The organism is Ruminococcus sp. RTP21484sp1_RTP21281st1_A8_RTP21281_210402 (assembly GCF_040914025.1).
Lineage (GTDB): Bacteria > Bacillota > Clostridia > Lachnospirales > Lachnospiraceae > Blautia_A > Blautia_A faecis.
In genome coordinates this window covers 1-92,066 of record NZ_JBCPGE010000015.1, presented here as the reverse complement: position 1 = coordinate 92,066, position 92,066 = coordinate 1, and the positions used below count along the sequence as shown (strand labels likewise).

Sequence of the window (92,066 nt, the reverse complement as noted above, 5' to 3'; positions counted from 1 at the left end):
GACATAAGGATAGGGAATATCCTCCTTATTTTTCTCATAAATCCACTGAATATCCTCATCTGCTGCCCTGTGTGTGATAATGCTCTCAATCTCATAGACCAGATCTTTAAGACAGATATATTCATGAGTCAAAACAATATGACCTTCCTCTATTTTGCTCATCTGCAGAACATCATTAATAAGGGAAAGTAAATAATCCGCTGCTATCTTCATCTTTTTATGATTTTCCCGTATCAGTGCTTTATCCTCAAAATGGGTCTCATCAATCTTTAACAGACCAATAATACCATTCAAAGGTGTCCTGATATCATGGCTCATACGGCTTAGGAAATTCGTTTTCGCCCTGCTCTCGGCACGCATTTCATTAAATGCAGCCTGAAGGTGTGCCTGTTCCTGCTCATCCCGTTCATGTCTCTGTGTGGTATCCTGCAACAGAATGATTGCATAAATCATAGGGATCTCAGCAAGAATTTCTGTATCAAACACCACCATTCTGGTCATAAGAACTGTTTTCTGTACCCAGCGGATACTTCCATCATCTTCGCGGGCACAATACTCCACAGACATATTTGTTTCTCCGTTCTCAAACCTCTTACGAAGCTTTTCACAATTATCTGTCATACAGTAACCGGCAATTGTTTCCTGGGTGATTTTTTTCTCATATTCCCAGCAGTAATCCTGATAAGAACATGGAAGTGAATAATCCATAAAAAGTTCCCGGCTCTTCTGTTCTTTTCCATTCAGTACAATCCTTCTTTCCAGAACATCTTTTGTCAGATTTACTGTATAGATCACATCTGACAATTCCAGAAGCGCATCCACATAGCTGTCATTTTCCAGGATAGACTGTTTCAGCTGTTCATAATAAAGCTGCAGCTGCTCTTTTGCCCCTGTCTGACCTTCTGAAGTCTTTCGGATGGTTTCAAATGCCAGGAGAAAATGATGCAGCTTTTTGTCCTCATCCCAGTCCACAGGAATCAGTGTCAGGCGGTTATATGCCCCCTGTTTCCCGATATTATACTCATATTCCAGCACATCTTTCTTCGTATGCATTTTCTTTTGAAGTTCCGAAATCTGCAGCCCTTCGCGAATATCTGCCTGACAGGACTTTTCAATCTGTTCCTCTATGATCTGTTCCACTGCACCGGAATATGCACCATCAGAGGCCAGGAAAAAATTTTCACTGGAACGAATCGCCCGATAGGTATCCATCCCGGCATCACAATACAGACAATCTGAGAAATTACTGCCGTGCTGATTAAGCAGCTTTAACAGCTGATATCCCTGATTCTTTTCTGCTGCAGCCTCTTCCCTTTTTACATGATTCTTATTGATATACATGTTTTTGTCTGCGCAGTTAAACAGCTCCCTCATTGTACTTCCGGGAAAATCACAGGCCAGTGCAAAACCTACCGCATAGCTTAGCTGAGTATCCGGATACACTCTGGATTCCTCTGCCATATCTCTGCGCACCTTTTCAAGGCACTGTGTCATCTGTTCCCTGTCCAGTCCATGGGTAACTACAAGAAACTCATCTCCACCTGCTCTTCCCACAAACTGCTCTGCTGGTATGGAAGCCCGCAGGCAGATAGCAAATCTACGGATATAGGCATCACCGGCTTCATGTCCTCTGCTGTCATTAATACGCCGGAGATTATTAAGGTCAAAACTGCAGACACCGGTATCTGCATCCGTTTCTTCCTCACTCAGTAATTCTTCACATTTATTTTTGTTCGGAAGTCCTGTCGCATCATCCAGATATACTTTTCGCTGCAACAGACGGTTCATTGCAGCATACTGTATTGCTTTTATAAACTCATATCCGATCAGCAGCATCAACACAACAATATCTGCTGTGATATATTTTTCAAGCAATGATAAGGATGTGGCTTTTTTCTGCGAATATTTTTCGGCCAGACCTGTTGCTTCATCACAGATTACAAAGAAATCCTCACTTCTGGATATAATATCTGTTTTTTCATATCCTTCAGACCGCCCCAAACAGATTTCTTTATACAGATCAGAAAATCCCTCGTCCAGTTCCTGCATTTTATTCTGAAAATCCGTATCATTCAGATATACCAGATTCAGTTTCGTATTTCCATTGCGCAGACCATCAATGAAAGACCTTACCTCCTGGATCATTGCATCGTCCTGTTCCCCGGCAACCTCCAGCTTGATGATCCTCTGTGTCTCTCCACGGACTAAACCAGTATAATTTACAATACGAGCCGTTCCCTGAATATCAGAAACAATTCCCATCATTATAATAATAAGAATAGCCAGAATAACTGCCAGAACACCAATACTGACCTGAATCATACTGGATTTCTTTTTCTTATTCTTTACTTCGGACATGGTCCTCCCCCTTCTTGTTTTATTCTGTAAAAAATGGCCTGGATGAACCGATATCCCAGATATCCTGATATAGCGCCTGCCAGGACTCCGCCAAGAACATCTGTGGGATAATGCACATACAAATACAATCTTGATATTCCTATCAGACAGGCAAGAACCAGAACCGGTTTCCACAGCTTCTTTTCTCCCATTCTTTCAGCATATACATTATTTTACCCTACTTTTTCCTGTATGCCTACTCAAATTTGAATGTATTTATTTATAAACAGGATTAGGGTGTCAAAAGGTCACTGACCTTTGATATATATTTCCTTTTGCATCAAATAAGTGAAACCGGCTCAGTTCCGGTTCTTCTTTTGGATCTCGCTCAAACCGAAGAATATACTGTTCCAGTAATTTCTCAACTTCTTTCTGGTTATCCAATTTGCCAAGATACTCCTTCTCTTTGAACAATTGCCAGCCTGCTTTTCCATCAAGACCAGCGTCTTTGAAAAATGTCAGTAACTTATCACTTCCTTTCAGGCAAAGAAAAAGACGCAAGCCACATTTCTATGACTCACGCCTTACTTCGCTCACAATATTCTATTTTCATTAGTTATCTGCTAGATTGTTTACTGGCAACATTTATACATAAATCAATTCCTTGAGAATAATCTCTTCCGCAATCGCTCTGTGCTGATTAGCAGCTCTTACCCAGGCAATCTGATTTTTCTCTTTATCCGGTAATGGTTCTTTTTCTTCCAACTGTTTCAGGATCACTTCTTCCCGTTCTCTGGCTGCCTGCGTTCATTTTATTAGCACTCTCCATTTCTCATCATTTTTTGACCACAAATTTACGACATTTACGACAAATCTGACACTGCTTTACAATACCAGACAAAATGACTGATGCCCCGGAAAGCCTGTAAAACAGGCACTTCTAGGATACACAAGCCAGGACAAAAATCGACTTTCATTATCAAGAGGTGAGTGCTAATTTCACATTTTCCAATTTTTCTATTTTCCTACAGCATTTCCCTCAGCTGATAATTTGTATACACCTGTTCATAATCATATTCCGAATCATACCTGGTAAGTGTCACCATAGGATCTGCACCCGGAATGATCTGGTAGCTATAGGAAACTTCGTAATCCTCATCTATAAATTTCACAGCACCCTGGTTTTCAGAGCCTTCTGTGATTTCTGTCCTGTAAGCTGTGAAAACACGTCCGCTGTTTATGTCATTTGCCATGGCAGTCATAACTTCGGCCAGATTTCCAAGATCCTCATTTATCGTAAACTGGTTCCAGCGGTCTACCAGAACCGCACCATAGCATTTATCGCCATACTCACTGGTGGCCTCTCTCCAGCAAATGTTGATATAGTTATCATCCGTTATTCTGTAGCTTCCAACATAGTCCCTGGGATCATAATATTCATCTCCTGCCCAACGAGCTGTAAAGGTTCCATTGTCTTCATCCAGGGAAACTTCATAATCTTTTTCCAAATTCGCAGCCCCAAGATAGCGGGCAATGATCTCCTCCAGATTGTCTGTTTCCGGATGATAAATATAGGGATTCTCCTTTGGAATCTTAGCCTTTTCGCTATCTTCCAGATCGTCCAGATTATCCAGGCTCTGAGATTCTCCTGTCTGCACCAGTTCACGTCCAAAAATCACCTGGGTATCCTCATCTAAGCTCCCCACAAACTCTCCGTCCACCGTATCAAGATAAATGTCTCCTTCCTCCAGGGAAACAAGTATTTTCCCATCCTCCAGTTTCCATGAGACCTTCAGAATTTCTGCCGAGTCTGACTCCTCACTATTGTAGGACATTTCCATGTAAGCACTTCCGTCTTCCATCAGCCTCATTTCCAAGTATTGGTTCAAATATTCCGCTACATTGTGACGTTCGCTGCTTTCGTCAGAATATATTACATAATTGGCATACCAGATGCCCATATAGTCCTCCGGATTTTCGATTTCTGCATAGGCAATAGCTGGAAACAATGCGACGGTTAACATTCCGGTAAATACTGCAGCAATTATTTTTCTTTTCATAAGCACCCTCCCTGAATCATATAATTTTTCTGAAAAATATAATTTCAACTTTGCAGCCAGATACAAAACAGTAACCAGAAATTTTTTCTACAACTGTATCATTCTGCTGTAACTATATTATAAGAAATTTACCCAGGAAAAAGCACTATACTCTGGTTAGTATTTTTCTCATTGCTTATATAAAAAGAATCCAGCTTGCAGGATTCTCCGCCTGCGACAGGTCGTCCCGAGCGACAGCTACCCTTTCCGCCGTAACGTGTTCCTACCCGGTAGGTTTTTTCATGTAATAGGCTATTACATAAAAAAGGCGTCCCCTGCAAGCTGAACCACTTACAAGAACGCCCTGTACATCGAATATTAAGTAACTGCCATATTAACTTGTCTGATTTTTCAGACACACTCTACCGCTCTCTACCATATTCTATCTCTCTAAAAGCTTCCCAATCAGGCTTGTCACCAGAAACGCCGCAATATCTACAGCCACAATGGTAGACCCTACCGGCGTTCCGCCCAGAATGGAAACAATAATTCCAAGAAATGCACACAACACGGATAAAATCGCCGAACAGATAATTACTGCGCTGAATCGTTTATAGATCCTCATTGCCGACAGTGCCGGGAAAATGATCAGAGCTGAGATCAACAGGGACCCCACCAGATTCATAGCCAGTACAATGATCACCGCTGTGATCACCGCAATCAGAAGATTGTACATATCCGTCCTGGTTCCAGTAGCTTTTGCAAAATTTTCATCAAAGGTAACCGCAAATATCTTATGATAAAATACTGTAAACAGTGCCACAACAATAACAGACACCACTACACACAGCCACACCTCAGATGTGGTCAGAGTCAGGATTGACGTAGAACCAAACAGGCTGCTGCACACATCTCCGGAAATATTAGAGCCTGTGGAAAAAACATTCATCAGCAGATAGCCAACTGCCAGGGCGCCAACCGAAATCATAGCGATTGCCGCATCTCCTTTGATCTTCGTACTCTGTCCTGTACGAAGAAGCAGCACCGCACAGATCACAGTTACCGGCATGACAAACAGCATATCGTTGCTGAAATTCAGCACTGATGCAATGGCCATAGCTCCGAATGCCACATGAGACAGTCCGTCCCCAATAAAGGAAAATCGCTTCAGCACCAGCGTTACCCCCAGAAGAGAGGAGCAAAGTGCAATAAGCACGCCTACGATCAAAGCATACCACACAAATGGATACTGGAAATAAAATACCAGTTTTTCAAAAATTCCGCTCATGCTTTTCCCTCCTCTCCAGCATCCACAAGCCTCTTTCCAATCTTGCTTTCCAGATATTCCTCTTTTGTTCCGAAGAAAACCTTCTGTCCAATATGCAGCACATGACTTGCATAAGTCGCTACTTCACTGATATCGTGGGAAATCATGATGATGGTTACTTGGTCTTCTTTATTTAATTCGTTGATAATCTGGTACATATCCGCAGTTGCAACCGGATCCAGACCAGAAACAGGCTCATCCAGAAGGAGGATTTTCCTTGTGGCGCAGAGAGCTCTGGTCAGAAGCACTCTCTGCTGCTGCCCGCCGGACAACTGTCGATAACAACGGTCAGCCAGATCCGTAATCCTGGTTTTCTCCATCAATTCACGGGCTTCTTTTTTCTCTGCTTTATTGTAAAAAGGACGAAGCCCCATTCTTCCCAGGAAACCGGACATCACAATTTCATCTACCGAAGCAGGGAAGTCTCTCTGAAGCGCAGTCTGCTGTGGCAGGTAGCCAATCTCGTTGATTTTTAAATCGTCTCCCAGAATGATGCTGCCGCTCATAGGGCTCTGAAGATGAAGAAGGGTTTTCATCAGTGTGGATTTCCCAGAGCCGTTTTCTCCTACGATACAAAGGTAATCACCGGAATTTACGCTGAAATTCAGCCCGGACAAAATCGCTTTTCCTTCATATCCCAATGTAAGGTTCTCGCAAGTAATCAGACTCATAATGCCTCCTTCAGAATCTGGAGATTATTTTCCATGATGGAAAGGTAGGTGGTTCCCTCTTCCACATCCTTTGTTGTTACGGACTGCATGGAATTTAATGTCAAAATCTTCTGATCCTTAGTGTTTGTATTTTCAATCACTGCTTTCGCCACTTTCTGATCGGAATTCTCGATGGTGAGAACAGCCGGAAGGTTCAGCTCATCCAGCTTGCCAGCCAGAAATGTGATGGTCTCGAAGCTGGCATCTGTTTCTGCGGAACAGCCGGCAAATGCAGCGTAGTAAGTAAGATTGTAGTCGTCAATTAAATAGCGGAACGGGAAACGATCTGCAAAAAGCAGGGTTTTTGACTGGGATTTCTCCACTGATGTCTGGTATTCCTGATCGAGAGCTGCCAGTTTTTCTTCGTAATCCTCGGCGTTCTGCTGATAAAGCCAGGAATGCTCCGGATCAACATCAGCAAGACTACTGGCAATGGTGTCGCAGAACAGAGACGCATTTTTCAAAGACAGCCAGACATGCTCATCGTATTCCAGATCATCATCGTGGGTATGCTCTTCTTCGTGAGTGTGACCATCTTCATCCTGCATCCCCTCTACAATCTCTTCCTCCTTCACCTGGTCTCCCAACACGTCCATCAGGTTGATTGCTTTTCGGTCTGGGTTTCCGGCGCCCTTCAATGCATCGGCAACCCAGGAATCAGACTCACCGCCTACATAAATAAACAGGTCACAGGTGGATACCTTCAAAATATCTTCCATGGTAGGCTGGAAACTATGCATGTCTGTTCCGTTACCCAAAAGCAGGGTAAGATCCACATTCTCGGCCTGGTCACCCAGGATTTCCTTTACCCAGTCGTATTCTGGAAAAATAGTGGCTACAATCTGAAGCTTCTGACTATCTGAGCTGGCATTTTCCTGTTCGCTGCCATTTACCCCGCTCTGGCTTTCCGCCACACTGGAATTGTCAGTTTCTGCCGCCGCACCTGCACCGCAGCCTGCAAGAAGGCAGGCAGTACCTATTGTGGCAACTGGCATGAGCAGCCTTTTGAATTTATTTTTTAATTTGTACATGTTCAACCTCATTATTTTCCTCTACACTCCTCACAGATTCCATAAAACACCGTCCTGGTAAAATCCCACTGAAATCCATGGTCTGCCAGCATATGCTCGCCCAGATGTGTCATCTCCTCACATTCCAGATGAATCACCTTTCCACACTTCTCGCATTTGCAATGAAAGCATATATGTTTATGACAATGCTCATCATGTCCCAGATACTCGAAGCATGCACTGCTGGTGCCGTCTACCACATATTTGGCAACCAGTCCCTGCTCCACCATCCGGTCAAGCTGGCGGTACACCGTTGTGGTTCCGATAGAAATCCCCTGACTTTTAAAGTATTTACATATATCGCTGACTGTAACATGTTTTCCTTCCATAGAGCACAGATAATTCTCCAGCTCTGTAATCTGTCTGGTACGATATTGTGCTTTTTCGCTCATTTCCCGCGCCTCCAATTTGAAAATCATTTTCATATTATAGCAGATTCTTTTTCAAAGTCAATATGAAAATCGTTTTCATTTTTATCATTCCGTATTTTTTATAGTGCAATCCAAAATTCTCTTGTTTCTGCAGCACACAAGTGCTATTCTTATTCACAAAACAGACATGCCATCTATCGGTGACATCACTATATATGAAAGTTTACGTTTCTAAAGGAGCCTGACATCATGGAAAATATAAGTTATGGAAAAATTGTTCTGATCGGCGCAGGTCATGTAGGATCTGCAATTCTGGACTCTCTTCTGCGAATGAATCTTGCAGATGAGATCGTTGTCATAAACAGAAATGAAAAAAAAGCATTGGGAGTCGTACTGGATGCCAGCCACACCACCGCCTTTGCATACAGTGCCAACGCAAACATCCGGGTGGGTACCTACGAGGACTGTAAAGACGCCCAAATTATCATCAACACCGCAGGTCCCAGCATTCAGCCGGGTAACTCCCGTGACCGCATGGTGCTGCTGCAGACCAATGTACAGGTGATGAAGGAGATCATGACACAGATTACCACTTACACCCGTTCTGCCATTATTATCAATGTTTCAAATCCAATGGACATTCTTACTTATATTGCACAGAAGGAATTCAACTATCCCCGAAATCTTCTGATCGGTACCGGTACTCTTCTGGACACCGCCCGCTTCAATAAAATGCTTGCCGACCTGTGCGGTGTAGATGCCAAAAATGTCACCGGATTCGTTCTGGGCGAACACGGCGGCACAAGCTTTATCCCATGGAATGCGGTTAATATTGTAGGAATTCCTTTCCATGATTTTCAGAAGCAGTTTGGTCTGAAAGAGCCTGTTGACTGTGAAAAGCTGCTTCACGAGGTGAAGGTCAGCGGTCTGGACATTGTAGAACTGAAGGGCTACACAAGCTCCGGCATCGCCCTCAGCGTCTGCCGTCTTGTAGGAGCCATTATGCGAAATGAACGTGCCGTTGTACCGGCTTCCGTTGTTCTGGAAGGGGAATACGGATTAGAAGGAATCGCAATGAGCCTTCCATGCGTTATTTCACGAAATGGCGTGGAACGCACACTGCAGATTCCGCTGGATAAAGAGGGTGAGAAAAATCTTAAGATCTGCTACGAGTATCTCCGTAATGTAATCGAGAGTATTTCCTGACACCATAAATAATAAAAGCTTACTACAACTTAGACATTTATTTTTTCAATGTCTAAATCGCAGTAAGCTTTTTTACTTATAAAGCATACATAAAGTTAATCCCCATAAAAATGGTAAAAACATTCCTGTTATCTCTTGCACCCACTTGCAATGGCGTGTACCGGACATGCCTGCTTACACCGTCCGCAACGGATACATTCCGGACTGTTGGGGTTTTCCACAGGGTTGACCACCATCTGGCAAGCCTTTGCACATTTTCCACAGTGAACGCATTTTTTCATATCTACACGGTAGCGGTAAATGGAAACCTTATTGAATACGGAATAAAATGCGCCAAGCGGACAAATATAACGGCAAAATGGTCTGTAAATAATAATGGAAAGAACAATTGTCACGATCAGAATTGTATTTTTCCATATGTACAGCCAGCCAATGGCACCGCGCATAGCCTTGTTCAAAAGTACCAGCGGCAATCCGCCCTCCAAAGTTCCGGCCGGACAGATCAGCTTACAGAAATAGGGTGCTCCCTGGCCCATTATATCTGTGAGAAACAGGGGAAGCAGAATTACAAACACCAGAAAAACCACGTATTTCAGCTTTCGAAGAAGTTTGTCTCCTTTGAAAGTACGAATTTTCTTTGGAAAAGGAATCTTATTCAGCAGATCCTGGATCAGTCCAAACGGACAGAGAAATCCGCACACCAGTCTTCCCAGGATCGCTCCTACGAAAATCAGAAATCCGATTACGTAGTAGGCAAATTTAAAGTTCCAGCTTCCAACCACGGCCTGTAAGGATCCAATTGGACAGGCTCCTGCTGCCCCGGGACATGAATAGCAGTTCAGTCCCGGAACACAGGCATTTTTCAGCTTTCCTGTATATATTTTTCCAGTTACAAATCCGGATATATGGGAATTTGTAAGTGCCGCCCAGAGTGCCTGTATGGTATGTCTGGGCCAGTTTTTTATGTTCATTTTCTTATCATCCAATTCCAATACACTCCATACAGATATTTACAGCTTTTGTAAAAACAACTTCCATTTCACCCCGGTAAATACCAAAGGCCATCATCAGAATCCCCACCGCTGCAAGGGCGATTCCTGTCCATTTGGACTGAGTGATTTTATTTATATAATTTTTCATCCTACATTCCCTAACCACTTTTTATTTTCCGGAATTAATTTTTTCCAGTGCATCCTCTACAGCTGTTTTCCAGTCTTCCAGATTTCTGCTGCCCATGATCGGATCTCCTACAATGTTTCCATCTTTATCTACAAAGAAGGATTCCGGGAAGCTGCTGAGACCGCTGATACGTCCATTCATGTTTCCTGCATCCGGAATCAGAAGAGGATAGGTAACTCCTGTTTTTTCCTTGAGAATCTGCGCTTTTTTCACAGTATCTTCATCTGTAGTTCCGTCCTCTCCTACAGAATCGATAACCATTCCAACTACGCCCACACCCTTTTCCTTCATCTCCTGATAAAGCTTGTCAAGGTCTGGCATTTCATTTACACATGGAGAGCACCAGGTTGTAAAGCAGTTTACAAGAGTCAGGTCATAGTCACTGAATACTTTTTCTGTATAGGCATTTCCATCAATATCCGTTGTCTCAAATGCGCCTACATTTCCTGCATCCGGGTTGGCATTTTCTGCAGGCATATCAAATACAGATTTGCTTGGATCAAAAGCTGTCATTTCTGTGATCGTAGTCTCAATTTTTTCGATCTCGTCTGTCAGGTCAGACTCTGCATCTTTATTAATGCTGAGATAGTACTTATAATTTCCATCCTCACTTGTTCCCAGCTCTTTGTGCTCATTGCAGCCTGTGATAGAATCCAGATCATCGATCACATCCTTGCTGTAAACGCCAAGTGTGCCAACTCTTTCGATGCTCTTGAGCCAGTCCTCATAGCCGGTCCCAAGAAGGTTTACATCTTCGTTTTTCTGCTCCTCAGTAAGCTTATTCCAGTGGAAAAAGGCATACTTGAAGCCAGTACTGTCATCATTCCATTCTTCCTCTGTGATCATAAGCATATCGGAGTTTTCGATCTGTTTCTTCAGTTCTTCCGGAAGGACTGCCTTTAAGCCAAGGAATGGGAAATCGTAGGAATCCTGCACCTTCATATTAATATCTGCTGCTTTTACTGTTTTTTTCACAGGTGTGCCATCTTCAGAGAAAACAGCTGTCTCAGAACCATCACCGGCTACCACTGCGCCAGCTTCGTCTGCAGAAACGGCTGCTCCGGCCTCATCTGCAGAAACTGCTGCGCCAGCTGCATCCGCAGGTACGCTCATGCCTGCTGCATCTGCCGGAACTGCCATGCCAGCTTCTTCTGCTGATACGCTTTCAGCCTTAATCATAACCGGATTGAAAGATGTTGCTGTCAGAACTCCTGCTGCCAGAATTGCCATAAGTCTTTTTTTATTCATCATTTTTAATTTTCCTTTCAGCGTTTTTTATTTGTCTGAACGTATTTTAACATCTTTCCTATAAAATCTGTGTTAAGATTTTTATTTTTTTCAAAATATGATAATATTTAAATTATAAATACTCTCTTTTTTGCGAGTATCTGATCTGCGCAAAATCATATTACGAAAGGAGCAGTTATGCACATTTTAATTATAGAAGACGAAGAGCAGCTCTGCCGCTCTGTTGCGGAGGGACTTCGCATAGATGGTTATGAAACAGATATCTGTTTCGATGGAGACGAAGGGCTTTGCCTGTGTATGACAGAAAATTATGACCTGATCCTGCTGGATCTGAATCTTCCCGGCACGGACGGTCTGGAAATTCTCCGCCAGTTCCGGGAACACAATACCAATACCCCGGTTCTGATCCTGTCTGCCCGTGATCAGATTGAAGATAAAGTAAACGGTCTGGATCTGGGAGCCAATGATTATCTTACCAAACCCTTTCACTTTCAGGAGCTGGAAGCCAGAATCCGAAGCCTTACCCGGCGGAAATTTGTTCAGGAGGATGTATGCCTGAAATGGAATCAGCTTACCTTTGATACCAGAACAAGAGAAACCTCTGTAAATGGAGTGCCGATTTCCCTTACCAGAAAAGAAAGCAGCCTTCTGGAATATTTCCTGCTCCATCAGAACCGTGTAATTTCACCGGAAGAAATGATTGAACATATTTGGGACGGAAGCGTAAATACCTTCAGCAATTCCATCCGTGTGCACATTTCATCTCTTAGAAAAAAACTAAAGGCTGCAATTGGATTTGACCCTATTCAGAATAAAATAGGCCAGGGCTATATATTGGAGGAATACAGATGATAAAAAAACGTTTCCACACCTCACTTCAGCTGAAACTCACTTTATTGCTGTCCTTACTGATGATTGTCTCCTGTGTTCTTATGTACTTCTTCATCAGCCATTCTGCCGTATCGGGAATGGACGGATTGCAGAATTATATGATCAAGGTGGACCCACAGGATGGCGATTCACCAATTACCTTTAATGTAGATCCCAAAGCTCTTTTTCCTCAGTTCGAGCAGGAAATCCAGGAAACCAAAGAAGCTTTTCTTCTACGAAGTGTTATTGCAACCACGATCATTATTCTTCTTTCCAGTGTGTGTACTTATTTTCTTACGAAAAAGACCCTTACGCCACTGCAGAAGCTAACCAGTGAAGTCAGTCAGATCCAGGCGCAGAACCTTTCCACCCAGCTGGCAGTTCCCAATTCAAAGGATGAAATTGCACAGCTGACCAGCTCTTTCAATGAAATGCTGGCCAGGCTGGACAATGCCTTTAGTACACAGAAACAGTTTTCTGCAAATGCCGCTCATGAGCTACGGACACCACTAGCAGTCTTGCAGACCAACCTGGAAGTTTTTGAGAAAAAGCAGAAACCGGAAATGGTTGAATACCAACAGCTTTTCACTATGATCAAGGAACAGACCGCAAGGCTTTCCCAGCTGGTGGGAACCCTTCTTGACATGACGAATCTGAAGTCTGTTCCACGAACAGACCATGTTTCACTGGAAGAGCTTGTAGATGAGGTTTTCTGCGACCTGGACCCAGTTGCAGAAAAAGCAGGAATTTCCATTCATTTTGATGACAGCTCCAGTCAGGATTTGCATACTGATGTCCACACGCCTGATGCATCTGCACTTAATAACAATATTCGCAATATCACAGGCAGTTATGTACTTCTTTATCGTGCAGTCTACAATCTTGTGGAAAATGCCATTAAATACAACCGTCCCAATGGCTCTGTCACAGTTTCGGTGAAGGAGAAAAACGGTCAGGCTATGATCCTGGTAAAAGACACCGGCATTGGCATTTCACCTGAAAATCAGAAAAAAATCTTTGATCCTTTTTTCCGTGTAGACAAGTCCCGCAGCCGGGCTATGGGCGGTGCCGGACTGGGGCTGGCGCTGGTTGACTCCATTGCCAAAGAGCACGGGGGAATCGTAAAGGTGCTGGAAAGCAGCGAAACAGGGAGCACGATAGCGCTTATGCTGCCGATGGATAATTCCTAAATACAGTTTTTCACATATATGTCTTGCCACATGATTTAATTCTTGTGGCAAGACATCTGTTTTCCCCTCTATTTCTTCCCTTCTTTTTCCTTTGACAGTGAATGTCCATATATCTTCTTATAAAGATTATAAAGATAATGCCAGTCCGAATATCCAACCAGTTCTGCAATTTCATATATTTTCAGATCACTGTTCAGATAAAGATTTCTGGCCTGTTCCATTCTCTGTTTGGTAATATAATCTACAAATTTAACTCCTGTACTTTCCTTGAAAATTTTGCTGAAATAGTTTTTACTCACACCAATTTTTTCAGCTACCATCTGCAGAGAAAGCTCTTTATTCCCAAGATTTTCACCAATATAATTCAGTGCCTGTACCATCTCTCTTTTCATTGAACCGGAAATATCCAGTGCGCTGGAAAAACGAATCTTGTTTACTTCAGAATCTGCTGTTGCACATAGCTCCACCGCCAGAGCATAGCTTCGATTCAAAGCTTCTGCTCCCTGCGCCAGATTACTGATACCAGCTACAGCTTCAATCTGATAATACAACTTCAGAAACGTAAATCCTGAATTCAGCTTGTTATAAATTCCATCAAAACAACTATTTTGCTCAAGAATTTCTGTTTTGCAGCAGATAATTGCATATTCTTTGTAATTAATCCGATAGAGAAAACACTCATACTCCGTTCCCATAACCTCTTCCAGCACGTTTCCGATAGAAAACTGCATAAGACTCAAGTCGTCACCAAACACTCTCACTAGACAATCCTGATATTTCGTCAACCGGACACTGACAATTGCATACTCCGTTGTCTCTAATTCCCGCCACTGCTCCTCTGAAATTCCGTATCTCTCCCTGGAAACTTTTTCTCCCTGAAGAAATCTTTCCAACATTTCTTTTTTAGAAATAGTCTGAACTGCCTTTTTCTTTGTTTCTTTTTTCTTTTCCAGAACTCTTTGTACTGACTCCAAAATGTCTGTTGGCATCATAGTTGGTTTAAACAGGTAATCCTCTGCACCAAGCTGCATGGCACTGCGCACAAGTTCAAACTCATTAAAGCTGCTAAGAACAATTGCTGCCGGAGACCAGCCATTCTGATAAACCTTTTCCAACAGCTCCAGACCTGTCATTGACGGCATACGAATGTCTGTCATCAACACATCTACTGTACGTTTTTCCATAAAATCCAGTGCTTCTTTTCCGCTGGATACCTGATGAACTTCAACCCCATGCTCGGCCCACGGAATCGTATTTGCCACGGCCTGTCTTGCATAGGCTTCATCGTCTACGATCAGTAAGACTTTCATCTGCTGCTTTTCCTCCCTCAACAATCGGAAATACTATTGTCACACGGGTTCCTTCTCCTATTACACTGTAAATCTGCATTTCTGATTCTGTTCCAAAATTAAGCTCCAGTCTGTCTTTTATATTATTCAGGCCTATTCCCGTAAGTTTGTCAAAGCCTTCATACTGAAAACCACGGCCATTGTCATACACGGAAATCTTCATATGTCCCTTATTTTTCTTACATGTAACTGTAATCACATTTCCCTCTCCGCTATTGTCGAAAGCATGAATCAATGCATTTTCCACAATTGGCTGCAACAGCATTTTCAGCACCAGGCACTCTCTGCAGTCATCTTCAATCTGATATTTGACAACAACACTGCTGCCATACCGCATGTTCTGAATATAAATATAGTCCTCAATAAACTGAATCTCTTCTCTAAGTGCGACCATATCCAGGGTGTTTTTACAGCTGTATTCCAGAATTTTTGTCAGCGCCACAATGCTGTTGGCAATATCCATCTGACTCTGGGAAATGGCCTGCCACTTAATGGTATTTAAAGTGTTATAAAGAAAATGGGAATTGATCTTTGCATTTAACGCCATCATTTCCATTCTGGTTTTTTCATGCTCTTTCTGAATATTTTCTTTCATCAGAACATCCACTTCCTGAATCATGGTGTTAAAGCTTTCCACTAATTCTGCCAGATCTTTGTTATCTGGCTTTTCTACCTGAATATTAAAATTTCCCTGACTGACTTTTCCCATACTTTTGATCAGGCCTGCAATGGGCTTTGTTATGCTGTGGGATAAGCTGAGAGACAATCCGAGAGCACATAACAGGCAGATTACAAATACCAGAAGCCAGGTATTCTGAATCTTTCCCAGCTCCTCCCGAAACATAACATCACTGTTCACCTGGATCAGATACCACTTTTTATTAAACAGGGCAACCTTTTTGATCAGACTCTGTTCTCCATTATTTTCTTTTTTATAATCTGCGTTGACTTTCTCCCAAAGACCACCCAGATTATAACTTCCGTAAACAACATTACTGGCCTTTTTCCCTATATCTGCGGAATCAGGAGCATAAATCAGATAATCGTTTTCATCTACAATAAATGAAAAATCACTCTGGGTCATTTCCAGCAATTCCACTGACTTTCTGATCTTTTCATAGGGAATATCCATCTGGATCAGTCCGATTGCACCACTTTGTGTATATCTGTTCAAATAAATCAGCAGACTGACCATATAGGGAGCTTTATCTCCATTTCCGCGGTATCTGTAAGCTGCCCTGTGAGGTGGGAGAATCACTGTTTTACCTTGCTGGTCCCTGGACAAAGGCTCTGCCAGCTCCTCTTTATAAACCTCTTCATTCCACTCGCTGTTGGAACTGAAACCATTTCCATCAAAATCCAATATATAAATATTGTCTATAGTATCATTTGAGATGCAGATATTTGTAAGCTGAGATGTTATTTTCCGATACAAAAGCAAACGGTCATATGTACTTTTTTCCGAATAATTTTCAAATTCAGAAGACAAAACTGCAAGCCCCAATACCTGATCCGATACCGTATCAATCTGACGCAGAATATTATTCACATTGGCAGTCATATTTTTACGGTTGTTTTCCTGAAATATGGCCACCTTTTCACGATAAAACTCTCTTGTATAGTTATAATAAAAACCCAGAATGATCAAACTAGACAAAACAGGCGTAACTAACATCGCAATTGCCATTTTCTTTTGTATGGAAATTGTTTTAAATTTGCCAATCCATTTTCTCATTCCGGGTCACCTTCCCTTTTTATGTTATTATTGTCAGAAATTCCCGTCTTTTATTATAACATGACAGGACAAATCATAAAATTCTTTTTCCAGATTCTTTTTTACCTTTTCTAAATCCTCCCAGTCATCACCATACCGGCCAGATGTGGTCAGTATCTTTATTTTATTCTCTCTTACCACCAGAATACAATTGAAGTACAGCTTTCCCTGATTTGTTACCCACAAAAGGTAGGTACCATCTTCCTGAATCCATTTCTTCAATGGCTGGAAAATATGCCTGGGAAAATCACTTCTCCGGATCACCTGTATTCCATCTGTTTCTTCCAGTGCCCGATATTGATATTCCAGATAATCATCAATATCCCAGTCATAAACCTCTTCCGTCTGTAGCTTTTTATCGTAACAATCCATTGCAGCTTCTGTATAAATCCTTACTTCATCTATCTCTGGAAAAGCCTCTAATAATCTTTTCGGCTGCTCCAGGGACTTTGAATCCAGCATAACCTTTTCGCCATTCTGGGTAACAGCCCGAAATCCCTCTGCCTTTTGCAAAATATGAAGAATCTTTACAGGAGGACAATACAGATCCAGAATCTCCTGAAGATGAGTCCAAAGCTCTGGTTTTAGGCATTCTGCGGATATATTTTTATCAACCATTTCAGTGCTCCTCCTTTTTTACTTTCCAGATTTGAATTTCAAATGGACGAAGTGTCACATTGAAACAATCAGTTACTGTTTTATTAGCATGGCTTTGCATATCTGTAAATTTTCGTCTTCCCCGGAAATCTATCGACGCTTCTTTGGACTTTTCTGAAGTATTTGCCACAAAAATTATGATGGCATTATCACATTCTCTTCTGTAAACAGCCAATTCACAATTTGTACTGCTGTACTCTGATTTTGGAAGATCTTCCAATAATAGATCTTTCGGATTTACCACCGTTTTTACTGTGCTTTCCTCTTTTAATAAGGTACACCCGTTCCCCCGCCTGTCAATTTCCGGTACAGATGGTCCCAGATATAGCTGTTTTCCTGAAAGTCTGGAAAAATCCAGCAATTTTTTCTGGATCCATGGCTCCATAAAATTATAGGAAGCTGCAAAAACAACATCATACTGAGCCAGCTTTTCCGGTGTAACATAGCAATCAGACATATCATATTCAAACCCATTCTGATCAAGGGTTTCCATAATTTCCTGTACCCACATTTCCCTGTCATATCCGCCAGTACAGCTGTCTATATTCAGTTTTCCGGCATAAGCTTCAGCTTTCCACAGGCTTCCTGGTATGTCTGTTCCTTTTATGAAACAGTTGGAGGAAAACATATTTCGGTTTCTCGTGGACACAAGAGCCCGCAAACGACCCATATCATAATTTTTCAATACAAGAATTCTGGCATTTCTACTATATGTATTTAACTCTGAATCCTTCAACAGACTTAGCAAATCCAGAAACATTTTGTACCATTTCTCCCGGATAGTGCCATCATTTCGAAGCGGGCATCCAGTCCAACGGTCACGGTCAGCAAGCATATAAAAGTTTACTGCCTTCATTCCATTCATAAACGCATACAAATAGCCAAACCTTTCCTCTTCCGGACTAAGCAGCTGTTCCCTGTCAAACCAGGAGCCGGAACCAAATTCAGGTACAAATGGAAGTTTACTGCTTCCTGCAAGATAACGGATTCTTTCCTTCAGCATTGAAGTATCACCTGGGTCCGGATATGCGTCAATTCCGGCTACTGAGAGACCTGGAAGCGCCTCATCACGCTGCACGGAAATTGGTGTGTAATTCTGGTAAGCACAATTATGAAAAATGGGAATCGGAAGTTCAAGCTCTTCCAGAATCTCAACCATTTTTCGCAAAGCTTCCAGGATCTGATATTCTTTGTATTCCAGCCAGTCAAAATAATACTCCAGATTTTCATCTTTCTCCTGGTAGCCTGCAGGAGGACATATTTCTTCAAATTTCTTATACTTGGAATGATAAGTTTTATTCAGCTTCTCAATTTCCTTATATTTTTCTTCCAGAAATCTGTAATATTGCTGAACCGATTCCTCAGAATAGTCCATAATATATGGCTGATCTCTGAAAAAATTACAAGTCTCATTATCTGCCTGAATTGCAACGATTCCGCCTTTCGGATAGCAATGTTTTTTCAGAATTTCTGCAAAACTTTTGAAATAGTGTCTTGTCTCCTCATACAGTTTTGAGCTTGCATAGGATGGAATGGGAAATGCACCTGTTACATAAGGATATACTACAGAAGTACCCAGCGGTGTCTTTGCCTGTATTTCCGGCATTCTGAGAAGCCACTGTGGATAACCAAACCAGGTCATCTCCGCATTGATATGGGGTCCCGGCCTTACGATTACATACAGTCCAACTTTTTCGCAAATATCCAAAAATTTATTCAAATCTTTTCTCGGGTCTTTTTTCCCATAATCAAACTCATTTCTCTCCGGCTCATGTACCCCCCATGGAATATATGTTTCTACAATAGAAAATCCCATATTCTTTGCATTGATCAGCGCTGTTTCCCATGTTTCAGGAGCCATTCTCCAATAATGGATGGAGCCGCTATACAACGGAATTTCTTTTCCTTCTTTCTCTGACTGAGAACCTTCCAGATAAATTCCATTTTGTGTAAATCTTACATTTTTCTTCATATCAGTACCATTATCCTTTCACTGCACCTGCTGTCATTCCGGCAATAACCTGTTTCTGGAAAAGCAGATACATAATAACAACCGGAACTATGGAAATTACAAATCCGGCACACAGGAGACCATATCGTGTAGCATAGGAACCCTTTAATGCAGAAATCGCAAGAGATAAAGTTTTCTTTTGCGGAGATGAAATCAGAACAAGTCCCATAAGTAGATCGTTCCAACAGTTCAAAAACGCCAGAGTGGCAACCGTAGCAATTCCAGGCTTTGCAATTGGGAAAATAATGCGTAGGAAAATCTGACTTCTGGAACATCCGTCAATCGTAGCAGCCTCATCCATTTCTCTTGGAATGCTATCAAAAAATCCATTCATGATATACATGCTAAGAGATATATTAATTGCCGTGTACATCAGAACTAGTGAAAATAAATTATCTGTTAATCCGATTTTTTTGAAAATCAGCACAGACGGAATCAAAAGTGCATGGATTGGAATCATAATTCCCAGTGAAAAATATGTGGAAAGGAATCTATTTTTCCATACCCTGGTAAGAATATAGCAACCCATAGATGTAATAATGATCAAAATTACCAGTGTAGTAAGGCAAACGATCATACTATTAAAAAAATTTCGGCCTACATCCGCACCAGCCCACACTTCTTTATAATTTTCAAAAGCAATTTTTACTGGCAATCCAAACGGATCTCCAAAAATAGAATTATTATCTTTAAAAGAAGAAATCAGCACCCATATAAACGGATATAACGATACAATCGCTACCAGTATCAGAAACAAATATTTAATCACAGTCGTTACCTGATATTTCCAGGATTTACGAAAAAATCTCATGGCTCCTCCTATCTTTTCTCCCGCCAGGCAGAAATTGTATTAAATAATACGGTAATTACAAGAGACAGCAATACAATTGTCACTGTAATCGCACTTCCAGTTCCAAAATCTGAGTTTACAAATGCTGTTTTATACATGTAAACTCCAAGATATGCTGACCGCACACCAGGTCCGCCTCCTGTCATGATCCAGGAATGTTCAAAGGCTTTCAGAGAACCTGTCACACACAGAATTACACATATATTTGTGAAATTCGCGATTTCAGGCAATACAACATGAAAAAATGTCTGAGTTCTGTTTGCCCCATCAATCTGTGCACTCTCAGAAAGCTCTTCTGGCATGGACTGCAGCGCTCCTAAAAATATTGTTACGTAAAGTCCAATGTACTGCCAGACCTGAGGTACCATTACCGCATATAAAAGTGTATGAATATTGGAAAGCCAGTTTGTTGCAAATCTTCCCAGACCAATTGCCTCCAGAACTTTGTTGAATATGCCAATCTCACTGTTGTAAAAAAGAGAAAACATCAGGGAAATAGCCACTGGCGCGATAACAACTGGAAGGAAAAAAATCGTACGGAATATTTTCATACCTTTTATTTTTGAATATAAAAGGTATGCAAGAAGAAGTCCTACCGGAATTTGTATACATAAACTGATCACAACCAATTTGATGGTATTCCAGAAAGTGATCCAGTAATCACTATTTGAAAATAGTGCTTTGAAATTATCTAAACCAACAAAAACCTTTTCCGTTACTCCGTTCCAGCTTGTCAGACTGTAATACGCAGACTGAACCAGCGGAACAAACAGAAATATGGTATAAATCAAAAATACTGGAAGTAAAAATCCTATGCACACAGGAACTTTTTTGTATTTATTATTCATAATGCCTCCTCATTTATACTGCAGTGCCTGAAGATATCATGTACTTTTGGGCATAAAAAGGCTGCCGCTTTTGATCATTCCTTCGCGGCAGCCTTTTATCAACATTACTTATCCGTTAAAGCAGCTACCGTTTATTTATCTTTATCCAGTACTGCCTGTACCTTATCGACGAATTCCTGTCCGGTCAGTGCATTGATAAACAGCTCATCAAGACTGGAATCCATCATGGTAATTGCTTCTGCGCTTGGCATTGTAGTATAGTGAACCTGAACAAGAGTTTTATCAGCCGAATAATCAAGTGTTTTCTGCATGATCAGTTTCTGGGAGTCTTTGTTAACTTCTACTTTCTTGCATGGGATCATTCCACTCTCTGTAAGAGATTCTGTTAACTCATCAGAAGCAAGCATATCGCATACTTTCAGGATAGCATCATGTTTTTCCGGATCCTCATAGGAAGCTTTGTTGATCATAAATCCATATACAGTAAATCCTGTCTCAATTGTTGCCGGATCAATTGTTGCACCTGGCATCTGCGGGATTGGAATAATGTCACTGCATTCCTGAATATCATCCGGAATTGACTCATACATCCATGGATAGGTATAAGTCATAGCTGCTTTTCCATCTGTATAAAGCTGAAGGCTTGCAGACCAGCCACCGTTTGCCATTGTATCTTCCGGAAACAGCTTGTTGTCAATCATATCAAGAAGAGTATCTGCAACCTTTACTGCATTGTCAGTGTTGAAGTTTCCACCAGAAGCAAGTGCTGCAATCTCATCTGCGCCGCCTTCATACTGATTGTAGAGTTCACTGTAGAAGAACTCTGAAGGTGTTCCACCGTTGCTTCCGATTGCCATTGGAATAATTCCATTTTCATTAAATACTTTTCCGACCTCTAACAACTCATCGTAAGTTGTGGGGTATTCCAGATTATACTGCTCAAAAAGAGTTTTGTTTGCCAGGAGAACACCTCTTGTGGATTCAATCGGAATACCGTAAGCATTTCCATCTCCTGCAATATAGTAATCAAATGCTCCATCATCAAAATCTTCTTTTGTTACGCTTTCACTATCTGCAAAGTAATCATCTACATTAAGAAGTAATCCAGCGTCAACCATATCTTTCATCATACCGCCGCCCCAGTATGTAAATACATCTGGAAGATCTCCGGATGCTGTCTGGGTTTTGATCTTCGTCTTGTAATCCTCAGTGCTGTATGTCTGAAGGGTAATGTCCATTGTATCAGCATTTTCTTCCTGGAATTTCTGGAAAACAGGATAGAAATAATCGTATTTAGAATCGCCTTCGCCCCAGTTTGTAGCCACAACAACGGAAACCTTATCATCAGCTTTAACTTCCTGTCCACCATAAACAGCCAGACCGCCCGCACACATAACAGCTGCCATACTTAAAGAAACAAGTTTTTTTCCTTTCATTCTACTATAACCTCCCTGAAATTTTCGTTCTTCTTTTTTTGCGTTTTCTATTTGAGATTTACCGGTATCTCTCTTTGATGTACTTATTATTACAGAAAATTGAGTTTTTTGAAATACGAATATTTTCCTTGAAATGTTATAGATTCTTACACTTTGTATGATTTTTTCTACAAAAATAGCCAGGGATGAGGCTTTTTGTAGTGACTATCCCTGGCTTTTTTGACATCTTATTAATATTTACAATAGGTCTATAGATCAGCTTACTTTCTGGCAACTGCTTTGTTTTACCCTTTTAATGGAATCTCATATTCCAAAACTATATTTCATAATCCGAAAACGGCACTGGTTCCGCAGACACGTCATAGAAATGCCACCATTCGCATTCGTACGCCAAAAATCCAACAGATTCCATTACTTTTTTCAGATATTCACCATTTCTTCTTCCGATTTTTGAATGACCGGCAAAGTTCAGGGCTGCGCGTTCGTCCATGGTGTCAAATGGAGATGGCATTTCGATTTCGTTGCCTTCTTTATCAGTTAGTGTGACGTCAACACACATTCCGTTCATATGAGTAGGACGGAATTTCTTAATTTTCGTCATATCCGGCGGACGGGCAATGAAATCATCATTTGGCATGATCTCCCAGAACCGCTTCTGCGCACGAATTGGACGATAAGCGTCCCAGATTTTCACCCGATAGCCATCTTTTTCGAAAATTTCCTTCGCTTTTATCAGAATCTGCGCTGTGTGCTCATCCAGCCAGCAATCCGCTGACTGGTACACCTGCACGCCAGTGAAATTATCCGGCGTGGCATATTTCAGGTCGATGATGAAATCGGAAGACAGGTCCGTAAGTTTAATTAAGTTTCCTTTTCTTTCCATTAGACTTACCTTTTCTAAATATCAAACACACTCTAGAACCCAATTCCAGTTGCAATTCCCAACAAAATCGCCTGTGTCACAAACAAGATCAGAAACAGCGGCGTAAACCACTTATACCATTTCTGCAGGGAAATTCCACCCAGGCCACAGATGATAACGATATCTGCCGTCGGCCAGAAAATATTGGAAAGTCCGTCGCCAAACTGGAATGCAAGAACTGCTGTCTGTCTGCTCACACCAATAATATCTGCCAGCTGTGCCATGATCGGCATGGTTGCAGAAGCCTGACCTGTTGCAGACGGAATGAAGAAGTTGATCAGCGTCTGTACTACGAGCATTACCTGTGCAGAAACTGCATGAGGCGCATTTTTCAGCACGTTTGACAAACCGTAGATAACCGTATCCATAATCTGCGCATCTTGCATAACAACTGTGATAGCCTTCGCAATACCAGTAAGGATACATCCCCACATTGCAGTCTTTGCGCTGTCAATAAACTCACTGCACCATTTATTCGGAGACCACTTACAGATTGCTGCAGCAATCATGGACATAAGAAGGAACAAGCCACAAAGCTGCGGGAAATCCCATCCCCATTTGATCAGACCCAGCATAAGAACAACCAGCACTACAAGAACATCCAGAAGAACCAGACCATCTTTTAAGGTAAAGCTGTATTCATTTAACTCATCTCTGTCAAAGGCATGAATGTTTTTTTCACCAAATACAACGGATGCACCTGGATTTTTCTTAATTTTCCGCCCGTAAACCATTACATAGATAATGGAAATTGCCATGAAGATCACGAAGCAGATCGCACGGTATCCGGTTCCGGAATAAAGCTCTACACCTGAAATTGTCTGGGCAATTCCTACAGAATATGGATTCAGTGTCGCTCCCATAAATCCAACAAACTCTCCAACTGCAATAATGGCAAATCCGAACATTGCATCATATCCAAGAGCAACTCCCAGACCTACGATCAATGGATAAAATCCGTAGAATTCACTTGCCATACCAAACACGGAACCGCCCAGTCCGAAGATCATCATGATGATTGGAACAAGCAGAATTTCTTTTCCCTTCAGTTTCTTTAAAATGGTTCCGATTCCTGCATGGAAAGCACCTGTTTTCACCACAACACCGAAGGTTCCGCAGCAGCAGAGGATCATGAAGATTACATCAGCAGCCTCCACGCAGCCTCGATACAGTACACTGAAAAATCCAAGGAATCCGGTTGTGGTAACTTCGGATTTATCAATTGTATGATAAGTTCCATCAATAGCTACATTTCGAATTCTTCCATTGATGTTCATCTCCTGATAATCGTAGGTTCCGGATGGAATGATCCATGAAAGAATCGCCACCAGAAGTACAACGGATGCTACGATGATCAAGGTGTCTGGCATTGCCAGTTTTCTTTTTCTCTTTCCTGTCATAAATGACTCCCCCTTTAGATAGATGGATTATAAAAACTATTCGCTTTGCCTGAAGAGTTTTACACTTTTTTCTTATGCATACACCATACATTTATCCACTCCGCAAACAGCAATTATAAATTCATAATACACTGCATATACTATGGAGTCAATCAAAATTAACGTGTTAAAGCGTTATTTTTCAGACTAAGTTGACATATTGTTTCAAATTTATAGACAAATTCAACTAACATTCCAGTCAACACTGTAACGAGATTCGTATTTCAAATAATCAAAATGCCCCGCCGGGGAAATGATGAAGCTTCCCTTTGACGAGGCATTTAAAACCTTATATTGAACTTCTGGTTCACGTGTCTTTCTCTTCCTTTAAGACTACCGGATTATGTTTGAAACAGGCTCTATGTTATTATTTTAATGTAATCGTGTTATCCTTCAGATTATACCCGATCACATCATCCCAGTTTCTCCGAAGGACAATCTCTGCGGTGAGATTGGTATCATCATAAACAATAGACCACTGGGTATTACTGGTAACTTCCTCCTCTGACGGCTCCTGTGATGCGGCCTTCAAAGCCTCCCATGCAACATCACTGGTGTAAACTTCCTCATAGTCAAAAATAGCTTCCATTTTGTCATACCGCTCTTTTCCGTGACCGTAAATGCCATTCTTCTGATTCGGAAGGACTTTATCCTTATAGAGTCCAAAGAAATTCGTGATGGAACGAATTGGTGTGGCAACCATTTCTCTGGTTTCGCTTTCACAGTCATACTCCACTACTCTGCCATCACCGGAAGCATCTGTGATATAAAAGTGATAATCTCTGCCGCTTGTAGCAAACATGTCATACTGGTTCAGAAGCTCTACGGCTTCTTCTGTAGTTGCCGCGCGGTCCAGAATCAAACGGATCACAAGCGTGGTTCCGATCACCGGCCTGCCTGTATTCTGGTGAACCGGTTCGCTGTCCAAAGTAAGGACTGCAATAGATACCCCTTTTTCATTCATGCCGTCCAGGCAGATAAATGGTGCTGTTAATGTGGCAAGCTTTTTCTTCATACTCGCATCCGGAATATTTGCAGAGATATTATCCAATGCTGCGAAAGCCACGGATTTGTAACCACCCTTCGGTTCACAGTAAACCAGCATTGCGGAAGTATCCCGTTTGAAATCATAGTTTCTGCCCATCAGCACATTTCCGTCTGCTTCCTGCAGGGTAAAAGCACTGCAGCCAAAATCCGGTGCTTTAATATGTACTGGCAAGATAGGAAGTGCCTCTTTCACAATGGCATCAACAAAGCTCTGGTTATCTGTTATGCCGTATTCGATCAGCCGATCCAGATCATAATCATATTTCACATCCATACGATACAAATTGTATTCATCGTAATCTGTCACTTTCTGAATACTGCTTATGGTTTGAAAGCGACTCTCATACACTGAAATAAAACCACCCGCAGCCACTATCAGAAGCAAAAGAATCACTAGTAAAACCGTACGGATTATCTTATGTTTCTTCGATTGTGTCCTCATCTGCATACCCCCCTCCTGTAATATTTTTGATATAATCATTATACTGGATTAAATAATAGGTATGCAAGACAATTATTGGATATGACTTGTTTTTCTGTTGAATTAACCTGTTTTATTCATAACCTAACCCCTAACCATGGCGCGTTTAAAAACTGAAATCAAACGCGTTCTATGAATTTGGCTCACTACCTTATAAACAACAAAGAGCCGGATTTCTCCGACTCTTCGTTTAACTATTTCTGATTTATTTAATTTCATATTTTCAAAAACATTTTCCTGTTTCATTCCAAAACTTCATAAACTATTGTCTCATACGGTTTCATGCAGATTTCACCATTTGCAATTACATTATCATATAAGGACCGCATCTGCTTTTTCAGCACAATTTTTTGTTCTGAACCCATATAGTTCAGGACAAAGAAGTATTTCTTATTTCCTTTCACACGCTGAATGACTTCCACCTCCTGTGGAGCTTCAAGCATAGCCTGGAATGGTTCCAGAATTCCTGTGTATTCTAACAGCACCTTCATGCTTTCTCTGGAAAAAGTACTGCCAAAATGAATTGCATATCCCTTTCCTGTATTCTTTCTGATTACGGCTGGTTTTCCTGCGTAATAGCTATTGTCGTAGAAAGCCAGAGTTTCTCCCTCCTCTACAGGCTCCATAATGTCGTTAAATATTGGCATGTCAATCGTCTGACCGTCCCAGTTGGCGGTGACAGACGGCTCTGCTGGACTTGTGAATGTAAAATCTCTCACATCTGAACCAGTAATTTTCTGCAAAAGTCCGGGCTGCGGAAGCATAACACATTTGCCATTTTCCTGCTTATATCCGGAACGGCAGCCTATGATCAGGATTCCGCCATTTGCTACATATTCTTTAAGTAAAGCAGCTCTTTTTCCCGTCATAATAACAGGATGTGCATAGATGAGCACTGGATATTTCTGCAATTCCTTTATATCTGTATCCTCGCTCAGATATAACGTATTATATGGGGTGTGATAAATTTCAGAAGCAATGAAGATTTCTTCTGAGCTCTGCGCTTCCACCCTTCTATGCCATACATCCACATTCGTATCCCACATATTGTCGTAGTCTTTTAATACTCCAAATGCAGCTGTATAATCCGCTCCGCAAACTTCATCCAGACACTTTAATTTATTATAAAAGTCTTTTACCTCTGCCAGCTTACGGTTATCGCGATTGTCATAATCCAAAATTCCATGCCAGTACATTTCTGTACTAAAAGTACAGGTTCTCCACCTGAAAAAAGAAATATAATCTGCGCCATGGGCTACACTCTGCATTGCCCAAAGTGTAAGCTGACCAGGTCTTGGTGCCGGACCTTCCATTCTTGTAGTCCATCCACCTGCCCCAGACTGCTGTTCCATAATACCAAAATGAGGACATATGGAACGTACTTCCGTTAGATTTTTACTCCAATGACGGTCATTCAGGTCTTTCGCGGTCTTCGGATCTCTGTTCAACCCAAATGCAAAACTTGGATAGGAATCATATGTATAAACATCCAGGCATTCCTCTGCCATCTTGTGATTATCCAGATTCCAGAACATACCATTTGTGGTGATATAGTCTCCGTCTTTCTTATATTTCGAGATTATTTCTGCCTGCATTTTACAGAAAGAAATTGTACTTTCTGAAATAAAGCGGTAATAATCCAGCCTGAGATGTGGATTGCAACCATTATTTAACACCGGTCGCGGAACATAAATCTGCTCCCAGTCTGTATAGGTCTGATTCCAGAAAACAGTTCCCCATGCTTCGTTGAGGTTATCCAGAGTTTTATACTTTTCTTTCACAAAATTACGAAAGGCAACAGAATCTGCCTCTGAATAAAATTCATCCACCTCACAATTCAGTTCATTGTCAATCTGCCATCCCACAATTGCCGGATGTTTGCCGTAATGCTGCGCCAGCTTTTCTACGATCCTTGCAGATAATTCTCTATATTTTGGTGAATTGTAATTGTAATGTCTTCTGGCTCCATGACGATATGGAACTCCATCTTGACGGCAATTTAAAACTTCCGGGTATTTTTCCGTAAGCCACGCTGGTGGTGTGGCAGTAGGTGTTCCATAAATCACCTGCATTTCTTCCTGTTTACATAACTCCATAAATTCATCCCAGAAATCAAAGGTAAAAACGCCCTCTTCCGGCTCCACTTTGTTCCAGGCAAACTCTGCCACACGGATCACGGTAATCCCTGCCGCCTTCATTCTCTGTAAATCATCCTGCCACAGTTCTCTACTCCAATGCTCCGGATAATAACAGGTTCCCATGGTCATTTCTTTCCATTGAAAATTTTGTGGTTTTCTCATATTCTGCTCCTTTTTAATTCATTTCTTTTGAGACAAAGAGCCAGAATTCTCCGACTTTTCGCTTACTTTAATTCACTTTATTTTATTCCGTATTCTTCCATCAACTTTTCACAATATCCTGGATCATCCAACGCAAGTTGTAAGTCAGCCATTCGACCAGAAGCCAACAATGTTTTCGTTAAAGCAATCATTCTGGCTCTACCTTCTTCTCTACCTTTCTCTTCACCAACCTTCAATCCATCATCATAAATCATCTGACCTAATCTTGTCATCGCTACAACCTCCTTTATCTCTTCCAAATCACTTCCCTGCAAAAACTTATCCGCCATTGTATATAATATTGCTACGGTCTTTTCTGCGGTTACTCTGGTATCCTGTTTTGCAAGTAATATAGCTATTTTTATAGTATCTTTCCGATCTTGTTCGCTACTTATCAACGGTGTTAATGAGTTCAATATAATACGGACAGATATCCTCATACTCCCCATTTTTCAATCTGAATCCTCCCGGAATCACACCCAGCTGGCGAAATCCAACTCTCTCATAAAGATGTCTTGCATGAACATTGCCCGCCACAACTGCGTTAAACTGCAGTACACGGAAACCATGCACTTTTTCCTGGGCTACGCAATCTTTTACCAGCTTTTCTCCAATATGAAGTCCGCGGTTACCGTGGGATACGGCGTAGCTGGCGTTGCAGATGTGTCCGCAGCGGCCTACATTGTTCGGATGAAGAATATATAATCCCAAGACCTGTCCGTTCTCCCTGTTCTCGGCTACCGCCGTATAAGTCTGCGCTGCGAAAAACTCCGCGCCGGTTTTCTCATCCAAACATTCTTCCTGTGGAAATGCCACGCCATCTTCCACAACCTTATTCCAGATGCGGATCATAGCTGGAAGATCTTTTTCCTCGTATTTTCTTACGATAATTTTGTTTTCCATAATGGTTCTCCTCAATTTCAGCTTATCTATCAGTGTACTCTTCTCTTTTTGTTGAAAAATCTGGCGAAGTTTTATTTCCATACATTGCAAATTACTTACCGTGAATGGAGTAACCGACAGCGACTCCTTATAGCAACATAAAAGACCACCACTTTATCTTATGATATATTTTGTACCTCTTCCTCTGCCCTCAACTGTTATAATGCCTTTTTGTCCCATACTCTTCAGCAACTGCGTTGTCTTGGATTTTCCAAAAGGAACATATGGTGCAATTTCACTAATTGATTTCATCAAATTCTTGCTCAAAATTTTATATACAATTCTTTCATCTTCCGTTAAGTCCACATCTTTTTCAAAATTCGGGAGTACAATCTTAATAGAATTTTCTGATACTTCAAAATCTGGTTTACTGAATCCATCTTCATATAGTTGTTTGATTCTCATAACTCCAGTTCCAAATATCTCAACAAACCCCAGCCGATAAAATACATTTGCAAGATTTCTATTTCTTAAAACAGATAATTTCCCAGCTAAATATTCCTCTTCTGTTATTCCAGATGGCAACCCGCCTGGAGAAACAATTTCTATCCTGTCATCAAACATTAAAATTCTGATTCTGGCCTCTATGTCCCAGGCTCTGTGGATCAACGCATTTGCAACCGCCTCTCTGAACGCAGCCTCTGGTATTTTTTCTACCTTTTTCCTGTCAGCCCCCTCAATTACTTCATATTGATAGTAATCTCTGAATATATCAATTGTCTTATCGTATACTTCAAGAATTGATATATTTTCAAAGGTTGCTCTCCTCTGAATAATGCTGATATTTTCGCCAAACTTCATAATGTCAATCCCTGGAAAATGGTTTTCGTCAGCCAGAAGACCTGCTGCATTATTATATCCATTCGTATTATTATATAAATTCAATGTTTTTAAAGTATCCTGATCAAAAGTCTCAAGCTGAATGCATTCTTTTAATTTATGATATAAGATTTCAAACGATAATTCCTGATCTTTGCACGGAAGCTCTTCAAATCTTATATTTTTCCCCTCCAGGATCAGTCTTGACAGTTCCAGCGTGTCTACTTCTATCGTAGCAGTATCGTTTCTTTTATACGCCTTGGATTTATACAAATAAGGCTTATGAACGCCACTTTTGACAACCAGTTTAATTATATGATCCTGCTGCACCTCAAGTGTATAGTCTGGTTGAGGGTAAATACTATCGTTAATTTTATTTTCAATATCCAGACATGATTGCTTTTCATCTGGTAACCCTTTGGCAACACCATTATCATCAACGCCAAAAAGAATCATGCCGCCATTGTAATTTGAAAAGGCACTAACAGTTTTCAAAAAAGTATTTGTGACAGTTTCTTTAAACTCCATTGTTCGTGTTTCCTTCATACGATTCAGCTCCTTTTCAATTATATTTCTATTATTATATGCAAAAACGCGCAAAAAAACAATCGTATTTTTTTACGATTGTTTTTTTGATTGATTTCAATTATTTCTATCATTATATCGAAGTAGCTTTATTGAGCCTCATCCCAGTAATCCTCCGCATCTCCATATTCGTCAAAATCATCTTCATGATCATAATAGAAATCCTCTGGATCATCATAATCATATACATCATATTCATCTTTTTTCTGTGACAATTTATTGTTGGAAGAGGATTTACTGCGTGACGAATATTTATTGGAAGAACTACTATAACTAGAAGAAGATTTCTGTACATATCGTATAAGGTCCGTAACTTTTCCATCCCGGCAGACTGCTCCATTTCTGTACGCGCCATCGCTTCCCTTCCACTTATACGTATTCTGCACTTTCACCTGTCCATTACTATCTCTGTAATTTTCTGACTCTTTTTTATCATAAAAACCCCAGATAGTACTTGTAATGTATTTCTCATCCATTCCTCTATACGGCTGATCTTGCTTGATTTTTTCTCGCTCTTTCTTTTCTTTCTCCTTCTTTAACCGCCGTTCTTCTGCTTCATTCTCCTTAGCTGCTGTTTCCCTGGCAATTTTCATTTCTTCTGCAAAATCTCCCGTATACATATCACCTTCATGAGGCAACTCCCACGTTATCCGATACTGCGTATGTATTGTTTCTCCATCGGCTACACTTTTACAATACTTTGCATAAACCAAAACATATTCCTTGTCCTTAAAGTTCTCTGGCAAATTCTCCAATAGCTCTACTGCGGTATTATAATCCTGCATCAGAATAGCATTCTCCGCCTTTTCATACTTCTCCAAATACTCCTCCTGCTGTCGTTGCAGTTCTTCCTGCTTACGTTTCTCTGCCTCAGCTTCCATATAAACTGAGACACCTATAACTGTAAATAGCGCAGCGAGAATAAGAAATGGGGTAATAGGTATTCTCTTCATTTTGAAGTCTCCCTCAGTTTTAATAGAATTATTACACCGTAAATGGATATTACAATTACAGCCTCATATTGCTTTAAACGTTATCATAATTCATCTAGCAGCTTTATAATATGAGTATTCATTTTATCATATGAATTCCAATTTTCCTCTCTGATATTAATCTTCACTCGCGAACAAATGTATTTTATAAGCCACATAATTTCTGATACACTTTTTCCGGTCTGTTCTTTGACCCATTTCTCTGTCACAGATACAATATTATGAGCGGCAATATTTCGTGTGTTTTGTTCCACTGTAACCAACTCTCTTGCTCGTTGTTTCAATAAGTCATCAGAACACTTCGCTTCTATTAAATTAACTAATTGAATAGAATATACTGGTCCAAAATTAAACCGAGAAAAATCACCTTGCAAAAGCGGCAATATTTCACTACTTTCCAGTTTTCTCTGATTCCACTGCTTAGCAGAATTCTTTCCCTTATAATAATCCGAAATGTTCACTTCACAATATTGCTCAATTACAGATTCCATTAGATCAACACCCAAAGGCGTAAACGCTCGAATAAAATCCGCATATTCTCCTCTTTTTAGCTTCAAATCCAAAATTAAAGTATATTCAAAGAGGGAGCGTTTAACATCATCTGTTTTCACTGGCGTAACAATACCATTTCCCTTTGGAAGCGCTTTGTTCATTTTATTCCAATCTAATACCGATCTTGCCGCAGCTGCTTCTAGCCAGTTATAAATTTCTGGACTAATATCATCCTTTATATCTTTTCCCACTTCTAAAGCAGCACGATAATCATAAGAAAGCAAATGCTTTTTTATAATATCAATCTTTAACAAGCGCATTAAGTTCATACACTTTATTTCATGGCATCGATTTTCCGCCTCGCTTCTATTATCTTCGTTCAGTTCCCAGTTTGTTTCAACATCATAATCGTCTCTGTCTTCGTATTCCAGATTTCCTTTTTTCTTTGGTGTGGAAACCTGTATTGGAATAAATCTATATTCAGCTAATGTTGCCATAACCAGGAGAGCACTTTTCATTGCCGGTGTTCCCGATGCCATATTTACCAACAATATATCTTCGTTGTTCTTCTGTTTTTCAATTTCTCCTATAATTTTTCGAAATTCAGTAAAGAATACATCATATTGCTGAACGTCAATCATATCACTGTTTTCAATCACATGGACTTCAATGTTATGGTTGATTTTTTCACTCAATAACTCCACTGATCTTACATATCGATTATCTTTTTTATGATTCTCAATCATTTCTTTAGACAAATACAAATAAACAACATCTGGCTGGTAATGTCTACATATGTGCAGTAATGAACCATCATGAAAATACTTAATTGGATCCGTATTTCCTACTGGTGAAAATAAATACTTCTTTCCCATTTTCATTTTCCTCTATACTAAAATTATCTCTTCCTCAGAAACAGGCTCTATTCCCCAGGACTTGACTTTTCCCTTTCCTGTAATTTTGTAAACCCGCACACTATCCTCTCCATTTCGGTCAATGTATGCTGGAATCTGATCAATCAGCTTGTAATAATTTTTTTCTGAAAGCATTGCCTCAAATGCTGATTTTTGAACCCGTTTTCCATATCCTTCTAATAATTTGGCAAACTTGGTTCGACGCTTATTGTCAACAATATCATAAATTATCAAGATAAATTGACGGTCACTTTCCAGTTCATCTGTTATCTGAAAATAATATTCCTCATCATCGAATAACAATTGGTTCATACAAAGAAGCATCTCCCTTCTCAATTGCTTTGGTTAACTGCTCCATTTGCAATAAAATTCCACGACGAAAGCTTACAGGATAATCTACATATTTTAAATATCGAATTTCTGTCTGAAATTTACGTTCCAGTTTATTCAAATATAATTTTAATCCAGTCTTTGTTAAATAGCAACCTGGTTGCTCCAAGTTGAAAACAAAATCTTCTTTTGAAATTTCATGCCCATTTATCATGCTCATAACCGTTGCGTCCACAATAACAGCGCGCCACTCTTCCATCATATCACTTGCCAATGTGGGATGCTTTTCAGCATCTCTATGTATAAATCCGAAGTATGGATTTAACCCCTTCATTTCTATTTTACAGTATAATTCATTCATCAAAATAGAGTACCCTAAACTGATCATTGAATTAAATTCATCTTTTGGTGGGCGTCTACTTCTTCCGTTAAACTGAAATTCTCTCTCAATGCACTTTGAAAGACCTCTAAAATAGAACTTCGCAGCTTGCCCTTCATAGCCGATAATTTCTTCAATACGTCTGGAATTTTCTATTTTTCCTCTGCATATACTTAACATTTTTTGTTCTTCCTCAAGACGTATATTTCGACTTTTTTCATATCTTCTCAATACAACACTCTGATTTTTAATCTTTGCGCTTAAAATTCTTTTTCCAAGTTCTACCGCGAATTCTGTGTCATATAGTGCACTTTGCATTCTTTGTCTTCCAGCGTTTATATGGCTTGTAGACATTACACGACCAAAGTATACCCCACCTTTTGAAAAATAGACGACCGGAATTCCTCTTTTCAGACATTCTTCGGTACATTTTGCCGTCATCTGTGATTGCCCCATAATAGTGATACCCTCTAGAGATTCAATAGGAATCAATTTTTTCAAACCATCTTTATAATTTACTACACATTTATTTGCTTCATAACCAATCTGAGCTCCATTTTCATTAACATAAAGTAATCCCATTGTGTTCCCCCTTTGTTTTTCTCGTCCCCTATTGGGGGCTTATATTTCTCAATAACACGCCAAAAGACAATCAGAGAATTGTAGACGAATGGTTTTCGTCCCCTACCGGGGACTTATATTTCTCAATAGTAAAAAAGATTTCGTTGGAGAATTACAAGAAGTGTTTCCGTCCCCTACCGGGGACTTATATTTCTCAATTCCTTTTGAAACTCCGTACACAGCAAAGACTAGATTTCCGTCCCCTACCGGGGACTTATATTTCTCAATGGCATTCGGCATTCTGTACTTTGAAAATGGCATACGGGTTTCCGTCCCCTACCGGGGACTTATATTTCTCAATTGTTCCGGTTTTAACTTCGCACGCGGGTTTGAATCCGTTTCCGTCCCCTACCGGGGACTTATATTTCTCAATTGTTCATGTAAAATCCGAAATCACTGATTTTCCATCATTTCCGTCCCCTACCGGGGACTTATATTTCTCAATACCATCTCCGCAATTCCTTGTAAACACTGACTGTATTACGCAATTTGCGTGGGAAATGATTTTTCAGAAATATAAGTTTATTTTTCATTATAAGAAACTCTCCAAATGCCTATTTTATGCGGTGCGCGGGAAAACTAATATATTTTGAATTTACATTGCCCCATCATATAAGTTTTCCCACAATATTTCGTACATTTTAGGACATGAGGAGAAACTCCCAGTCTGCAATCTTTGTAATGCTTATGTTCCTTTGGCACGTAAGTTTTATCAAAAATATCCTGCACAGCTTGAACTCCTTCTCTTTCTCCTAACAGAGAATATATCACAGTTTTTGAGACAAATCCACTTCCGCCACCAAGAAATACCGTTTCATCAAACATCTGATCTGCAATAGGATATTTGCTCTGAAATACACTATAGTAAAATTGATAAAATTTTTTTACTGCTTCCATAATTTTCTCACTTGTAATCTGATTGATTGATTCGTCAACTTTCATACTCGTCTTTATCACAGTTCCTGGCTTGACACATTCACGAAGCAGATTTAGTGTTTTGCTGCTACCATCGATATGATATTCCCATTTCTGACAAAGTATCATATCTTCATTGCTCAGTGGTTTACTGTCACTGATTATAATTCCTGACATAATATCATTCACTGCATCTTTGCTTTTTTCTGTTCTATTTAATTTATGAAATGCTTTTTCTTCAATTCCCCCTATATTTTTTTGTAAAATATTTCTATTTCTAATCGGTCCATCCAATTCCATTTTTATCTTCTGGACATCTTGTTTATAGTACAGTGGATTTTTCATAATATCTGCTGCAAGTAAAATTGTACGAAGCATTCCCTTTATTGAACTGCCAGGAATATATGGATTTCCATAAGGATCTCGCATGAAATTCATAATTTGCATGCGCCCTTTTTCCATCTGAATATCTCCTACATTTATTTTATACTTCATACAGCACTTGATTTCATCCAGAGAAATTCGATTTCTTTCAACCCAATGCTTCAAATCTTCTCTTCCATCTACAACCATAAATTTTTCAAACTCAATTTCCAAGTGCTTTTTCTTGGCTAACATATACAACTTATCAATATCTATAATACCAACTGTATTTCTATTCAAAAAAAGATATTCCTTTTTCTGAATTTCCATGCCACTTCCGACATAAACAGGTCCGCATACCTCTAATTCTAACTGATATGTTTTTAATACTCTTTTCATATGTCTACCCCCAGAAAAAGTGCTTTCTCATATCTGAATATAGGGTGTGTTCCACGATTCTTTTCTGTTATCACAGTTCCTTTAAATACTTGCTGAAAACAAGATCCCGGTATAAAAACATATCTTTCCTGTTTTCTCATCTGTTGTTCTGCATATTTTTCCGAATCTATAAAGCCCCCTCGCTTTAACAGACTATAATAGGCACAATCAAGAATCTTCTCCAGCTCCATATCTGCTGCCATCGCAGTAGAAAGCAATATATTTATTTTTCCAGCTTTTTGTAATTTTTTTTCTAAATTTGTAGAAATTTCACTTTCCTGATATTCAAAGCGCCCTAATCCTGTGCTCTTCTTTCCTCCAACTCCAGTATACGATAAACTTTCTAATAATTCTTCAAACAAATTTTTCACTTTTTCATCCTGAAAACCAACTATAATATATAGCCCGTTTCCATCATTGAAATAAAAAGCATTTACTCTATATGGCTCTGGATCCTCATTGCCACTGATTCCAACAGATACTCTCATTCCTGATTTTCCTAGATTATGGAGTAAATCCATTTGATCTAACGGAAAATCTCCATTTATGTATTCTTCCAAAAGCTCTACTGGAATATATTTCATATTTTTAATCAACTTTTTTTCTCTCGAATCTCCACGCGAAGCTGAACTTTTTCGTTCAATTTTTAACATTGGTTTTGGAATAAAATATTCCTTTCCAATATAGGGAAATCCATCTGAAAATAATAACCTATCATTTTCTACAAATTCCAAAAATAAATTTTCCTTATTTAATTTTAATGCTTCCTGATAAAGAGCCGAAAAAAGAGTATCTGCATGAAATGATATATCTGTACTGTCGAGATTCCCATGTCCAAATCGTACTCCATTAAAGAATTCCAAACGATAACTTGTGTAATTCAATGTTTTCTCCTTTCAGAATTCACTCCTGAATTGCTTGTGATAATATCTTATTACACTGCGCCAATAATTCTTCACTTACCTCACCTACAACAGTTTCCGCAATTATATTCTCAAATGCAATTTTCCCATATCCCCGTGAACCACTTCCTCCAATATAATCGTATTGAAGCAAGCGCATACCCTCTGCCAGCGTTTCCACATCTTCTATCATTTCTTTTTCATCTTCCACTTCGTATATTAAATCTAACTCAAAAATAGAACCTCGAACAGCTCTCTCTATTTGTCTTGGGTTTGCTACTGCAGTAAGTCTGGAAATCGAATTCTCAAATTTCACCTCGGTCATACTCTGCAGACCTGCTCGTCTTAATTCTCCTTCATTCGCCAATACCATATCTGAAAATAACAGCCTGCTTCGCTTTACGTTTCCCTTCTTAGCTGAACCAAATAAACGTACAATTCTTTCATGATCATTATCTGGATCCTGAAGACTTTCATTAAATTCCTTAGCAAGTAAACTCCTCATTTTGCCTTTTAAAGAACTTCCAGGAAGCAATGGAAGATTTGATCTTACATCCCTTACTATTGGAGAATCAACTGCTCCAATTGCCGCAAAAGCACTGCTTCCTCCAATATGCATACCGGTTTTCACTAAAATATCCCCATTAATTCTAATTTTTGCGTACATAATGCTCCCCCTTTACTGTTCTTTTCCACCATAGTACTTATGAAATGCAATAAGAGCTTCCATATATCGACTAAAAAGCAAATAGTTCTTTTTACTTGCACCAATTTCTTTCAAACATTCAATTATTTCAGCCTTTTTTATAAACTTTTCTACCTTGTGCTCATTATCACGCCCACATTCATACATAACCCGAACTCTTAAATATTCTATTCTTCCTAGCAGTTCATCATCAAGCCTCTCCGACGGATAAAGTAATACCTGATTATATATATCAGCTGTCATTGCCAGAAGATTTCGAAGTTTAGAGGTCGTTACAATATTTACACGCCCTCTGTTCTTCACCTTTGATTCTTCTGCCAGATCCGAAATTACTTTTTCAGCCTTATCGACATAATTTTTCTCATTTATTCGCATATTAATGAGCCCCCTTCTCTCTGTGCATATAAGCATATAGATTTATTGCTGTTTTCAATTCTCTACAGTCTTTTTCAGATTGCACCCATTGATACATTTTTCTGGAAAACTTGCGATATTTTTCTTTCTTTTCACCTTCTTTATCTGGCTCCAAGCGAGACAGAAGATAGACAAATCTTGCAAAGTTAATTTTCTCCTTCTGATTTCGGATCAGTTCCAGCATGCGGTATAAGAATGACATTCCTCTTTCATCTGATTCTCCAAGAAAATCTTGAATTACATCATATTTTTCTCCAAGAACACTCTTATATAATTCTTCCCACCGATAAGTACCATCGCATATTTCAAGTTCATTAATCAAATGCGTCTCACCATCATCCATAAACGTCACAGAATCTTTTTCAGGCATTCTTTTTGACTCCGCTTCCATTTCCCCAGTTTCATTCGCAATGGCACCTATCGGATATGTACATTCATAAATTCCAATTCCAGACGATATTGACAAGGTTCCTTGCGTGTATTTTTTAAATTTTTCCTGTAAATCAATTGATAGCTCGATTACCTCATTCCACGCACCTACAATAAATACGTCATCTCCACCTGAATATACAATAGTTGCATTTCTTTCTGTCAACTTCTTTTCTCCATCAATATGATACTCTCCATTTTTTAAAATTGAACGAATATAATATTTAAAGAAAATTGATAACTGCCTTGAAAGTGCTGCTGTTCTTGACAATGTCGCATATTTTCCAGCAAATCCAGCAACAAAAGTCTGTCCTAAATTATCCACATCAGCTCTCAAAACACCAATACGTTTAATTCCTTCTGCCTTTTGCGCAAATTTTTCAAATGTATCCCCAGTAGTGTAATCTCCTACCCAAAGCTTTGTGGCAATATGTTTTCCAGTATACATCTGATTTTTTGCATATACCCTTACGAAATATGAATCTTTTTCCATACGTTTTGATAACGTTTTTTCATCATCTGCAAGAAGTAAATATCCCCCTGGAAGCGGAAGACCATCCGCTTCTCCTTCTAATACGACAGAAAAGAAATCACTATACAATACATTATTGGATAATTTCTGTATTTTACTGCATAATGGACATAGTCCATCTTCGCTTACTTTCCCAACATGCTTACATACTTTACATTCTTTCGTATAATCATCAGCCTTTTGGCTATTTAACCAAATAATTTCGTCCGCTTCATATCGATGCATTTTTTCCGCTGACAGTTTTTCTCCCACCCCGCGAAACATTTCAGAATAACTTCCCTCAGGAATATTCCTCAGAGAATTAGCACTACATTTGACATATCCACATGCAACGAACAGTTCATTTTGAAAATGCTTTAGGAACCATAACTTTAACTCTTTTTTCCAATCTTCCAATTTATGTAGCGTATCTTCCGTATTTGCCAATAAAAGATAACAATGTCCGCCACCAGAATACAATAAATTCGCTCTGGATAATTCTAATTTTTCAAGAAGCGTATCAATAATGTGCTCCATCATTATTTCTAAATAAAAAGAACGTGCTCTTAATGTACGTAATGCATTTTGGGAAGTAATTGTATAAATAAAATTCTGAATACCTGAAATATCTAAAGAGCAAAGTAAAAAAGCCTGTCTGTCATAAAATTCTTTCTCTTTCGTGAAAAGTTCATCCTTACAATTCTTTTTTCCAGCATTTAAATAATCATAAATGCAACTGGCTACTGCTGCTGTAAATTTTACATGATCAAATAATGAAATATCTGCCAGCTCCGCCTTTGCTGTAGATGACGGTACATATGACAAATTTGCCTCCATTACAGCCAACAGGGAATTCACATATTCATCATTCCAGTCTATTCCTCGAAGATTATCCGTTATTCTCTGACGGATTTTTATATAAAATGTCTGTGAAAAGTTTTTCTTCTCTTCTGACGGATAATTGATTCCACTTTCCGGATCCATGTCTCCCGGTTGATAATAATATTCTTGTTTATTTCCATTTAAAATATTAAAAATGCTTTGAAGTGGAACCGCGATTTCAAATCCTTTGTCATCGACATTTTCTTTTTCTCTTCTATCTGCAAATGCCGCGATATTATCAGCTATATATGTTATATACGCCAGGTTATCATCTTCAAGATTTGCACTCTTTAATAGCAGTGCATGATGATATTTAACACAATCCAAAATTTCCTTTTCTTTTATGTCAGCTTCTTCTTTTAAGTAATCATATCCACTTACGCTGTGGTTTCTTTTGTCACCACCTTCTCTGTAGATTACTTTTCCAATATCATGTAAAAGGCTTCCTATAATCAGCTTCGCTTTTCGATCATTCATCCTTTTTCCCTCCGCATCTTATAGCTCCCATTCCCATTCCAGTTTTTATTCCCACTCCTGAAAATTCCCCGAAATGAAAAAGAAGCCTTATATATCTTGCTATAGTCTCTGAACCTTTCACTTTAATTCCAATTTTTCCAACAAACCCAGTCACGTTTATTTTTTCCAATGGAAATGGTATTGTTTGTAAACGATAATTTACGACTTCACTGCTCCTGCACAGTTCCTCTAAAGTGTCTTTATCTTCCATTGTCATCTGCTGTGAAAATGCACTATATTTACGCATTAAGCTTCCATATATCAGACTTAAATCCGGATAAAAAATATAATTTCCATCATGCTTAAATGCTGTAGGTGTTAAAAAATATACCTCAAAATACCTAGAGCATTTCTTGTCATAAAACTCATCCAATAGAGTTTTCGCTTCCATCATTTGTATTGTTTTTTTCTCAGGAACAATTGTAATTCCTCGTTTTCTTAGTGTAATCTCTTTCAGCTCGGACATTGGAAGTATAATATTCTTATATGCTTCATCTGTAATAGTCTTTATATGCCAAACTACACCGTTCTCTTCTTTTGACACATATTGACTATACGGATTAAGCTGATTTCCATGAAGAATTCCCGCATACTCCGTGCTTATATTCTCCATAATGACACCTTGTAAATTTGAAGATTGCTGAAAATTTATTTCTGTTTTTCCAAACTCCATGCATAATTCTACATACATGTTTCATTCTCCGTTAAAATAATTATCATTTTGGTCAAGTATGCAAATATTATAATACAAACGCACTATAAAATCATTGTTTTTTTGCATTTTTTGTATATTTTTATATTATTTAAAGTGTCTAATCTATTATCTTGCAAAAACATGACACAAAAAACCGTTACCTATGTCTGCTCAAAACATAAATAACGGTTATGCCTACTTTGATTTTTTCACTCTCCAATATTCCAACATTTTTCAGTCTTCTATCTTTCATTCATTACTATTAAACAAAGAGCCGGATCACTCCGACTCTTCGCTCGTTTCAGCATATAAAATTTTTACAACCGCTTATTTCTCCAGCATATAATCCTTAATCACATCATGGTCTCTCAGCACCTTCTCCACCAAGGTTCCCTTGATTGCTTTCAGTAAAGGTTTTTTCACCAGATTCAGCGGTCCAGGAAGCTCAATTTCAAGTGGTGATCTGCCATCCATGAGTTTTACGCTGGCGTCAAGGAGTTCTCGCACGTCGTATACGCTGCCCCATACTTCCGGAACGCCACGGTCTACGCCCATAAGTCCGTATACAGCTTCCATTGCGGTACGAACAGAATATTCTGTAGTGAATATAGTGTCTCTTGGAGTCTCAGCGAACTGGCCAAGGAATGCGAAGTTCACACAGCCATCCGGGATTACGTCCGGTCTGTCGCCTTTGGCTCTTGGCATAAAGAATGCAGTGATGTAAGGCATCATGGTCGGTACGCAGACTGCGCTGTTTTCAGCCAGATCCTCGATCTGATCAGTCGGTACACCCATATGGTACAGCCACTCTTCCGTGATTTCTTTACCGGTACACTCTTTCATCGGTTTCTTTACATAATCGCCAGGTACATCTGTGAAGAGACCGTATACCCAGACGCAAACCTTATCTTTGTCCTGATCCTTGAACTGACCCTGACGGTTGATGGTCCAGCTTAACAGCCAGCTGGAATCCTGACAGCTTACAATACCGCCGGTAACAACCTTTCCGCTCTTCGGATCTCGCTTGCAGATGTCGGTAATATAAGGAATGATCTTGTCATCCAGTGTGGTAACAGTTGCAGATTCCCAGTTAGTCTTCGCGATATCAGAACAGAATTTCTCCGGATGTCCGAAGGACGGATCCTGTTTTGCAATATTTTTCCAAAGGCTCCAGCAACCGCTTGTACGAACCTCAGCATCTCCGTTTGGAGCGTGGTTCTGGTCACCGTAGATGGTTCCCTCTGTACAGCTTCCGTTGGTAACAAATACATAGTCATTCTCAGTAAGAAGGATTCCCTTCTCAACACCCTTTACCTTGCACTCAATAGCAGTTGCCACTTTTTTACCATCGTGAATATCGAAGATTACATTGGTAACCTCTGTGTTGAACTGGAAGTCAACACCTGCATCCTCCAGATATTTCTTCATTGGAAGGATCAGGGACTCATACTGATTGTATTTGGTGAATTTCAGAGCACTGAAATCCGGAAGTCCGCCGATATGATGGATGAAACGCTGGATATAAAGCTTCATCTCCAGTGCGCTGTGCCAGTTTTCGAATGCAAACATGGTTCTCCAGTATAACCAGAATGTGGAATTCAGAACCTCGTCATCGAATACATCCTCAATGGTCTTGTCATAAAGATCCTCGTCCTTTGTAAAGAACAGCTTCATGATTTCCATGCAGCCCTTCTGGCTCAGGTTAAATTTGCCATCTGTGTGAGCGTCTTGGCCCTGATTTACAGTAGCACGGCAAAGAGAATAGTTCGGATCATGTTTGTTCAGCCAGTAGTACTCATCCAGTACAGAGGCGCCTGGTTTTTCCAGGGAAGGAATGCTGTGGAAAAGATCCCAGAGACATTCGAAGTGATTCTCCATCTCACGGCCGCCTCGCATGACGTATCCTCTCATCGGATCGAAGATACCATCACATGCACCGCCTGCAATGTCCATCGCTTCCAGGATGTGAATGTGGTCACCAGGCATCTGCGCGTCTCTTACAAGGAAGCAAGCTGCTGCCAGAGCCGCAAGTCCGCTTCCTACCAGATATGCATGCTTGTCATCTACGCCTTCCGGTTTCTCTGGGCGGGCAAATGCTTCGTAGTTACCGTTTGTATAATAAATGCCCTTGCTGTTTTTCTCATTTTTGCCACGCTCTGTATTGCGGTAATTCGGGTCTACGTGTGCTTCTATGATCTGTTTCTCTTCGCGGCTCTTGTTTGCCAGAACTGCTGCTCCTGCACCTGCTGCAGCAAGTGCTGCCATACCTAATACGGAATGTTTTTTCTTTGACATAAAAATTACCACCTTTCTGAAATTTGCCGTTACATTATTTCCGGCTATCTGTGTTTATTCTTGTTTTAACTTTTCGAATCAGCTTCTAAGCTTTCTCAGTTTTGTTTCCTAACCTTCAGATAAAAAGCTTTTATTTGACTAATTCGAAATTCTGCTGCCTTTTATTTAGTATTTCCTGTTTCTGAGTGTATTCTACGTCAAAAAATAATTTTCCTCAATTTACAAAACAAGACGGATGACAAAAAACTTATCATCCGCCTTACTTTGTAAAGTTGATTTCGAAAACTTTATGTCCCGCCCTTTCAGGATTAAAGCTGCTATGCCATAGTTATCCCTTATTTTCCGGATAAACTTAATCTTTATTGCCCTTCCTTCTCCATATTCCGCAGAGAATTCCCAATATTTCCATGCATGGTCACGCAGACCATATTCGCGATTTCTTCTGGGGCTTCCTTCATTCCTCTCTTGATCCAATCAAGCATAACACCTACGAAACTGTATTTGTAAAAATCCGCAATAAATTTCTTCTGTTCCTCTGTAACCCTCAGATTCTCGCTCTGCTCTTCCACCACTCCTTCGATCAGCTGATAGGTCAAGCTGTACAGATAATTTTCCACCTGCTCTCGTTTCACAGAGCGATACACGTTCAAGATAAATGGTTTATTTTCCAAAACAGCCTCAAAAATCTGCTGAAGCCCTTCCTGCCAGGTGTCGTAAGTCTTTTTTCCCTGCAAAGCCCGGGAAGCGTCCTCAATACAGGACCATTCTACCAGGTCATAAATGTCTTTAAAATGATAGTAAAAAGCCATTCGGCTGATTCCGCAGTCTGCGGTCAGATCGCTGATAGTAATCTTGTCCAGAGGCTTCTGAAGGAGAAATTTCTTCAGAGATTCTTCCAGTGCATTTTTTGTGATATTGTTCATTCAGATGTGCTCCTCCTGATAATATTTATTTTGCAGTATGGCATCAGGCAATACATGAGGCCTGTACAATTTCTAGAGCGTGTTTGAAAAAGGCTTTCTGCAAGATGTGCGTCACAATCTGCAGACTCTAAGGATTTTATAAAGCCTTTTTGGATTTTTGTCAACAGGAGCACTATGAAAAAAAGCATCTTTCACACCATTTTCGCAAAAATGCATGGAAAAAGCCCCCTTTCGCGGAGGGCACATCAAGTGCTTTTCCAGGCATCACAATTTGTGGGAGAACATCCTCCACTTTACAAAAAAACGCTCAATGCTACAATATTTCCCAGATATTTGACAAAAAAGACCCTGTGGGGGAATACATAAGGAGAACACCATGGAATTAAAGCTTGAAAACGGACGTCCCGCAGATACCACGGGCAGACTTGAAAAAGAGATACGTACTTATGATTTTCTTGATGCACTTCAGGTGCCTTATCAGAGGATTGACCATGAAACTCTGATGACCATTGAAGCTTGTAAAGATGTGGATAAAGTGCTTGATGCAGTAATCTGCAAAAACCTGTTTCTCTGCAACCGCCAGGAAACGAACTTCTATCTGCTGCTCCTGCCAGGCGACAAGAAGTTTAAGACAAAGGAAGTATCTTCCCAGCTTGGCGTTGCCAGACTTTCCTTCGGCAATGAAACTTATATGGAGAAATTCCTTGATATTACACCTGGTTCTGTCAGTATACTTGGACTTATGAACGATAAGGAAAATCATGTGCAGCTGCTTATTGATGAAGACCTCCTGAAGGAACCTTACATCGGCTGTCACCCTTGTATTAACACCTCCAGCCTGAAAATTAATATGAAAGATATGATGGAAAAAATTATTCCGGCTATGAAACATGAACCGATTTTTGTGAAATTGGGACAGGAAGAATAAAATTGCAATTAACTAATTTGTATGTTACCCTTTCTTCCATTATGCCCAAAATAAAACAGACAGATACACATTTCAATCATGTACCCGCCTGTCTCATTTCAGTCTTTATTCAATTTTTATTTGCTCTTCCGCTCCTTTACCAGTGCAAATACACTCTGAAGTACAATGAAGAAGCACAGCAGGATTGCTGTTACAATGTTGGACCAGGAGCTGATCAGTTTTCCATTGGTTTTAACCAAAGTAGAAATCGTACCATTGATCAATACACCAAACAAGGAACCAAGTACATTTCCTACACCACCGGTAAGAAGTGTACCACCGATGACTGCGGAGGAAATAGCGTCCATTTCAAGACCGGTTGCCTGGGTGGTAGTACCTGCCATGGTATTCAGACAGTAGCAGATTCCGCCGATGGAAGTAAGGAAACTGGAAAGAATATATGCCTTCATCTGTGTTTTCTTAACATCAAGTCCCATCAGGGTGGCAGACTGCTGATTGCCGCCTACTGCGTAAATACTGCGGCCGAAGCGTGTGTATTTCAGCATCAGATAAATAGCAAGAACTACGATCAATGCAACTACAACAGTTACACGAAGGTATGGAAACTGCATGATTCCCTTTTTGTTCAGATACCCTCCAAATGGAAGGGAAATCTTAAAGCTGGAAAGAGTAGTAAAAATCTTGTCAGAAACAATACTTACCTGCTCTTTACAGATCACGGCTGTCATACCTCTGGCAAAGAACATTCCTGCCATAGTAACGATGAAAGGCTGGATTTCCAGGTAGGAAATACAGAAGCCCTGAACAATACCAAATATAATACCAATTGCAAGAATCAGAAGCATAAGTACCGGGCTGGACCATCCCCACTGCTCGATTCCCACTGCCAGGATCATACAGTCCATAGCAACCAGGGAACCTACGGAAATATCAATACCGCCAGTAAGCATAACGCATGTCATACCAGCTGTGATGCAGATCAGACCTGCATTGTTGATCAGGATGTTCAGAAATGTCTGGAAACGGGTAAAGCCTTTGTCCGCATATACGATACATCCTGCAGCATACATTACAAAGAATAATACAATGGTGATCAGCAGCAACAGGTTATTGCTGTTTATTTTTTTCTTTTTCATGCCCGAGCTGCCTCCTTTCCGGATTTCTTTGTCAGCTTCTTAAAGAAGGCTTTGGCTGGCTCAGCCTGAATTACTACGATGATAATAACTACGATTGCCTTAAATACCGGTGCCTGTGCAGAAGAAACACCAAGTGCATACAGAGTTGTGGTAATCGCCTGGATGGTGTACGCTCCGATGATGGAACCTGCCAGGGAAAACTTACCGCCGCCAAGGCTGTTGCCACCAAGTGCTACAGAAAGAATTGCATCCAGCTCCATGTTCAGACCGATATTATTGGTATCTGCTGAATAGATTCTGGAGGTTGCAACCATACCTGCAAGACCTGCACAAAGACCGCAGATTGCATAGCACATAAGGATGATCTTTGCGGAATTAAAGCCTGCGATACGGGAAGCTTTTTTGTTAATACCAACACTCTGGATGTAGGTTCCAAGTGCTGTGTAGCGAAGTACGATAGAAGCAATTGCCACACACACAGCAGCCACAATGATCGGTGTTGGAATGATTCCGCAGTAAGCGCCAAGCTTCTGGAAGGACGGAACACGAACATAAACGATCTGGCTGTTGCAAAGAAGAAGTCCCACTGCTCGGCCTGCTGACCATAGGATCAGGGTGGCGACCATAGGCTGAATATTCATATAGGCAACCAGAAATCCATTAAAAACGCCACAGATCAAAGTGACAAGAAGTCCGGCTCCAATGCCAACCAGCAGCGGCTGCGCATATTCCTGCACATTTACATTTCCGTATCCTGCAAGGATCATACAGCAGACACCTGCGTAAAGACTCATTACGGAACCAACGGAAATATCAGTACCACCGGAAGCAGATACAACAAGTGTCATACCGATTGCCAGTATGGCGATTTCACTTCCACGGTTCAGGATGTCGATCAGACGTCCGTAAAGTACACCATTCTTAATGGAAATCATAAAGAAGGAAAGCGGTGCACTTCCTGTTGCAATATCATATACTACGTTGATCAGCATGACCAGGATCATACTGAAAACCGGAAGGAACAGACGTTTCTGCGCCAGTTTTTTGAAATTACCCATTACTGCTCACCTCCTGCGATTGCTTTCATTACGTTCATCTGATTCATATCTGCCTCATCAATCTCTCCAACCTTCTGACCGTCACGGAGAACTGCCATACGGTTGCAGGTACGGAGCATTTCCTCAATCTCAGAGGAAATGAAGATCAGACTCTTTCCTTCATCCGCAAGCTTCAGAACCAGCTTCTGGATCTCTGTCTTGGTACCGATATCGATGCCTCGAGTAGGCTCGTCCAGAATCAGGAAATCCGGGTTTGTTGCAAGCCATCTTGCAAGGATAACCTTCTGCTGGTTTCCACCGGAAAGCTGTTTGATCAAGGTCTCACGGCTTGCACATTTGATCTGGAGAAGATCAATATACTTGTCTGCAATCTCACACTGTTTTGCCATAGGGATCTTTTTCAGAATTCCCTGTTTTGCCTGAATTGCAAGGATGATATTTTCTCTTACGGACAAATCTGCAACAATTCCCTCTGCTTTACGGTCATCAGGAAGAAGTCCCATTCCAAGATGCATGGCATCAATAGGATTTTTCACCTTAACTTCCTTGCCTTTTACTTTCAAAGTACCAGTCTGGGCGCGGTCAGCACCGTAAATAGCACGTGCCAGTTCGCTTCGTCCGCTTCCAAGAAGTCCGGTAAGACCGATAACCTCTCCTTTGTGGATATCAAGGTCAAATGGTTTGATGGTTCCTGCGTGGCTTAAGCCACGGGCTTCGATTACCATCGGCTCTTTTCTCTTATCTCCTGTGCTCTCCGGTTTAATGGAAGCAAGATCGTCGAAATCTTTTCCCATCATAGCTGCTACCAGCTTCACTCTCGGAAGATCTGCGATCTCATACTCGCCAACCAGCTGACCATTTCGAAGAACGGTAATTCCGTCACATACTGCATAAACCTGTTCCAGGAAATGAGTAACAAATATGATTCCTACACCTTTCTCCTTCAGTCTGCGCATCATGGTAAAAAGCTTTTCTACTTCACGATCATCCAGTGAAGATGTGGGCTCATCCAGAATGAGCACCTTACAGTCCATATCTACAGCACGGGCAATTGCGATCATCTGCTGCAATGCCAGTGAATATTCTTCAAGATTACGTGTTACATCAACGTCAAGCTCCAGCTGTTTCATAAGGGCAGCTGCCTGACGGTTCATTGCCTTTCGGTTGACCGTTCCAAGCTTTGTCAGCGGCTCGCGGCCTATGTAAAGATTCTCTGCCACCGAAAGGTTTGGACAGAGGTTTACTTCCTGATATACAGTAGAAATGCCCTTCTTCTGGGCGTCCATGGTATCTTTATTTACGATGGGATGATCAAATCCTTCCAGATAAATCTCTCCAGCCTCAAATTTATTTACGCCGGTCAGGCACTTGATCAATGTGGATTTACCCGCGCCATTCTCTCCCATCAGCGCGCGGATTTCACCTTTTTTCAATGTCAGATCCACGCCTTCCAGTGCTTTTACACCTGGGAATGTCATGCAGATTCCCTGCATTTTCAATACTACTCCTGCTTCCAACGCGATTCCTCCCTTCCCGTTATCAACTTCATTTTTCATTCTCCTCGTTGCTCGCGAAAATTAAGGGGAAGAAAATCCGCCTTGGGACTTTCCTCCCCTATTTGTTCATCTTTATCGTTTTTCAGCTGCTTGCTGATAACCAATTTCGATGTTTACGGATTGTTTCACAGCTCTGCTGTTTTCACACTCTCCGATTGATTTTTCTGATTAGTAAGCACGTCCAGCCAGAACTTCATCAGTCATAGTTGTTGCATATTCGCTCTCGATTCCAGGTGCTACGAATGCCTGATCCTCAACAAGTGTTGTCTTCTCAAATTCTTCGCCTGCCTGCATTTTCTCGATTACGCCCTTAACAACTTCAGCCTGGATCGGGTTACACTCAACATCACAGTTGATCTTTCCATCTAATGTATACTGAAGTCCATCATGTGTTGCATCGAAGGAAATAAGAGTTACATCGCCATCAACACCGTAGGTGATACCTGCTGCATCCATTGCATCCATTGCGCCGTATGCTTCGTTATCGTTCTGGCAGACAACTACATTGAACTGTCCCTCATAGGATTTGATGAAGGATTCCATAACTTCCTGACCACCAGCCTGTGTAAAATCACCGGACTGAGAATCAAGAATCTTCCAGTTATCATGCTCGCCAGCTACCTGATTGAATCCTTCTGTACGTCCAAGTGCTGCGGAAGCTCCTACGGAACCTTCGATTACAAGAATGTTAGCGTCTTTATCGCCAAGGTACTCAGCTAACCAGTTACCAGCTGTAATACCTTCGTTTGTTGTGTTTGTTCCAACCCATGCATCATATAAATCGTCGCTTGCTTCGATTTCACGGTCTGCGATGATTACAGGGATTCCAGCATCCTGTGCTTCCTGAAGGACGGTGTCCCAGCCAGCGGACTGGATCGGAGCGATTACGATGTAATCCATATCTTTACTAATGAATGTACGAACTGCTTCAAGCTGTGCAGCATTGTCATTGTCGCAGTCTACAAGATCAAGGCTGTATCCGGCATCTTCTGAGAAAACATCCTGATAGTTCTGGGTGTTTGCTGTACGCCAGTCTGATTCATGTCCAACCTGAGCGTATCCAACTGTTACCAGATCGTCAGCGTAAACCGGCATAGCCATCATGCTGAGTGTTGCTGCTGCGAGTGCCATAACTGCTAATTTCTTTTTCATAGTGATTATTCCTCTCTTTCTTTTAGAAAAAATACTTTTGCAGGTCGCGCCTGCCATTGGTTTCTCGTTCAACACTGATCCGTTTGCTGTCTTAGCTTTCCGTCCGTTCTTTGAATCCGTGTTCTTCTTGATGTCTATAATTTAGCGAAAATCAACATAAATTTCAATATTGTTTTCCCGTCTTTTGGTTGTTTCGTCAGTTCAAACAATACAAATTTGTTGGTTTTCATAGTGAAATACAGACAAATTTATATTATAATGAATTTCAGGCAGGAAAAGGGGTGATATTTTATGATTTCTCATTTAGAAAGTTTGTTTTCTTATGATTTTGTGAAAAATATTACACCTTTTTCTATGTTTTTCGATTTGGCAAACTGTCTAAGCTGGAAAAAAAAGGTTTGATCATTTGAAAAAAGGTATAATATTTTGGGTTTTAGAAGTGAAAAAGCAGAAGATTTATTGGGAAATCATAAATAATTCATGTGAAAATTTTATGAAATAACTATCCCAGCAAAATAAAAAAACCAGAGTGGCGCGACAGATTGCGGGAATACTTTTTCAGACACGCTCTAGAGCGTGTTTGGAAAAGGCTTTCTGCAAGATGTGCGTCACAATTTGTGGGAGATTTTGTCCGGAGGAGGGCGTCGTAGCGGGCTACGACAACCGAATTCGGGCAAAATATACCGCAAAGTGGGGCGTACAGATTGCAGGAATGCTTTTTCAAACACGCTCTAACCTAAGAAAGAGGAACTAAAATATATGGCGATCAAATATAAATGGCTGGTTGAACAGCTAAGAGAAATCATTTCAGATTCTATTCAAAAGGGAATCAACAAGCTTCCCACCGAACAGGAGCTGGCTGTCAGATACCGTGTCAGCCGACAAACGGTCCGGGCTGCGCTGGCGGTTCTTGAAGATGAGCGGGAAATCCGCCGCATTAAAGGGAGCGGAGCTTACATTACCGGACTTTCCAGCCTGGAAGACCGGAATATAGTTGGAATTCTGATTCCCGATGAACAGCAATATGAATATCCTGCACTGATAAATGATATTCGTGTGGCGCTGGCTGCGGAGGGATTTTCCTGCAAGGTTTACCCCACTCACAATCATGTGGACCAGGAACGGCAAATCCTTCAGTTTCTTTTGAAAAGTCCGCTGCGGGCACTTATTGTGGAGCCTGTAAAAAGCGCCTTACCATCACCTAATACAGAGCTTTATCAAAGGCTGATACAAAGGGGAACTTCCATTTTGTTCCTGGAATGTGCTTATCCCCAGTTGTCTCAGATTCCAGTAATCTATGAAGATAATCTATATGGGGCTGGTCTTCTGGTGCAAAGTCTTGTGGAAAAAGGCCACTCTTCTATCGCCGGTATTTTCCAGATGGACGATCAGCGGGGACTTGAACGCTACCAGGGATTTCTGGATGCTATGCAAAATCAGGGGCTGACTGTACCAGACCGCAACATCTGCTGGTACACCACACAGGAACTGGATGATTTCCGTCAGAGCCAGGATATCAGCTTCCTGAAAAAATTTCTAGAACGGATCACCCCCGACTGCACTGCGTTTATTTGTGAGGATGACTTTATTGCATGGCTGTTATGGGAAGAGCTGTCGCTTGGACAGGAGAAAAAGATAGCAACTCATGCTTCCCTTTCATCCTCTCTTCAAAGCACTGGATTCAAGACTACTTCCGCCGACCATAGTTTCGAAACCACAATAACACTAGCCGCCTTCAATACCAGCTACCTTACCACATCTGGTCTGCTCCGCGCCACAACACTGACACACCAGACACACCAGCCTGGTACTCTGGCCGCCCAAATGAGCATAAACAAATTAAAAGGACTCCCTGTCTCTTCGCAGGAAGTCCCATGGCAGTTATCACTGCCGAAATCGCATAATTAATTTTGAATATCATGCAGTCCCCTTACTCCGATATTCCCTTGGGCTGCACCCGGATTTTTTCTTAAACACATAACTGAAATAATGGGGATCCTTATATCCCACCTCCTGTGCGATCTCTCCGGACGACTTGTCCGTCTCGCGCAGGAGTTTTTTCGCTCTGTCAACACGTTTGCAGGTAATATACTCTACAAACGTCTTCTGCATATTCTGGCTAAAAATTGCGCTTAAATAGTTGGCACTCATATTCACCGCATCCGCTACTTCATTCAGGGAAATGGTCTCTTTATAGTAATTCTCATCAATATAATCCAGCACTTTCCTCATGGCGCTGTTGCCCTGAGACTCATTCTTCTCATCCCTGATATCAATGGCACTCTGAAGAATGTCCACACAATACCCTGCCACCTGCGATGCCTTGATACTGGTATCCTGATATTTTCCCTCGATCCGTTCTGTATAACCCTCTTTTTCCACACCAATGGATTCCAGATACATAATAGTTGTAAACCGAATATGAAGCACCACATAATCCCGGAACATTCTGGACTCCAGTGCCTTACTCATTCCACCCAGATATCCCTGAACGAACTCCTGAATCTCACTGCTGCTTCCTTTTGTGAGAAAATCCTTGATGATCTCAGGATTCAGCTGTGAAGAATCCACTGCTGCCAGCCGGTTCTCCCCCTGCGAGTTTACATAACTTTCCAAAGTTTCTTCTGTAAGCACATGAAGCCCCGGCACCATAAAACGATATGCAAAATAATGATTCACGCTCTGATAACACTGGGAAAGCAGGCTCAATCTCTCCACTGGTTTTCCTACCGCCACATACCAGTCCATCTGCTCTTCCCCTTCGCAGGCCCGTTTCACATACTCCACGCAATTATCTGTCAGCTCTGGAAGCCGGGACAATTCCCCCTTTACCAGAACTCCGTAGCTGTTTACATTCCAGCGGAAAAGCAGATACTGGGGATATCGGAGAAAATAATGAAGCACTTCATCCTGTTTCCGAAGAAAACCTGCCATCTTGTCCTTATTTTTCTCCTGTAAATACAGGAAAAGCAGATTATATCCTGCTGCCGTAATTTCTATGGACTGACGCTCTGCCTCATCATAAATCTCCTTAACCGACAGCTCACCCTCCAGAATTTTCTCCATAAAACGCCGTCTGGAAAACTGCTCATACTCCTGGATCTCATTCTGGAACTGGGTGCGGTAGTCCTCCTGCTCCTGATCCTGCTCGATCTTATCTTTCAGTTCAAGAAGTACATTTTTCAGCTTCATTCTGGTAACCGGCTTCAGAAGATACTGATCAACGCCAACTTCAATTGCCTGCCTTGCATATTCAAAATCATCATAACCACTGATAATAATAATCTTCATCCGCGGAAATTCTTTGCTCACAATTTTACTTAGGGAAAGCCCATCCATAAAAGGCATTTTAATATCCGTGATCAATACATCCGGCTTCGTCTTACGGATCAGGGGCAAAGCCATTTCCCCGTCTGCTGCTTCTCCTACAAAACGGTATCCGAACTGATCCCAGGGAATCCTGTCCCTGAGCCCTTCGCGGATCACCGTCTCATCTTCAACCAGAAATACCTTCCGTAACATTTTCTTCCTCCCCAACGTTCTCCTGGGTATACACCCGCTCCGGAACATAATATGCTTTCTCTATTTCTTTGCCAGCTTCCATATCCTGAATGATCTGCTCCACGTATTTTCCCTGGTCAGGATTACACTGGACATCAATGTTGATCTCCCCGTTTCTCACCAGCTCCACGCCGGCATCCACCGCATCAAAGGAAATTACCGTAATATCGCCGTTCACTCCTGCAGTTTTTCCTGCTTCTCTGATGGCTTCAAGAGCACCAAAAGTCATGTCATCGTTCTGTGAAACCACCACATCTATGTCCTCATACTGATCCAGAAGCCTTGCCATCTCTTCTTTTCCTTTTGCTGTGGTAAATTCTCCGTCTACCTGCTGCAAAATATTCCAATTGCGCTGCACCTTTGCCACTTCATTGAACCCACGGGTTCTGCCGATGGTGGCGGAGGCGCCTTTGGTTCCTTTCAGCACTACAATGTTAACTTCGTCATCTTCCCTGCCCTGCTTTTTCATGTAATCCTCAAGCCAGTAACCAGCATCCTGTCCTTCGCGGACAAAATCGGAACCAACCCAGGAAGCATAGAGGGAGTCATCATCCACAGAAACCTTACGGTCTATGAGAATTACCGGAATCCCGGCATCCTTCGCCTCTTGAAGCACAGTGTCCCATCCAGATTCCTCAATAGGAGAAAGTACGATATAATCCACCTGCTGGGAAATAAAGCTTCGGATGGCCTTGATCTGATTGGCCTGCTTCTGTCTGGCATTGTCAAAAATCAGCATGTAGCCGTTTGCCCTGGTGAAAGCGTCCTGAATGGACTGAGTGTGGGCACTTCGCCATACAGATTCGCTTCCCACCTGGGCAACACCTACTACGATCAGATTATCGTCCTCCGCAGGAGTTTCCTGCACTTTACTGCTCAAAGGGCTTCCCAGAAGGGCCAGTGCCATAAGCACAAGCACAACCGGCGCCACAGCCCAGATATTTTTTCTTATAAACTGTCTCATACGCCTGTCTCCTCCTGCTGTGGCTGTCCACCCTCAATTATCTTATTGTCATTCTGCTGTTTCGGATTATTTTCTATTTTTTTATTTGCGTCAGAATTCACGCTGTTGCTGACATCAACCGCTTTTGCTGTATCATTCCCTGTTTTCTCCACCGGAGCTTCCAGAATAGCCGGGATCACAATCTCCACTGTAGTTCCCTTGCCCTTCTGTGACTGGATCTTCATTCCATACTCCGGTCCGAAATACATGTGGATACGCTCATTTACATTTGCCAGACCAAAGCCCTTCTCCGTCTCCTGGCAGGGCTTCTCGATCTGCTGGCGAAGCTGTTCAAGCTCTTCCTCATCCATGCCCACACCATCATCCCGGACAGTCAGACGGATAATATCGCCCTCTTTTTCCCCGTGAATGTGAATACAGCCTTTGGCACGTTTATATTTGATTCCATGGTAAAGTGCATTCTCCACCACTGGCTGAAGGGTCAGTTTCAGAATCTGATATTTATAAATCACCTGATCCAGCTGAATGTCATATTCCAGAATATCCCGATAACGCATCTCCTGAATCTGGAGGTAACTGCTGATGTGTTTTTCTTCTTCCTTAATGGAAATAAATTCCTTCCCTTTGCTGAGGATTTCACGGAAAAAGTCCGACAGTGTAACAACCATGGTCACCGCTTCGTCCGGCTCATTGGACTCGATCAGCCACACAATGGTGTCCAGCGTATTATAAAGAAAATGAGGCTGAATCTGCTCCTGAAGAAGGCGCAGATCTGCTTTTCGCATTTTCCGCTCGTCTTCCTTCACCTTATCGATCAGAGACTGCATGCTTCCTGCCATTTTGTTAAAGCTCACTGCAAGCTCAGCCACCTCATCATCGGAATCCGCCTGGGCTCTGGCATTGAAATCACCCTGGGCAATCTTCTCCGTAGCCTGGTTCAGCTGACTGATGGGCTGTATAATACCGGAAACGATCATCACCGCACTGACTGCAACCACAATGATCAGCACGCCGATCAGCACACTGCACACCACCATAAACCGCCCGATCTGATCCTGCAGGGTATCTGTGACCTTGTCCATATAACGTGTCTGATAATAGATATAATACTGGATATCATCCTGGATCAGTTCCGTCAGAATGTAAATATTATTGTCCAGCTTCTCAATATTCTCATTGTATCTGCCCCCGGCAGAAATACTGTCCACAATATCGTCCACCCTTTTTTCCAGGGTATCAATATTGCGAAGAAGACTCTCCAGCCACAGCTTGCTCTCAGATTCTGTGGTAATGGCTGTCAGTCTGGTAAATTCGCTGCGTAATTCATCTATTAAAGTATATGGATTCTTAAGACTTTTGTCTGTTTCGATGGTATCCAGAGTGACGTAGCCAACAACCAGCTTATACAGGCTCTCGTCCATCTCTTCCTTGAAATTCAGATTGTAATTATTCGCTACAGTCATGTTGCTTACGATCTCATCATAAGTATTGCTGTAACTTGCCATCGAGGCAAGAAGATACATCACAAGAAGAATAAACGGCAGTGTTACCACTGCCGCCAGTGTAAGAATTTTCTTTTTCATAAAGTAAAACTTACCCCCACTCCCGCAGGTCCCCCGACCTGCAAATGCTGCTGTTCGCGATTTTTACCCAAAATAATTCGTCGAACAATACCTCAATATATTACATTATAATAAGCCTTGCCTACTGCACCGTCTCGATCATCTTCCCCACATAAGAATTCTGTACAAGCATAGGCTGCTCTTCTGCCCGCTTCATTTCCTCCTGGATACGGCCCTGAATATCCTGCAAGCACTCCAGCAGCAGCGGATTGAAGGTTCCGCACTCACCGGCCAGGATCATCTCCATAGCCTTCTCATGGGAAAATGCTTTCTTATAAACACGCTCGCTTGTCAGTGCATCATATACATCTGCAACAGAAACCACCTGAGCTGCAATCGGAATTTCTTCCCCCTTCAGACCATCTGGATAACCCTTGCCATCGTAGCGCTCATGGTGCCATCTGCAGATCTGGTAAGCCACCTTCACAAGCTCTTCATTCTGATAAACACCCAGGCTCTTCAGCATGGAAGCACCGATCAGGGTATGCTTCTTCATTTCCTCAAACTCTTCATTTGTCAGTCTGCCTGGTTTATTCAAAATCTTCTCGTCGATTCCCACTTTACCAATATCGTGAAGGGCAGATGCAATTGTGATCATGTACTGGTCAGACCATTTTAGATCATATTTGTCTGTTTTCTGCATCAGTCTGTCCAGCAGAAATCCGGTCAACATCTTTATGTGCTGAACGTGCTGACCACTCTCTCCATTACGAAATTCTACGATATGGCTGAGAATATCTATCAAAATTTGACTATTTTTTTCTTTTTCTCGAATTTGATCCGTTACAAGTGTGATTAGGCGCCTCTGTTTTGCGTATAATTTAATAGTATTATATACACGCCGGTAAACAACCTTGGCATCAAACGGGCGGCTGATATAGTCTGAAACTCCCATTTCATACGCCCGGCGTATATATGATTCTGTCTCCTCACTGGAGATCATGATGACCGGAATATCCTCGATCCAATGGTTCCGGTTCATCTCCTCAAGAACTGCAAAGCCGTCCATGCCAGGCATTACAATATCAAGCAACACCAGTGAGATTCCTGCACCATACTCCCGAAGCACGGAGAGACATTCCTCCCCACTGCTTACTTCCATAGTCTTAAAATCATGGTGCAGAATCTCCGCAAGAATATCACGGTTCAGCTCAGCATCATCCACGATCAGAATCTGCTGTTTCAGCTCATCACGATTAACCTCTGCGCCATCTGCATTTCCATCTTTTATCTCATTAGACTCGGTTACCACCAGATTCTTACGGGTTTTCGCCTGGTACATAAAGCGGTCAGCTCTTCCTACCACACTTCCGATCGTTTCATCTGCCCCGGCAATTGTTCCTCCAATACTCACAGAAAGCTGAATCCCGGCATATCCCGGCACCGCAGCCAGATGAATCTTATCATGGATTTCCTGCAGTCTTTCGGCAAATTTCACTTCTGTTACTCCGGGAAGCACCAGAAGAAACTCATCCCCTCCATAGCGGATCAGAATATCATCCTTACGGATATGCTTGCATATGGTTTCTGCAACAACAGTCAGTGCCATATCCCCGGCATTATGTCCATATGTGTCGTTATAAAGCTTAAAATCGTCCAGATCGATCATGGCAATTCCAGCCGGTCCCATCTTGGACTTCAGTTCTTCTTCATAATAGCGTCTGTTGTATGCCTTCGTAAGAACATCCTGATACAGTCTCTCGTTATATCCGGTAAGGCTTCTGATCAGGCGCTCATGATCTTTCCGGTCGATCAGGCTGTTTTTGTCCATTTTCTTCAAAAGCTCCATTACATAAGGCTTACCGTCAATTTCCAGATAATTTGCTACGATCTGATAAATGTCATCTCCAATAAATTCCAGCTTGCACAGCTCTGCCTTCCGTAAAAAGGCATCCATTGCCACACATCCATGGCAAAAATGCCCTATGCACAGATCTGCTTTTTTTGTCTGTCCGCCCTCTGCTGCCAACAGACCTTCTGCATTCAATTTCTCCAGTTTTTCCTGGTCAAGAAGCCTTACAAAGTTAAAAACCCTACGGTAACAGACCATCTCGTATTCTGCCTGCTCCATGGTGATTTTGTAATCTGATACCATACTTTATCCATCCTTCTTCGTTGTAAAGCATATTTGGACAATAAGCTTTCTCAACTCTTCCTCTGTATATGCAATATAATCTGGTTTTTCCATACCTTCCGGAACCGTATAACGGTGATGGTTCATCCAGATGGTCTTCCATCCGGCATTTTTTGCACCTGCAATGTCATTCTCCAGAGAATCCCCGATCATAAAAGTATTCTCCGGCTTCATTCCCCATTTTTCTTCTGCCATGCGGAAGATCTTCACATCCGGCTTGACCACGCCCACACCTGCAGACACGATCAGCTGATCCTCTGTAAACCATTTATCAAGTCCCAGTGTGTGGAACTTCTGAACCTGATGGGAAAAAGGTCCGTTGGTGATCACGCCCATTTTCACTCCGGCAGCTTCGCATTCGTCCAGCAGTTGTGTCATTACCCCTGAAACATGAAGATGGGACTGATTCTCTTTATATCTCTTCTGGAAGAGCTCTGCCTGCTCTCTGGTAAAGGGAATTCCCAGGTCTTTCATAGTATTTTCAATTCTGTAAATCCGGGATTCATGAATGGAAACCTGTCCACTCTCGCTGAACAGAAACATTTCAGCGCTTCTTTTCCCGAAAATCCGGTAAAACAGCTCCGGATCCGGAAGCTTCCTGCCCAGACTGAACTCACAGGCTGTAAGCAACGGCTCCATCTGGCTGTATAAGGTATCATCTATGTCGAAAACCAGAAATCTTTCGTTGTTCATTTTACTGACTCTTTTCCTTGTTCGTATAATTCTTAAAAATATTATGCCGCAGTCTGCCGACAATAAAATAATTATACCTTTTTAATGTAGGTTACGCAATCTATTATTCAGTTTTCTATGTGTTTTCTAACTATTTCAAAGCAGAGTATATTTGAAAAATCTGTTTCGCAACCGGCATGCCTCGCTTTGTGGGAAATTTTACCCGAAAAAAGAGGTTCACCTTTTTTACAGATGAACCTCTCTCATTCTATTATTTACATTTCCGTGGCTGAATCAATCCCGGTTCTCCTGCCTTAGAGCGTGTCTAAAAAGCATTCCGGCAATCTGTATGCCTTACTAGAGCGTATTCGCCCAAGTGTTTAATTCCAGCCCTCGCCGTACTGGAGACCTGAGCCGCCTTCGTTATTCTCCCAGTCTTCCAGAAGATTATCATCCTGGCTGCTTCCCTGACCGTCACCGTTGTCCTTGGAATCCGTACTCTGTGTATTTGTGTTCTCGCCAAGAGTTACAGTTACTGTCTCTTCTTTGTAACCTTTTCCATCCGGAACTTCAATGGTAAGCTCTACATCCTCACCAGGCTCGTAGTAGGAAAGGAAATCAACCAGCTGTTCCTTGGTTGTAACAACCTTGCCTGCAAATTTTGTAATGATGGATTTTGCTTCAATGCCAGCCTCATCAGCTGCACCGCCTTCTGTTACGTCTCTTACAAGAACGCCTTCCGGAACACCATATGCTTCACTTACTTCACTGTCAACACTCTTAACTGTGATTCCCAGAACACCGTGGTTATCAACTTTATCTCTGGTCTCCTCATTCATCAGGCTCTCCAGAGTATCTGTTACATCAGAAATTGCAATTGCATAACCGATACCCTCAACCTCTGTGGAAGCAAGCTTTGCAGAGTTGATACCAACAACCTCACCGTTCATGTTCAGAAGTGCACCACCGCTGTTGCCTGGGTTGATTGCTGCATCTGTCTGGATCAGGTTTGTAGCGGAATTGCTGTCGCTGTCATAATCGCCGACTGTATCATCAGAATTCAGCTGACGGTTCTTGGCACTTACAATACCGGTTGTTACGGACTGACCGTAACCAAGTGCGTTACCAATTGCAACAACCTGTGCGCCAACCTTCAGGTCATCGGAATTACCGATGGTTGCGATCGTAATGGCATCCATTGTATCGCTGTCAATATCATCCAGGGAAACTGCTACAACTGCAAGATCCTTCTCGCTGTCATAGCCTTTTACCTTAGCCTCACATGCTGTGCTGTCGCAGAAGCCAACTGATAAGGTCTCCGCACCTTCTACTACATGATAGTTGGTTGCGATCAGAAGCTCGGAATCGTTCTTACCAATGATAATACCGGAACCGCTTCCCTGAACCTCCTGTTCCTGGGATGGTGAATAAGCACCGTACTGGCCAAACATTCCGTAGTAGTTCTGAACCTCTTCTACAGATTTAGTTGTAATGGAAACGATACTTGGCATTGCCGCTTCTACAATATCAGATACATCAAGGCTACCCTTTGCTGTACTCTCATCTTTGCTGTCATCCTTGGAATCATCTGATTTCTTCTCGGATTTCAGCAGCTCAACCTTATCTTCGCTTGCTGCCTGTACACTCTGCTCATAGCCTGTCAGATAGTTAACTCCTGTATATGTTCCTGCTGCAAGGCCGCCTGCCAGTACTGCACAAAGACTAATGCTTGCTGCCTTTTTAAGTTTTCTCTTTAATTCTTCATTTCTATTCTTCATGATAAAAGCCTCCTTTAGAAACTCCTTTATGTTCTCTTCATTTGATAGTTCACAGTATAGAGACAATTTGTGTTCTCTTTGTGGGAAAAATGTGTTTAAATTGTTAAATTCCGCCTTTTAATATTAGAGCGTGTTTGAAAAATCATTCCCGCAATCTGCACGCCCCACTTTGCGGGAGATTTCACCCGAATTCGGTTGCCGTAGCCCGCTACGGCGCCCTCATCCGAGCGAAATCTCCCACAAATTGTGACGCACATCTTGCAGAAAGCCTTTTTCAAACACGCTCTAGCATTAAAAAACCCGGACTGCAAGGCAATCCGGGTAAAGAACAATCATCTTTATTTGTTCGGCATGATCCAGAATTTCATGGTCGGGTAGCTGAGAACTACCTGAACCAGAATGTTCAGAACATTTGCGAGTGTAGGTGCAAGTGCTTCGGAAATACCGATGTTTACGAAAAAGCTCTGGCTGTAAGCCGGAAGTGCTGCGGATACAAGCACCAGCACAACTGCAAGTACAATGTATTTCGGTACAGCCTTCTCAAACGCTGCATTGGATTTGAAAACCAGGTTCTTCTGTACAAAGAAGTTTACGGTCTGGGCTGCTGCAGTTGCAACCAAAAAGCTTAAAAATCCACATAAACCAAGATTGGACTCGATATTATCAGCGTAATTGAACACCAGAAACTTAAATGGTGTATTTGCAAAGCTTTTGAAAATAAAACCGGTGCACAGCCACATGATAATGAAGTTTGTAATAGTTGCGCAGTTGGATAATACGTTGAATTTAATAAACTCCCAGATATTTGGGTGATCTTCGATTAACTGTTTGATTTTTCCCATAATGATACTCCTCCTATTTCTGCTCTTCCAGATCTTTCTCGTACTGCTTGTTCAGCTTCTGATTTCTGAAAAATCCGCTGATTACTTTTCCAAGACCGCTGAAATGGCCGTTTACAACCTTCAGAAGTCCCTCTACCATTTCCATAGAAACCATGCCGCCTGTCATCTTAGCGATTGCACGGAATGGCATGTTGTACTGGAACAAGGTGTTGAGATCCGGAATTCCCGCTGCCTCGCTCTTTTTCAGCTTTTCGCCCAGCTTTTTACAGATGAAGCGGGCAATTCCGCTCTTCGCGTAATACATCTGGCAAAGGGCATCGTTCATGCCAAGCTCGCCGCTCCAGCTTCCGTCCGGAATGGAATGTCCCAGGATCGTCTCGTACTCCTCATTTCCGACCTGCTGGATTTTTCCCTCCACGTAAGAAGAAACGCGGTTGGTATAGTATGGCATTACCTCAGTGGTTCCGATAATGGCAAGAGAATCCTGAAGACGGATATCCGCACAGCTTGCACCGATCATAATGCTGTAAACGCCGCCTTCTACTTCCCATTTATTTGTCTTCATATTCCAGTAACGGAATGTCTTGTCGTCGAACTTAATGGTAACGGTTTTCTCCTCGCCTGCCTTTAAGAACACCTTGGAAAAGCCTTTCAGCTCCTTGACCGGGCGGAAAACTTTTGCTCCCGGAAGTCCTACATAAAGCTGGGCAATCTCTGCACCATCATACTTTCCGGTGTTGCGAAGGGTAAACGTCGCCCCATCCGGCTTCACCTGAAGATTGTCATATTCAAATGTAGTGTAGGAAAGACCATATCCAAATGGATAGTTTACCGGCACACCTGCGGTGTCGAAGTAGCGGTATCCTACGTAAATTCCCTCTCTGTACTCAGAGTTCCGCTCCTGTGACGGATAGTAATTGTAAGAAGGAGTATCCTCATATTTCTTAATGTAAGTTTCTGCAAGCTTTCCAGATGGATTAACCTTTCCGGAAAGGATGTCAAGAACTGCGCCTGCACCAGCCTGTCCCATGAGGGCGGTATGAAGCAGGGCTTTGAAATGATGGTGCCATGGCATTTCGATAACAGAACCTGCGCTGATGATACCAACCATGTTTGCATTTGCTTTTGCCAGCTCCTGAATCAGGTTGATCTGGTTCTGGGGAATGCGGAGATGCTTACGGTCAAGACCTTCTGTCTCGCTTTTTTCGTTCAGTCCGAAGAAAAACAGAACTACATCAGAACGGCGTGCAAGATCCACGGCCTCTTTTTTCATAGCTTCGTCTTCCTTGCCGTCACGCTGATAACCGCGGACGATTCCAGTTACGGAAATTCCGCTGGTCTCCAGCATGTCCTTGATGGAATCTACTTTTGTGGAGTTTACCATGGAGGAACCTGCGCCCTGGTATCTTGGGTCAAAAGCGAAGTCACCGATTATGGCTGCCTGAACCTTTTCTCCAACCGGGAGAATTCCACCTTCGTTTTTCAGAAGGACTGCACTGTTTTCGCAGGCAAGACGTGCCAGCTTGTGATGCTCCTCATGGAGAGCCTTCTTGTCAGCCACTTTCTTGTAATGTTTCGCATTTTCGGAAGTAGTAAGTACAAGGTCAAGAAGCTCGTCTACACGCTCATCGATATCTTTTTCGCTGATCTTGCCGCTTTCTACACTGGCAAGAAGCTCTCTTGCTGCATCAAGTCCTGGAGTCGGCATTTCCAGGTTGGAACCGTTCTTTACACCCAGGGAATGGTCGTTGGAAGCACCCCAGTCTGTGATCACAGAGCCATCGAAGCCCCACTCATCGCGAAGGATGTCTTTGAGCAGATGCTCGTTTTCGTTGGCGTAGACACCGTTTACTTCGTTGTAGCTGCTCATAACCGTTTTCGCGCCGCCCTCTTTGATGGCAATCTCAAAACCGGTGAGGTAGATCTCACGGAGAGTTCTCTCATCTACCACTGCGTTCATTGCCATACGGCGAAGCTCCTGGCTGTTTACAGCGAAATGTTTTGCGCAGGCTGCTGCTCCTGTGCTCTGCACACCGCGGATAAAAGCAGCTGCCATTTTTCCGGAAAGATAGGGATCTTCGGAAAAATACTCGAAGTTACGTCCACAGAGAGGATTTCTCTTAATGTTCAGTCCCGGTCCAAGAAGAACGTTTACGTCTTCTTCCATGGATTCTTCACCAAGGGCAACGCCTACCCTCTGCTCCAGTTCTTCATCCCAGCTGTTTGCCATAGCTGCCGCTGTAGGAAAACAGGTTGCCGGCACTGCCGGATTGATTCCCAGATGATCTCCTGCTCCAGCCTGTTTGCGCACACCATTCGGTCCGTCTGAACAGAAAATCGCCGGAATATCCAGACGTGGGAAATCTCTTGTCTGCCACTCGCTTTTTCCGCTGAGGAATGCGGCTTTTTCTTTCAAGGTCATATTATCTATGATGTTCTGATATTTCATGCTTGTGATTACCCCCTTTTATATTGCCATAAATATAACACAACCCCGTCTGTAAAAGACGGGGTTGGCACAAACTGTCAATATATTGCACAAGATGCATTTAAAAACCATTTATTTTCATCCCAGCACTTTCTGCAGCGTTTTCTCCAACACCTGCAGATTCACAGGTTTGGAAAGATGTCCGTTCATACCGCTTGCAAGGGAACGCTTCACATCCTCGTCAAAAGCGTTGGCACTCATTGCGTAAATCGGGATCTTTTTGCAGTCCTCACGATCCAGATTCCGGATGGTCCGGGTAGCTTCCAGTCCGTCCATTTCCGGCATCATAATATCCATAAAGATCATATCGTAATATCCGGGAACAGATTCTTCCATGCGCCGCACAGCTTCTTCGCCGTTAACTGCCTGCTCGGTTTCAATTCCGTAATTTTCAAGGATCGTACAGATAATTTCCATATTCAGCTCATTATCCTCAACCACCAGGATTCTTTTTCCCGGGAAGCTGATCTCCTCCGGCTGGCTGGTGACCGTAGTCTTCTCGCCGCTTACCGGCTGAAGCTTCACGCAAAAGCTGAAGCTGCTTCCCTTACCAGGCTCACTTTCCAGCTTAATATCGGAATCCATCATCCGCACAATTCTTCTGCTGATGGCAAGACCAAGACCAGTGCCCTGTTTTCTCGCATTATCAGAATTATCCGCCTGCTCAAACTGCCGGAAAATAAGCTGCTGTTTCTCAGGTGCAATTCCAATTCCATCATCCCGGACTTGAAAATACAGATTGGAAAAGCCATTCTCTTCTTCCGTCTCGCGAACGGTCAGCCACACATGTCCATCTGGCTTGGAATACTTCAGCGCATTTCCCAGAAGATTTACCAGAACCTGGTTCAGCCTCAGGGAATCTGCCAGAAACCAATGGTTTTTCAGCTGGATATCTGCTATATACTGAATGTTATTTTCGTTCAGCTTCGCTTCCAGCAAAGGACGAAGTCCCTGTATCATCTCCATGAGATTACATTTTTCTTCGATCAGCCTCATCTTTCCGCTCTCAATCTTGGACATATCCAGAATATCGTTGATAAGTCCAAGCAGATATTCCGAGGAGTACTCGATTTTTCTCAGACAGTCGATCCGCCGCTCCTCAGTCTGTCCATCTTTCAATGCAATCTCCGTCATACCCATAATACCGTTCATAGGAGTACGGATCTCATGAGACATACGGGCCAGGAAATCCGATTTCGCCTTGGCAGAAAGATCGTGACGCTCCAGATTCAACCGGTTCTGAATAATTGCACTGATTTCTTCCAGACACTTGCACTCTTCTTTTTTCTCCAGGACATCCTGGTCAATGTCCCGGAATACAATACTTCCGGAATACTGTCCGTTGTCTGTCATATGAAATACAATATCGTTTTTGCCTGAAGCAAAAGGCTGAATCAGCGGCTCTTTCCGAATGCTTTCCCCGGAGGTCAGAAGCTGCTGCATTTCCTGTGTCTCCACAAAGTGCTGATATTGCTTCTCAGAACAGTGGACCATACCGTCCCAGTCATCCTTTTTCTCCCAGGATTTCCAGCCGTACAGCAGGTTATTTACCATATATTCCTCGTTGAAATGGGTAATCACAATGTCTGCCAGATGGTATTTCTCCTGCAGCTTCAGCGCCAGAATATCCAGAACCACAGAAGTATCACCATCTCTGTCAAACAGATTCAGGGCTATGGAGGAAAGTGTCATTTCCTTCAGACGTTCCAGAGAAGCCACCTCAGCAAATGCCACATCAACCGCACAGGCTTTTTCCACCGTTGAAAGCTCCTCATAGAACATGATTTCCTGCTTTCCATGACGTGCAGCTGTAAGAGCAGTCTTCGTCTGTTCAAGTGCCTCAGACAGCGAATTTCTGCTGCCTGTAACTGCGATTCCACATTTCAGGGAAAGGGACAGATGCTTCTCATCTGTAAGCGCCCCAAACTCCTTTTCCAGTCCCTGCACACTTCTCACGATCGGTCCGGTCGTACATACCGGCAGCCATACCAGCATCTGGTCTGCACCAGCCCTGATATAAATACCACCGTTTAAACCGTCCTCCTGGAAGCGCTTCGCCAGCAGACCTGCAAACTGCTCCAGGATAATATCTCCGAAGATCAGGCCATAACGCTCATCGATTTTGGAAAACTGCTGGATTTCCAGAAGTACCAGTACTCCCTCCGGGTCATCCCGACACAGTGTTTCCACAACCTCCAGTCCGCTTCCAAGACGGTAAAAAGAGGTAATGGAGTCATAAATCTGCTTTCTTTTCTGCGCCTGCTCCAGAAGCTTGTGCTGATGTACATTGTGAATACAGCCAACGATCCTGCTGCGCTCTTTATTCTCATTAAAAGTAATGCTTCCGGATAGATTTACCCACTGAAATTCTCCATTAGCATGCTGCAGACGAAAGTCAACATCCAGAACGCCGCCTGAGCTTTTTACTGCGTTCATCAGCTTTGCCTTATCTGCTGGATGGATACTGTCATTATCAAGGAATTCCGGATGCTTTCCACAGTCCCATACACCGTCATTGCCTTTGCTGTTAACTATTTCCAGCAGTTTTTCCCTACATTTGTAGGTGAAAAAGGCATCCTGGGAACTTTCTACCGCAATCCGATAGCGCTCCTTTTCCTCCAGAAGCTGATTCTCTGTCTGCATCTGGGTATCCGTCAGATTCTCTATCACTTTGTGGAGCTCATCAAGCTCCTGAATACCTGACTCCTGAAAACTGTGAATTCCCTTCACTCCGCCTCGTACACTCTCCACCAGATGGTAAACCGGTTCCGTCGCATACTGGACAAGAAAATAAACCAGAATAACTGCCATCAGGGCACTTCCCAGAATCGCTCCCAGGATTCTCTCATAAACATCGGAAATCAATCCATACACAGAATCCTCTGTAACAAAACCGCACAATGCCCACTGTGTATCTTCATACGGCACATTTCTGCTGTACAGCTCCAGATTGCTCACAAGTCCGTAAATCTGCTGTTTCCCAATGGCAGCCCCCTGTACCAGCCGCAAATTCTCCTGCACCGGCTCCTCCAGAACAAAGTCACTTCCGTCCCGGGAAACTGCATCATACAGCGCACCCTCACCGGCAATTCCCTCATAATTTCCATTTCCATGGTCTACCACAAGGGCAAATCCTGCATTCAGATCGGAATCCAGATCTTTTACCGGAAAAAATTTGGTCAGATCATTCACTCCCACTTCAATTCCAAGCACACCGTAAACGGTTTTATCATAAACAAGAGGTACCGAATATGTGATCATCTTATGGTTATCCATATAGAAATCTTCCAGAATAAACGGCTTCGACCAGTAGCCCAGGTTTTCCATACTGGTGTGGGAATCAACGTAATTTTCTGCTGTTATATATGGCTGGTAAAAAAAGTCATCGGCATCTCTTTTCCCATTGCCCTGGAAGCGGAAATCTGTATGCCAGGAAGTATCCAGTGAAATGGACATATTCTGTGACAGTACCTTACTTCCACGCTCCATCAGCAGATCCGTGCGGGAAGCCGTTTTGGTCTGGGGGTCTGAGTCTCTCACCCAGAAGCCTTTGTATTCCCCTTCCGAATCTGTGTCGCCGTCATTTCCCAGAACCAGAAAAATTCCAGAAGTGGAATTGTACTGCAAAACCTCCACCATATCATAGAAAACCGTTTCCAGATATTCCTCCTGGACTTTCCCTGAGCCCATGAAGCCCTGCATATCCATCTGATGATCGCTCAATACCTTTGTTAACGCTGCGGAAAGACTGTCACTTTCCTTGTACACGCTGCTCCACTGCTCGATCATATCGTTCTCCAGAACCACCTTACGGTTCTCCACCGTATGACTGTCCAGACCGATAACCGCATTCTCCATGTTTGAGCGGATTCCGCTGAAAATCAATGTCAGGAATGGGACTGCACCCTGTACAAACACAATGATCAGTATAGGAATCAGAAATATATTCCAAAGAGATTTCTTTTTCTTCACAGTCTTCCTCACCTCCTTGTTTGCAGAAATGTTTTTTAATCCTGCTCCAGGCTATGGCAGAATTCCGTATACCAGTTCTGGAAATTCTCATCTGTCAGATACTGTGCAAGAGCCTCTTCCCGGCTCTCTCCGTCTGCGATTGCAGCGTCCATGGCATCTTTATCTGCCTTTGCCTTGTCAGCCAGGGAATAATCCAGGATCTTACGGGCACTGTAGCTATTGTCAAAAGCTCCAATTGTATAGAAACTTGTTTTATCAAAGTCTTCCATTTCCGTTGCAAAACAATCGTAAACCTTCTGGTTGACTTCTATATTATTCTCTTTGATAACGGAATCCAGTGTCTCTACGCTGTTGGCTTCTTTCAGCACCGGCATATAGGAGGATTCGCATACAAAGCGCAGGTTCTGGTTCTTCTGTGTGAACCATTTCAGGAATACACTTGCAGCATACTCATGTTCCTCATCAGACTTGGTCACTGCCATTCCGGCCCCCTGCTGAACTTTTATGTTCTCGCCGCCCTCCATAACCGGAGAATCACATACGATGTAATCAATCGGATAGCTTTCATTCTCTTTTTCCACGGTATCCGGGAAGTATACAGCGGAAGATGTGGAGCCTGTGTATGCAAGAATATCTCCTGTCTTCACATCATCGGAACGGAATTTTCCAAGAGATGCGAAATAGCCCTTCATATATGGTACATAGTAATTATCCCAAAGGCGGCGGATCAGATCTTCATCTGTGTTTAAGATCATTTTTCCATCTTTCACCTGGAAAATTTCCTTTCCCATCTGCTTCATGCCAATGATAAAATAGTTGGACATGGAGTCTCTGCCGTAGAATGCTTTTCCATCGTCCGGCACATCCGGGGTCTGCTCATCCGTCCACTCATAATAGCGCTGTGCAACCTCTGTAATACCTTCTGTAGTGGCAAGTTCATCCACTGTAGTTCCAGTGGCTTCTGCAAAAGGCTCCCAGTCAGTCTTATTGATCATGGTGATCTCTGTAGATTTGGCAACCGGGAAAAGATATAAAGCGCCATCCTGGTTAAAATAGCCCTCCTGGATGTAGGAATCTACATACCTGGACAGCTCATCTTCTGTAAAATACACGGAAAGGTCTGCCAGCTTGTCCTGCTGCTGTACTGCGTAAGCAGTATCAGAATAGGAAGAGAAAATATCCGGCAGTTCTTCTGCTCCTACTTCTCCATTCAAAGAGCTGTTGACTGCTTCCTCAAGGTCGGATACGGAACCCTGACTGTAGCTCTCCACGTAGATACCCTCCTCTTTTCCAACGGAGGCGTTAAATTCCTTTACAAGGATGTCAAACATTGCCTGTTGGGCACCGTTGTAATAATGCCAGATTGTTAGGGACACCGGGTGATCCGGATCCAGCTTTACAGATTTACCGCTTCCATCTTTGCTGCTTCCACAGCCAGCTAAAGATGCGGTCATTATTGCGATTAACATCATTGCCACACATTTTTTCTTCATACTCTTTTACTCCCTCACGGCACCTGATGCCGCAGCTTAACTCAATATATACTTCTGCCTGCAGCACTGTCCAAAGACCGGCTGACATGGCAGACCAGAGCGTGTTTGAAATTCCAAATCTTCAAAACAAAAAGCCCCTGCAACAAGTAAAATGCATCGCTGACTTCTACGGAATACAATATCCTTTCCAGCGTTTTTACATGTCACATGGGTAAATTTATAACGCATAGGCTTATTATAGGAAATGTCAGAAAAAGAATCAATAAATATTCATGAAAAAGGACAGAAAATATTTCATTTCTGTCCTTTCAAAATATACGTTATTTCACAGTCACCTTGCACTTAACTGTTTTCTTCCCTGCTTTCACCGTAATTACGGCTGTTCCTTTTTTCTTTGCAGTAATTCTGCCCTTGGAATCTACCTTTACTACCTTGGAGGAGCTGGATTTGTAGGTGATTTTTTCTTTGCTTGTTACTGGTTTTAAAACCGGTTTCAGGGAATATTTCTGATTTTTCTTTAATTTCAGTGTTTTCGGTACGCCTGTGATCTTTGTGGTTTTTACAGCGGTTTTCTGGACTTTTACGGTAACAGACTTTTCATATCCGCTGTTCAGGTATATGTGAATACGGGTTTTGCCTGTAGTTTTACCGGCGGTAATGTTACAGGTTCCATCTGAACTAACAGATACATCTGCAATACTCCAGTTATCCGTACTCCAGGTGGAAATGAAATCTCCCTTTGCAAGCCCGGTTACTTTCAGACACTTCGTCTTCTGTCCGGTCTTCAGCACAATACTGGACTGATTCAATTTCATTGTTGGCTGCAGTCTGTCCCGGGTAATTTTTGTTTCCTGCTCGCCGCATGCACTGCAGGTACGTGTCTGAACTTCTTCCTCATCCACAGTTGCTTCCTGGGTTACTGCCCATGCAGAAAATTTATGTCCGGTTGCTTTTATTGTAGTTCTCTTTTCCGTATCGCAATATCTGCAGGTGTATTCATCAACTCCGTCATCTGTACAGGTTGCATCTTCATGCCATGTCCTTACCCAGCTATGTCCGGTTGCCGGAATTGTCTCTTTCTTTTTGTCACCACATCTTCTGCAGGTATAAGTTTTTTCTCCGTCACTTTCACAGGAAGCATCTTCTGTTGTTTCCCCACGGTTCCAGTCATGACCAAGTGCCGGTGTTTCTTTTGTATAGTAATCACCGCAAAATTCACAGATTTCTTCTTCAGATCCCGAATAGGTACAGCCACTCATTTTTATCACATGTGACTTGTAGGAATGGGTATGGTTCGGATTGTAACTGTAATATACGGTTGTATTTGAATCACAAATGTATCTGGGCTGCCACGTGCTGCTATTTGCATAGCAGCGGATACTTCTCAGCTTGGCACATTTTTTAAACGCATCATTTCCTATAGATGTCAAACTTGCCGGGATTTCTATGGTTTCTAACGCATTACATCTGCCAAAAGTCTGATCTCCAATTCTGGTCAGACCCTCTGAAAGCTTTACACTTGTCAAGCTGGTACAGCCCTGGAATACACCGCTTCCGATGCTCGTTACGCTTGCAGGAATAGTTATGCTTGTCAAACTGCTGCAGTTCCAGAATGCCTGAACTTCTATAGAGGTTACCGTTCCCGGAATGGTTACACTTGTCAGACTGGTACAATTGCCAAATGTCATACCATCTATGGTTGTTACGCCTTCTGGAATTGTCACACTTGTCAGATTGGTGCAGCCGGTAAATGCACCGGAACCAATGCCGGTCACTCCTTCAGAGATAACCACGCTTGTTATTTTAGTGTTGCCAGCAAATGCATCATCTGCGATGCTTCCAGTTCCGGAAATTACCAGTTTCCCATCATCTGACAAGGTGTAGGTAATTCCTGTGTCTTCTCCATCTGAAAAAACCAGGGCTTCGTCTGCTGTTGCCGCTTCCTCATTCTGCCATTCTGCAGCTGCTTCCATGCCAGGCGCATCTGAGAATGAATCCTCTGACGGCTGATCCTCCGCCTGATCCATCTCCGGAGTCTGAACCTGTTCCTGAACCTCATCCTGATTATCCAGACCCTCATTCTCCACTTCGTCAAATACTGCTTCTGCTACTTCCTCAGAAGAAAAATCAGCTCCACTTACTGCCAGTGCTGCTCCGTCTGCACTTGTGATTGCCAGCAGCAATGCTGCGGCCAGTGCCAGTCGTCTGTTTCTCATACGCTTTACCTCGCTATTCTTTTTTTCGTCTTTTCAAACACACTCCAGAGGCAAAGATTTTTCCATTAATATCTGCTGTATAACACTAAACACTTCCCCAAAATGGATAACCTGCTATTCTGCAAATGAGCCCGCAGCATACTCCCTCCCAAAATTTGTCAGACGATTAATTTAATGATAGCGTAAAACCGCATTTAAAACAATTAACTAACAGCATAGTATAGACGATAATATCAAAAAAAGACAGAGAATCTTTCATCTCTGTCCAAAAGTTTGGTCTCATAATTATAGCAATGCACAACTTTTATACATTACAAGCCTACCGTTCACAACGTAAACCAAAACTATTTCTTCAATGTTTCATTCATACTTCCCATGCGGTATCCCTGGAGATCCATGGTCACGTATGTAAAGCCATATTCTTTGAAGGCTTTCACGATCTGGTTGCGGTTCTCCAGGACTTTCTGGAGTTCATCTGGCAGTACTTCAATTCGTGCCAGTGTACCATGAATACGCACACGTAGCTGATGAAATCCCAGATCCAGAAGAAGCTGCTCTGCCTTATCTACCATGCCAAGTTTCTCCTTCGTGATGGTCTCGCCGTACACAAAACGGGAAGAAAGACAGGCGAAGGACTGTTTCTCCCAGGTGGGAAGGTCAAGGTCTTTGGACAGGGCGCGGATGTCTTCTTTATATAATTCGCTATGGCGCAGCGGGCTCTTAACTCCAAGCTCTGCAACAGCCTGTAAACCAGGTCTGTAATCGCCGTTGTCGTCCATATTGGAGCCTTCTGCCACTGCATTCAGCCCCTCTTTTCTGGCAATGTCCCAAATTTTCTCAAATAACTCTTTCTTACAGATATAGCAACGATTGGCAGGATTCTGGCAGAAGCCCTCAATTTCCAATTCTTCAGACTCTACTGTAATGTGTCGGATTCCTTCCTTCTCACAGAAGGCTTTCGCCTCCTCCAGTTCTCTCTTCGGGAAAGAACAGGACATGGCAGTAATCGCGATACATTTATCCCCCAGCACATCGTGTGCTGTTTTCAAAAGAAACGTGGAGTCCACCCCGCTTGAAAAAGCCACAGCCACACTTCCCAGACTGCGTAAGTATTCTTTTAAAGCCTCGTATTTATTCTGCTGCTCTTTGGTTGCAGTGATTTCGCTCATATGATTATCCTCCTGCGGCGATATGTTGCTATTTATGTTACTACGAATTATCCTAGTATGTCAATGGGATTAATTGTGATTTTCTTCATCATCCTTAACTTAAACGCCAGGTTCATTCCCCCTGGCGTTCTTTCAGTCTCTGTTCAGCTGCGATCCGCTTGGGATGTTCCGGTGGGTAGCATTCCCGGAAGCCTTCCACGGCGGCTTTCAGATATATATCTTCTTTTTCTTCATCTCCAAGTGCGCGGTAAACGCGTGCCAGATTCCAGGTAGGCTCTGCAACTGCCGGACCTACAAGTCCATTCTCCTTCGCAAGCTCCAGCGCCTCTGTCAGATATGGGATCGCTTCTTCCGGTCTTCCCAAGTCCAGGTAGACTACACTCATATTGTTGTCCACCATCAGAAGTATAGAGCCCTCACGATAGCCATTCTTAAGCAGCTGATTGCGAACCGCAAGATGACATGCCAACGACTCTTCCCTTCGTCCGGCGGCATTGTACATTCGTGCCAGTTCCTCTGACATGGCAGAATATATCTGATTTTTCTCACCACAGTACATTTTGCACCTTTCCGTTGCTTGTTCCATACAATAGGCGGCTTCTTCCATATTCTGATCCATAGCTGCAAGCTGACCACGAAGCTGCCATATTGCAAACTCACTCTCACCCTGACGCTTTCTTTGTATCTGTTGTATCTGCTCTATTTTTTCCAGACAATCTGCCAGCTTTTCTTTTTCCTGAAGAAACATATGACATTCTGCTTTTTGATAAAGAAAATCCAGTATTCTCTGGCTATGCCCCCATTGTACACACATAAGGATTCCACGTTCTGCCCACATTTCAGCCTTTTTCACATTAAGCTTCAACATCTGCATATTCGTCTGCAAAAGCACATATCCAATTTTATAATCAATATTATCCTTCTGTTGAAAAATTAAATCACAGATCTCCCGGTAACACTCATAATTACTGCTCTGCTCCAACCCATTGCAAAAATCACTTATAGCAAACAACATCCATTCCGATGATAGCGTTCTCTTTTTCAGCTGTTCGCGGAAGAGTTCTATATATTCTTCGTTTTGTTCAGGTTTTGTCTCTGTCAGACACGCTACCATAAACTTCGTCTCATTGGAAATCTGTGCACATCTTTTTTCCAGTTTCCGGATTTTCTCGCACATAGGAACAGGCAGCTCCAGATATCGGGCAGCCTCTGACGCCAGTGCCACAAGCTGGTCACTGACCGCTCCCTGCACTCTGGAAATTCCCTGGAAGACAAGCCACGCAATTTCCTCCATACGAGGATCCTCATCTTTCGGTGCCTGTTTCGGGAAAAAGCACTTCTGTGCCCGCTCCCAGAATGACTGAAACTCTGCTTCTGAAAAATCCTTTGTACACAGACTCTCTGCAATTACAGGATGCATACGATAACCATTTCCCGTATCTTCCAGCCAGCCGAATTTCACCAGTCTGCCAAGCGCCTCTCCCAGAGTTTCGTTTTTCTTCAAAAATCCCTGGAAAAACATCACAGTAAAATTCCGGTCAATTTCCTGATAAGGCAGAAGCGCGAACATCCTTGCCAGCTGGCTTCCTGTTTCTCCAATATCAGCCAGTTTGTACAGCCCACGGTACATATCAATGAGTCCGGACTCTTCTGCAACATCATTCCAGTTATTCTGCAGCTCTTCTTCCAGATAATCCCAATTTCCGAAATAGTAGGTTCCCGCTTTTCCAAGAAGCTTCAATGTCAGAGGATGCTGAAAAATCTCTTTTTCCAGCAAACGACTCAGCCGGTTTTTTTCCTCTCTGGAAAGTATTTTGTTGTAATTGTCACGAAAAATCAAACTTAAGGCACTCTTTTGCGGTGCCTTTATGCCAAATGTAGTAAACCCATCCAGATGTTTCTGACGTGAAGTAACAAATATGGTGCACGGCAGATCTTTCAGTTCTGACAGGTAAGGATCTTCCTCTTCCGTATGGTTCATATTATCCAGAAAAAGCACTGTTTTTTCCTGATGCTCTTCTGACAGGTGATAGATACTTTCGTGAAATCTTTCTTCCACGCTCTCACCAGTAAGATTCAGAAAACTTCTGGAAAAGCTGACCGCCAGATTCTCCTCATACTGAACAGCTGCGATCCGGCACTTCACTTCTTCCTGCTCCATCCAGCTCACAAGCTGACGCATAAGTTCTGTTTTTCCAATTCCTCCAATTCCGGAAATCAGATACTTTCCGGAATTGAAGAACATCTCTTTCAAGTCATATAACTCTTCTTCTCTGCCAAAGAAATGGCTGGCTTTCACAGATTTCCGGAACAATTCACAGTTTCGCAAGGTGAGAAAACTCTGCCTGGTTTCCACGGATTCCTGATAAATACAGCTCCAGATATATTCCGGCTTTAAGTCTTCACGGTTTCTTACCAGTTCCATTTTTGCCCCGGATATTTCCGGCCCCGCCATCGCGTGCAGACTAAGCAGGGTAAACAACCAGGCATCCCCAAAGGACTGGGAAAAATCCTTCTGTTTTTTCTCTATGTAACCGATCCAGAAGATCAGCTTTTCCCCACACTCTCTGGACAGCCATGGATCTGACTCCATGACCATGCCCAGAAATTTTCTCAGCTTCTGCACAAACACAGAATGATTATAATTTTTTTCTTTCAGGAACTTTTCAAAAATCAATACCTGGCTGCCAAATGTCTCCGCATTCAGACCTTCCAGCACTTCCTCTATGTATATATGATACAAGGGAAAGCTTTCCTTGCGATTACAAAATTCCGAATGATAACGGTTCTGGCTTCCATCCTTTCGAAAAATCATTTTTCCGTGTCTGGTGCTTTTCCACTCATAGAGAAGATATTCATCCCAGAATCTGACCAGAGTCAGACCTTTTTTACTTTTTTCTCCCAGAATTCCGGTAGAATAGACCGGATAATCTTTCACGGTAAACAACCGATATAAGTTTTTCAGCGAAAGCAACACATTTGTCTGCTCATCTTTTTTCATGTCACGTTCTCTCCGGTTGTAAACACAGTTCCTTTTTTATTACTGTCTGCTGGTCACCTGACCAGCAGCACTTTTTGCAGGTAACTAAATACAACAACTGATTTCTTATTTTTTGATTGTAATCTTAGCTTTCTTTGCGTACACGCCAAACACCTTCTGTTTCTGCTTGTTCAGTTTATAGGCACAAGCACGTATATAATACGTATGTCCCTTAGAAAGATTCTTTATCGTTACTGTATTCTTCTTGGATTCCTTGATTGCTACAATATCTGTAAGACCGGAATCTGCTGTCACTACAAATGCATAACCAGCAGCACCTTTTACCTTGGATGCCGTAATGGTGATCGTGCCCTTCTTGTTATTCTTTACACTGATCTTCTTTACCTTCGGCACAACATAGGTTGTAAACTTAACAGCCTTGCTATACTTTCCAGTAACCTTCTTGCCGCCGCCCTGTGCGATTGCTCTTACTTTTACATAATAGGTCTTTCCAGATTTCAAACCGTAGATCAGTTCATTGTTTTTATTTTCCTCGACAATGTAATTCTTTACATTCTTCTTAAATTTCTTGTCAGTGGAAATTGTGATCTGATATCCGGTTGCACTTGCAATCCGCTTCCAGGAAATCTTGGCGCCATCGGTAAGCACATTGGTGGCCTTGGTTCCGGTAACCTTCGGAAGCTTGGACGGAATTACGGTATTCTGGTTGCCATTAGATGGATTTGGTGCTTTGGTTGGCTCTGGGGCTTTGGTCGGGTTCGGGGCCTTAGTCGGTTCCGGGGCTTTGGTCGGGTTCGGAGCCTTGGTTGGCTCTGGGGCCTTGGTCGGTTCCGGGTTCTTAGTCCAGTGTGCATAAAATTTAACACCATTTACTAATTCAGACCCTGTTGGTGTATAAGGATTCTCTATCTTATCCTCATACCAATCCATCCAATAGTCAAAGGTATAGCCTTCACGGGTAGGATTGCTCAGACTGATACTGTTTCCTCCTACAAAAGTGGATGGATTGGAGCTATTATTCGTTCCACCGTCCAGATCATAGGTAATCGGAAGCACATCGCCATCCTCATAATAGAAAGTATAACGGTCATTAAAATAATTATCAACATAGGAATTTCTTACAACATATAATTTACAGCTGTCTTTGATGGAATCAAAGGCATAATAGTTTGAATGATCCCCAAGGGAAGCCAGGCTTGCACGATCCAGATCCAGTACCCGGGCCGGAATATGGATTTCTGTAAATTTACAGGAATCAAAGGCAAATCCGCTTAACAGAACCACATCTGACGGAAGTGTATAGCTTCCTGCCCAGCTTTTTCCTGCAGGATAGCAACAAATATTATTGCCTATAACCTCTCCACCGTAGGTTTTGTAAACTTTGTCATAAAGAATACCATCTTTTGAGAAAAAGATGGAGTTTCCTGCATCTACCGTAATGGACTGCAGATCTGTACAACCCTTAAAGGAGCCGTCCCAGATGGATTTCACATCAGAACCAACACGGATGCTTACGATACCACTGTCAGCGAACTGATAATGTAGGCTGTCTGTTCCATGGATATATACATTTTCAAGATGAAGGTTCTTGCAGCCCATAAATGCAGCGTCTTCAATGCCTCCGCTTACACTTGCTGGAAGAGAAGTAAATCCGGTAAGGGCGGTACATCCCTTGAATGCATAACTTCCGATTCTTGTCAGACCATCTGGAAGATTTATGGTTGTAAGGTTTTTATTATCTGTGAATGTCTCAGAGCCAATTTCTTTCAGAGTAGATGGAAGTGTTACTTTTTTCAGAGTTTTAATATTTACCATATGTCCCTCTGTAGGTTCTCCCTCTTCATCCCATTTTGTCCACTCAGTTGTATCAATTCCATTTATATAGGTAAGACCTTCCGCAAAGGAAACCTCCTCCACAGATTGCTCGTCTCCCATATCCAGATAGGAAGGGGCGTTGTAAATTCTTTTCAGATTAACACAGCCTTTAAAAGCCTCCCCATCAATTTCATTGTATGCTCCCGTTGGTGGAAGTGTTATTTCTTCCAGTTTATCACAACCCAGGAATGCCCATTCGTCTATTTTTACAGGCTGAGCACTTCCCACTGCTGCATTAAAATATACGATCTGAAGATTTGTACAACCAGCAAAAGCTCTGTATCCAATGGATAATGTAGGGTTCTGTGGAAGCTGAATTGCCGCTATTCCCCTATGATTATAAAACGCATCTCTCAGTACACAGCATACACTGTCAGGAAGAATCACCTTATATAACATATAGTCACTGCTTTTCCCGCCATAAGTGAAGCTATAATATGCCTCGTACGGATTAGTTTTGTCTGGATCGCAGTAACCTACTCCAATTACTTTCTTTGCCACACCATTTTTATATACAACACTTGGAAACTGCAATTCCATAGAAGTCGCTTTGTCTACAGAACTAATAAATGCCTCTCCCTTTGTTCCATATTCATAGGCATTCCAGATCTGTCCCTTACTGTCTGTCCAGGAAAATCCTTCCTTATCCCACTTTTCCGGTTCAAAGTTAAAGAACTGACCGGAGTCTGCATGTACACTCAGCGCCATGCCAAGGCACATGATAATGCCCAGAAACAGCATTTTGATACATCTTGAAATTTGTTTTTTCACTCTTTCTTCCTCCCTCATTGTTTCAGTCATTTCCCTGTAAACGGTAACACAGCATCCTCTGTTTTCTGCAAAATTCATCAGGAAAATTCACTCTTTTTTCTCATAAAAAGAATATCATATTGAAATTTTTGAAACAATAATGTTAAGGAAGGTTACGGTTTTTATGCACAAGATTGCTTTTTTTATGCATATAAAAACCTATGGAAAATTATGGTCATGAATCTTTGGGTACACAGATTGATGGAATGAATTTTCAAACACATTTTAGAGCATGTCTGAAAAAGGCTTTCTGCAAAGTTTAAATCTGAAATAAAAAAAGGACTGCCACTTCCAACATGCATCTTTCGCATATCAGACACGACAGCCCTCACTGGCATCACGCCACTTCCTTATTTATTGTTCATAGATTTTACAAAAGCATTACTGTCCACTCCGCTGCCCAAAAGCTCTTCACGGAACGCAGCCAGCCATAGACTCTATTACTCGGTAAACAGTGGTGTAGAATAGTATCTGTCACCAGTATCCGGAAGAAGTGCTACGATCACTTTGCCCTTGTTCTCAGGCTTCTTTGCATAGTCGATTGCGGCTTTTAAAGCAGCTCCGGAAGAGATTCCAACCAGGATTCCTTCTTTGTGTGCAAGAAGCTTCGCTGTGGCAAATGCCTCATCCGCCTCTGCTTTATAAATCTCATCATAAACCTTGGTATTCAGAACATCCGGAACAAATCCGGCACCGATTCCCTGGATCTTGTGCGGACCTGCTTTTCCCTCAGATAATACCGGGGAGGTAGAAGGCTCAAGTGCTACAATTTTCACATTCGGGTTCTGCTCTTTCAGATATTCACCTGTTCCGGTAAGGGTTCCGCCTGTACCAACACCTGCGATGAAGATATCAACCTTTCCCTCAGTGTCCTTCCAGATCTCCGGACCTGTAGTCGCCTTGTGCACTGCCGGGTTCGCCGGGTTCACAAACTGTCCTGGGATGAAGCTGTTCGGAATCTCCTCTGCCAGTTCGTTGGCCCTGGCAATGGCACCTTTCATTCCCTTGGTTCCATCGGTAAGAACAAGCTCTGCGCCGTATGCTTTCAGAATATTTCGACGCTCAACACTCATGGTCTCTGGCATGGTGAGGATGATTCTGTATCCCTTAGCTGCTGCGATAGATGCCAGACCGATTCCGGTATTTCCAGAAGTTGGCTCAATGATTACGGAACCTTCCTTCAGGATTCCCTTCTGCTCTGCATCCTCGATCATAGCCTTGGCAATTCTGTCCTTAACGCTTCCTGCCGGGTTAAAGTATTCCAGCTTCACAAGAACAGTAGCTTCCAGTCCAAGCTCCTTCTCAATATTAGTAACCTCTACAAGTGGGGTGTTTCCGATTAATCCAAGTGTTCCCTTATAGTATGCCATATCCATTCCTTTCCCGGCGCCTGCGGCCGCTTTACATTTATTCGAGGTGATGTCGCCGTATGGCGGCCCGCCTGTTATGTCTGTATCTGCCCCCAGTAACTGCCAGCTTGCTTCTTCGGCAATAATTGTCGATATTCCGTATTGATTTACTGGGTTATTTATTCGTTAAATGGATATTACCACTATTAACCCACTATGTCAATAGGTTTTTGGGATTTTATATAAGAAAATAGATTGGAGCGTTACTGTTCACTGGTAACATTCCGCGAGGTGTTTTTTGTGAACAAAGTTCACAGTAACATTAGAGCCGTCGCGTAGCGACGCTTGTACGATTTCTATACACTACAAAATCTCCACAATATACAAGAAAAGTACACCCAGTACTAATTAACACGTTGTGTTGTTTCGTGTTTTTAGCTGAATGTACCTTATTTTAAATAAATTATCACTCCTCTTCCTCAGCAACTTCACAGACCATCTCATATGCATCTTCCAGCGCGTCCAGAGCCTCAGTCAGTGTATCGACTTTCCTTACATCTGCGCCATCATCCTCATACTCCTGGATCAAATCTGAAAACTGGTCTTTCAGTTCCTCCATGTAATCTACAACCTGCTGTAATTTCTCTTCTTTTTCCAGTACTGCTGATAAATTAATAATTTTTCCCATAGTATGATGTCCTCCGCTTTCAAAAAAATGTTTTCTAAAGGTTTTTCATATTTTCCAAATCATAACATGTCCGAAACGTTCTCTCAATATTTCGTTTCAAGTTTCGCCTGCAGATTATAACGTATATTTTACAGAAAACCTTTTTTCAAACACGCTATAAAGTTTTTTCCTTTTATAATTATAACGTAGTCTGTAAATTCTTTTACAGGATTCCGCCCCGCATGCGCCGTCTCGTACTTCGCCAGCTATAATTTGCAAAAGCATCCTGGATTTCCTTTCGCTTAAGACGACTGATGGGGATTTCTGTCTTATCCGACAGCTTCAGAATATCCGTAGGCATAGCCACGATTTCCCTCATGGAAACCAGCACCCACCGGATCGGGCGGCAAAACTCATTGGCTGGCAGAACCTTTTCCAGATCTGCCATAGACATGGAAGCATCTATCACGCCCTTTTTCGTGTGAATTTTCGCTCGTTTTCCATCTGCTTCTGCATACAGAATATCGGAAATGTAAATGCTCTCCTCCAGCCGTCCCACTTTCACGTTCACAGTCCGCAGGGAGTAGACACTGTCAAAAAAGCGATCCAGAATGTGAAACAGCTTCTCTTTTCTCACTGGCTTCACCATGTAATGAAGCGCCTCAATATCAAAGGCCTCTGCTGCAAACTCCGTACTGGTGCTCCCGAACACAATCTGCACCCGGCTGTTTCTTGAAATCAGCTTCTTCGCCGTCTCCATACCGTTCATCCCACTCATAAAAATATCCATAAAAACCAGTGAATAAACGGATGTATCTGAGGATAAAAATGCCTCCCCGGAAGAAAATTCTTCTATTTTCACATATAGGTTATTTTTGTCTGTGTATTCCGAAAGCAGCCGGGTGATATTCTCCCTGTCTTCCGCAAGGTCATCACAAACCGCTATTCTTATCTCCTGGTTCATGTGTTGTTCCTCCCATAGAATCTGTCTGAGGTCTGTTTCTGAATCTGCCATCCCTCATATTTCTGCATAATAAATGCCGCATTCTCCGGGTAAAAATCTGTCTTTTATGATTCGCTCAGTTTTTGAAACATTTCCAGATATTCCTGCTCTACTTCAACAAACGGCCGCACTGTATAATCCAGCTCAAAGTGCAGCTTCGGTGCATCCCCCGGTTGTTTCTCTTCCAGAAGAACCTCTAAATCATACCAGAGAAGATCATCATCGATTTCTTTCAGACGCTGCGCTTCTTCATCAGTCAGACTGCTTCCCAGAAATTCCTTATAAATCACCTGAAGCAGCTGCTCTTCCACCTCACGGTATCTGGGCATCTCCTGCTTCAGCGGACGGGGCACATCTGACATATAGCACTCGCTGGCATCATGCAAAAGACAAGCCAGCGCCTGACGATTGGAATACCCTCGCCCAAGAGCCTCCTTCGCACAGCAAATACAATGCTCCCCAACAGACCAGAAAGAACTTACATGTCCATTTCCCCTACAGGTCAGCGACAACGCATGTGCAATATCCTGAATATCGATCTTCTCCGCCTCCGGATGAACCGGATTGAAATGGTTTCTTGTGTATGTGGTTATGTAACTCATAGGATGCCTCCCCTACTGCTCTTTTCTTTTTCTTGCAAGATACTCATCCAGTTCTTTCTTGATTTTCTCCGGAATCTCCCTTGCAACCGGACACACTGCTGCATTTGCAAAACGTTCTGTAAACTTCACCAGAAAATCAATATCCCCCTGTAGCTGCTCCATGGACATAACCTCCTTCACATCATAGCGGCAATGAATTGGTGCCACATTGGAGCTGGCAATTCTGGCAAAAGAGAGTGCTGGAATTCCGCTGTCTGCAAAAGGTGTAGAATCACTGGAATACACTCCGGTCTTTGCCTCAATTGGAAAACCGATTTCTGCTGCCATATAAGATATATAATGTGCCAGCTTGTCCTCTGCGGAAACACAGGAGATAAATTTACCCATATAAGTTCCAATCATATCCAGATTAATGTTCAGCACTATTTTGTCCAGTTCCTCTTTATGCTCCTTCACATATGCTTTAGAGCCCAGAAGCCCTCTCTCCTCACTTCCGCAGAATACGAAACGAAGACTATAGTTCAGTTCTTTTCCCTTCAGCTGTTCCATAATTCCAAGCAAACCTGCGCAGCCACTCATGTTGTCATAAGCGCCGTGGGATAAAGAAGTGGAATCGTAATGGGCACTAAGCACAATAAACTCGTCCCGTCTGCCAGGAAGCTCTGCAATTACATTGTGGGACTCTCCGTCGTACTCTTTCTGGGAAACCTCCAGACGAATGTTCTTCACCTTATTTTTCACCAGTTCTACTGCCTGGCTGGAATGGATCATGGCGCAAAGAACTTTCCGTTCTTCCCCTACAACGGCTTCGCGCAGATCGCGCTGGTCAATATCTGTATTTGGATAATACATATTTCCGTACTGGAAAATAATTCCCTTTGCTCCTGCTTTTATCAGATCCTGGTAAACAAAAAATCCAACTCCCTGAGTGTCCATCAGTACAATTTTATCTTTTGCACCTGCTATGGAAACAGGATCCGTTCCCGGCATATAATAAAGCTCTCCCTCTACGCTGCCGCTGCCACAGCAGTTAAACGCCTTACAGGTGATTTCCTTCCCATCTGCAAACAAATGCGCAGATTCAATCTCTCCCATAGCAACCCGAAAAGCCTCCAGCCTCGCTGGCACTCCTAGCGCCTCGCACTGCGCTTTCAGAAATTCAGCAACCTGCAGTTCCTCCTTCGTGCCACTGGCGTGGACGAAATCGGTGGATTCGAAAATATTGGATAAATTCATGATGGTTTTCTCCTTTGTGAATTGAAGATAAAATCTCCGGCTCTCAGAGTGTCCCTGAGAACCGGAGGTTTGTTTTTATAAATTTCACTTAAGTTTATAACATTTTACGTATTAATACCTTTCATCGTGATTTGTTTCCCTTACTTAAATTTAGTTTTCGGTTACATTTGCTCTTTTTTCAAACAGATAACCCATTCCACGACCTCCAATCTCGCCCATCATCTCTCTTGCCTCGTCCACGGGCACATTCATCTTTATTAGTAAAGTCCATAAAATCTTCTTGTAAATTTCTTTTATCGCTTCCGGCGCATTGCTGTAAATAGAGTTGATTTGCTGGATACATCCTTGATATCTTCAGGCTGAACATTCGCAAACAATGGAATATTCGTATAATTTCTCAAAAACTGGCTGACAAGTGTATCGTTTTTGAAAATCTCACAACTGTTCACATCTCTTGTATGCAGCTCCGGATGGTAAGCAGTGTCCCTTTTTCTTTTGTTCTGTGGCTTTCTGCTCATTTTTCCTCCTTACGCAGGAAACGCTTCACAGATCAAAAGATATCTACAGGTTCATAGTAACACGCACAAATTCAGAATACAAGAAGGGACCATAAAATTTTCACTTCATATGATTGACCATAGAATGCCTTTTCCAATGTTTTACTAATAGTGCGTTTAAAGATTGCATCCAATCTCCTTCTTGACAGTCATGCTTCTTTTTATATCTGTCTCCCCCCACAAATAACCAAATATAATATGTACACTCCTTAATTTACTTTAAAAGAAATAGCCATGCGAGCCCCCTCGCACAGCCATCTCATATCTTTCATATTATTCAATTCCCTCACACAAACGGATTATAAAATCTCCCCCACCGTATCGTCACCGTCAGGCTTACTGCCAGCAGCAGCACGCCAACTCCAATTGCCACGAAGTCCCTTTTCTCAAAAGGTCTCTTCATATACCACGTTCTCTTCTTATCCTTTCCGAACCCACGCAACTCCATTGCATTAGAAATAGTATCAATCCGATTCAGGCTGGTCAGGATCAGCGGCAGAAGAATATTCACCGAATTCTTCAGCCGGGCAAAAAAGTGCTCGTTTTTTCCAAGTTCTACGCCCCTTGCCTGCTGAGCCTGGCTGATGCTATGGTAGTCACGCTGAATGTCTGGAATGTATCGAAGCGCAATCGCCACAGAATAACCCACTTTATAGGAAATTCCAATACTGTTCAGGCTAGCAGCAAACTCACTTGGGTTCGTTGCAGAAATAAACAAGATTGCAACCGGCAGCGCAACAAAATATTTCAGAGAAATATTCACCATATAAAACAGCTGCTCTGCAGTCAGATCATACCGCCAGAACAGGTGGCAAAGCACATGTCTGGTGCCATACAGCGTCGTTCCCTGGTTAGGATCAAACAGGAAAATAAACAGATTATTCAACACCAGAAATACCAGCATAAAAATCATCATAAACCGCACTTCGCGGAACTTAATCTTACTCAGTTTAAACGCCGCCAGGCTCACCGCAAACAGCCCAAGCAGTACCCACGTATTATAAGTGATCATACTTGCAAAAGTAAAAAGCAGGAAAAACGCCAGTTTGGTGGTACCTGTCAGCTTGTGTATCACACTTTCCCTTGGCAGATAATTCAACACTGTCTTAGCGGCCATGGCTTCGCACCTCCCTGTCCTCCTCAATAAAACGCTGCACAAACTCTTCCGCCGGACTGATTCCCAGCTGGTTCGCCAAGGTAAAAAGACTGGTCTCCTTCAGTGCCGCCTGACGGATCAGCTGTGGATCACAAAGAACTGCTGCCGCGCTTCTATCCGCGATCAGCCTGCCATCTGCAAAAACCAGTGCCCGAGGCGTATATTCCAGCATCAAATGCATATCATGGGTAATCATCACAACTGTTACCCCTTTTTCATTCAGCCCACGAAGGAACTCCATAATCTCTGTATAATGGCGAAAATCCTGTCCCGCAGTCGGCTCATCCAGAATGATCAGTTCCGGATCCTGCACCAGCACACTGGCAATGGTCACACGCTTCTTCTGCCCGAAGCTAAGCGCCGATACCGGCCAGTTCCGAAATGGGAAAAGTCCGCAGACTTTCAAAGTTTCCTCCACTTTTTCCCGAATCTCTTCCTCGCTTTTTCCCATATTGCGAAGGCTCAGTGCCACCTCATCAAAAATCATAGTCTTGGAAATCATCTGATTGGGATTCTGCATCACATAGCCAATATGTTTGGCTCTGTGGCGGATATTTTCCTGCAGAAGATTCCTTCCCTGGAAAAGAATTTCACCGGAATCTGGTGTCTCAAAGCCGCAGACCAGTTTGGAAAAAGTAGATTTCCCGGCACCGTTTTTCCCTACAATGCTGACCATTTCACCCTTTTGGATTGTAAGAGAAACATCACGTAAGGTCTGCCTGCCTCTCTCATAACCAAAGGTAAGATTTCTAACTTCAAGCAGCGGCTCATGTTCTTTCTCAGCCTCTGCTGCCGGGCGGGACCAGAACCAGTCTGTCATTTTCTTCCGGTCTGCCTTATCTATCACAACAGAATCAACATGTGCCGGTTTCTTCGCAGGAGCAAGTTCCACACCTGCATAACGCAGTGCAGTAAGATAAAGAGGCTCTCGGATTCCGTTTTCTTCCAGAAGTCTGGTGGACAAAAGCTCATCCGGGTGAAGATCTGCCAGAATTTTTCCATCGCCCATAAGAACAATACGGTCCACATCTCGCCACAAAACATCCTCCAGACGGTGCTCAATGATCACCACCGTAGTATCTGTTTTTTCCTGAATCTCGTCGATCAGCTCAATAGTCTGCTTACCTGTAGCCGGATCCAGATTGGCCAATGGCTCGTCGAACAACAGGATTTTCACCTGATCCACCATTACCCCCGCCAGGCTGACGCGCTGCTTCTGCCCTCCGGAAAGCTCGTGGGGCGCGTAATCCAGATGATCCTGAATTCCGACCAGCTCTGCCGCGTGACGGGTGATCTCATGCATTTCATCCTGCGGCATGCAGCTGTTTTCCAATGCAAAGGCAATATCCTCGCCAACCGTCAGCCCGATAAACTGACCATCCGGATCCTGCAGCACTGTGCCCACATGTGCAGAGAGCTGAAAAATGCTGCTCTTCGGCGCATCCACACCATCCACAATAAGTTCCCCGCTGCATTCTCCTGGATTGGAAAAAGGATTCAGGCCATTGATGCAGCCTGCCAGAGTACTTTTTCCACAGCCGGAAGGACCTGCGATCAACACCCGCTCGCCAGGATAAATGTCCAGATTAATTTCCTTCAGCGTAGGCTTTTTCTGTGCCCGGTACTGGAAAGAAAAGTTTTTGAAAGAAATAATAGGAGATTTTTTCTCTGTCATATAGTACCTCAAAATCAAATATCCTGAAGCGAATCCATCGTCAATTTGTAAACAATGTGACTGCTTCAGAACCACTTAACAATTTGCATCTCTATAAGTGTACACCTTACACCATCTCAAAAGGATAACACGAATTTCTTAAATCCACAATAAAATTTCTTACCAAAGTTTATCTTATTTTGCATAAATCTTGCGAAATTTACTTTTTGGATCCAATAAAATTATGCATCAAAAAAGACCCTGCCACAAGTTTCCCCATAGCAAGGTCTTTTACAAATTTCCCTTTCAACTTATTCCTGATCCAGGGAGCCTTTCTTTGCAATTGTTTTTGTATAAGCCAGGATCAGAAGACCGCCGACTACAACACCTGTGATGGTGTTTGAAACAGCGGCGAATGCACCCTGTGCAAATACTTTGTTTGCCGGTTCAGCATAGATTACAATGTCAAGTACAGGTGCAACAACTACCCATCCTACAACATGTGCGATCACGTTTGCAACTGTGAAAACGGCAACTTTGCCTTTTCCGAAATCGCCTTCCTGAACCTGAAGCTTCTTGGCGAACAGACCGATCACAACACCTACAAATGCAGATGTGATAACCCAGCTCCACCATGGGCTTCCACCCCAGGACAGGTCGATCAGTGTATGCCCGATGAAACCAATGAGTCCGCCTGCAACCGGGCCATACATTGCTGCAAGAAGTCCAAGTACTGCGTACTGAAGACTGATGTTTGTGTTCGGAACCGGACTAGGGATCGCCACAAAGCGTCCCAGCACAAAGAACAGTGCTGCACCGATACCGATGGCAACTACGGTTTTGATACTATTGTTGTTTTTCATAGCTCTTTCCTCCTACTATGTGTCTTACTAGAGCGTGTTTGATAAAGGCTTTCTGCAAGATGTGCGTCACAATTTGCGGGAATGTTTTTTCAAGCAGGCTCTAACACGCTATAGTATACGCTTTATTAAGAGCTTGTCAATCTGAATCCACAGTATTTCAGCCTTTCACCGGAATCTTAAACACAATTTTCGTTGCGGGCTGGGCTTCTGTTACGGCGATGCAGGGCATATGACCGTCTTCAGGAGCGTAGAAACCAAACATGCCAGCCTCCAGAAGAGTGTATCCCTGCTCCGGACCACTTTTATAGAAAATAATGTCAGCTTCCGGGGTGCGGTCATCCTCTACGGTAAGCTTGCGAAGAGATGCCCAGTAAATTTTCTCAGTGCCTTCTACAATGTACTGAAGGTCACAGTATTTCTTATGGGATTCCATCTGTGCACCTTCCAGTGGCTTGGTGGTATATTTCTGAACCAAGGCAAAAATGCCGTTTTTTAGGTCGTATCTGCCTTCTGGAAGGTTCTCCTCTTTCTGTTTTTTGATAAACTGCTGAACCATGTCAGCGTAATCTTTAAATTCCTCATATGTATTCAGTTTGTCTGCGTAATCTGCAATCATGATAAATCCTCCTGTTATTTTTTACTGCTCTTCATACTCACAAATATAACTCTGCCCCATCATACCATAAGGCTTCAGCACCTTCCCATCCGTATGGAACATTCCCTCGGTGCGGAAATCAGCCCAGCTGATTCGGCTGCAGCCGGTGTAGGACTGGTGGAATGGGCCGAACATGTTTCTTGGACTTCCTGAAACTTCAATTTCCAGAGTATTCTCTTCTTTTTCGAAAAGACCAGTTACATCTGTGACACAGTTCTTCTTTTCGAAATGAAAACCAGCTTCCTTACCATTTACTCTGACTTTCAGAAGGGTACCTCTCCACTCACCCAAATGAAGAAGAACCTGCTTATCGGAAATCAACTGTGGCACCTTGTACTGGTAAATCATACCGCCAGGATAGTTTACATAACCTTGCATGCTCCAATCACCAGTATGCAGAATTTCTTTTTCCCTGGAAATATTGCCAGACATATCTACGGCGAAATTTCCAATTACGAATACATCTTCCAGTTCCCGCTTTTGGTCGTAACTGCCTTTTATGGTAATCCGATGCACCCCCTTACTCAAAGCAGGAAGTCCGAAGCAACGCATGTCTTTGTCAATAAACCATTTGCCGGTCTGCGCACATTTCACGCCATCGAAGTAAACTTCCAGACCATAAGGCTTCTCAATTACAAAACTGCATTCACTGGAAATGTCTTCTGCAACATTAAACCGGAAATGCATGGTAAATGGTGTTCCATCTGCCGGATGTGGCTGATCCACCCAGGTATATCGCTGAGGTGCACCGTTATAGTAAACCTGCTGCATGCGCAATTTCTCACGAATTTCCTTCTGCGCCTGCCAGATTTCCATCTCTGCGGACTCACAGACGCTTCCTGCTTCTGACAGTCCGCTGCCATGTCTGAATTCTGATACCAGCTCTACAATTGCGTCAAGATCTTTATCTTCCACCATAGCATTTCCGTCACAAATTTTATTTGCTGAAGCAGTCCCCAGCTCATAAGTACATTTATCTATCGTCAGCACATTCTCCATAGTTCTTCTTAATTTCGCGTCCGGACCGAATGTAGCTAATACGGGATCTGTGTAATGCGGATGTCTGTATGGGAATGTGGCAGCTTTGCTCACTGTCATTTCATGCACCGCATTTACGCCATCAGAAACAGCCGCCAAGTCCACAACGGTAGTATCTTCCTCAATTCCACATTTGTCTTCAACACTATTTATCTCTTTAATAATCTGTCCAGCCCCTATTATTTTCTTCACAAAATAAATTCGGCTCATCCCCGTCTCGAATGTCCTGGTAAAGCAAACGCCCTCTCCATCCGCAACAGTTTCCACCTCACAAACTTCTCCGGTCAGCGGGTCAAGCTCTTCCACAGCGTTCCCGCAGTCAAGTTTTATGTAAACCTGATGTGCATTGTTCCGATCGTGATTTGTCAGGAAAAGAATATGTCCATCTTCTGTCTTTCTCAGCATGGAAAGAATCTCACCATCCTCTGCGCCGCTGGCATTTCGCACAGTAAAATCTTTTCCGGTGCATTTCGCCACAGCTTCCGTCAGCTCCCATTCATGCTCAACCGTATGAACAAATGCTTCCTCATCTAAAACATCCCGGATATCACCATATTTTCCACACACTTTCCTGCGGTCAGATTTCTCTTCATTTACATCTTCACTGTCTATTTTTTTATCCCATCTCTTAGCAACGCAGATCTGCTTACTACCAATCCGTTCTCCTTCAATCATCACCGGATACGGCTTCAGCCAGATCACCATTCCACCAGCTGCAAGAAATTCCTTCAACAGCTTCACCGTGTTTGCAAACAGATTGCTCACTCCCGGAACCACAACCACCTGATAGCTGCACTTTCCTGCCACAAACATTCCATCCTCAACCTTGCCGTCCTGCTCCAACAGGATCTCATCTCCAAAATCAAAATCCACATGCCCTGCAGTCAGCGCTTTTGCGATCCGGTTATAATACTCACCTTTTCGATTTAAAGAAGTAATATGCTCATCCAGCCATCCCATATTCATTTCCAGATGATTGAAATCCTCCGCCCGGTCACTGCGGCACTCGGTCCAGATGCTGGAAATCGGATGGATCATCAGCACCTTCCGCACCGGCTCACCCTGAGAAAGACACAGCGCCAGACGACCAAAATAATTCTCCATCTTATCATTGTCATCCCACCAGGTATTCTGATAGTTGAAAACCGGCGGATAGTCCCTCTTCCTGCAGCCAGTAATGGAATACAGGGCAAGATGCTGACAACGTCTCGTAATTCCAAGCGCGAACTGCCAGTCTCCCAGCCATTTCTGAGTAGAAAAATCCAGCTCCCAGCCAGTGCAGCCGTAAGCCTCACTGATGGTCATGGAACGTTCATACTGATGTGCCACGCTTGCACACTGTTTCACAGTCAGATACTCATCCGTCTGTGCGCCAAGAAGATCAATTCCAGGATTATGCAGATAACGAAGCTGAGGCATCGCCGCACCGCACACACGAGTCTGATAGCCCAGGTCGTTCTCATATAAAATATGTCCCGTAGTACGAAGTCCCCGTTTATCACACCACTCATAAACCTGTTTCATATAACTTTCTTCGAAACGCTGTGCCACCGTCTTCCAATAATCATGACGGATCTTCTCCGCCCCTTCCCCATCAAAAAACAGATAAGGCAGCTTCTCCTGCGGATCATATCCTCTCTTTTCAATAAAATACTCTGTAAATCCAATACTCCACGGAATCCACGGTCTGCCTTCATGGAAAACGCTGAAGAAATCACAGCAGTTTGGTTCATCTGTGAAAAATCCTTTCACCTCTTTTGGAAAACTTCCGCCAAACACTTCCTCATAATGCTCATGGGTCAACTTCAAAAATGTCTTCACGCTCTCCGGATTCAGATTATCTGGCGGCATCAAGCCGTTGTACCACTCACTCTTACCAGAAATCTCCTGGCGCAGAAGCAGAATCTCTTCATCAACACCGCAAGCTCCAGCAGCTTCCTCATAAGTCAGATATTCTTTCATCCTCTTAATAAATCTGCCGTCCGCCGCCGTCTGAATCACATAAACACCCTGAAGAAACTCTGTCTCCATAGTTTCTTCCACTGCTAAATCTTCACTGCCGTTCCTGCCAGACATGAAATTTTCGTCTGTGCTTCG

The 92,066-nt window shown here is 42.5% G+C and carries 75 protein-coding genes, 2 pseudogenes and 1 CRISPR repeat array; of the genes and pseudogenes, 6 read left to right on the top strand and 71 right to left on the bottom strand.

What is annotated here, in order from left to right; genetic code table 11:
- The 9 genes and pseudogenes from AB5170_RS09290 to AB5170_RS09250 form a co-directional block, all read right to left on the bottom strand.
- On the bottom strand, nucleotides 1-2,358 hold a 2,358-nt coding region (locus AB5170_RS09290; RefSeq protein ID WP_368365060.1), incomplete at its 3' end, for a diguanylate cyclase.
- Nucleotides 2,346-2,549: a phosphatase PAP2 family protein gene (locus tag AB5170_RS09285; RefSeq protein ID WP_319017142.1), complete on the bottom strand. Its 204-nt coding sequence runs from the start codon at nucleotides 2,547-2,549 to the stop codon at nucleotides 2,346-2,348. The genes AB5170_RS09290 and AB5170_RS09285, both read right to left, overlap by 13 nt.
- 88 nt (nucleotides 2,550-2,637) lie before the next feature.
- Entirely contained in the window at nucleotides 2,638-2,811 is a 174-nt protein-coding gene (locus AB5170_RS09280; RefSeq protein ID WP_226840925.1) for a hypothetical protein, read from the bottom strand.
- A 171-nt stretch (nucleotides 2,812-2,982) separates the two neighbouring features.
- Nucleotides 2,983-3,129 (bottom strand): annotated as a pseudogene (locus AB5170_RS09275) (TnpV protein); the annotation flags it as partial.
- Between the two features lie 233 nt (nucleotides 3,130-3,362).
- Nucleotides 3,363-4,397 (bottom strand): hypothetical protein, encoded by a 1,035-nt coding sequence (locus AB5170_RS09270; protein ID WP_368361443.1) that lies wholly within the window; start codon nucleotides 4,395-4,397, stop codon nucleotides 3,363-3,365.
- Between the two features lie 421 nt (nucleotides 4,398-4,818).
- On the bottom strand, nucleotides 4,819-5,664 hold the full coding sequence (locus AB5170_RS09265; RefSeq protein WP_368361444.1) for a metal ABC transporter permease: 846 nt from the start codon (nucleotides 5,662-5,664) through the stop codon (nucleotides 4,819-4,821).
- The gene (locus AB5170_RS09260; protein WP_226815067.1) at nucleotides 5,661-6,374 is read right to left on the bottom strand and encodes a metal ABC transporter ATP-binding protein; all 714 of its coding nucleotides are present in this window, start codon (nucleotides 6,372-6,374) and stop codon (nucleotides 5,661-5,663) included. Before AB5170_RS09260 ends, AB5170_RS09265 begins: the two co-directional genes overlap by 4 nt.
- Nucleotides 6,371-7,444 (bottom strand): metal ABC transporter substrate-binding protein, encoded by a 1,074-nt coding sequence (locus AB5170_RS09255; RefSeq protein WP_368361445.1) that lies wholly within the window; start codon nucleotides 7,442-7,444, stop codon nucleotides 6,371-6,373. The genes AB5170_RS09260 and AB5170_RS09255 overlap by 4 nt, the downstream gene beginning before the upstream one ends.
- Before the next feature lie 11 nt (nucleotides 7,445-7,455).
- Nucleotides 7,456-7,875, bottom strand: a complete 420-nt coding sequence (locus AB5170_RS09250) for a Fur family transcriptional regulator (RefSeq protein WP_173736348.1) — start codon at nucleotides 7,873-7,875, stop codon at nucleotides 7,456-7,458.
- Nucleotides 7,876-8,103: 228 nt separating this feature from the next.
- On the opposite strand from AB5170_RS09250, the gene AB5170_RS09245 reads away from it, so the two are divergent.
- Entirely contained in the window at nucleotides 8,104-9,060 is a 957-nt protein-coding gene (locus AB5170_RS09245) for an L-lactate dehydrogenase (protein ID WP_173772965.1), read from the top strand.
- A gap of 128 nt (nucleotides 9,061-9,188) precedes the next feature.
- On the opposite strand, the gene AB5170_RS09240 is transcribed toward AB5170_RS09245, so the two are convergent.
- From AB5170_RS09240 to AB5170_RS09230, 3 genes are read right to left on the bottom strand one after another with little or no spacing between them, the layout of a single operon-like run.
- Nucleotides 9,189-10,031, bottom strand: a complete 843-nt coding sequence (locus AB5170_RS09240; protein WP_195983096.1) for a 4Fe-4S binding protein — start codon at nucleotides 10,029-10,031, stop codon at nucleotides 9,189-9,191.
- A 7-nt stretch (nucleotides 10,032-10,038) separates the two neighbouring features.
- Nucleotides 10,039-10,200 carry a CD1871A family CXXC motif-containing protein gene (locus tag AB5170_RS09235; RefSeq protein WP_148461398.1) on the bottom strand — a complete coding sequence of 54 codons (162 nt, stop codon included), beginning with the start codon at nucleotides 10,198-10,200 and terminating at the stop codon, nucleotides 10,039-10,041.
- 21 nt (nucleotides 10,201-10,221) lie between these two features.
- Nucleotides 10,222-11,490, bottom strand: coding sequence for a TlpA family protein disulfide reductase (locus tag AB5170_RS09230; protein ID WP_368361446.1), 1,269 nt, complete (start codon nucleotides 11,488-11,490; stop codon nucleotides 10,222-10,224).
- Nucleotides 11,491-11,664: 174 nt separating this feature from the next.
- Here AB5170_RS09230 and AB5170_RS09225 point away from each other — a divergent pair, with 174 nt between their 5' ends.
- A complete protein-coding gene (locus AB5170_RS09225; protein WP_118577702.1) occupies nucleotides 11,665-12,339 on the top strand; it encodes a response regulator transcription factor in 675 nt (224 codons plus the stop codon).
- Nucleotides 12,336-13,547 (top strand): ATP-binding protein, encoded by a 1,212-nt coding sequence (locus AB5170_RS09220; protein ID WP_368361447.1) that lies wholly within the window; start codon nucleotides 12,336-12,338, stop codon nucleotides 13,545-13,547. Before AB5170_RS09225 ends, AB5170_RS09220 begins: the two co-directional genes overlap by 4 nt.
- A 68-nt stretch (nucleotides 13,548-13,615) precedes the next feature.
- Here the strand turns inward: AB5170_RS09220 and AB5170_RS09215 are convergent, their stop codons facing one another.
- From AB5170_RS09215 to AB5170_RS09085, 27 genes are all read right to left on the bottom strand, one after another.
- Nucleotides 13,616-14,857, bottom strand: a complete 1,242-nt coding sequence (locus AB5170_RS09215) for a response regulator (RefSeq protein ID WP_173770603.1) — start codon at nucleotides 14,855-14,857, stop codon at nucleotides 13,616-13,618.
- Nucleotides 14,829-16,631, bottom strand: a complete 1,803-nt coding sequence (locus tag AB5170_RS09210) for a sensor histidine kinase (RefSeq protein WP_173770602.1) — start codon at nucleotides 16,629-16,631, stop codon at nucleotides 14,829-14,831. The genes AB5170_RS09215 and AB5170_RS09210 overlap by 29 nt, the downstream gene beginning before the upstream one ends.
- Before the next feature lie 33 nt (nucleotides 16,632-16,664).
- On the bottom strand, nucleotides 16,665-17,288 hold the full coding sequence (locus AB5170_RS09205; protein WP_173770601.1) for a hypothetical protein: 624 nt from the start codon (nucleotides 17,286-17,288) through the stop codon (nucleotides 16,665-16,667).
- A gap of 1 nt (nucleotide 17,289) precedes the next feature.
- Nucleotides 17,290-19,299 carry a beta-galactosidase gene (locus AB5170_RS09200; protein ID WP_173772963.1) on the bottom strand — a complete coding sequence of 670 codons (2,010 nt, stop codon included), beginning with the start codon at nucleotides 19,297-19,299 and terminating at the stop codon, nucleotides 17,290-17,292.
- 10 nt (nucleotides 19,300-19,309) lie between these two features.
- Nucleotides 19,310-20,149: a carbohydrate ABC transporter permease gene (locus tag AB5170_RS09195; protein ID WP_173770599.1), complete on the bottom strand. Its 840-nt coding sequence runs from the start codon at nucleotides 20,147-20,149 to the stop codon at nucleotides 19,310-19,312.
- An 8-nt stretch (nucleotides 20,150-20,157) separates the two neighbouring features.
- Nucleotides 20,158-21,036, bottom strand: coding sequence for a carbohydrate ABC transporter permease (locus tag AB5170_RS09190; protein ID WP_173770598.1), 879 nt, complete (start codon nucleotides 21,034-21,036; stop codon nucleotides 20,158-20,160).
- 131 nt (nucleotides 21,037-21,167) lie between these two features.
- Nucleotides 21,168-22,472, bottom strand: coding sequence for an ABC transporter substrate-binding protein (locus AB5170_RS09185; protein ID WP_173770597.1), 1,305 nt, complete (start codon nucleotides 22,470-22,472; stop codon nucleotides 21,168-21,170).
- Nucleotides 22,473-22,788: 316 nt separating this feature from the next.
- Nucleotides 22,789-23,355 (bottom strand): M15 family metallopeptidase, encoded by a 567-nt coding sequence (locus AB5170_RS09180; protein ID WP_173770596.1) that lies wholly within the window; start codon nucleotides 23,353-23,355, stop codon nucleotides 22,789-22,791.
- A 32-nt stretch (nucleotides 23,356-23,387) separates the two neighbouring features.
- Nucleotides 23,388-24,794 (bottom strand): YfcC family protein, encoded by a 1,407-nt coding sequence (locus AB5170_RS09175; RefSeq protein ID WP_118577704.1) that lies wholly within the window; start codon nucleotides 24,792-24,794, stop codon nucleotides 23,388-23,390.
- A 406-nt stretch (nucleotides 24,795-25,200) separates the two neighbouring features.
- The gene (locus tag AB5170_RS09170; RefSeq protein ID WP_243881896.1) at nucleotides 25,201-26,328 is read right to left on the bottom strand and encodes a linear amide C-N hydrolase; all 1,128 of its coding nucleotides are present in this window, start codon (nucleotides 26,326-26,328) and stop codon (nucleotides 25,201-25,203) included.
- Nucleotides 26,329-26,603: 275 nt separating this feature from the next.
- Nucleotides 26,604-28,661, bottom strand: a complete 2,058-nt coding sequence (locus AB5170_RS09165; protein WP_173770595.1) for a beta-galactosidase — start codon at nucleotides 28,659-28,661, stop codon at nucleotides 26,604-26,606.
- Nucleotides 28,662-28,738: 77 nt separating this feature from the next.
- The gene (locus AB5170_RS09160; RefSeq protein ID WP_173770594.1) at nucleotides 28,739-28,933 is read right to left on the bottom strand and encodes a hypothetical protein; all 195 of its coding nucleotides are present in this window, start codon (nucleotides 28,931-28,933) and stop codon (nucleotides 28,739-28,741) included.
- Nucleotides 28,934-29,087: 154 nt separating this feature from the next.
- Nucleotides 29,088-29,603 carry a GNAT family N-acetyltransferase gene (locus AB5170_RS09155; RefSeq protein WP_173770593.1) on the bottom strand — a complete coding sequence of 172 codons (516 nt, stop codon included), beginning with the start codon at nucleotides 29,601-29,603 and terminating at the stop codon, nucleotides 29,088-29,090.
- Nucleotides 29,604-29,756: 153 nt separating this feature from the next.
- Nucleotides 29,757-31,007: an ATP-binding protein gene (locus AB5170_RS09150; RefSeq protein WP_173718037.1), complete on the bottom strand. Its 1,251-nt coding sequence runs from the start codon at nucleotides 31,005-31,007 to the stop codon at nucleotides 29,757-29,759.
- A gap of 128 nt (nucleotides 31,008-31,135) precedes the next feature.
- Nucleotides 31,136-31,999 (bottom strand): hypothetical protein, encoded by an 864-nt coding sequence (locus AB5170_RS09145; RefSeq protein WP_173770592.1) that lies wholly within the window; start codon nucleotides 31,997-31,999, stop codon nucleotides 31,136-31,138.
- 83 nt (nucleotides 32,000-32,082) lie between these two features.
- Entirely contained in the window at nucleotides 32,083-33,405 is a 1,323-nt protein-coding gene (locus AB5170_RS09140; protein WP_173718035.1) for a CRISPR-associated protein Csm6, read from the bottom strand.
- A 12-nt stretch (nucleotides 33,406-33,417) separates the two neighbouring features.
- Nucleotides 33,418-33,756 carry a CRISPR-associated endonuclease Cas2 gene (gene cas2 / locus AB5170_RS09135; protein ID WP_173718034.1) on the bottom strand — a complete coding sequence of 113 codons (339 nt, stop codon included), beginning with the start codon at nucleotides 33,754-33,756 and terminating at the stop codon, nucleotides 33,418-33,420.
- Entirely contained in the window at nucleotides 33,734-34,735 is a 1,002-nt protein-coding gene (gene cas1 / locus AB5170_RS09130) for a CRISPR-associated endonuclease Cas1 (RefSeq protein WP_173718033.1), read from the bottom strand. Before cas1 ends, cas2 begins: the two co-directional genes overlap by 23 nt.
- Nucleotides 34,736-34,757: 22 nt before the next feature.
- A CRISPR array of direct repeats spans nucleotides 34,758-35,219; the repeat unit is 31 nt; unit sequence CGTCCCCTACCGGGGACTTATATTTCTCAAT.
- Between the two features lie 134 nt (nucleotides 35,220-35,353).
- A complete protein-coding gene (gene csm5 / locus AB5170_RS09125; protein WP_173718032.1) occupies nucleotides 35,354-36,451 on the bottom strand; it encodes a type III-A CRISPR-associated RAMP protein Csm5 in 1,098 nt (365 codons plus the stop codon).
- Nucleotides 36,448-37,374 carry a type III-A CRISPR-associated RAMP protein Csm4 gene (gene csm4 / locus AB5170_RS09120; protein WP_173718031.1) on the bottom strand — a complete coding sequence of 309 codons (927 nt, stop codon included), beginning with the start codon at nucleotides 37,372-37,374 and terminating at the stop codon, nucleotides 36,448-36,450. The genes csm5 and csm4 overlap by 4 nt, the downstream gene beginning before the upstream one ends.
- Before the next feature lie 19 nt (nucleotides 37,375-37,393).
- Entirely contained in the window at nucleotides 37,394-38,059 is a 666-nt protein-coding gene (gene csm3, locus AB5170_RS09115; protein ID WP_173718030.1) for a type III-A CRISPR-associated RAMP protein Csm3, read from the bottom strand.
- A 12-nt stretch (nucleotides 38,060-38,071) separates the two neighbouring features.
- Nucleotides 38,072-38,473: a type III-A CRISPR-associated protein Csm2 gene (csm2, locus tag AB5170_RS09110; RefSeq protein WP_173718029.1), complete on the bottom strand. Its 402-nt coding sequence runs from the start codon at nucleotides 38,471-38,473 to the stop codon at nucleotides 38,072-38,074.
- Nucleotide 38,474: 1 nt separating this feature from the next.
- On the bottom strand, nucleotides 38,475-40,811 hold the full coding sequence (cas10, locus tag AB5170_RS09105) for a type III-A CRISPR-associated protein Cas10/Csm1 (protein ID WP_173718028.1): 2,337 nt from the start codon (nucleotides 40,809-40,811) through the stop codon (nucleotides 38,475-38,477).
- Nucleotides 40,804-41,541 carry a CRISPR-associated endoribonuclease Cas6 gene (gene cas6, locus AB5170_RS09100; protein WP_173718027.1) on the bottom strand — a complete coding sequence of 246 codons (738 nt, stop codon included), beginning with the start codon at nucleotides 41,539-41,541 and terminating at the stop codon, nucleotides 40,804-40,806. Before cas6 ends, cas10 begins: the two co-directional genes overlap by 8 nt.
- 330 nt (nucleotides 41,542-41,871) lie before the next feature.
- Nucleotides 41,872-43,839 (bottom strand): oleate hydratase, encoded by a 1,968-nt coding sequence (locus AB5170_RS09095; RefSeq protein WP_368361448.1) that lies wholly within the window; start codon nucleotides 43,837-43,839, stop codon nucleotides 41,872-41,874.
- A 359-nt stretch (nucleotides 43,840-44,198) separates the two neighbouring features.
- Nucleotides 44,199-44,762, bottom strand: coding sequence for a TetR/AcrR family transcriptional regulator (locus AB5170_RS09090; protein WP_173770590.1), 564 nt, complete (start codon nucleotides 44,760-44,762; stop codon nucleotides 44,199-44,201).
- Entirely contained in the window at nucleotides 44,759-44,950 is a 192-nt protein-coding gene (locus AB5170_RS09085) for a DUF6783 domain-containing protein (protein WP_368356801.1), read from the bottom strand. The genes AB5170_RS09090 and AB5170_RS09085 overlap by 4 nt, the downstream gene beginning before the upstream one ends.
- Nucleotides 44,951-45,138: 188 nt before the next feature.
- On the opposite strand from AB5170_RS09085, the gene AB5170_RS09080 reads away from it, so the two are divergent.
- Complete coding sequence (locus AB5170_RS09080) at nucleotides 45,139-45,690, top strand: prolyl-tRNA synthetase associated domain-containing protein (RefSeq protein WP_118577811.1); 552 nt, start codon at nucleotides 45,139-45,141, stop codon at nucleotides 45,688-45,690.
- Between the two features lie 116 nt (nucleotides 45,691-45,806).
- Here the strand turns inward: AB5170_RS09080 and AB5170_RS09075 are convergent, their stop codons facing one another.
- The 5 genes and pseudogenes from AB5170_RS09075 to AB5170_RS09055 form a co-directional block, all read right to left on the bottom strand.
- The gene (locus tag AB5170_RS09075; protein WP_118577724.1) at nucleotides 45,807-46,826 is read right to left on the bottom strand and encodes a sugar ABC transporter permease YjfF; all 1,020 of its coding nucleotides are present in this window, start codon (nucleotides 46,824-46,826) and stop codon (nucleotides 45,807-45,809) included.
- Nucleotides 46,823-47,884 (bottom strand): ABC transporter permease, encoded by a 1,062-nt coding sequence (locus tag AB5170_RS09070; RefSeq protein ID WP_195408827.1) that lies wholly within the window; start codon nucleotides 47,882-47,884, stop codon nucleotides 46,823-46,825. Before AB5170_RS09070 ends, AB5170_RS09075 begins: the two co-directional genes overlap by 4 nt.
- Nucleotides 47,884-49,440, bottom strand: coding sequence for a sugar ABC transporter ATP-binding protein (locus AB5170_RS09065; protein ID WP_330386301.1), 1,557 nt, complete (start codon nucleotides 49,438-49,440; stop codon nucleotides 47,884-47,886). Before AB5170_RS09065 ends, AB5170_RS09070 begins: the two co-directional genes overlap by 1 nt.
- A gap of 168 nt (nucleotides 49,441-49,608) precedes the next feature.
- Nucleotides 49,609-50,592, bottom strand: coding sequence for an ABC transporter substrate-binding protein (locus AB5170_RS09060; RefSeq protein WP_148461385.1), 984 nt, complete (start codon nucleotides 50,590-50,592; stop codon nucleotides 49,609-49,611).
- Between the two features lie 502 nt (nucleotides 50,593-51,094).
- Nucleotides 51,095-51,256: pseudogene (locus tag AB5170_RS09055) on the bottom strand (DUF6783 domain-containing protein); the annotation flags it as partial.
- Here AB5170_RS09055 and AB5170_RS09050 point away from each other — a divergent pair.
- Both AB5170_RS09050 and AB5170_RS09045 read left to right on the top strand, forming a co-directional pair.
- Nucleotides 51,194-51,346 (top strand): DUF6783 domain-containing protein, encoded by a 153-nt coding sequence (locus AB5170_RS09050; RefSeq protein WP_320054993.1) that lies wholly within the window; start codon nucleotides 51,194-51,196, stop codon nucleotides 51,344-51,346. The pseudogene AB5170_RS09055 and the gene AB5170_RS09050 sit on opposite strands and share 63 nt — an antisense overlap.
- Nucleotides 51,347-51,351: 5 nt before the next feature.
- Complete coding sequence (locus AB5170_RS09045; protein ID WP_368361449.1) at nucleotides 51,352-52,500, top strand: GntR family transcriptional regulator; 1,149 nt, start codon at nucleotides 51,352-51,354, stop codon at nucleotides 52,498-52,500.
- 9 nt (nucleotides 52,501-52,509) lie between these two features.
- On the opposite strand, the gene AB5170_RS09040 is transcribed toward AB5170_RS09045, so the two are convergent.
- The 27 genes from AB5170_RS09040 to AB5170_RS08910 all read right to left on the bottom strand — a co-directional run.
- Entirely contained in the window at nucleotides 52,510-54,114 is a 1,605-nt protein-coding gene (locus tag AB5170_RS09040; protein WP_173770587.1) for a response regulator, read from the bottom strand.
- Nucleotides 54,089-55,117 (bottom strand): ABC transporter substrate-binding protein, encoded by a 1,029-nt coding sequence (locus tag AB5170_RS09035; RefSeq protein WP_173716786.1) that lies wholly within the window; start codon nucleotides 55,115-55,117, stop codon nucleotides 54,089-54,091. The genes AB5170_RS09040 and AB5170_RS09035 overlap by 26 nt, the downstream gene beginning before the upstream one ends.
- On the bottom strand, nucleotides 55,114-56,700 hold the full coding sequence (locus AB5170_RS09030; protein WP_173718022.1) for a sensor histidine kinase: 1,587 nt from the start codon (nucleotides 56,698-56,700) through the stop codon (nucleotides 55,114-55,116). The genes AB5170_RS09035 and AB5170_RS09030 overlap by 4 nt, the downstream gene beginning before the upstream one ends.
- A gap of 121 nt (nucleotides 56,701-56,821) precedes the next feature.
- Nucleotides 56,822-58,834, bottom strand: coding sequence for a diguanylate cyclase (locus AB5170_RS09025; RefSeq protein WP_313718066.1), 2,013 nt, complete (start codon nucleotides 58,832-58,834; stop codon nucleotides 56,822-56,824).
- Between the two features lie 3 nt (nucleotides 58,835-58,837).
- On the bottom strand, nucleotides 58,838-59,566 hold the full coding sequence (locus AB5170_RS09020; RefSeq protein WP_118577735.1) for an HAD family hydrolase: 729 nt from the start codon (nucleotides 59,564-59,566) through the stop codon (nucleotides 58,838-58,840).
- Between the two features lie 359 nt (nucleotides 59,567-59,925).
- A complete protein-coding gene (locus tag AB5170_RS09015) occupies nucleotides 59,926-61,323 on the bottom strand; it encodes a S1C family serine protease (RefSeq protein WP_368361450.1) in 1,398 nt (465 codons plus the stop codon).
- Between the two features lie 95 nt (nucleotides 61,324-61,418).
- Nucleotides 61,419-61,580: a DUF6783 domain-containing protein gene (locus AB5170_RS09010; RefSeq protein ID WP_306467751.1), complete on the bottom strand. Its 162-nt coding sequence runs from the start codon at nucleotides 61,578-61,580 to the stop codon at nucleotides 61,419-61,421.
- Between the two features lie 81 nt (nucleotides 61,581-61,661).
- A complete protein-coding gene (locus tag AB5170_RS09005; protein WP_118577927.1) occupies nucleotides 61,662-62,165 on the bottom strand; it encodes a GtrA family protein in 504 nt (167 codons plus the stop codon).
- A gap of 13 nt (nucleotides 62,166-62,178) precedes the next feature.
- Nucleotides 62,179-64,614 carry a glycoside hydrolase family 3 C-terminal domain-containing protein gene (locus AB5170_RS09000; protein ID WP_173716782.1) on the bottom strand — a complete coding sequence of 812 codons (2,436 nt, stop codon included), beginning with the start codon at nucleotides 64,612-64,614 and terminating at the stop codon, nucleotides 62,179-62,181.
- 117 nt (nucleotides 64,615-64,731) lie between these two features.
- Nucleotides 64,732-68,625 carry an ATP-binding protein gene (locus AB5170_RS08995; RefSeq protein WP_368361451.1) on the bottom strand — a complete coding sequence of 1,298 codons (3,894 nt, stop codon included), beginning with the start codon at nucleotides 68,623-68,625 and terminating at the stop codon, nucleotides 64,732-64,734.
- Between the two features lie 35 nt (nucleotides 68,626-68,660).
- Nucleotides 68,661-70,118, bottom strand: coding sequence for an ABC transporter substrate-binding protein (locus tag AB5170_RS08990; protein ID WP_368361452.1), 1,458 nt, complete (start codon nucleotides 70,116-70,118; stop codon nucleotides 68,661-68,663).
- Between the two features lie 320 nt (nucleotides 70,119-70,438).
- Complete coding sequence (locus tag AB5170_RS08985; protein ID WP_368361453.1) at nucleotides 70,439-72,334, bottom strand: leucine-rich repeat domain-containing protein; 1,896 nt, start codon at nucleotides 72,332-72,334, stop codon at nucleotides 70,439-70,441.
- A gap of 344 nt (nucleotides 72,335-72,678) precedes the next feature.
- On the bottom strand, nucleotides 72,679-73,503 hold the full coding sequence (gene larE / locus AB5170_RS08980) for an ATP-dependent sacrificial sulfur transferase LarE (RefSeq protein ID WP_173735966.1): 825 nt from the start codon (nucleotides 73,501-73,503) through the stop codon (nucleotides 72,679-72,681).
- Between the two features lie 112 nt (nucleotides 73,504-73,615).
- A complete protein-coding gene (locus AB5170_RS08975; protein WP_368361454.1) occupies nucleotides 73,616-76,504 on the bottom strand; it encodes a tetratricopeptide repeat protein in 2,889 nt (962 codons plus the stop codon).
- 105 nt (nucleotides 76,505-76,609) lie between these two features.
- A complete protein-coding gene (locus AB5170_RS08970) occupies nucleotides 76,610-79,150 on the bottom strand; it encodes a leucine-rich repeat protein (RefSeq protein WP_368361455.1) in 2,541 nt (846 codons plus the stop codon).
- A 479-nt stretch (nucleotides 79,151-79,629) separates the two neighbouring features.
- Complete coding sequence (gene cysK, locus AB5170_RS08965) at nucleotides 79,630-80,559, bottom strand: cysteine synthase A (protein WP_148461361.1); 930 nt, start codon at nucleotides 80,557-80,559, stop codon at nucleotides 79,630-79,632.
- A gap of 445 nt (nucleotides 80,560-81,004) precedes the next feature.
- Nucleotides 81,005-81,226: a hypothetical protein gene (locus AB5170_RS08960; RefSeq protein ID WP_118577908.1), complete on the bottom strand. Its 222-nt coding sequence runs from the start codon at nucleotides 81,224-81,226 to the stop codon at nucleotides 81,005-81,007.
- 202 nt (nucleotides 81,227-81,428) lie between these two features.
- On the bottom strand, nucleotides 81,429-82,169 hold the full coding sequence (locus tag AB5170_RS08955) for a LytTR family DNA-binding domain-containing protein (protein ID WP_295260183.1): 741 nt from the start codon (nucleotides 82,167-82,169) through the stop codon (nucleotides 81,429-81,431).
- 104 nt (nucleotides 82,170-82,273) lie between these two features.
- A complete protein-coding gene (locus AB5170_RS08950; protein ID WP_173718009.1) occupies nucleotides 82,274-82,810 on the bottom strand; it encodes a hypothetical protein in 537 nt (178 codons plus the stop codon).
- A gap of 12 nt (nucleotides 82,811-82,822) precedes the next feature.
- A complete protein-coding gene (locus AB5170_RS08945) occupies nucleotides 82,823-84,046 on the bottom strand; it encodes a M28 family metallopeptidase (protein WP_173716770.1) in 1,224 nt (407 codons plus the stop codon).
- Between the two features lie 293 nt (nucleotides 84,047-84,339).
- Complete coding sequence (locus tag AB5170_RS08940; protein ID WP_173716769.1) at nucleotides 84,340-84,564, bottom strand: hypothetical protein; 225 nt, start codon at nucleotides 84,562-84,564, stop codon at nucleotides 84,340-84,342.
- Nucleotides 84,565-84,889: 325 nt separating this feature from the next.
- Complete coding sequence (locus AB5170_RS08935) at nucleotides 84,890-85,720, bottom strand: energy-coupling factor transporter transmembrane protein EcfT (protein WP_148461355.1); 831 nt, start codon at nucleotides 85,718-85,720, stop codon at nucleotides 84,890-84,892.
- Nucleotides 85,710-87,434, bottom strand: a complete 1,725-nt coding sequence (locus tag AB5170_RS08930; protein WP_173716768.1) for an ABC transporter ATP-binding protein — start codon at nucleotides 87,432-87,434, stop codon at nucleotides 85,710-85,712. The genes AB5170_RS08935 and AB5170_RS08930 overlap by 11 nt, the downstream gene beginning before the upstream one ends.
- A 290-nt stretch (nucleotides 87,435-87,724) precedes the next feature.
- Nucleotides 87,725-88,276 (bottom strand): ECF-type riboflavin transporter substrate-binding protein, encoded by a 552-nt coding sequence (locus tag AB5170_RS08925; protein WP_148461353.1) that lies wholly within the window; start codon nucleotides 88,274-88,276, stop codon nucleotides 87,725-87,727.
- The gene (locus AB5170_RS08920) at nucleotides 88,273-88,359 is read right to left on the bottom strand and encodes a DUF6783 domain-containing protein (RefSeq protein ID WP_368356822.1); all 87 of its coding nucleotides are present in this window, start codon (nucleotides 88,357-88,359) and stop codon (nucleotides 88,273-88,275) included. Before AB5170_RS08920 ends, AB5170_RS08925 begins: the two co-directional genes overlap by 4 nt.
- A gap of 74 nt (nucleotides 88,360-88,433) precedes the next feature.
- Nucleotides 88,434-88,892, bottom strand: coding sequence for a YhcH/YjgK/YiaL family protein (locus AB5170_RS08915; RefSeq protein ID WP_148461352.1), 459 nt, complete (start codon nucleotides 88,890-88,892; stop codon nucleotides 88,434-88,436).
- Between the two features lie 21 nt (nucleotides 88,893-88,913).
- Nucleotides 88,914-92,066 (bottom strand): glycosyl hydrolase (locus tag AB5170_RS08910; protein WP_368365059.1); only part of this gene is annotated, 3,153 nt, incomplete at its 5' end.

Excerpts from the sequence above, each read along its gene's own strand:
- AB5170_RS09050 (WP_320054993.1), top strand. The coding sequence starts at position 51,194 with ATGTGCGTCACAATTTGTGGGAGATTTTGTCCGGAGGAGGGCGTCGTA.
- AB5170_RS09000 (WP_173716782.1), bottom strand. The coding sequence starts at position 64,614 with ATGAAATATCAGAACATCATAGATAATATGACCTTGAAAGAAAAAGCC.
- AB5170_RS09085 (WP_368356801.1), bottom strand. The coding sequence starts at position 44,950 with ATGCTTTTTTTCATAGTGCTCCTGTTGACAAAAATCCAAAAAGGCTTT.
- cysK (WP_148461361.1), bottom strand. The coding sequence starts at position 80,559 with ATGGCATACTATAAGGGAACACTTGGATTAATCGGAAACACCCCACTT.
- AB5170_RS09035 (WP_173716786.1), bottom strand. The coding sequence starts at position 55,117 with ATGAGACAGTTTATAAGAAAAAATATCTGGGCTGTGGCGCCGGTTGTG.
- AB5170_RS08935 (WP_148461355.1), bottom strand. The coding sequence starts at position 85,720 with ATGGCCGCTAAGACAGTGTTGAATTATCTGCCAAGGGAAAGTGTGATA.
- AB5170_RS09150 (WP_173718037.1), bottom strand. The coding sequence starts at position 31,007 with ATGAAGGAAACACGAACAATGGAGTTTAAAGAAACTGTCACAAATACT.
- AB5170_RS09270 (WP_368361443.1), bottom strand. The coding sequence starts at position 4,397 with ATGAAAAGAAAAATAATTGCTGCAGTATTTACCGGAATGTTAACCGTC.
- AB5170_RS09190 (WP_173770598.1), bottom strand. The coding sequence starts at position 21,036 with ATGAATAATAAATACAAAAAAGTTCCTGTGTGCATAGGATTTTTACTT.
- AB5170_RS09210 (WP_173770602.1), bottom strand. The coding sequence starts at position 16,631 with ATGAGAAAATGGATTGGCAAATTTAAAACAATTTCCATACAAAAGAAA.
- csm3 (WP_173718030.1), bottom strand. The coding sequence starts at position 38,059 with ATGTACGCAAAAATTAGAATTAATGGGGATATTTTAGTGAAAACCGGT.
- AB5170_RS09225 (WP_118577702.1), top strand. The coding sequence starts at position 11,665 with ATGCACATTTTAATTATAGAAGACGAAGAGCAGCTCTGCCGCTCTGTT.
- AB5170_RS09075 (WP_118577724.1), bottom strand. The coding sequence starts at position 46,826 with ATGAAAAAGAAAAAAATAAACAGCAATAACCTGTTGCTGCTGATCACC.
- AB5170_RS09070 (WP_195408827.1), bottom strand. The coding sequence starts at position 47,884 with ATGGGTAATTTCAAAAAACTGGCGCAGAAACGTCTGTTCCTTCCGGTT.
- AB5170_RS09020 (WP_118577735.1), bottom strand. The coding sequence starts at position 59,566 with ATGAACAACGAAAGATTTCTGGTTTTCGACATAGATGATACCTTATAC.
- AB5170_RS09005 (WP_118577927.1), bottom strand. The coding sequence starts at position 62,165 with ATGGGAAAAATCAAACAGTTAATCGAAGATCACCCAAATATCTGGGAG.
- AB5170_RS09010 (WP_306467751.1), bottom strand. The coding sequence starts at position 61,580 with ATGTGCGTCACAATTTGTGGGAGATTTCGCTCGGATGAGGGCGCCGTA.
- AB5170_RS09155 (WP_173770593.1), bottom strand. The coding sequence starts at position 29,603 with ATGGAAAACAAAATTATCGTAAGAAAATACGAGGAAAAAGATCTTCCA.
- AB5170_RS08945 (WP_173716770.1), bottom strand. The coding sequence starts at position 84,046 with ATGAATTTATCCAATATTTTCGAATCCACCGATTTCGTCCACGCCAGT.
- AB5170_RS09220 (WP_368361447.1), top strand. The coding sequence starts at position 12,336 with ATGATAAAAAAACGTTTCCACACCTCACTTCAGCTGAAACTCACTTTA.
- AB5170_RS09245 (WP_173772965.1), top strand. The coding sequence starts at position 8,104 with ATGGAAAATATAAGTTATGGAAAAATTGTTCTGATCGGCGCAGGTCAT.
- AB5170_RS08950 (WP_173718009.1), bottom strand. The coding sequence starts at position 82,810 with ATGAGTTACATAACCACATACACAAGAAACCATTTCAATCCGGTTCAT.
- AB5170_RS09240 (WP_195983096.1), bottom strand. The coding sequence starts at position 10,031 with ATGAACATAAAAAACTGGCCCAGACATACCATACAGGCACTCTGGGCG.
- AB5170_RS09145 (WP_173770592.1), bottom strand. The coding sequence starts at position 31,999 with ATGAAGAGAATACCTATTACCCCATTTCTTATTCTCGCTGCGCTATTT.
- AB5170_RS09255 (WP_368361445.1), bottom strand. The coding sequence starts at position 7,444 with ATGTACAAATTAAAAAATAAATTCAAAAGGCTGCTCATGCCAGTTGCC.
- AB5170_RS09175 (WP_118577704.1), bottom strand. The coding sequence starts at position 24,794 with ATGACAGGAAAGAGAAAAAGAAAACTGGCAATGCCAGACACCTTGATC.
- AB5170_RS08940 (WP_173716769.1), bottom strand. The coding sequence starts at position 84,564 with ATGAGCAGAAAGCCACAGAACAAAAGAAAAAGGGACACTGCTTACCAT.
- AB5170_RS08915 (WP_148461352.1), bottom strand. The coding sequence starts at position 88,892 with ATGATTGCAGATTACGCAGACAAACTGAATACATATGAGGAATTTAAA.
- AB5170_RS08930 (WP_173716768.1), bottom strand. The coding sequence starts at position 87,434 with ATGACAGAGAAAAAATCTCCTATTATTTCTTTCAAAAACTTTTCTTTC.
- cas2 (WP_173718034.1), bottom strand. The coding sequence starts at position 33,756 with ATGAACCAATTGTTATTCGATGATGAGGAATATTATTTTCAGATAACA.
- cas1 (WP_173718033.1), bottom strand. The coding sequence starts at position 34,735 with ATGGGATTACTTTATGTTAATGAAAATGGAGCTCAGATTGGTTATGAA.
- AB5170_RS09030 (WP_173718022.1), bottom strand. The coding sequence starts at position 56,700 with ATGAAAAAGAAAATTCTTACACTGGCGGCAGTGGTAACACTGCCGTTT.
- AB5170_RS09250 (WP_173736348.1), bottom strand. The coding sequence starts at position 7,875 with ATGAGCGAAAAAGCACAATATCGTACCAGACAGATTACAGAGCTGGAG.
- AB5170_RS09285 (WP_319017142.1), bottom strand. The coding sequence starts at position 2,549 with ATGGGAGAAAAGAAGCTGTGGAAACCGGTTCTGGTTCTTGCCTGTCTG.
- AB5170_RS09195 (WP_173770599.1), bottom strand. The coding sequence starts at position 20,149 with ATGAGATTTTTTCGTAAATCCTGGAAATATCAGGTAACGACTGTGATT.
- AB5170_RS09015 (WP_368361450.1), bottom strand. The coding sequence starts at position 61,323 with ATGAAGAATAGAAATGAAGAATTAAAGAGAAAACTTAAAAAGGCAGCA.
- larE (WP_173735966.1), bottom strand. The coding sequence starts at position 73,503 with ATGAGCGAAATCACTGCAACCAAAGAGCAGCAGAATAAATACGAGGCT.
- cas6 (WP_173718027.1), bottom strand. The coding sequence starts at position 41,541 with ATGTATGTAGAATTATGCATGGAGTTTGGAAAAACAGAAATAAATTTT.
- AB5170_RS08975 (WP_368361454.1), bottom strand. The coding sequence starts at position 76,504 with ATGAAAAAAGATGAGCAGACAAATGTGTTGCTTTCGCTGAAAAACTTA.
- AB5170_RS09230 (WP_368361446.1), bottom strand. The coding sequence starts at position 11,490 with ATGATGAATAAAAAAAGACTTATGGCAATTCTGGCAGCAGGAGTTCTG.
- AB5170_RS09045 (WP_368361449.1), top strand. The coding sequence starts at position 51,352 with ATGGCGATCAAATATAAATGGCTGGTTGAACAGCTAAGAGAAATCATT.
- AB5170_RS09200 (WP_173772963.1), bottom strand. The coding sequence starts at position 19,299 with ATGAAGAAAAATGTAAGATTTACACAAAATGGAATTTATCTGGAAGGT.
- csm2 (WP_173718029.1), bottom strand. The coding sequence starts at position 38,473 with ATGCGAATAAATGAGAAAAATTATGTCGATAAGGCTGAAAAAGTAATT.
- AB5170_RS09080 (WP_118577811.1), top strand. The coding sequence starts at position 45,139 with ATGGAATTAAAGCTTGAAAACGGACGTCCCGCAGATACCACGGGCAGA.
- AB5170_RS08960 (WP_118577908.1), bottom strand. The coding sequence starts at position 81,226 with ATGGGAAAAATTATTAATTTATCAGCAGTACTGGAAAAAGAAGAGAAA.
- AB5170_RS09065 (WP_330386301.1), bottom strand. The coding sequence starts at position 49,440 with ATGAAAAATGAAGTTGATAACGGGAAGGGAGGAATCGCGTTGGAAGCA.
- AB5170_RS09165 (WP_173770595.1), bottom strand. The coding sequence starts at position 28,661 with ATGAGAAAACCACAAAATTTTCAATGGAAAGAAATGACCATGGGAACC.
- cas10 (WP_173718028.1), bottom strand. The coding sequence starts at position 40,811 with ATGAATGATCGAAAAGCGAAGCTGATTATAGGAAGCCTTTTACATGAT.
- AB5170_RS09185 (WP_173770597.1), bottom strand. The coding sequence starts at position 22,472 with ATGAAAGGAAAAAAACTTGTTTCTTTAAGTATGGCAGCTGTTATGTGT.
- AB5170_RS08990 (WP_368361452.1), bottom strand. The coding sequence starts at position 70,118 with ATGAAGAAAAAATGTGTGGCAATGATGTTAATCGCAATAATGACCGCA.
- AB5170_RS09140 (WP_173718035.1), bottom strand. The coding sequence starts at position 33,405 with ATGGGAAAGAAGTATTTATTTTCACCAGTAGGAAATACGGATCCAATT.
- AB5170_RS09260 (WP_226815067.1), bottom strand. The coding sequence starts at position 6,374 with ATGAGTCTGATTACTTGCGAGAACCTTACATTGGGATATGAAGGAAAA.
- AB5170_RS09180 (WP_173770596.1), bottom strand. The coding sequence starts at position 23,355 with ATGGAAAGAAAAGGAAACTTAATTAAACTTACGGACCTGTCTTCCGAT.
- AB5170_RS09215 (WP_173770603.1), bottom strand. The coding sequence starts at position 14,857 with ATGAAAGTCTTACTGATCGTAGACGATGAAGCCTATGCAAGACAGGCC.
- AB5170_RS08985 (WP_368361453.1), bottom strand. The coding sequence starts at position 72,334 with ATGAGAAACAGACGACTGGCACTGGCCGCAGCATTGCTGCTGGCAATC.
- csm5 (WP_173718032.1), bottom strand. The coding sequence starts at position 36,451 with ATGAAAAGAGTATTAAAAACATATCAGTTAGAATTAGAGGTATGCGGA.
- AB5170_RS09160 (WP_173770594.1), bottom strand. The coding sequence starts at position 28,933 with ATGACAAGATTAGGTCAGATGATTTATGATGATGGATTGAAGGTTGGT.
- AB5170_RS09040 (WP_173770587.1), bottom strand. The coding sequence starts at position 54,114 with ATGTTACGGAAGGTATTTCTGGTTGAAGATGAGACGGTGATCCGCGAA.
- AB5170_RS09205 (WP_173770601.1), bottom strand. The coding sequence starts at position 17,288 with ATGGTTGATAAAAATATATCCGCAGAATGCCTAAAACCAGAGCTTTGG.
- AB5170_RS08925 (WP_148461353.1), bottom strand. The coding sequence starts at position 88,276 with ATGAAAAACAACAATAGTATCAAAACCGTAGTTGCCATCGGTATCGGT.
- AB5170_RS09095 (WP_368361448.1), bottom strand. The coding sequence starts at position 43,839 with ATGTCAAAGAAAAAACATTCCGTATTAGGTATGGCAGCACTTGCTGCA.
- AB5170_RS08955 (WP_295260183.1), bottom strand. The coding sequence starts at position 82,169 with ATGAACCAGGAGATAAGAATAGCGGTTTGTGATGACCTTGCGGAAGAC.
- AB5170_RS09025 (WP_313718066.1), bottom strand. The coding sequence starts at position 58,834 with ATGGTATCAGATTACAAAATCACCATGGAGCAGGCAGAATACGAGATG.
- AB5170_RS09235 (WP_148461398.1), bottom strand. The coding sequence starts at position 10,200 with ATGAAAAATTATATAAATAAAATCACTCAGTCCAAATGGACAGGAATC.
- AB5170_RS09090 (WP_173770590.1), bottom strand. The coding sequence starts at position 44,762 with ATGAACAATATCACAAAAAATGCACTGGAAGAATCTCTGAAGAAATTT.
- AB5170_RS09265 (WP_368361444.1), bottom strand. The coding sequence starts at position 5,664 with ATGAGCGGAATTTTTGAAAAACTGGTATTTTATTTCCAGTATCCATTT.
- AB5170_RS09060 (WP_148461385.1), bottom strand. The coding sequence starts at position 50,592 with ATGAAAAAGAAATTAGCAGTTATGGCACTCGCAGCAGCAACACTCAGC.
- AB5170_RS09170 (WP_243881896.1), bottom strand. The coding sequence starts at position 26,328 with ATGCAGATGAGGACACAATCGAAGAAACATAAGATAATCCGTACGGTT.